Source organism: Phaeobacter sp. HF9A (genome assembly GCF_011806385.1).
Lineage (GTDB): Bacteria > Pseudomonadota > Alphaproteobacteria > Rhodobacterales > Rhodobacteraceae > Epibacterium.
In genome coordinates this window covers 1-102,793 of the sequence record NZ_JAATOX010000002.1, presented here as the reverse complement: position 1 = coordinate 102,793, position 102,793 = coordinate 1, and the positions used below count along the sequence as shown (strand labels likewise).

The 102,793-nt window shown below is 60.5% G+C and carries 104 protein-coding genes; 42 read left to right on the top strand and 62 right to left on the bottom strand.

Annotation, left to right across the window (positions count from 1 at the left end):
- The 4 genes from HCZ87_RS00595 to HCZ87_RS00580 all read left to right on the top strand — a co-directional run.
- A partial coding sequence (locus tag HCZ87_RS00595) for a flagellin (RefSeq protein ID WP_254868469.1) occupies positions 1-135 on the top strand: 135 nt, incomplete at its 5' end.
- 84 nt (positions 136-219) lie between these two features.
- Positions 220-591: a flagellar biosynthesis regulator FlaF gene (gene flaF / locus HCZ87_RS00590; RefSeq protein WP_167641823.1), complete on the top strand. Its 372-nt coding sequence runs from the start codon at positions 220-222 to the stop codon at positions 589-591.
- A 2-nt stretch (positions 592-593) separates the two neighbouring features.
- Entirely contained in the window at positions 594-998 is a 405-nt protein-coding gene (flbT, locus tag HCZ87_RS00585) for a flagellar biosynthesis repressor FlbT (RefSeq protein WP_167641822.1), read from the top strand.
- 47 nt (positions 999-1,045) lie between these two features.
- Positions 1,046-2,944 (top strand): DUF1217 domain-containing protein, encoded by a 1,899-nt coding sequence (locus tag HCZ87_RS00580; RefSeq protein ID WP_254868467.1) that lies wholly within the window; start codon positions 1,046-1,048, stop codon positions 2,942-2,944.
- A 117-nt stretch (positions 2,945-3,061) separates the two neighbouring features.
- Here the strand turns inward: HCZ87_RS00580 and HCZ87_RS00575 are convergent, their stop codons facing one another.
- Positions 3,062-4,390 (bottom strand): FliI/YscN family ATPase, encoded by a 1,329-nt coding sequence (locus tag HCZ87_RS00575; protein WP_167641820.1) that lies wholly within the window; start codon positions 4,388-4,390, stop codon positions 3,062-3,064.
- Positions 4,391-4,451: 61 nt separating this feature from the next.
- Here HCZ87_RS00575 and HCZ87_RS00570 point away from each other — a divergent pair, with 61 nt between their 5' ends.
- The 10 genes from HCZ87_RS00570 to radC all read left to right on the top strand — a co-directional run bounded on the left by HCZ87_RS00570 (position 4,452) and on the right by radC (position 10,047).
- Positions 4,452-4,862 (top strand): FlgB family protein, encoded by a 411-nt coding sequence (locus HCZ87_RS00570; RefSeq protein ID WP_175582107.1) that lies wholly within the window; start codon positions 4,452-4,454, stop codon positions 4,860-4,862.
- A 14-nt stretch (positions 4,863-4,876) separates the two neighbouring features.
- Positions 4,877-5,269 carry a flagellar basal body rod protein FlgC gene (gene flgC, locus HCZ87_RS00565; protein ID WP_167641819.1) on the top strand — a complete coding sequence of 131 codons (393 nt, stop codon included), beginning with the start codon at positions 4,877-4,879 and terminating at the stop codon, positions 5,267-5,269.
- A 23-nt stretch (positions 5,270-5,292) separates the two neighbouring features.
- Entirely contained in the window at positions 5,293-5,589 is a 297-nt protein-coding gene (fliE, locus tag HCZ87_RS00560) for a flagellar hook-basal body complex protein FliE (protein WP_167641818.1), read from the top strand.
- 3 nt (positions 5,590-5,592) lie between these two features.
- Positions 5,593-5,868, top strand: a complete 276-nt coding sequence (locus tag HCZ87_RS00555; protein WP_167641817.1) for a flagellar biosynthetic protein FliQ — start codon at positions 5,593-5,595, stop codon at positions 5,866-5,868.
- Positions 5,868-6,584 carry a flagellar hook-basal body complex protein gene (locus HCZ87_RS00550; RefSeq protein ID WP_167641816.1) on the top strand — a complete coding sequence of 239 codons (717 nt, stop codon included), beginning with the start codon at positions 5,868-5,870 and terminating at the stop codon, positions 6,582-6,584. The genes HCZ87_RS00555 and HCZ87_RS00550 overlap by 1 nt, the downstream gene beginning before the upstream one ends.
- A gap of 9 nt (positions 6,585-6,593) precedes the next feature.
- Positions 6,594-7,379, top strand: coding sequence for a flagellar basal-body rod protein FlgG (gene flgG, locus HCZ87_RS00545; protein WP_167641815.1), 786 nt, complete (start codon positions 6,594-6,596; stop codon positions 7,377-7,379).
- Positions 7,380-7,796: a flagellar basal body P-ring formation chaperone FlgA gene (flgA, locus tag HCZ87_RS00540; RefSeq protein WP_167641814.1), complete on the top strand. Its 417-nt coding sequence runs from the start codon at positions 7,380-7,382 to the stop codon at positions 7,794-7,796.
- A complete protein-coding gene (flgH, locus tag HCZ87_RS00535) occupies positions 7,796-8,533 on the top strand; it encodes a flagellar basal body L-ring protein FlgH (protein WP_167641813.1) in 738 nt (245 codons plus the stop codon). Before flgA ends, flgH begins: the two co-directional genes overlap by 1 nt.
- 9 nt (positions 8,534-8,542) lie before the next feature.
- The gene (locus HCZ87_RS00530; protein ID WP_167641812.1) at positions 8,543-9,076 is read left to right on the top strand and encodes a flagellar basal body-associated FliL family protein; all 534 of its coding nucleotides are present in this window, start codon (positions 8,543-8,545) and stop codon (positions 9,074-9,076) included.
- A gap of 185 nt (positions 9,077-9,261) precedes the next feature.
- Positions 9,262-10,047, top strand: coding sequence for a DNA repair protein RadC (radC, locus tag HCZ87_RS00525; protein WP_167641811.1), 786 nt, complete (start codon positions 9,262-9,264; stop codon positions 10,045-10,047).
- 4 nt (positions 10,048-10,051) lie between these two features.
- Here the strand turns inward: radC and HCZ87_RS00520 are convergent, their stop codons facing one another.
- From HCZ87_RS00520 to HCZ87_RS00480, 9 genes are all read right to left on the bottom strand, one after another.
- Entirely contained in the window at positions 10,052-11,959 is a 1,908-nt protein-coding gene (locus tag HCZ87_RS00520) for a beta-galactosidase (protein WP_167641810.1), read from the bottom strand.
- Positions 11,960-11,966: 7 nt separating this feature from the next.
- Positions 11,967-12,815, bottom strand: coding sequence for an SMP-30/gluconolactonase/LRE family protein (locus HCZ87_RS00515; RefSeq protein WP_167641809.1), 849 nt, complete (start codon positions 12,813-12,815; stop codon positions 11,967-11,969).
- Positions 12,812-13,417, bottom strand: coding sequence for a 2-dehydro-3-deoxy-6-phosphogalactonate aldolase (locus HCZ87_RS00510; RefSeq protein ID WP_167641808.1), 606 nt, complete (start codon positions 13,415-13,417; stop codon positions 12,812-12,814). The genes HCZ87_RS00515 and HCZ87_RS00510 overlap by 4 nt, the downstream gene beginning before the upstream one ends.
- Before the next feature lie 13 nt (positions 13,418-13,430).
- On the bottom strand, positions 13,431-14,342 hold the full coding sequence (locus HCZ87_RS00505) for a 2-dehydro-3-deoxygalactonokinase (RefSeq protein WP_167641807.1): 912 nt from the start codon (positions 14,340-14,342) through the stop codon (positions 13,431-13,433).
- Complete coding sequence (locus HCZ87_RS00500; protein WP_167641806.1) at positions 14,339-15,109, bottom strand: SDR family NAD(P)-dependent oxidoreductase; 771 nt, start codon at positions 15,107-15,109, stop codon at positions 14,339-14,341. Before HCZ87_RS00500 ends, HCZ87_RS00505 begins: the two co-directional genes overlap by 4 nt.
- A 41-nt stretch (positions 15,110-15,150) precedes the next feature.
- A complete protein-coding gene (locus tag HCZ87_RS00495; RefSeq protein WP_167641805.1) occupies positions 15,151-17,217 on the bottom strand; it encodes an alpha-galactosidase in 2,067 nt (688 codons plus the stop codon).
- A complete protein-coding gene (locus HCZ87_RS00490; RefSeq protein ID WP_167641804.1) occupies positions 17,214-18,062 on the bottom strand; it encodes a carbohydrate ABC transporter permease in 849 nt (282 codons plus the stop codon). The genes HCZ87_RS00495 and HCZ87_RS00490 overlap by 4 nt, the downstream gene beginning before the upstream one ends.
- Positions 18,062-18,985: a carbohydrate ABC transporter permease gene (locus HCZ87_RS00485; protein ID WP_167641803.1), complete on the bottom strand. Its 924-nt coding sequence runs from the start codon at positions 18,983-18,985 to the stop codon at positions 18,062-18,064. The genes HCZ87_RS00490 and HCZ87_RS00485 overlap by 1 nt, the downstream gene beginning before the upstream one ends.
- Positions 18,986-19,126: 141 nt before the next feature.
- Positions 19,127-20,380 (bottom strand): ABC transporter substrate-binding protein, encoded by a 1,254-nt coding sequence (locus HCZ87_RS00480; protein WP_167641802.1) that lies wholly within the window; start codon positions 20,378-20,380, stop codon positions 19,127-19,129.
- Between the two features lie 141 nt (positions 20,381-20,521).
- Here HCZ87_RS00480 and HCZ87_RS00475 point away from each other — a divergent pair, with 141 nt between their 5' ends.
- Both HCZ87_RS00475 and HCZ87_RS00470 read left to right on the top strand, forming a co-directional pair.
- Positions 20,522-21,313 carry an IclR family transcriptional regulator gene (locus HCZ87_RS00475; protein WP_167641801.1) on the top strand — a complete coding sequence of 264 codons (792 nt, stop codon included), beginning with the start codon at positions 20,522-20,524 and terminating at the stop codon, positions 21,311-21,313.
- Between the two features lie 24 nt (positions 21,314-21,337).
- Positions 21,338-22,396, top strand: coding sequence for an ABC transporter ATP-binding protein (locus HCZ87_RS00470; protein ID WP_167641800.1), 1,059 nt, complete (start codon positions 21,338-21,340; stop codon positions 22,394-22,396).
- A 57-nt stretch (positions 22,397-22,453) separates the two neighbouring features.
- Here HCZ87_RS00470 and HCZ87_RS00465 read toward each other — a convergent pair whose 3' ends face one another.
- The 3 genes from HCZ87_RS00465 to secA form a co-directional block, all read right to left on the bottom strand.
- On the bottom strand, positions 22,454-24,007 hold the full coding sequence (locus tag HCZ87_RS00465; protein ID WP_167641799.1) for a phosphate ABC transporter substrate-binding/OmpA family protein: 1,554 nt from the start codon (positions 24,005-24,007) through the stop codon (positions 22,454-22,456).
- 20 nt (positions 24,008-24,027) lie between these two features.
- Positions 24,028-24,927: a hypothetical protein gene (locus HCZ87_RS00460; RefSeq protein ID WP_167641798.1), complete on the bottom strand. Its 900-nt coding sequence runs from the start codon at positions 24,925-24,927 to the stop codon at positions 24,028-24,030.
- Positions 24,928-25,069: 142 nt separating this feature from the next.
- Positions 25,070-27,751 carry a preprotein translocase subunit SecA gene (gene secA / locus HCZ87_RS00455; RefSeq protein WP_167641797.1) on the bottom strand — a complete coding sequence of 894 codons (2,682 nt, stop codon included), beginning with the start codon at positions 27,749-27,751 and terminating at the stop codon, positions 25,070-25,072.
- Positions 27,752-27,929: 178 nt separating this feature from the next.
- On the opposite strand from secA, the gene HCZ87_RS00450 reads away from it, so the two are divergent.
- From HCZ87_RS00450 to mutT, 3 genes are read left to right on the top strand one after another with little or no spacing between them, the layout of a single operon-like run.
- A complete protein-coding gene (locus HCZ87_RS00450) occupies positions 27,930-28,784 on the top strand; it encodes a peptidylprolyl isomerase (protein WP_167641796.1) in 855 nt (284 codons plus the stop codon).
- A gap of 31 nt (positions 28,785-28,815) precedes the next feature.
- Positions 28,816-30,042, top strand: coding sequence for a bifunctional glutamate N-acetyltransferase/amino-acid acetyltransferase ArgJ (gene argJ, locus HCZ87_RS00445; protein WP_167641795.1), 1,227 nt, complete (start codon positions 28,816-28,818; stop codon positions 30,040-30,042).
- A complete protein-coding gene (gene mutT, locus HCZ87_RS00440) occupies positions 30,039-30,449 on the top strand; it encodes an 8-oxo-dGTP diphosphatase MutT (RefSeq protein WP_167641794.1) in 411 nt (136 codons plus the stop codon). The genes argJ and mutT overlap by 4 nt, the downstream gene beginning before the upstream one ends.
- Before the next feature lie 118 nt (positions 30,450-30,567).
- On the opposite strand, the gene infB is transcribed toward mutT, so the two are convergent.
- From infB to pip, 8 genes are all read right to left on the bottom strand, one after another.
- Positions 30,568-33,090 carry a translation initiation factor IF-2 gene (gene infB / locus HCZ87_RS00435; RefSeq protein ID WP_167641793.1) on the bottom strand — a complete coding sequence of 841 codons (2,523 nt, stop codon included), beginning with the start codon at positions 33,088-33,090 and terminating at the stop codon, positions 30,568-30,570.
- A gap of 8 nt (positions 33,091-33,098) precedes the next feature.
- Positions 33,099-33,716: an RNA-binding protein gene (locus HCZ87_RS00430; protein WP_167641792.1), complete on the bottom strand. Its 618-nt coding sequence runs from the start codon at positions 33,714-33,716 to the stop codon at positions 33,099-33,101.
- 27 nt (positions 33,717-33,743) lie between these two features.
- Positions 33,744-35,360 carry a transcription termination factor NusA gene (nusA, locus tag HCZ87_RS00425; protein ID WP_167641791.1) on the bottom strand — a complete coding sequence of 539 codons (1,617 nt, stop codon included), beginning with the start codon at positions 35,358-35,360 and terminating at the stop codon, positions 33,744-33,746.
- The gene (gene rimP / locus HCZ87_RS00420) at positions 35,360-35,971 is read right to left on the bottom strand and encodes a ribosome maturation factor RimP (protein WP_167641790.1); all 612 of its coding nucleotides are present in this window, start codon (positions 35,969-35,971) and stop codon (positions 35,360-35,362) included. Before rimP ends, nusA begins: the two co-directional genes overlap by 1 nt.
- Before the next feature lie 143 nt (positions 35,972-36,114).
- On the bottom strand, positions 36,115-36,855 hold the full coding sequence (locus HCZ87_RS00415; RefSeq protein WP_167641789.1) for an anti-sigma factor: 741 nt from the start codon (positions 36,853-36,855) through the stop codon (positions 36,115-36,117).
- A complete protein-coding gene (locus HCZ87_RS00410) occupies positions 36,852-37,385 on the bottom strand; it encodes an RNA polymerase sigma factor (protein ID WP_368484060.1) in 534 nt (177 codons plus the stop codon). The genes HCZ87_RS00415 and HCZ87_RS00410 overlap by 4 nt, the downstream gene beginning before the upstream one ends.
- A gap of 130 nt (positions 37,386-37,515) precedes the next feature.
- On the bottom strand, positions 37,516-38,373 hold the full coding sequence (locus HCZ87_RS00405) for an ABC transporter substrate-binding protein (protein ID WP_167641788.1): 858 nt from the start codon (positions 38,371-38,373) through the stop codon (positions 37,516-37,518).
- Positions 38,370-39,350 carry a prolyl aminopeptidase gene (pip, locus tag HCZ87_RS00400; RefSeq protein ID WP_167641787.1) on the bottom strand — a complete coding sequence of 327 codons (981 nt, stop codon included), beginning with the start codon at positions 39,348-39,350 and terminating at the stop codon, positions 38,370-38,372. Before pip ends, HCZ87_RS00405 begins: the two co-directional genes overlap by 4 nt.
- 50 nt (positions 39,351-39,400) lie before the next feature.
- On the opposite strand from pip, the gene ubiG reads away from it, so the two are divergent.
- Positions 39,401-40,144, top strand: coding sequence for a bifunctional 2-polyprenyl-6-hydroxyphenol methylase/3-demethylubiquinol 3-O-methyltransferase UbiG (gene ubiG, locus HCZ87_RS00395; RefSeq protein WP_167641786.1), 744 nt, complete (start codon positions 39,401-39,403; stop codon positions 40,142-40,144).
- Positions 40,145-40,472: 328 nt separating this feature from the next.
- Here ubiG and HCZ87_RS00390 read toward each other — a convergent pair whose 3' ends face one another.
- The 4 genes from HCZ87_RS00390 to HCZ87_RS00375 all read right to left on the bottom strand — a co-directional run bounded on the left by HCZ87_RS00390 (position 40,473) and on the right by HCZ87_RS00375 (position 42,814).
- On the bottom strand, positions 40,473-40,913 hold the full coding sequence (locus HCZ87_RS00390) for a MarR family winged helix-turn-helix transcriptional regulator (RefSeq protein WP_167641785.1): 441 nt from the start codon (positions 40,911-40,913) through the stop codon (positions 40,473-40,475).
- The gene (locus tag HCZ87_RS00385) at positions 40,913-41,743 is read right to left on the bottom strand and encodes a carbon-nitrogen hydrolase family protein (RefSeq protein ID WP_167641784.1); all 831 of its coding nucleotides are present in this window, start codon (positions 41,741-41,743) and stop codon (positions 40,913-40,915) included. Before HCZ87_RS00385 ends, HCZ87_RS00390 begins: the two co-directional genes overlap by 1 nt.
- 8 nt (positions 41,744-41,751) lie before the next feature.
- Positions 41,752-42,009, bottom strand: coding sequence for a glutaredoxin 3 (gene grxC / locus HCZ87_RS00380; protein WP_167641783.1), 258 nt, complete (start codon positions 42,007-42,009; stop codon positions 41,752-41,754).
- 73 nt (positions 42,010-42,082) lie between these two features.
- Entirely contained in the window at positions 42,083-42,814 is a 732-nt protein-coding gene (locus tag HCZ87_RS00375; protein WP_167641782.1) for a ComF family protein, read from the bottom strand.
- A gap of 11 nt (positions 42,815-42,825) precedes the next feature.
- Here HCZ87_RS00375 and HCZ87_RS00370 point away from each other — a divergent pair, with 11 nt between their 5' ends.
- Entirely contained in the window at positions 42,826-43,662 is an 837-nt protein-coding gene (locus HCZ87_RS00370; RefSeq protein ID WP_167641781.1) for a methyltransferase domain-containing protein, read from the top strand.
- Positions 43,663-43,769: 107 nt separating this feature from the next.
- Positions 43,770-44,831: a ferrochelatase gene (gene hemH / locus HCZ87_RS00365; RefSeq protein WP_167641780.1), complete on the top strand. Its 1,062-nt coding sequence runs from the start codon at positions 43,770-43,772 to the stop codon at positions 44,829-44,831.
- Positions 44,832-44,907: 76 nt separating this feature from the next.
- Here the strand turns inward: hemH and HCZ87_RS00360 are convergent, their stop codons facing one another.
- Positions 44,908-45,090: a hypothetical protein gene (locus HCZ87_RS00360; protein WP_167641779.1), complete on the bottom strand. Its 183-nt coding sequence runs from the start codon at positions 45,088-45,090 to the stop codon at positions 44,908-44,910.
- Between the two features lie 143 nt (positions 45,091-45,233).
- Positions 45,234-45,851, bottom strand: a complete 618-nt coding sequence (locus tag HCZ87_RS00355; RefSeq protein WP_167641778.1) for a L,D-transpeptidase — start codon at positions 45,849-45,851, stop codon at positions 45,234-45,236.
- A gap of 171 nt (positions 45,852-46,022) precedes the next feature.
- Here HCZ87_RS00355 and HCZ87_RS00350 point away from each other — a divergent pair, with 171 nt between their 5' ends.
- Positions 46,023-46,517, top strand: a complete 495-nt coding sequence (locus HCZ87_RS00350) for a CAP domain-containing protein (protein WP_167641777.1) — start codon at positions 46,023-46,025, stop codon at positions 46,515-46,517.
- An 82-nt stretch (positions 46,518-46,599) separates the two neighbouring features.
- Here the strand turns inward: HCZ87_RS00350 and HCZ87_RS00345 are convergent, their stop codons facing one another.
- The 8 genes from HCZ87_RS00345 to HCZ87_RS00310 form a co-directional block, all read right to left on the bottom strand.
- Positions 46,600-47,115 (bottom strand): murein L,D-transpeptidase family protein, encoded by a 516-nt coding sequence (locus tag HCZ87_RS00345; protein WP_167641776.1) that lies wholly within the window; start codon positions 47,113-47,115, stop codon positions 46,600-46,602.
- 74 nt (positions 47,116-47,189) lie between these two features.
- Complete coding sequence (locus HCZ87_RS00340) at positions 47,190-47,975, bottom strand: ion transporter (protein ID WP_167641775.1); 786 nt, start codon at positions 47,973-47,975, stop codon at positions 47,190-47,192.
- A 21-nt stretch (positions 47,976-47,996) separates the two neighbouring features.
- Positions 47,997-49,244 (bottom strand): class I SAM-dependent RNA methyltransferase, encoded by a 1,248-nt coding sequence (locus HCZ87_RS00335; RefSeq protein WP_167641774.1) that lies wholly within the window; start codon positions 49,242-49,244, stop codon positions 47,997-47,999.
- A gap of 103 nt (positions 49,245-49,347) precedes the next feature.
- The gene (locus HCZ87_RS00330) at positions 49,348-51,186 is read right to left on the bottom strand and encodes an ABC transporter ATP-binding protein (protein WP_167641773.1); all 1,839 of its coding nucleotides are present in this window, start codon (positions 51,184-51,186) and stop codon (positions 49,348-49,350) included.
- A complete protein-coding gene (locus tag HCZ87_RS00325) occupies positions 51,183-53,021 on the bottom strand; it encodes an ABC transporter ATP-binding protein (RefSeq protein WP_167641772.1) in 1,839 nt (612 codons plus the stop codon). The genes HCZ87_RS00330 and HCZ87_RS00325 overlap by 4 nt, the downstream gene beginning before the upstream one ends.
- A gap of 237 nt (positions 53,022-53,258) precedes the next feature.
- Complete coding sequence (locus tag HCZ87_RS00320) at positions 53,259-54,413, bottom strand: CCA tRNA nucleotidyltransferase (protein ID WP_167641771.1); 1,155 nt, start codon at positions 54,411-54,413, stop codon at positions 53,259-53,261.
- Positions 54,410-55,009 carry a CoA pyrophosphatase gene (locus HCZ87_RS00315; RefSeq protein WP_167641770.1) on the bottom strand — a complete coding sequence of 200 codons (600 nt, stop codon included), beginning with the start codon at positions 55,007-55,009 and terminating at the stop codon, positions 54,410-54,412. Before HCZ87_RS00315 ends, HCZ87_RS00320 begins: the two co-directional genes overlap by 4 nt.
- 5 nt (positions 55,010-55,014) lie before the next feature.
- On the bottom strand, positions 55,015-55,992 hold the full coding sequence (locus HCZ87_RS00310) for an Hsp33 family molecular chaperone HslO (RefSeq protein ID WP_167641769.1): 978 nt from the start codon (positions 55,990-55,992) through the stop codon (positions 55,015-55,017).
- A gap of 76 nt (positions 55,993-56,068) precedes the next feature.
- Here HCZ87_RS00310 and HCZ87_RS00305 point away from each other — a divergent pair, with 76 nt between their 5' ends.
- Positions 56,069-56,509, top strand: coding sequence for an NUDIX hydrolase (locus tag HCZ87_RS00305; protein WP_167641768.1), 441 nt, complete (start codon positions 56,069-56,071; stop codon positions 56,507-56,509).
- Between the two features lie 2 nt (positions 56,510-56,511).
- Here the strand turns inward: HCZ87_RS00305 and HCZ87_RS00300 are convergent, their stop codons facing one another.
- Positions 56,512-57,744 (bottom strand): PP2C family protein-serine/threonine phosphatase, encoded by a 1,233-nt coding sequence (locus HCZ87_RS00300; protein ID WP_167641767.1) that lies wholly within the window; start codon positions 57,742-57,744, stop codon positions 56,512-56,514.
- Positions 57,745-57,954: 210 nt separating this feature from the next.
- Between HCZ87_RS00300 and HCZ87_RS00295 the strand changes: the two genes are divergently transcribed.
- Positions 57,955-58,278 (top strand): Hpt domain-containing protein, encoded by a 324-nt coding sequence (locus HCZ87_RS00295; RefSeq protein WP_167641766.1) that lies wholly within the window; start codon positions 57,955-57,957, stop codon positions 58,276-58,278.
- A 27-nt stretch (positions 58,279-58,305) separates the two neighbouring features.
- Here HCZ87_RS00295 and ilvA read toward each other — a convergent pair whose 3' ends face one another.
- Together ilvA and HCZ87_RS00285 are read right to left on the bottom strand one after the other, a co-directional pair.
- Positions 58,306-59,532 (bottom strand): threonine ammonia-lyase IlvA, encoded by a 1,227-nt coding sequence (gene ilvA, locus HCZ87_RS00290; RefSeq protein ID WP_167641765.1) that lies wholly within the window; start codon positions 59,530-59,532, stop codon positions 58,306-58,308.
- Between the two features lie 78 nt (positions 59,533-59,610).
- Complete coding sequence (locus HCZ87_RS00285) at positions 59,611-60,366, bottom strand: hypothetical protein (protein WP_167641764.1); 756 nt, start codon at positions 60,364-60,366, stop codon at positions 59,611-59,613.
- 138 nt (positions 60,367-60,504) lie between these two features.
- Here HCZ87_RS00285 and HCZ87_RS00280 point away from each other — a divergent pair, with 138 nt between their 5' ends.
- The 3 genes from HCZ87_RS00280 to HCZ87_RS00270 all read left to right on the top strand — a co-directional run bounded on the left by HCZ87_RS00280 (position 60,505) and on the right by HCZ87_RS00270 (position 62,686).
- Positions 60,505-61,728, top strand: a complete 1,224-nt coding sequence (locus HCZ87_RS00280) for an argininosuccinate synthase (protein WP_167641763.1) — start codon at positions 60,505-60,507, stop codon at positions 61,726-61,728.
- The gene (locus HCZ87_RS00275; protein ID WP_167641762.1) at positions 61,728-62,195 is read left to right on the top strand and encodes a DUF1810 domain-containing protein; all 468 of its coding nucleotides are present in this window, start codon (positions 61,728-61,730) and stop codon (positions 62,193-62,195) included. The genes HCZ87_RS00280 and HCZ87_RS00275 overlap by 1 nt, the downstream gene beginning before the upstream one ends.
- A 104-nt stretch (positions 62,196-62,299) precedes the next feature.
- A complete protein-coding gene (locus tag HCZ87_RS00270; protein ID WP_167641761.1) occupies positions 62,300-62,686 on the top strand; it encodes a DUF1036 domain-containing protein in 387 nt (128 codons plus the stop codon).
- 33 nt (positions 62,687-62,719) lie between these two features.
- On the opposite strand, the gene HCZ87_RS00265 is transcribed toward HCZ87_RS00270, so the two are convergent.
- The 3 genes from HCZ87_RS00265 to HCZ87_RS00255 all read right to left on the bottom strand — a co-directional run bounded on the left by HCZ87_RS00265 (position 62,720) and on the right by HCZ87_RS00255 (position 66,689).
- Positions 62,720-63,433 carry an HAD family hydrolase gene (locus tag HCZ87_RS00265; RefSeq protein ID WP_167641760.1) on the bottom strand — a complete coding sequence of 238 codons (714 nt, stop codon included), beginning with the start codon at positions 63,431-63,433 and terminating at the stop codon, positions 62,720-62,722.
- 108 nt (positions 63,434-63,541) lie between these two features.
- Positions 63,542-64,414: a ribokinase gene (locus HCZ87_RS00260; protein WP_167641759.1), complete on the bottom strand. Its 873-nt coding sequence runs from the start codon at positions 64,412-64,414 to the stop codon at positions 63,542-63,544.
- A gap of 19 nt (positions 64,415-64,433) precedes the next feature.
- A complete protein-coding gene (locus tag HCZ87_RS00255; protein WP_167641758.1) occupies positions 64,434-66,689 on the bottom strand; it encodes an NADP-dependent malic enzyme in 2,256 nt (751 codons plus the stop codon).
- A 318-nt stretch (positions 66,690-67,007) separates the two neighbouring features.
- Between HCZ87_RS00255 and HCZ87_RS00250 the strand changes: the two genes are divergently transcribed.
- Both HCZ87_RS00250 and mutS read left to right on the top strand, forming a co-directional pair.
- Positions 67,008-67,856, top strand: coding sequence for a flagellin (locus HCZ87_RS00250; protein WP_167641757.1), 849 nt, complete (start codon positions 67,008-67,010; stop codon positions 67,854-67,856).
- Positions 67,857-67,981: 125 nt separating this feature from the next.
- Positions 67,982-70,636, top strand: coding sequence for a DNA mismatch repair protein MutS (gene mutS, locus HCZ87_RS00245; protein ID WP_167641756.1), 2,655 nt, complete (start codon positions 67,982-67,984; stop codon positions 70,634-70,636).
- A gap of 72 nt (positions 70,637-70,708) precedes the next feature.
- Here mutS and HCZ87_RS00240 read toward each other — a convergent pair whose 3' ends face one another.
- Complete coding sequence (locus HCZ87_RS00240) at positions 70,709-71,272, bottom strand: nucleotide exchange factor GrpE (protein WP_167641755.1); 564 nt, start codon at positions 71,270-71,272, stop codon at positions 70,709-70,711.
- 9 nt (positions 71,273-71,281) lie between these two features.
- The gene (gene hrcA, locus HCZ87_RS00235; protein ID WP_167641754.1) at positions 71,282-72,346 is read right to left on the bottom strand and encodes a heat-inducible transcriptional repressor HrcA; all 1,065 of its coding nucleotides are present in this window, start codon (positions 72,344-72,346) and stop codon (positions 71,282-71,284) included.
- Between the two features lie 131 nt (positions 72,347-72,477).
- On the opposite strand from hrcA, the gene rph reads away from it, so the two are divergent.
- Genes rph through HCZ87_RS00215 form a run of 4 tightly spaced genes read left to right on the top strand, consistent with a single transcriptional unit; the run spans position 72,478 to position 75,315 of the window.
- Positions 72,478-73,191, top strand: coding sequence for a ribonuclease PH (rph, locus tag HCZ87_RS00230; RefSeq protein ID WP_167641753.1), 714 nt, complete (start codon positions 72,478-72,480; stop codon positions 73,189-73,191).
- Positions 73,188-73,802 (top strand): RdgB/HAM1 family non-canonical purine NTP pyrophosphatase, encoded by a 615-nt coding sequence (rdgB, locus tag HCZ87_RS00225; protein ID WP_167641752.1) that lies wholly within the window; start codon positions 73,188-73,190, stop codon positions 73,800-73,802. The genes rph and rdgB overlap by 4 nt, the downstream gene beginning before the upstream one ends.
- Entirely contained in the window at positions 73,795-74,958 is a 1,164-nt protein-coding gene (gene hemW / locus HCZ87_RS00220; protein ID WP_167641751.1) for a radical SAM family heme chaperone HemW, read from the top strand. Before rdgB ends, hemW begins: the two co-directional genes overlap by 8 nt.
- A 3-nt stretch (positions 74,959-74,961) precedes the next feature.
- Positions 74,962-75,315 (top strand): YbaN family protein, encoded by a 354-nt coding sequence (locus HCZ87_RS00215; RefSeq protein ID WP_167641750.1) that lies wholly within the window; start codon positions 74,962-74,964, stop codon positions 75,313-75,315.
- Here HCZ87_RS00215 and HCZ87_RS00210 read toward each other — a convergent pair.
- The 7 genes from HCZ87_RS00210 to HCZ87_RS00180 form a co-directional block, all read right to left on the bottom strand.
- A complete protein-coding gene (locus tag HCZ87_RS00210; protein WP_167641749.1) occupies positions 75,305-76,201 on the bottom strand; it encodes a ParB/RepB/Spo0J family partition protein in 897 nt (298 codons plus the stop codon). The genes HCZ87_RS00215 and HCZ87_RS00210 overlap by 11 nt on opposite strands.
- An 18-nt stretch (positions 76,202-76,219) precedes the next feature.
- On the bottom strand, positions 76,220-77,032 hold the full coding sequence (locus tag HCZ87_RS00205) for an AAA family ATPase (RefSeq protein WP_167641748.1): 813 nt from the start codon (positions 77,030-77,032) through the stop codon (positions 76,220-76,222).
- Entirely contained in the window at positions 77,025-77,642 is a 618-nt protein-coding gene (rsmG, locus tag HCZ87_RS00200; protein ID WP_167641747.1) for a 16S rRNA (guanine(527)-N(7))-methyltransferase RsmG, read from the bottom strand. Before rsmG ends, HCZ87_RS00205 begins: the two co-directional genes overlap by 8 nt.
- Positions 77,639-79,513 (bottom strand): tRNA uridine-5-carboxymethylaminomethyl(34) synthesis enzyme MnmG, encoded by a 1,875-nt coding sequence (mnmG, locus tag HCZ87_RS00195; RefSeq protein ID WP_167641746.1) that lies wholly within the window; start codon positions 79,511-79,513, stop codon positions 77,639-77,641. Before mnmG ends, rsmG begins: the two co-directional genes overlap by 4 nt.
- A 12-nt stretch (positions 79,514-79,525) precedes the next feature.
- Positions 79,526-80,812, bottom strand: coding sequence for a tRNA uridine-5-carboxymethylaminomethyl(34) synthesis GTPase MnmE (gene mnmE / locus HCZ87_RS00190; RefSeq protein ID WP_167641745.1), 1,287 nt, complete (start codon positions 80,810-80,812; stop codon positions 79,526-79,528).
- Positions 80,813-80,842: 30 nt separating this feature from the next.
- Positions 80,843-82,114 carry a transcription termination factor Rho gene (gene rho / locus HCZ87_RS00185; protein WP_167641744.1) on the bottom strand — a complete coding sequence of 424 codons (1,272 nt, stop codon included), beginning with the start codon at positions 82,112-82,114 and terminating at the stop codon, positions 80,843-80,845.
- Positions 82,115-82,243: 129 nt separating this feature from the next.
- Positions 82,244-82,699, bottom strand: coding sequence for a CopD family protein (locus HCZ87_RS00180; RefSeq protein WP_167641743.1), 456 nt, complete (start codon positions 82,697-82,699; stop codon positions 82,244-82,246).
- 416 nt (positions 82,700-83,115) lie between these two features.
- On the opposite strand from HCZ87_RS00180, the gene HCZ87_RS00175 reads away from it, so the two are divergent.
- From HCZ87_RS00175 to dnaQ, 4 genes are read left to right on the top strand one after another with little or no spacing between them, the layout of a single operon-like run.
- Positions 83,116-83,715 carry a nucleoside triphosphate pyrophosphatase gene (locus tag HCZ87_RS00175; protein ID WP_167641742.1) on the top strand — a complete coding sequence of 200 codons (600 nt, stop codon included), beginning with the start codon at positions 83,116-83,118 and terminating at the stop codon, positions 83,713-83,715.
- Positions 83,712-84,545, top strand: coding sequence for a shikimate dehydrogenase (locus HCZ87_RS00170; protein ID WP_167641741.1), 834 nt, complete (start codon positions 83,712-83,714; stop codon positions 84,543-84,545). The genes HCZ87_RS00175 and HCZ87_RS00170 overlap by 4 nt, the downstream gene beginning before the upstream one ends.
- Complete coding sequence (coaE, locus tag HCZ87_RS00165; protein ID WP_167641740.1) at positions 84,542-85,135, top strand: dephospho-CoA kinase; 594 nt, start codon at positions 84,542-84,544, stop codon at positions 85,133-85,135. Before HCZ87_RS00170 ends, coaE begins: the two co-directional genes overlap by 4 nt.
- Positions 85,128-85,859 (top strand): DNA polymerase III subunit epsilon, encoded by a 732-nt coding sequence (gene dnaQ / locus HCZ87_RS00160; RefSeq protein WP_167641739.1) that lies wholly within the window; start codon positions 85,128-85,130, stop codon positions 85,857-85,859. The genes coaE and dnaQ overlap by 8 nt, the downstream gene beginning before the upstream one ends.
- A 57-nt stretch (positions 85,860-85,916) precedes the next feature.
- Here dnaQ and secB read toward each other — a convergent pair whose 3' ends face one another.
- Positions 85,917-86,420 carry a protein-export chaperone SecB gene (gene secB / locus HCZ87_RS00155; RefSeq protein ID WP_167641738.1) on the bottom strand — a complete coding sequence of 168 codons (504 nt, stop codon included), beginning with the start codon at positions 86,418-86,420 and terminating at the stop codon, positions 85,917-85,919.
- 64 nt (positions 86,421-86,484) lie between these two features.
- A complete protein-coding gene (locus HCZ87_RS00150) occupies positions 86,485-86,988 on the bottom strand; it encodes an FxsA family protein (RefSeq protein WP_167641737.1) in 504 nt (167 codons plus the stop codon).
- A gap of 114 nt (positions 86,989-87,102) precedes the next feature.
- Between HCZ87_RS00150 and HCZ87_RS00145 the strand changes: the two genes are divergently transcribed.
- The 3 genes from HCZ87_RS00145 to HCZ87_RS00135 are packed head-to-tail and all read left to right on the top strand — an operon-like array spanning position 87,103 to position 89,416.
- Entirely contained in the window at positions 87,103-87,759 is a 657-nt protein-coding gene (locus HCZ87_RS00145; RefSeq protein WP_167641736.1) for a Tim44/TimA family putative adaptor protein, read from the top strand.
- Positions 87,756-88,814: a murein transglycosylase A gene (locus HCZ87_RS00140; protein ID WP_167641735.1), complete on the top strand. Its 1,059-nt coding sequence runs from the start codon at positions 87,756-87,758 to the stop codon at positions 88,812-88,814. Before HCZ87_RS00145 ends, HCZ87_RS00140 begins: the two co-directional genes overlap by 4 nt.
- Entirely contained in the window at positions 88,814-89,416 is a 603-nt protein-coding gene (locus tag HCZ87_RS00135) for a Smr/MutS family protein (protein WP_167641734.1), read from the top strand. The genes HCZ87_RS00140 and HCZ87_RS00135 overlap by 1 nt, the downstream gene beginning before the upstream one ends.
- Positions 89,417-89,430: 14 nt before the next feature.
- On the opposite strand, the gene HCZ87_RS00130 is transcribed toward HCZ87_RS00135, so the two are convergent.
- The 4 genes from HCZ87_RS00130 to hslV form a co-directional block, all read right to left on the bottom strand.
- Positions 89,431-90,540 carry an alpha/beta hydrolase gene (locus HCZ87_RS00130; protein ID WP_254868465.1) on the bottom strand — a complete coding sequence of 370 codons (1,110 nt, stop codon included), beginning with the start codon at positions 90,538-90,540 and terminating at the stop codon, positions 89,431-89,433.
- Between the two features lie 107 nt (positions 90,541-90,647).
- Positions 90,648-91,958 (bottom strand): ATP-dependent protease ATPase subunit HslU, encoded by a 1,311-nt coding sequence (gene hslU, locus HCZ87_RS00125; RefSeq protein ID WP_167641732.1) that lies wholly within the window; start codon positions 91,956-91,958, stop codon positions 90,648-90,650.
- A 15-nt stretch (positions 91,959-91,973) separates the two neighbouring features.
- On the bottom strand, positions 91,974-93,029 hold the full coding sequence (locus HCZ87_RS00120; RefSeq protein ID WP_167641731.1) for a hypothetical protein: 1,056 nt from the start codon (positions 93,027-93,029) through the stop codon (positions 91,974-91,976).
- The gene (hslV, locus tag HCZ87_RS00115; RefSeq protein WP_167641730.1) at positions 93,026-93,583 is read right to left on the bottom strand and encodes an ATP-dependent protease subunit HslV; all 558 of its coding nucleotides are present in this window, start codon (positions 93,581-93,583) and stop codon (positions 93,026-93,028) included. The genes HCZ87_RS00120 and hslV overlap by 4 nt, the downstream gene beginning before the upstream one ends.
- 266 nt (positions 93,584-93,849) lie before the next feature.
- Here hslV and HCZ87_RS00110 point away from each other — a divergent pair, with 266 nt between their 5' ends.
- A complete protein-coding gene (locus tag HCZ87_RS00110) occupies positions 93,850-94,044 on the top strand; it encodes a DUF1127 domain-containing protein (RefSeq protein WP_167641729.1) in 195 nt (64 codons plus the stop codon).
- A 142-nt stretch (positions 94,045-94,186) separates the two neighbouring features.
- Here the strand turns inward: HCZ87_RS00110 and trxA are convergent, their stop codons facing one another.
- From trxA to HCZ87_RS00080, 6 genes are all read right to left on the bottom strand, one after another.
- Positions 94,187-94,507, bottom strand: coding sequence for a thioredoxin (gene trxA / locus HCZ87_RS00105; RefSeq protein WP_167641728.1), 321 nt, complete (start codon positions 94,505-94,507; stop codon positions 94,187-94,189).
- Positions 94,508-94,569: 62 nt separating this feature from the next.
- Entirely contained in the window at positions 94,570-97,935 is a 3,366-nt protein-coding gene (gene addA / locus HCZ87_RS00100) for a double-strand break repair helicase AddA (protein ID WP_167641727.1), read from the bottom strand.
- On the bottom strand, positions 97,932-100,865 hold the full coding sequence (addB, locus tag HCZ87_RS00095) for a double-strand break repair protein AddB (protein ID WP_167641726.1): 2,934 nt from the start codon (positions 100,863-100,865) through the stop codon (positions 97,932-97,934). Before addB ends, addA begins: the two co-directional genes overlap by 4 nt.
- Positions 100,858-101,544 carry a nucleotidyltransferase family protein gene (locus HCZ87_RS00090; RefSeq protein ID WP_254868464.1) on the bottom strand — a complete coding sequence of 229 codons (687 nt, stop codon included), beginning with the start codon at positions 101,542-101,544 and terminating at the stop codon, positions 100,858-100,860. The genes addB and HCZ87_RS00090 overlap by 8 nt, the downstream gene beginning before the upstream one ends.
- Positions 101,541-102,539, bottom strand: coding sequence for an aminoglycoside phosphotransferase family protein (locus tag HCZ87_RS00085; RefSeq protein ID WP_167641725.1), 999 nt, complete (start codon positions 102,537-102,539; stop codon positions 101,541-101,543). The genes HCZ87_RS00090 and HCZ87_RS00085 overlap by 4 nt, the downstream gene beginning before the upstream one ends.
- Positions 102,536-102,793, bottom strand: a 258-nt coding sequence (locus tag HCZ87_RS00080) for a tRNA (adenosine(37)-N6)-threonylcarbamoyltransferase complex ATPase subunit type 1 TsaE (protein WP_167641724.1), incomplete at its 5' end; no start/stop codon positions are given. The genes HCZ87_RS00085 and HCZ87_RS00080, both read right to left, overlap by 4 nt.

Genomic DNA, 102,793 nt, shown 5'->3' with positions numbered 1-102,793 from the left:
TCCACCATGACCGACACCAATATGGAAGAAGCCTCCGCACGATTGAGCGCCCTGCAAACCCAGCAGGAACTTGCGACCCAATCGCTGACGATTGCCAACGAAGCTCCGGGCACATTGCTCCAGCTCTTCCGCTAAATAGCCTTTTGACCGGGGCGCCTGCCAGTGCCCCGGTCCCTACGTCTCTGAGAATCAGTGAATAACAAAACGTTAGGATAACACGTGAATGCCCTTCTAAAGGCGAAGAGCGCCTACGCGGCGGCAAAAGCCCCGACCCGCACGGCTCGGAACACTGAGTATGAGATCCTTGCACGTATCACGCATCGCATGATCGCGGCAGACAAAAAGGGTCCCGATGGCTTTAAGGAGCTCGTTGCGGCGGTTTCCGACAACCGCAAGCTTTGGACACTCTTCACTTCGGATCTGGCCAAGGAAGGCAACAAACTGCCGACCGAATTGAAACAACGTCTGTTTCATCTGGCCCGCTTCACGCGTGAGCACAGTAGCAAAGTCCTGGCCCGCAAGGCCAAGATTCAGCCACTGGTGGAAATCAACACGGCCATCATGCGTGGCCTTAGAAGCGGAGCGTCCTGAATATGAGTGGATTGGTCCTGAAACTTGCGCCCAAAGAGCGCGTTTTGGTCAATGGAGCGGTGATTGAGAATGGTGATCGCCGCAGTCGCTTGTCGATCGTAACACCCGATGCAAATATTTTGCGTCTGCGTGATGCGATCCATCCCGAACAAGCAAATACGCCGGTACGCCGGGTGTGCTATGCTGCACAGCTGGTTCTCTCCGGCGATGTCGATCCCGAAGAAGATCGTCTGCCGATGCTGCGCCGCATCGAAGAACTGAGCCAGGTCTTTACCGACCCGGACAGTCGTGCGGCCCTGTCGGAAGCCACCGAAGCGGTGATCGCAAACAACCACTATCGCTGCCTCAAGGCATTGCGCGCCTTGCTGCCGCGAGAGGAGCGGCTCATGGCTGTCAGATCGCAATGACGTACACACCCCTCATTCCATCCACAGGGGTCGCGGGGTGGAACTTTTTGCAATCGACCTATGACCGGCAATATGAAGCCTTCATTCAAGCCGGTCAGCTCAAGAGTGACAGTGAATACTTTGCCGAGAATATCGGCAACGTAAACTCCACCGATGACCTTCTCAACGACCGCCGCCTTCTTCAGGTGGCGGTCAAGGCATTTGGTCTGGAAGAAGAAATCAACTACCGCGCGCTGCTTCAGCGTACGCTGAATGAAGGCACCTCGGCCAAGGACGCGGTCGCCAATACGATGAACGACGAACGCTACGTGAACTTTTCCGACGCGTTTGGATTTGGCCCCGGTCAGTCGCCGCTGACCAGCGATACAAAAGCGATGAAAGCGGTTCTCGATAAATTCCAGTCGGCCTCCTTTGAGGAAGCTGTGGGCGACGTCGATGAAACCATGCGCACCGCGCTATTCGCCAAACGCGCAATGCTGGAGGTGTTCGGCGAGCCGGACGAGGAAGACCTCTCGGTGCTAAGCGTCAAGGATCGCGCCCTCAAGGAATTCAACAAAGCCCTGGAAGAGATCAACGGCCCTGAAGATGATGCTCTGAGCGTCACATCAGCGCAAGACCAATGGGCAGACATCATCGAACGGGATGTCTTGACGGAGTTCTTCAACAGCGCATTGCGTATTCCCGCCTCTAGCGCCGGGCTGGAAGATGACGAACTGATCGACCTCTACCGCTCCCGGGCCAATGTCGTCTTTGGCAGCGATGACCCGACTGTTCTGTTTTCGAAGGACAACAGAGAGACAACCATCGGCGTATATAAATCTCGGGCGACAATTGATGGCGTTCCGGCGGAAGAGGTTACCCGAACCGCCACATTGGCAGGTAACGTGCTTGATCAGATGGTGTCCCGCGATGCCGCCCTGAACGAAGAATGGGATTTTATCTCCCGCCAGCAGCCACTGGCCGATTTTATGGACATCGCCTTGGGGCTCCCGGATGATATCGACCGTCGCGACACCAGTGAAGCCATGCGCATTTACCGGGAAAAAGCGATTGAGGCCTTTGGCACCGATGACCCAAACATTTTTGCCAATGGAAGCAATCTGGATGCCACCTTGGACGTCTTTCGCGAGAAGGCTGCGGAAACTGGCATGAGCAACAGCGAGATTTCCTCGACTCTGCGCACGGCTGAAACAATCCTCAAATTCTCTTACAGTGAAAAGACGAACACCGTGGAGGCCGATGCCGCCGCCAAAGCCGCCGAAGTGGATGCCGGATGGTATACCATCATGGGCCAAACCGGCGTTCCACGGTTCCTCAATACAGCGCTGGACGTGAATTCCGCCCTGGACGCCGGCGAGATTTTTTCGGACCTAACGCCCGACGAACAGCTGGAAATCTATAAAGAACAAGCCGTCGCTATCTTTGGCAGCGATGATCTGAGCAAGCTGACCAGCACCTACGAAATCGGGTCGCTGAAAGATGCCTATCGCACCAATGCCGAGGCCGCAGGCGAGAGCGAGTTCTTTATCACCTACTATGCGCAGATCGCTGAACGTGAGCTGAACACCCTGTTCCAAAGCGACGAAACAGACACTGAAGCAGAGTTCGAAAAGGCGCTCGAAAAGCTGCGGAGCATGAACGACGATGATGAGGGTCCATCTGCCAATTCGGAATGGTTCACCATCATGGGGCAACAGGCCATGACCGACTTTATGCAAGTAGCGCTCGGATTGCCAAAAGAAGTCGGCCAGATGGATGTCGACCGGGCCGTCGAAGTCTATAAACGCAAATCAATACAAGTGCTTGGGACGGACAAGCCTTCTGAGTTCATTGCTCAGGGCAAGATGGATGACCTGGTCAACCTCTACCTGACCCGTTCACAGCTGAATAGCAGGAGCAGCGGCTTCAGCTCGGGAAATGCTGCGCTGATGATGCTGCGCGGCTAACGTCAAAACCGTCGGAAATATAAAGCGCGCCGAGGGTCACCTCGGCGCGCTTTTTTATGTCTGCGATGGCTGGATCCCCTGAACCAAGCCTGCCCTCAGAGGGAAATTTGCGACGTATTATCGCCCCTTGCCCGCTCTGCGCAAAAGCAGCGCCAATCTGTTGAAGCTTCCCTTGATACCATCCGCCTCTGCGCGCCCGAAAAACGCGTCCAGCTCAGGCCAGACTTTCACCGCCTGGTCGAGAACCAGGTCGTTGCCCTCCGAATAAAGGCCCGCGCGGATCATCACCTCGGACTGCTCATAGGCGCCAAGGAATTTCCGCACCGCGAGAATCATCTCGTTTTCATCCGCCGTCGCCGCCGCGGGCAAGCAACGGGACACGGAGCGCGACACATCAATCGCAGGGAATCGCCCCCGTTCGGCGATTTCGCGGTTCAGCACGATGTGCCCATCGAGAACCCCGCGCAAAATATCCGCAATCGGCTCATCCATATCGGAGCCGGCAACCAACACGCTGAACACCGCCGTGATGTCGCCCTGCCCCTCGGAGCCCGGCCCCGCGCGCTCGCACAGGCCGGTGATCAGCGGCGTCACCGATGGCGGATAGCCCCGCAATGCCGGGGCCTCACCGGACGCAACCGCGATTTCACGATGTGCTTCGGCAAATCGGGTCACCGAGTCGGCCATAAACAGCACATTCAGCCCCTGATCACGAAAATGTTCCGCCACCGTCATCGCGGCCCAGGCACAGCGACGCCGGACCAGCGCGGATTGGTCCGATGTGGCGGCAACCACGATCGCACGTTTCATCCCCTCAGGGCCCAGCACCTCCTTGACGAAGTGATTCACCTCCCGCCCCCGTTCGCCAATCAGCGCCATGACGACCACATCTGCCTCCATGTTTTGGGCAAGCTGCGCCATCAGGGTGGATTTACCCACCCCGGAGCCGGCAAAGAGGCCAACCCGCTGGCCGGTGACAATGGGAAGCACCGTATTGAGGATGGAGAGCCCGGTAGAGACCCGCTGGCCCATGCCGCGGCGTGCAGCGGCCTTGGGGGGACTCGCCATCAGGTCCCGGCTGTCTACGCCGCGCATCATAGGCTTGCCGTCCAAGGGTTCACCGAACGGATCAATCAAACGTCCGATCCAGCTGTTATCAGGGGCAAAATCCGGCGTCGGGAACAGTAGGACCGTATCGCCGATAGAGGCACGCTCAGGCGCCGTATCCGGCAGCATGCGGATGTGGCCGTCGCTGATGGCAAGAACCTCGCCGTGCAGGTCATCATTCTTTCCACGCCGCAGGACCAACCTGTCGCCGATCCGCGCCTGGCTTTCCAACCCGGAGACTTCGATCTCGCCACCGGATATTCGGGTGACACGTCCCATCGGGGCCGAAAGACGCGTATTGGCCAGTTGCTGGCTGAGCGCTTGGATCGATTTCAACATTTGTGGGTTCTCCAACATTCCTCTGAAAACAATTTCTAAAGGAATCAGGGTTAAGCCTTGATTGAAATTGATCGAGGGAGAAGCCCCGGTGTTCGAAAGACTGAATGTTTTTAATATCGCCTATTCCATGGCGACTCATGCGGGTAAGCGCCAGGCGCTTATCTCGGAAAATATGGCGAATGCTGATACCCCCGGGTATCACGCCAAGGATATCAAACCCTTCAAGGAAGTGTTTGCTGCCGGTGCGACGCAGGGCGACATGGTCGCCACGCGCGGGTCGCATCTGAACAGCGGCGACGGGTTGAACTGGGCCATCACGACTGACGATTCGGCCCTGGATCCAAATGATAACTCCGTTTCGATCGAGGAACAGATCCTCAAGGGCGTAGAGGCCAAGCGGCAGCATGACCGTGCTTTGGCGATCTACCGTTCATCCATGAACATTCTGCGCGCCAGCCTTGGCCGTAGTTGAACAGGAGACGAGACATGAGTGACTTTGCAAATTCTTTGAGCGTAACCTCCAGTGGCCTCCGGGCGCAGGCCGCGCGCCTGAAACACCTGTCGGAGAATATTTCCAACGCCGATACACCTGGCTACCGACGCAAGAATGTGTCGTTCCAGGCGGTGCGGGATCTGGATTCCGACGTGAGCCAGGTCAAGGTCGGCCGGGTGACACTGGACCAAACCGAGCTTGAAGATGTTTACGATCCCTCCCACCCGCTGGCCGATGAAACCGGCCACTACGAGGGATCCAACGTCGATCTGATGATCGAAATCGCGGACGCGCGCGAAGCGCAGCGTACCTACGAGGCAAACCTGAAAATGTTCGATCAGACCCGGCAAATGTCGGCCTCTCTGATGGAATTGTTGCGCCGCTAACCTGAAACGAATGGAGATCCAGAATGGATATTCGTGCTATCAACGCCACCTCCGGCTATGCCGCCGCCCGCCCTGCAACAAAGGTGGATCCGCAATATACGCCCGGTTCCTTCCAGGAACAGGCCAAGACCAGCTTTGAGGACTTTACCAACACGCTGGCCAACAGCGAACAGGTCTCTGTCCAGGCCATGACCGGCGATGCAGATCCTCACGCCCTGGTCCAGGCCCTGGCGCAAACCGAGCTGGCCGTCGAAACGGCTGTGACCGTGCGCAACAAGGTTGTTGAAGCCTATCAGGAAATCCTGCGGATGCCGGTCTAAGCCATGATGACCGAGGGCGTATTTTACGACACCCTGCGTCAGGCCATCCTGACTGCGATCACAATGTCATTGCCCATTCTGATCGCAGCGCTGGTCATTGGCCTGACCGTCGGCTTGTTTCAGGCACTCACGTCCATTCAGGAAATGACGCTGACGTTTGTGCCAAAGCTGGCCGGAATTCTTGTCGTATTCTGGCTGACCATGGGGGTGATGACGCAGACGCTCGTCGCTTTCTTTGATGGTCGGATCATTCCTCTCATACAAGGAGGCGGATTTTAATGGGAAGCATCGGCTACACAACTCTGTCGCGCCAGTCCGGCCTGCTGAAGGAAATGCAGGTCGTGGCGAACAATATCGCGAACTCCTCGACCACGGGGTATCGGTCCGAAGGGCTGATCTTTTCGGAATATGTGAAATCTGCGCCCGGTCAGGAAAGCCTCTCCATGGGGCGGGCGAACATCCGAAACACCTCGCTGGAGCAAGGCACACTGAGCCAGACAAACGGCTCGCTTGATCTGGCGATCGAGGGCGACGGGTTCTTTATGGTGGAAACGCCTGCGGGCAATCGGCTGACTCGTGGCGGTAACTTCAGCTCCAACGCCGCCGGCGATCTGGTGACCGCTGACGGGCACCGGGTTCTCGATGCCGGTCAGGCACCGGTCTTTATTCCCGGCGATGCCCGCAGCATCGCTTTCGGCGCGGATGGCACATTGAGCGCGGATGGCCAGCAGATCGGCCAGATCGGCGTGTTCCTCCCCGAAGAAGGGGCCCAGATCCTGCGCGAAGATGGAGTCATGTTCCGCGTCGAGGGCGAGACCGTGGCCGCCCCGGATGCCAAGGTCCTGCAAGGGTTTCTGGAAGGATCCAACGTCAATACGATTCACCAACTGGCCCGCATGATCGAGGTGCAACGCGCCTATGAAATGGGCCAGAGCTTTCTCGACAACGAAGACAAGCGCATCCGTGCCGCTGTCGACAACCTGATGAAATCATAGGAGAGACTCATGCGTGCACTCAAGATCGCCGCCACCGGGATGAGCGCGCAACAGCTGCGCGTCGAAACCATCTCCAACAACCTCGCCAACATGAACACCACCGCCTATAATGCGCGGCGGGCGGAATTCGCTGACCTGCATTACCAGCAGGTCTCCCGCGCCGGGACCGTCAATGCGTCTGATGGCACGGTGCTGCCGACAGGTGTGCAGGTTGGTCTCGGGGTGCGGACCTCTGCCGTTTCGATTTACCTGAACCAAGGCGCGCTATCGCAGACCGGCAACGATCTGGACTTCGCGATTGATGGCAACGGGTATTTTGAGGTGACCCTGCCCTCCGGCGACACCGCCTATACCCGCGACGGGTCGTTCAAACGCTCCGCCGAAGGTCTGGTCGTGACCAATGATGGCTACCCCGTATCGCCGGAAATCACCGTTCCCGACGATGTCACCTCGCTGTCCGCAAACGCCCAAGGTGAACTTTATGCCTATTTTGACGATAGCATCGAGGCGCAGCTTCTGGGGCAGTTCACTGTCTCCGGTTTCACGAACGCCAAAGGTCTGGAAGCGATCGGAAGCAACCTGTTCAAGCAGACCGAAGCCTCTGGCCAGCCGGTGACCTCCGATCCCGGCAGCGATGGGCTTGGCACCTTGCGGCAGGGCTATCTGGAGGACAGCTCCGTCGATGCGGTTCGCGAAATCACTGAACTGATCGAAGCCCAGCGCGGCTACGAGATGAACTCCAAAGTGATTTCCGCCGTTGATCAGATGATGTCGGCAACCACACAGGTACGGTAAATGAAACTCCTGCTCGCCCTCGTCGGATTGCTTTGCGCCCAGTCTGCACTGGCCGATATCCTCGTGCCGGTTCGCACAATCCGGGCCAAGGAAATCATCAGTGCCGAAGATCTGATGTTCAAGAACACTCAGTCTCCAGGCGCGTTGAGCAATCCACAAGAGGTGATCGGACAGGAAGCCCGTATCGCGCTTTATGCAAGCCGCCCCATTCACCCCGGCGACATCGGCCCTCCGGCCATCGTGGATCGGAACGACATGGTGAAACTGGTGTTCAGCCAGGGCGGACTAGAGATCACAACAGAAGGCCGCTCACTCGGCCGCGGCGCGGAAGGAGAATACATCCGCGTCATGAACCTGTCCTCGCGCACCACGGTCACTGGCCGGATCAGGGCGGACGGAAATATCGAGGTAAATTGATGAAACTCACACTCGTAGCAAAATGTGCCGTTCTTGGTCTTGGGCTCCTCAGTGGCTGCGCCCGGATGGACCATATCGGCAAACCGCCCAGCTTCACGCCGGCCAATGAAACCGACGAACATGTCGCCATGCTGTATCAGGGCTTGCCCCTGACCTCGCAGACGCAGCGTGCGGTGGATCACTCCTCGCTTTGGAGCGGGTCACGCCAGTCCCTGCTCGGGGACCGGCGCGCCACCAAAAAAGGCGATATCCTGACAGTGGTCATCGAAATCGACGAAAAAGCCTCGATTTCCAATGAAACGGATCGCTCGCGCAGCTCGTCGGAGAGCATGAAACTGCCGCAGCTTCTTGGCTTGCCGCAACGATTGGACAACGAATTGCCCACCGGTGCATCCAGTGCGGATCTTGTTGATCTGGGCAGCTCCTCCTCCTCTGGGGGCAGCGGCTCTGTTGCGCGCAGCGAAAAACTGGAACTGCGCGTCGCCGCCACGGTGGTGGATGTGTTGCCCAATGGGGTTCTGGCGATCAGCGGCTCGCAGGAATTGCGGGTAAACTTCGAATTGCGCGAACTTTTGGTCTCCGGCTATGTCCGCCCGGATGATATCAGTCGTCAGAACGAGGTCACATACGACAAGATCGCCTCTGCGCGTGTGTCCTACGGCGGTCGCGGACAGATCACCGACGTGCAACAACCCCGCTATGGCCAACAGGTCCTGGATGCAATCCTTCCCTTCTGAGGTACTGAGATGTTGTCGAAATTACTCCCTATTCTCATGCTCTTGATCGGAGTCGGCGGCGGGATCGGTGCGGGCATCATGCTCGCACCACCTCCTGCCGAGGAACACGACGCCATGACCGCCGAAGAGGGCGCCGACCATGGTGACGGCCATGGCGAAGAAATGGCTGAGGATGCCGGACACGATGAAGATGGGCACAGCGATGACGAACACGCAATCCCCAACGACTTCATCAAGATCAGCAACCAGTTCGTGATCCCGGTTGTCGAGCGCGATCAGCTCACCTCGATGGTGGTGGTTTCGCTGAGCCTCGAAACCAAACCCGGACTGGCCGAAAAAGTGCATTCTTTTGAACCCAAACTGCGGGATGTGTTTTTGCGGGTTCTCTTTGATCACGCCAACATGGGTGGGTTTCGAGGTGCCTTTACCCGATCCGAAGTGCTCGACCCGCTTCGCACGTCGCTGCGCGAAGAAGGCAGGCGTTTTCTTGGCAAGGATCTGGTGGATGTCCTCATTCTGGACATCACCCGTCAGGATGTCTGATCTCACGCGGCGGCAATGGCGCCAACACCATTGCCGTCAGCACAGTTGCAATGCATCCCTGTCTGGCGCAACGCAAAAGCAACGGAAAACCGTCAGCGCCTTCGGCGTCCGAACGCAGAAGCCCTCGTCTTGGTTAACGATTCTTCAACCATCATCGCAGCACGATGATGGTGGGAGGACGCGCCATGGGACGCTCCGGTCATTTTGAAGAGCAGATGTTGCCCCTGTTTGGTGATCGCCTCGCCGGCACGGCAGAGGAGGACGAAGCCACCGCAGCACCAATGCCGCAGGGGCGATTGCCCTCCTACATCAAGGATCACCGTGCGCGCCTGCGGGAGCGGTTCATGCAGGGCGGGGCCGCGGCGATGCCGGATTATGAGCTCCTGGAGCTGATCCTGTTTCGCTCCATCCCGCGCAAGGATGTCAAACCGATTGCCCGCAAGCTCCTTGATCAGTTCGGCGATCTGAACCGGGTTGTGACCGCCTCCCCTGAACGTCTGGCCAGGGTCTCTGGCATTGGCGAGGCGGTGATTTGCGACCTCAAGATCCTGGAGGCCACCGCCCAGCGCATGGCACGCTCCAAGATCATGCAGCGCCCGGTCATATCGGGGTGGGATGTGCTGTTGGACTACTGCCATACCGCCATGGCCCATCGTGATACGGAACAGTTTCGCGTGCTCTACCTTGATCGCAAGAACGTCCTCATCGCCGACGAGGAACAGGCGCGCGGCACCGTCGATCACGTGCCGGTCTATCCGCGCGAGGTTGCCAAGCGGGCGCTGGAACTCAACGCAAGCGCCCTGATCCTGGTGCACAACCACCCCTCGGGCGACCCGACGCCGTCGCAGGCCGATATCGCAATGACCCGCAAGGTGGAGGCCGCCGTGGAGGCGCTTGGCATTGCGCTCCACGATCACCTGATTATTGGCGCCTCTGACGAGCTGTCCTTTCGCTCCGAGGGCTTGCTCTGACCTCTCAAAGCGTCCGGCGCAGCACCCCAGCGGCGGGCAGCACGCCAACCTCGGTTTCCACCGGCTCTGCGCGATGGTTGAACCAGAACTCCTCCGTCGCAGTGCGGCGGGTGCGCACCCCCTCCGGCATTTTACGCATCACCAGACCCGCCGCCTTGCCCAAATCGGCGATCAGCCGATCCAGGCCGGGACCATCCAGCCAGCCGCCGCAATAGGTCTGCCGCCCTGCCCGGAGCGCCACCGGTAAACCCGCCTCGGTTTGCAAGACAACCTCAGCCTGACCTTCCAGCACCTCAAGATAGCCGACCACCGCGCCGCCTCCCTCCAGCGTCACCGGCATATCGGGGCGCAGGCTTTCCACCCGCGCAACCTGCACATCCAGGCCGGTGAGTGCCGGCGGCAACGGGGAGGTCGGAATGCTGAAATGCCCATCGCGCGCGCCGCTGCGCGGCCCATACAGAACCTGTGCATCACTCTCGGCCAGCGCGGATTTCAGATCCTGCGGCATATGCATCATTCCCGGCGCAAGAACCAAGCTGTAGCCGGAAAAATCCCGCGTGGTGGGCGGCAGAATATCAATGGTCAGCCCCGCCCGACGCAGCGCCTTATAGTGATCGAGGATCAAAGAGAAATAGCTCAGTCCCGCGCCGTGAGGCTGCGTCGACCAGGCCCAATCGGCGTCGTAATCAAACAGGATCGCGACCGGTGCCTGCGCGGGCTGCACCTCGGGCGCCTGCACCAATTCCTCGGCCACTTGCCGCGCCTCAACGATGGCAGGGGCCTCCGCGCTGTCAGAGCGCAGCATCCCCGCATGCATCTGCTCTTGCGCAAAGGGCGCTTGCCGCCAGCGGAAGTAGCAGACCGCCTCGGCACCGTGGGCAAAGGCTTCCCAGCTCCAGAGGCGCACCATGCCCGGCAGGGGCGCGGGATTGTAGGGCGCCCAGTTCACCGGCCCGGGTTGCTGTTCCATCACCCACCATCGCCCGCGCCCCACGGCACGGTAGAGATCATGATGCAGGGCCTGGAAATCCGGATCGCCCTGGCGCGCATAGGCGCGTTGATCCTCGGGCGTGGCGCCCACCCGGTCTTCGAGAAAGCCCAGCGGGTAGCTGTCCCAGCTGGAAATCTCCAGATCCTCGCCCAGCTTGAAGTGATCAAAATCCGTGACCCGCCCCATATAGTTATGGGCAATCGGCGCATCGGAATATTCCTTGATGATCTCCACCTGCGCCCTGTTGAAGGCCACCACCTGATCAGAACTGAACCGTTTGAAGGCCAGAACATGCGCCGGGTTTGCTTCTGTCACCGTAAGGTTCGGCAGGTCGACCTCCGCAAAATCGCGATACTCCATCGACCAGAACACATTGCCCCAAGCGAGGTTCAGCGCCTGAATATCGTCGCCAAACTGCACCCGAAGCCAGTCCCGAAAGGCCACGCGCGCCGAATCGGAATAGCTAATGGTGGTGTCATGACAGCCATATTCATTGTCCGTCTGCCAGGCGGCCACATGAGGGTTGGCGCCGTAGCGTTCGGCGATCTTGCGGGTGATCCGCTGGCTCTCGGCGAAATAGCCCTTGTGGCTGAAACAATAGTGCCGCCGCGACCCAAAGCCCCGGGCGCGTCCCTCAGCATCGCAGGCAAACATATCCGGGTGACGCGCCACCATCCAGCGGGGCGGCGTGGCGGTTGGGGTGCCCAATACCAGTTTCAGCCCCTTTGCACCCAGCGTTTCAATCGCCTTGTCGAGCCAGCTCCAGTCGAACTCCCCCGGGTTCGGTTCGATCTTGGACCAGGCGAATTCGCCGATCCGCACCCAGGTCAGGCCCGCATCGGCCATGCGCGAGGTGTCGTCTTGCCAGATGTCCTGAGGCCAATGCTCCGGGTAGTAGCAGGTGCCCAATGTACGTTTCATAGTGGCCTCACAGAATGACCGGGTGTTCGCGCTGGCCGACGGCCACGCCTGCGATGGCAAATGTCTGCCCCGCAGGCGCGGGCAGGTCGCCAACCGCCGCTGTCGTCACAAAAAGCGTCTCAAGGGTCTCGCCGCCAAAAGCGGGGCAAGAGGTTTGCGGCGTCGGCAGAGAAACAGTCTCTAACAAGGCACCTTTGGGCGAATAGCAGGCAACGCGCCCCGCCCCCCATTGCGCGTTCCAGAGGTTACCGGCGGCATCGACGACCGCCCCATCGGGGCCGAACTCCTCTGCGCTGAGATCGACGAAAACCTCTGCCTGCCCCTCGGGCCAGCCGTCGGCCGCGGCAAGAGGCTGGCGCATGATCTTTCCATCCGCCGTATCGGTATAATAGGCGCAGCTCTTGTCCGGCGCGAAGCAAATCGCGTTGGAGATCGTCACATCGGGAACCACCACCCGCAGCTCACCCCGGAAGTAGCGGTAAATCGCCCCCGCGCCGGGCTCTGCGTCAAAGCCCATGGTGCCGATCCAGAACCCGCCCCAAGGATCCGCGCGCCCGTCGTTGGAGCGGGTCACGGGGTTGTCTGCCTCCAGCGGGCAGAGCAGATCGCGCGCCCCGGTCTTCAGGTCAAACCGCCAGAGGCCGGTTTCGCTCGCCATGATCAGACTGTCCTGATCCACCCATCCGGCGGCGGACACGCATTCGTCAAACTGCCAAATGCGTTCGTTGCCGTCCTCGACCGTCAACAGTCGCTTGCCAAGGATATCGAACCAAAAGAACTGCTGGCGGAGCGGGTGCCACAAGGCGCCCTCTCCCAGTTCACACCGCGTGTTGCTGAACACCTCCGGGCTGCTCATGATGTCACCTCGTCATAGGCTGCGACCATGTCTTTGGCCCGTGCAGCGATCTCGGCCGTGCTGAAACCGGGTTTGTAGAGGTTCGAGCCAACGCCAAACCCGGTGATGCCAGCCGCGATCCAATCGGCGAAATTCTCGGGCCCAACGCCGCCAACCGCAAAGGTCTGGGTTTCCGCGGGCAACACCGCCTTGAGCGCCTTGAACCCATCAATGCCCAGCTTGAAGGCCGGAAAGAACTTGAGCCCATCGGCCCCGGCGCGCAGCGCGGCAAAGGCTTCGGTCGGGGTGAACACTCCGGGATAGGAACGCATGCCGGCGGCCTTGGTCGCGGCTATGACCTGTGGATTGCAATCGGGCGAGACCACCATGCCCGCACCGATGTCTTGCAGCCGCTGCACGGCCTCGGTGTCCAACACGGTTCCCGCCCCAATGAGACCCCGCGCACCGGCATGAGAAACCATAGTCGCGATGCTCTCAAACGGCTGGGGCGAGTTCAGCGGCACCTCGATCCGGGTGATCCCCGCGTCAAGCAGCGCGTCCGTAACCGGCAGCGCCTCATCCGGCGTCAGCCCTCGCAGAATTGCGATAATATTCCGGCTCATCTTCTGATCCTCATCACATTTGTTTTCGAGCGGCGCAAAGCCCCGCAAGCGTCACCGCCTCGGCATCCATCACCTGCGCGACCACGCCCTGGGTGCCCAGAGCCGCCGCATAGGCGCCTGCGATCTCATCTTCGCCGACAATCACGACGCTGCGGTCCTGCCACTGCGCGCGCATTGCCTCGATCTCCATCCCCAGCACATAGCCCGAGGCCCGGGAGCGCGCGATCACCGGATCAAGATCCTTCAGCAAGCCTTCTGCGCGCAGGCTGAACAGCATATTCGCAAACGCATGCGGGCGTTCGATCACGTCAAGGCAACTGGCCTCGAATGTGGCTCTATCCCAGCCTTTTGGAGCCAAACTATGCCGCAGGACCGAGTGTTTGCTCAGCAATTGAAACAGCTCTCCGGTCAAGAACGTGGCGAAGCGCTGGATTTCTCCGGCTTGAACAGACACCCATTTGGTATGTGTGCCGGGCAGGCAGATCACCCCATCCAGCTGCGGCTTGAGCGCCAAGGCACCGGCGATCTGGGTTTCCTCACCGCGCATCACATCGGCCGGCTCCATTTGCTTTACGCCCGGAAGAATATGCACCGCAAGGCGGCTATCACCACAGGGAGCCCGCGTTGCCTGCGCAAAAGAGGGCGGCGGACAGGGGGTTTCGGCATAGGGGGCTTCGATCCATCCCTGACGCGATCCCGCCATGCCGCAACAGAGCACATCCAAGACCCTGTCAGGTGATAAATAAGGCTCTAACAAGGGGATTAATGCCGCTTCAAAGCCTTGACGTTCGAGCGTTCCCATACCCCTGTCCGAGTCGATGCGACACAGGGGACGGTTGTCTGCCGCCATCGGCCACAAACGCAGATGCGAGGTACCCCAATCCGCCGCGACCCAGGCTGCTTTGGTGTCCGCGTCCTCCGTCATCCCGACACCACGACCCCGCCATCGACCACCAGCGACTGGCCCGTGACCATACGGCTGGCCTTGGACGCAAGGAACAGAGTTGATTCAACAATGTCCTGCGGCGCCAGATGGTCGGTCAGGCATTGCCGGTCCAGATGCGCCGCGAGGCTCTCTGGCGTGGCCCATTTGTCCATCTGTTTTTGGGTCAGAACCCAGCCGGGCGCCAACGCATTGACGCGGATACGGTCCGGGCCAAACTCGCGCGCAAGGCTGCGGGTCAGCCCGTTGATACCGGAATTTGCGCTCGTATAGGCCGGATAGCCACTGTTGCCCATCATGTAGCTGATCGAGGTGAAATTCACGATCGCGCCGCCACCCAGCGCCTGCATGCCCGGAATAACCGCTTGGCAGGCAAAGAAATACGCCTTGATGTTGATCGCTTGCGACCAGTCCCAGAAGGCTTCGTCCACCTCCAGCGTGGCATGGCGCTGATCATTGGCGGCGTTATTCACCAGCACCGAGATCGGCCCGTTGGTCGCTGCTGCCTGTGCAATTGCCGCCTGCAAGGCAGCCGTATCGGTGATGTCACATTGCAAGAACAGCGGGCGGTTCCCGGTCTGTGCTTCCATCTGATCGACAAAATCCGACGCATCCGAACGACCGACAAAACTGACCTTGGCCCCCTGTTGCAAGAAGCCCTCGGTCAGCGCGGCCCCGATGCCCGAGCCACCGCCGGTAATAAAGACAGAGGCGCCGTCGAGATCATGAAACGTTGCGTTTAAATCCATAGCAGTCGCTTTCTTTCGTTACGTTCCCAAAGGGCCGTTGATCATAATTTGTGCCCCTCGACGACCCAGATCGTTTCGGGAAATTGCCAGGGCAGGGTCAGCCCCTGCTGCATCAAGACCTCGCCGCTCAGTGTTAGCGGGCCTTGTTTTATCGCGGTGGTGCCGCGCGACAGGTGATGCAGCTCGTCGCGGTTGACCAGATCAACCCGGTAGAGCGCCTGCGGATCCAAGCCGGTCAGGCGCAGGGGGCGCGGCATGATTTGGCTTGCCGCACGCTGCTTGCCCGCAAAGACCACAAACCGCGATCCATCCGCCGCCAGTTGCTGTTCGGCGATCACGCTCGGGTCAGCGCTGTCGAGCCGCAGGATATCCGCCGCCAGCCGCCAATCGCGGTTTTGTTTCCACCAGGTGGTGACCCGGCGCAGCACCTCGGCCTCGTCTTCGGTCAGCTCGCGCGGGTCCATCTCGAACCCCATATGCCGCTGCGCTGCCACCCAAGCGCGCATCCGAATGTCCAAGGTCCGCCCGGAGGTATGGCAGCTGCGTGGCCCGACATGCGATCCGGTCACCGCCATGGGCAACAGCAGCGCCGCATCATGCTGGATCCGCAACCGTTCCAGCGCATCATTGCTGTCGGAGAGCCAAACCCGCTGGGTATGGGCCAGAATGCCCGCATCAATCCGCCCTCCGCCCGAGGCGCAGCTTTCGATCTCCACCTGCGGGAAGGCACTGCGAAGATCCTGCAACAGCGCATAGACGCCTTCTGCCTGCGCCGCATCCGCGATGGGGAGCAAGCGGTTGTGATCCCATTTCAGGTAATCAATGCGGTTCTCGCGCAGGATCGCTGCGAGCTTCTGGAACAGATGCTCCCGCACCTCATCGCGCGACAGATCCAGCACCCGCTGCTGGCGCCCTTCGATCTGATCCACCGGCCCGAGGATCCAGTCGGGATGCGCCCGAGCCAGATCACTGTCGAGGTTCACCATCTCCGGTTCAACCCAAAGGCCAAATGTCATGCCAAGGCTTTCGACATGCTCAATCAGCGGTGTCAGCCCATCGGGCCATTTGCGCCGGTCAATGTCCCAATCCCCGAGGGAGGAGGTGTCATCGTCGCGCTTGCCGAACCAACCATCATCCAGCACGAAACGCTCCGCGCCGAGCTGCGCCGCGCGCGCCGCAATCTCGCGCAGAACGGTGAGGTCATGTTTGAAATAGACCGCCTCCCAGCAGTTATAATGCACCGGGCGCGGCGTCTCGGGCTTGGGCCAGACCACCACATGATCGCGCAGCAGGCGCTGAAAGGCGACCGCACAGCCGTTGAACCCTCGTTGCGACACCGCCAGATAGAGCGGCGCGCTGCGGAATGTGGTCCCTGCGGCTTGCGTCCCCGTGGCATGGCCCCATTGGATCTGCCGCCGCCCGGAGGGCAGCTCCTCGGCCAACATGACATGGCCACCGGACCAGCCATAGTGCATCGCAAAGACAGTCCCTTGGGTATTGCTTGCATGCGCTTCGGGGAAATAGGCCAAGGGCGGATGCTCATGCCCGGAACGGCCGGAACGTGCCTCGCGTTTGTGGATGCCGGCGCGCCAGGGCGTGTGTTCCACGTGGAACTCTCCGATCCAGCGACCGGAGAAATCCACGATCTCCTGCCCCATCTGCGGCCCCGGCACCACTGGCGCGGCGAGGTGATGCAGGGTGATCTCGGCATCCGAGGTCAATGTGGTCGAGGCCGCAATCGTTTCGCCCCGCACGTCAAAATCAAAGAACAGCGTCAACCCCAGCTCACGGTCCCGGCAGGTGAACTGCGCGCCATTGGTCTCTTCCAGCTTAAACCGCGGATAGAGCGCCACGCCCTCGCGGTAGGCCACCAGCCCCGGCTGCCCCTCAAAGGACAGCGAGGCCTCCGGGCAGAGCGACAGCGGCGGCAGCCTGTCGATCATCCCCCCCGTCACCTCCTGTTCAGTGGCACGGGCCAGTTCGGCCAGATCCGTCTCCGGGTGCAGCGCAGGCCCCCAGTAGAGCGCGCCGGGAAGACCGCCATCCGAAGACAGAACCAGCGTTTGACCCGGCGCATCGACCCGCCAGAACTGAAGCCTATCGCTCATTTCACCGCTCCAAGGGTCAAACCCGCAATAAAGTGCCGCTGCATCAGAAAGAACATCGCCACCGGCGGCAGCGCCGCCACGATCGAGCCTGCGCTCATCAGGTGATAGGCGGCGCGATATTGCGCGTTGAACGAGGTGATCCCCGCCGTCACCGGCTGGCTCTCGGCCCCTTGGGTCAGCACCACCGCCCAGAAATAATCGTTCCAGATGAAGGTGAAGATCAACACCGCCAACGCCGCGATCGCCGGCTTCATCAGCGGCAGCACCACATACCAGAAGATCCGCCACTCCGCGACGCCCTCCACCCGCGCGGCCTCGATCAGCTCAAACGGCAGGGCGCGGATGAAGTTGCGCATGAACAGCGTGCAAAACCCGGTCTGAAAGGCCACATGGAACAGCACCAGCCCCGTCTTGGTGTTGTAAAGCCCGAGATCCAGCGTCAAATCCCGAACCGGCACCATCAGGATCTGAAACGGCACAAAGTTCCCCGCCACGAACATGAAAAACAACAGAAGGTTGCCCCGGAACTTATACACGCCCAGCGCAAATCCGGTCATGCAGGACAAGGCCACCGCGCCGATCACCGTCGGCACCGTGATAAAGACCGAGTTCAGCAAGTAGCGCGGCATATCCGAGGCAAAGAACACCTTGCCGTAGTTTTCGAACCCTTTGAAGGCGGAGGGCCAGCCCCAGTAGTTGCCAGTGGTGAAATCCGCGTCCGGCTTGATGGAGAAGACCGCCACCGCGATCAGTGGCAGCAACCACAGCACCAGCGCCATCGGTATCAGCGCCTGATACGTGGCGGCCCAGGCGCGCGAGGATTTCTGGATCGGACGAGGAAACATCAGCGGCCGCCTTTCTCTTCTTGGTACATCGACCACAGGAAATAGCCGATAAACAGCAGCATAATCAGGAAGAGCACCACCGCGATGGCGGCACCGTAGCCCATGCGGAAACCGTATTCCGACAGCGCTTTTTCGAACATGTAGAACGACAGCACCCGCGAGGAGCCAAACGGTCCGCCATTGGTCATGATGGAGATCAGATCAAAAGAGCGCAGCGCCCCGATAATGGTCACGACAAAGGCAATAAAGGTCGCCGGCCGCAGCTGCGGGATGATCACATACCACAGCATTCTGAGCCCCTTGGCGCCATCCAGCCGCGCCGCCTCGACCTGCTCGGGGTCAACCGCGTTGAGGCCGGTCAGATAGAGGATCATGCAATAGGCCGTCTGCGGCCAAAGCCCGGCAGCGATAATGCCATAGGTGACCAGCGTGGGATCCCCCAGAACATTCAATGTACCAAAGCCAAAGAAACCAAGGATCTGATTCAACAGACCAAAGCTGGGATCATAAAACCAGCTGAACACCAGCCCCACGACCACCTGACTGATCACAAAAGGGAAGAAAAACAAAGACTTGTAAAGCCGTATTCCGATAACGTTCTGATTGAGAAACAACGCGATCGCCAGCCCCGCCGGAATCGCCAGAAGATAGAGAAACAGCCATTTGAAGTTGTTCCAGAGCGAGACCTCAAAGGCGCGGTCGTCCATCAGCTCTGTATAGTTTTCCAATCCCACATAGACCGGCTCCCCCAGCCCATCCCAGCGATAGAACGACAGATTGAAGCTCTGAATGACGGGAAAGATCACGTAGAACAGAAAGAACAGCACCCCGGGAAGAAGGAACAGAAAGGGCGCCATCGCCTGTCGGTTGCGGCGAATCCAGCTGGGCGCGCGCTCTGACTGCGGCATCAACCTGTCGGACATTGCTATTTCTCCCGGAACATCGGGCCCGCGCCGGACACCGGGGCAGGCAATCATTCGGCTGGATCTCTTGCGGACAGATATCGATCGCGAGAGACCGCAAAAGGGGGTAGCGGGCGGAGGATGTCCGCCCGCTTGTCAGGATCAATAGGCCCGCTGACGGGTCTTTTCGAGACGGTTCAGGATGTCATCCAGATTGTCCGGGAACACCATGAACTCCTGAAAGCCTTCCATCGCGACCGAGGCCATTTCCGCCGGTGCGTCGCGGTCAAAGAACTGCGCGATACCGCCGGGGCTGTTGGACGACAGCATCTCAAATCCCTGGTTCAGCATCTCGTCGTCATCCACCGAGGAGGCAGAGTTCACCGGCAGCTGACCCAGCTTGTCGCCGCCGTTGATGTCGGTCTGAACATCGGCAGACACCACATAGCGCAGGAATTCCCGTGCCGCCTCTTTGTTCTGCGCGCCAGACGGGATGTGGAAGGTATCGGTCGGCGCGTCCTCGGCCAGTTCCACATCCGGGTTGATCGCCGGGAATTGGTAGAAGTCGAGCTGCTCGTCGGTCAGACCCGCTTCGCGCAGCGGTGCCACGGCGAAGTTGCCCATCAGATAGGCCGCCGCCTCGCCGTTGACCATAAACGGCAGCGCTTCCTGCCAGCTGTAGGACTGGTGGTTGTCGATGAAGGCGCCCATGTCGATCAGCTCGCGCCAATGGGCAAAGGTCGCCCGCACGCGGTCATCGGTCCAGGGGATTTCGCCATTGGTCAGCGCCATATGGAAGTCATAGCCATTGGTGCGCATGTTCAGGTAGTCAAACCAGCCACCTGCGGTCCACAGGAATTTTGACCCGATGGTAAAGCACTTGCGACCGGAATCCAGGATCTTCTGACAGTTGGATTTGAAGCCTTCCCAGTCTTTGGGCTCTTCCAGGCCCAGCTCTTTATAGATGTCTTCGCGGTAGTAGACGCCCCACTGATAATAGGTATAGGGCACGCCCCATTGCTGGCCGTCGAGCGTCATCGCGCCTTTGGTGGAGGCGAGGTTTTCCGCGATTTCGGGCTCTTGCCAGAGATCAGAGACATCCTCGAACAGGCCGGCGGAAACATAGGGCCGCATGCGGTTGGCGGCGTACCAGTTGGCCACATCCGGCGCGTTTGCGGTCAGGAAGTTGCGGATCTGGGTCTTGTAGGCCTCGCGGTCGATCACCGTCAGCTCCACCGTCAGATCCGGGTGCAACGCGTCAAAATCCGCCGCCAGCTGCTCGATCACCGCGCGCGGCGCCGGGTTCGACATATCCGAGAAAATCTTGAGCGTCCCGCTCAGCTCAGCGGCCTGTGCGGATGCGGCCAATCCAACGGTCATCGCAAGCCCTGCGACCGTTCCCTTCAGCAAGTTCATGGTATCCTCCCATATTGAGTGTCGGAGCGTATGTTTCATATATTGAAACCAATTTCCAACTATTGAAACCATGGCCGATACTGTCTAAGGTTGTCAACAGTCAGTTCGCCTTCGGGCGCAACGACGCAAGGGAGGACATCAATGGCAGAGTCAAATGCGCCGCAGCGCAGCAATGACGGAACTGTCGGAAAAGCATTGGAAATCCTGGATCGGGTTGCGGAATACGGCCGCCCGGTGCGTTTTGCCGAACTGCTTGCCGCCTCCCCCTACCCGAAAGCCACGCTCTACCGGTTGCTGCAAACCCTGACGAATCAGGGGATGCTTGGCTTCAATGAGGATCAGCAAACCTATTCCCCGGGTCTGCGTCTGGTGCGCCTTGCGCATGCGGCCTGGCGGCAAAGCTCCCTCGCTCCGGTGGCGCGCGATCATATTGATGCGCTCTCGGCAGAGGTCGGAGAGACCATTCACCTGGCGCAGCTTGATCAGGGTCAGGTGCTCTATGTGGACAAGCGCAACGCCCGCACCCCGATCGAGATGTTCAGCCAGGCCGGCAAGATCGGCCCCGGGTTTTGCACCGGTGTCGGCAAGGCGATGATTGCCCATCTGGACGGCCCCGCCCGTGAAGATGCCATCCGGCGCCAGGCCTATGTGCAGCACACCCCGCATACATTGGCCACCGAAGCCGCCTTTCGCGCCGAACTCGACGAGATCCAAAAGGCCGGTATCGCCTTTGACCGCGAGGAACACGAACCCGGAATCATCTGCATCGCCGCCCCGATCCTCACCAACAAGGGCCGGGTCATCGGGGCGCTCTCGATCACCTCATCCACCCGACGGCAGTCACTGGAGGGGCTCAACGCCCTGCGTCCGCTGCTGCTGAAGACCGCCACTGACATCGCGGAGGCTGCCGAAAACTGGCAGTTTCCCACCTAACGCGCCGCCAGAAGGATCGTCACCATGACCGGAGTCACACTGACCAATGCCGTGAAGAAATACGGTGAAATCCAGACCATCTTTGACGTCAATCTCCAGATCGACGATGGCGAATTCTGCGTCTTTGTCGGCCCCTCCGGCTGCGGCAAATCCACCCTCCTGCGCATGATCGCGGGGCTGGAGGAAACCACCTCCGGGCAGATCCACATCGGCGCGCGCGAGGTGACGCATGTGGATGCCGCCGAGCGGGGCGTGGCGATGGTGTTTCAGTCCTATGCGCTGTATCCGCATATGACGGTCGAGGAAAACATGGGCTTTGGCCTCAAGATGAACGGCCACCCCAAGGCCGAAATCCGGGAGAAGGTCGCCGAGGCCTCGCGCATTCTCAAGCTCGACGACTACCTGAAACGCAAACCCAAGGCGCTGTCGGGTGGTCAGCGGCAACGGGTTGCGATCGGCCGCGCCATCGTGCGCGGGCCAGAGGTCTTCTTGTTCGATGAACCCTTGTCGAACCTCGACGCGGAGCTGCGTGTCGATATGCGGGTGGAAATCGCCCGGCTGCACAAGGAAATCGGCGCCACCATGGTCTATGTCACCCATGACCAGGTGGAGGCGATGACGCTGGCCGACAAGATCGTGGTCCTGCGCGCCGGACGGGTGGAGCAGGTCGGCACGCCGATGGCGCTCTATAATGACCCCGACAACAAATTCGTCGCAGGTTTTATCGGCTCCCCCAGCATGAATTTCGTCACCGGCATCGTCCGTGGCGGCAAACTGGCGCTTCCCGCTTTGGGGGGGCGAATGATTGCAGTTGATGTTGCCCTGCCGAGCGAGGGCGCAGAGGTCACTGTCGGCCTGCGCCCGCAGGATCTGCGCCTGACCAACGGCGATACGGCGACGCTGGAGCTGCGCGAACAGCTCGGCCCCGTGGCCTATGATCACCTGATCTGCGCTGATGGCGCCAAGATCATTGTCGAAACCCGGGGCGAGGATGATTGGTCCGAAGGCAGCCGCGTCGGGCTCGATTTCGACGATGCGGATGTCTTGCTGTTCGACGCCAAGACCGAAGCGCGGCTGCGATAGAGAGCGCTTGCGAATAGCAAGGGCCGGGGAGTCGGAGTCGACGGCCCAGCGGCCCTGTTAGCGCACCCAGACCTCGACCCGGCGGTTGACCTGCCGGCCCCAGGCGCTGTTATCACAGGCGATCGGCAGCGCCTCGCCGAAGGCCTCGGTTTCGATGGAGATCCGGTCCAGATTGGCGGTTTCCGCCGCCTTTTCCCCCGCCCGCCGCACCGCTTCGGCACGGCGGAGCGCAATGGCGCGGTTGCCGTCTGCCGGACCTTCGCCATCGGAAAACCCGACAAAGACCAGCCGCCGACCATCATAGACGCCTGCTTCGATTTCGCGCGCCAGCAGCGCGACGTTGTTGCGCGATTGCGCGTCCGGGCGGGAGGAGCCCGCCTCGAACCGAAATGACAGGGTCAGGCGTTGCAGCCCGTCCAGCCCCACGACCATGCGCTGGAGCTCGGTCAGCGAAATATCCGCCCCTGCCGCCTTGATCGCGTTGCTCAGCCGCTCGCCCTGCACCGCCAGCGGCATGCGCTCCGGCGCCTGATCGACAAAACCCGCGCGTCGGATCACGATTTGCGCCGCCGGGCCACGCACATAGGTCAGAAAATCCCGCGCCACACGAGGCAGGCGCCGCGCCGGCAAATAGAGGAACATCGGCGAGGTCAGCGGGTAATCCTCAGTCTTGATGGTCCGCCGCCCGGCGCTGAGCGAGAACCCGCAGGATCCGGTCAGCGTCAGCATCCGCGCGGTGCCGGTTTCCGCAAAACTGGCGATGCCGATCGCAAATGGATCGGTCGCCACGGTGCGCACCAGCGTGCTCCCCCGATCATGGCGGCGGATGTCTTGCGAAAGGCTCAGCTCGGCGGGGGCCAACAGCTTGTCCTCCAGCGCCTGCGCCAAGCCGGAGCCCGCAACCGGCAGATGCGCGGTGATCGGCGCGTCGGGGCCGCCAAGTTCCGACCAATTGGTGATCTTCCCGGCATAGATCCCGGCCAGCTGCGGCAGGGAAATCCGACGCACCGGATTGGTCGGCGCCACCACCGGCACCATCGCATCCAACGCCAGAACGCGACCACGGTTGGAAACGGTCATGTCCCCCATGCCGGCTTCCTTGGCCAAGAGATGCTCCGCCTCGCGGATCTCGCGCAGCGCCATCACGATATCGGCCTGATTGGCAAGCAGATCGGCGAAGCCTTCGTCCGTATTGCTGATATAGAAAATGAACCGCGCCGCCACGTGACCATTGCGCGACAGGCTATAGGCGAACTCGCGGGAATCGGTCTGTTCGCGCGCGGTCTGATAGCCGTTGCGCAGGGCAAAGCCTTCGATCAGCGCGGGCAACAGGACCTCCGCCATGGTAGAGGAGCCCGCAAGCGTGACCTCGGCCACAAAGTCAGACAGGCTCGGGCAGCCCGGTCCGTCACAGAGCACGCCGGAGCCATCCACCGTCAACTCGCCAAACTGCGTATCGACCCGATAGAACTCTCCGTCAAACCCAAGCAGGTTTCCCGTCACCTCGATTGCGCCGTCTGGCGAGGACAATGTCACATCTTGCCCGGAAACCGGGGTGACTGCGCCAAACAAACAGAGTGCGGCGCAAACCGCCGCACGAAAATAGCTCATGAGAAATCCTGTAGTCCCCGTCAGTTGGAGGCGATTTTCAGGGTTTCCACAATATTATTCAACACCAGAAAGTCACCAACGGCGGAACAATCCGGCATGTTCAGCACAAGGTCGCGTGAACGCAGCCTTCCGCCGCGCCATTCCACCAGTTCCGCCTCTATGGCGCGGTCGCAATTGGTGGCGGTGACCTCTGCCTCGATCGACACCGAAACCTCGCCCCGGCGCTCTGTCACATCCCGGCGGGGCAGCGAATAGACCTCGACGAGATTGGGCGCCGACTGTTCCGGCGCACCGATCAGATCCACCTGCCCGGTGCCCTGCCCCGGCGCGGATTGGCTCCAGACATGGCCCGCGTCGCCGTAGGTTGCGCCAAATTCCAGCGCGTGCACTTCCAGCCCGCTGTTGCCCTGCCATTGCAACGCAATACGATCCACCGATTGCAGATCCTCCACCTCGACGGCGGCGTCCAGATCCTGCCCCGTGACGAAATCCGCAATCACCACCGCATGCGGGGTAAAGGCCGGCAGGCTGCCGGTGAAGTGACCGTCATGGTCAAGCGCCTCTGTCACCATGAGGCCACCGTGATGCAGCGTGAATCGTTCCCCCGCATGACACGGCGCCTCAATCTCGACCGCCAGCATGGCCCCGGGTTCGGCCCTCACGGTCATATCACCGTGACAGGCAACGCTGGACTGCGCCGTTTCGGTGGGCGCGTCCACTGGCGGCGGGGCGGAGGTGAAGCTCATGTCTTGAATAAGCAGATCACCAGAGATCGGATCGGTGGGAATGTCAGGAAGAGCGGCCACATTCAACGGTGCCGCGGTGGCCCGCTGCTCTGCCCGTTTCTGCATGTATAGACCAGTGCCCAATGCGCAAACGACAGTTGCCGCCACGGTCAGGGCCGTCACTCGTGTACCCATAGCACTCTCCTCACCTCAAAAGGTTAAGGAAGTGTAATTCGGGAAGGGGGCCACACTATGGCAAGGAGATGGAGAGTCCGCAGCTCCTTGCCATAGTTTTGCTTTGATTTCAGCACCTAGACCGACGCGAGGACGCGGCGGATCAGGCCAGTTTTCCGTGGCAATGTTTGAATTTTTCGCCGGACCCGCAGGGGCATTTGTCGTTGCGCGACGGATTTCCCCAGGTTGACGGATCGTCCTCGACGAATCCCTCGGCGGGGGCTTCGACCTTTGGGGTCGCGACCTGTTGCAGGCTGGCCTGACGCGCGGCCATCTGCATCAACATCTCGCGCTGTTCGTCCTCGTTCAACGGACGCACACGGGACAATTGCTGCGTCACGGTTTCCCGCAGCGAATCGAGCATGCTCTCAAACAGCTGGAAGCTCTCGTTCTTGTATTCATTGAGCGGGTCGCGCTGAGCATAGCCCCGGAAGCCCACGACCGAGCGCAGATGTTCCAGCGTCAGCAGGTGCTCGCGCCATTTGGCGTCGATGGTCTGCAACAACACCTGCTTTTCGATGTTGCCCATGCCCTCTTCGCCAAAGGCGGCGGTTTTCTCGGCCATCAGCGCGTCAGAGGCTTCAATCAGGCGCTCGCGGATCTGTTCGTCATCGACGCCTTCCTCTGCGGCCCAGTCGGCGACCGGCACATCAATGCCGAGCTTGTCGAGAACCTCGGCCTTCAGCCCCTCGGTATCCCACTGATCCGCATAGGATTTCGCCGGCATATAGACGTCGATCAGATCGTCGATCACCTCGTGGCGCATATCGGTGACAATCTCGTGGCTGTCCTTTGCCGCCATGATCTCGCGGCGCTGTGCAAACACCACTTTGCGCTGGTCATTCATCACGTCGTCGAACTTCAGCACGTTTTTACGCATGTCAAAGTTGCGACCCTCGACCTTGGCCTGGGCGCGTTCCAGCGATTTGTTCACCCAGGGGTGCACGATGGCCTCGCCTTCCTTCATGCCAAGACTGGAAAGCAGCTTGTCCAGACGCTCAGAGCCAAAGATGCGCATCAGGTCATCTTCGAGACTGAGATAGAACCGGGTGCGGCCCGGATCCCCCTGACGACCGGAACGGCCGCGCAGCTGGTTGTCGATCCGGCGGCTTTCGTGGCGTTCGGAGGCCATCACAAAGAGGCCGCCAGCCTCAAGCACGCGCTGTTTCTCTGCCGCGTGTTTGGCTTCCTCGGCGGCGCGCAGCTCTGCCGGATCGGCGTCGGGGTTGGCTTCCAGCGCGTCCATCACTTTCAGCTCGACGTTGCCGCCCAGCTGAATGTCGGTGCCGCGACCGGCCATGTTGGTGGCGATGGTCACCGCGCCGAAGTGACCGGCCTCGGCGACGATCTTGGCTTCCTGTTCGTGGTGACGGGCGTTCAGAACGTTATGCGGGATGCCTTCCTGCGTCAGCAAATGGCTGAGCAGTTCGGATTTCTCGATCGAGGTGGTGCCAAGGAGAACCGGCTGGCCCTTTTCATGGGCCACCTTGGTTTCGGCAATCATCGCCTCGTATTTTTCCTTGGCGGTGCGGTAGACTTGGTCGTCCTCGTCGATCCGGGCGATCGGCTTGTTGGTCGGAACCTCAACCACGCCAAGACCGTAGATTTCCGCAAATTCCTCGGCCTCGGTCATCGCGGTGCCGGTCATGCCGGAGAGCTTGTCATAAAGGCGGAAATAGTTCTGGAAGGTCACCGAGGCCAGCGTGGTGTTTTCCGGCTGGATCTGCACCTCTTCCTTGGCTTCGATCGCCTGATGCAGCCCTTCCGAGAGGCGCCGCCCCGGCATCATACGGCCGGTGAATTCGTCGATCAGCACAACATTGCCGTCGCGCACGATATAGTCCTTGTCGCGCTGGAACAGCTTATGGGCGCGCAGGGCCTGGTTCACATGGTGCACCACTGTGGTGCTTTCCGGGTCATAAAGGCTCGCGCCCTCCTCCAGCAGCCCGGCCTGTTGCAGGGCGGCTTCGAGGAATTCATTGCCCTCTTCGGTGAAGGTCACACCGCGGGTTTTCTCGTCAACCTCGTAGTGGTCCTCGGCCAGCGTCGGGATCAGCTTGTCGATGGAACTATAGAGATCCGAGCGATCCTCGGCGGGGCCGGAAATGATCAGCGGCGTGCGCGCCTCGTCGATCAGGATCGAGTCCACCTCATCGACGATGGCAAAGTTGTGATAGCGCTGAAAGACCTGATCCAGCGAGGGCTTCATATTGTCCCGCAGGTAGTCAAAGCCCAGCTCGTTGTTGGTGGTATAGGTGACATCACAGCCATAGGCCGCCATTTTCTCGGCGTCGGGCTGGTTGGAATAGATCACACCGGTGGTCATGCCGAGGTGGTCAAACACCTTGCTCATCCATTCGCTGTCGCGTTTGGCGAGGTATTCGTTCACCGTCACCACATGCACGCCCTTGCCGGTCAGCGCGTTCAGATAGGCCGGGAAGGTGGCGACAAGCGTTTTGCCTTCGCCGGTCTTCATCTCGGAAATGTTACCTTGATGCAGGAAAACACCGCCCATCAACTGGGTGTCAAAGGCCCGCAGACCCAGTGCGCGGCGCGCGCCTTCACGCACGTTGGCAAAGGCTTCGGGCAGCAGATCATCCAGGCTTTCGCCGCCGATTGCCCGCTTGCGCAGCTCGTCGGTCTTGTCCTTCAGCCCCTGATCACTGAGCGCTCCGAACTCCGGCTCCAACGCGTTGATTTTTGCGATCAACGGCCGAGTCGCCTTGATTTTACGGTCATTCGGGGTCCCGAAGACCTTTTTGGCGAGAGTTCCGATACCCAGCATGTGCGCTCCAAAAAGTCCAGTTCACGACCTTGTTTCCCGGCAGGCTTGCCCGCCGTGTTCGCAACCCATAAACAAAGGTGGAAAGACGGTCCTGCCCTAGGCCCAGATGCGATGTAAGCGGCAGGAAAATAAGTGTCAACGCCACGACCCCCCGTGGCACCAAGATAGGAAGACTTCCATGCGCAAAGGTCTCACTTTTTTGCAGGGCTGCGTTGCCGCTGCGGTTTTTGGCCTCGCCGCCCTGCCGGCACAGGCCCAACCCCAGGCCAGCAGCGTCGTTGCAAAGGTGAATGGTGAAGATATCACCATCGGCCACATGATCGTGGCGCGCTCCAAACTGCCCGCCCAATATCAGAGCCTGCCCGATGACGTGTTGTTCAACGCGCTGCTGGATCAGCTCATTCAGCAAACCGCGCTGAAGCAGCAGTTGCATGGCGATATGCCGGAGCTTGTCCGCCTGACCGTGGAGAACGAGACCCGCTCGCTGCTGGCGTCCGAGGTGATCGAAGCGATCATGCAGAGCGCCCAGAACGAAGACGCCATTCGCGACGCCTATGACGCGCGCTATTCCACTGGCGACGGCGGCGACGAGTTCAACGCCTCCCATATCCTGCTGGAAACCGAAGAAGCCGCCAATGAAATCAAGGAGCAGCTCGACGCGGGTGCCGATTTCGCGGCGCTGGCCAAAGAATCCTCCACCGGTCCTTCTGGCCCCAATGGCGGCTCGCTGGGCTGGTTCACCAACGGCCAGATGGTGCCGGAGTTTGAAACCGCAGTGGCCAGCATGCGCCCCGGGGATGTGTCCGATCCGGTCAAGACCCAGTTTGGCTGGCATGTGATCAAGCTCAATGAGCGTCGCAAGCTGGAGGCACCCGACTATGACCAGGTGCGCGACGAGCTGGCGCAGGAGATTGCCCGTCAGGCCGTCGAGGACCGCGTCAATCAGCTGACCGCGAGCGCGACCATCGAGCGGCCCGAGATCGACGGACTCGACCCCTCGGTGCTGCGGGACATGAGCCTGATCACCAACTGATCGCCAGACACGCCCCATCAGGAGACCTAGAATGGCCACCCCTATGCCCCGCTCGCCGCTTGCGCCTGCCGCATTCCCCGACCTGCCCGTGATCGGCGGCCTTCGCTTTGCGACGGCGGCCTCCGGTATCAAATATCAGGGCCGCACCGACGTGATGCTGGCGGTGATGGATCCGGGCACTTCGATCGCCGGGGTTTTCACCCGCTCCGCCACCCGCTCCGCGCCGGTACTGGACTGTCAGGCCAAGCTCGGCAGTTCGACGGATCAGGGCGCGGCGCTGCTGGTCAATTCCGGCAATTCCAACGCCTTTACAGGGCATTACGGGCAGACATCGGTGGCCGAAATCACCGCTGCTGTTGCCGCTCAGACCGGCGTGCCGCAGGACCGCGTTTTCACCGCCTCCACCGGGGTGATCGGCGAGCCACTGCCGCATGACCGTATCGTGGCCAAGCTGGCAGAGCTGAATGGCGCGCTGTCGGACGCATCCATCGAGGCCGCCGCCAAGGCCATCATGACCACCGACACCTTTGCCAAAGGTGCCAGTGCCACGGTCGAGATCGACGGCAAGCCGGTGCGCATCGCCGGGATCGCCAAGGGCTCCGGTATGATTGCGCCGGATATGGCGACGATGCTGGTCTATATCTTCACCGATGCCGCCTATGATCAGGCGGCGTTGCAGGGCCTGCTGTCGGCAGAGACCGACACATCCTTCAACTGCATCACCGTGGACAGCGATACCTCCACTTCCGACAGTCTGATGCTCTGTGCCACCGGCGCGAGCGGTGTTGATGCCACCGGGAACCCGGCATTTACCGAAGCCCTGCGCGCGGTGATGCTGGATCTTGCGCACCAGGTGGTGCGCGATGGTGAAGGCGCGACGAAGTTTGTCGAAATCCAGGTCACCGGCGCCGAAACCGCCGATGATGCCAAGGTGCACGGCATGTCGATCGCCAATTCTCCGTTGGTCAAAACGGCCATTGCGGGCGAGGATCCCAACTGGGGCCGGATCGTCATGGCGATCGGCAAATCCGGCGCCAAGGCGGATCGCGATCTTCTGTCGATTTCCTTCGGCGATGTGTTGGTCGCTGAAAAAGGCTGGGTCGCGCCCTCCTACAAGGAAGAGCTGGGCGCCGCAGAGATGAAAAAGCAGGAGATCACCATCAAGGTTGATCTTGGGCTTGGCGACGGGCAGGCCACCGTCTGGACCTGCGATCTGACCCATCAGTATATCTCCATCAACGCAGATTACCGGTCATGAGCGACGGCAAGAAAATGGTTCTGGTCTCCGCCGTCGCGCTGATCGACGTCGAAGGTCGCATCCTTCTGGCGCAGCGGCCCGAAGGCAAGTCCATGGCGGGCCTCTGGGAATTCCCCGGTGGCAAGGTCGAACCCGGCGAGACCCCAGAGGCCGCGTTGATCCGCGAACTGCAAGAGGAGCTGGGCATCAACACCTGGTTCAGCTGCCTGGCGCCGCTGACTTTTGCCAGCCACAGCTATGACGATTTCCACCTGCTGATGCCGCTCTTTGCCTGCCGCAAGTGGGAAGGCATCCCGCAGGCGCAGGAGGGTCAGACCTTGAAATGGGTCCGCGCGAGTGAGCTGCGCGACTACCCCATGCCGCCGGCTGATATTCCTCTGATCCCGATCCTGCGGGACTGGCTCTGAACACAACGCGCCCGGCGTGTCCGCCGGGCAGTCGCTGCCACATACGCCAGATGCATCGCCCCAAACAAAAAAGCCCCGGTCACATGGACCGGGGCTTTTCTTTACATGACCGAGCAGATCAGGCGAGGGTGCGGGTGACTTCCTCGCGCTCGAAGATCTCGATAACGTCCTTGGCGCGGACATCATCGTAGTTTTCAAACGCCATGCCGCATTCCTGACCGGACTGAACCTCGGCAACTTCATCCTTGAAGCGCTTCAGCGTTTTCAGCGTGCCTTCGTGGATCACCACGTTGTCGCGCAGCAGGCGCACACCGGCGGAGCGACGCGCAACGCCTTCGGTGACCAGACAGCCGGCAACCTTGCCGACGTTGGACACTTTGAACACGTCCTTGATCTCGGCATAACCGATGAAGTTCTCGCGGATCTCGGCAGAGAGCAGACCGGATGCCGCGGCTTTGACGTCGTCCACAAGGTCGTAGATCACCGAATAGTACCGGATCTCGACACCCTTTTGGTTGGCGGTATTGCGCGCCGAGGCATTGGCCCGGACGTTGAAGCCAAAGACCGGTGCGCCGGAGGCTTCTGCGAGGCCGATGTCGGTCTCGGTAATCGCGCCCACACCAGAGTGCAGCACGCGCACGCGCACCTCGTCGTTGCCGATTTTTTCCATCGCCTGAACGATCGCCTCGGCAGAACCCTGCACATCGGCTTTGACCAGGATCGGCAGTTCGGAGACGGATTCGTCTTCCTTGGCCTTCTGCATCAGCTGTTCAAGCGTGGTGGCAGCACCGGCAGCAGCGCGTTTTTCCTTGGCTGCGTGGGCACGGTATTCTGCGATCTCGCGGGCCTGCGCTTCGGTTTCGGTGACGTTCAGAACGTCGCCAGCCTCGGGCGTGCCATGCAGGCCGAGCACCTCGACCGGAACCGACGGACCAGCCTCGGTGACGCGCTCGCCCTTGTCGTTGATCAGCGCACGGACCTTACCGTATTGCTCACCCACAACGAAGATATCCCCCTGACGCAGCGTACCTTTCTGGATCAGAACGGTCGCGACCGGACCCCGGCCCACGTCAAGCTGAGCCTCGATCACGGCACCCTGGGCGGCGCGATTCGGGTTCGCTTTGAGTTCCAGGATTTCCGCTTGCAGCGCGATCGCTTCGAGCAAATCATCGAGCCCCTGCCCGGTATGCGCTGAGACTTCGACGTCCTGCACTTCACCAGACATGGCTTCCACGATGACTTCGTGCTGAAGCAGCTCGGCGCGGACTTTGTTCGGGTCAGCAGCCGGTTTGTCGACTTTGTTAATCGCCACGATCATCGGCACATTGGCCGCCTTGGCGTGGTGGATCGCCTCGATCGTCTGCGGCATCACCGAATCGTCAGCCGCGACAACCAGAACCACGATATCCGTCACCTGGGCGCCACGGGAGCGCATCGAGGTGAAGGCCGCGTGGCCGGGCGTGTCGAGGAAGGACAGGACTGCGCCGCTGTCGGTTGTCACCTGATAGGCGCCGATATGCTGGGTAATGCCGCCGGCCTCGCCCGCGACAACCTTGGCGTCGCGGATCGCGTCCAGAAGCGAGGTTTTGCCGTGGTCAACGTGGCCCATGATGGTGATGACCGGCGGACGCGGTTGCAGATCTTCTTCTGCGTCCACAACCTCGTTAATGACATCCTCGACGTCAGCATCGGAAACCCGCACCACATTATGGCCGAATTCTTCGATAATCAGCTCGGCGGTATCGGCGTCGATGGTCTGGTTCTGCGTGACCATCATGCCCATTTTCATCAGCGATTTAACCACATCGGCGACGCGCTCAGCCATACGGTTGGCCAGTTCGGAGACCATGATGGCCTCTGGCAGCTGCACGTCACGGATGACCTTTTCGCGTTCGATCTGACCCATGGCCTTTTGGCGGGCGCGTTCTTGCTTGCGCTTCATCGACGCCATGGAGCGTTGACGGCCACCTTCACCACCGGTTGCCTGGCTCAGGGTCAGCTTGCCGGAGCGACGACCATTGTCATCACCGGCGGCACGGCCCTTGGTGCTACGACCACGTTCTTCACGCTCGCGTTCCGCCTTGCGCGGACCGGCGGCGGCGGGTTTCGCAGCGCCAGCGGCGGCGGGGCCACGTGCGGCGGCCGGCGCACCAGCAGCTTGGTCTGCCTGCGGCGGCGCAGCTTTTTCGGCGGCGGCGCGCTTGGCAGCGGCTTCTTGTTCCTGGCGCTTGCGCTCTTCTTCTTCGGCCTTTTGACGGGCTTTTTCTTCGGCTTCGCGCTGTTCGCGTTCCTTCGCCTCTTGCTCGGCGCGGCGGCGCTCACGCTCTTCGGCGCGGGCCTTTTCCTCAGCTTCCCGCTGGGCGGCTTCTTCGGATTCACGCGCCTTGGCGGCCTGGAGCGCCTTCAGGCGACGTTCCATTTCCGCATCAGAAATACCAGCAGGGCGCCGCGAAGCATCGCCGGCCGCAACGCCACCGGCGCCACCTTTGCCTGCGCCCGGCTTGGGGACAACCACGCGCTTACGCTTGGTTTCCACCACGACATTCTTGGTCCGACCGTGGCTGAAGCTCTGTTTCACGTTCCCGGGACGAGATCCGCCACCACGAAGACCCAATGTCTTTTTGCCGTCACTATCGCTCATAAAGCTCTTTATCCTTCCGTGCGGCCGTTGCCGCCCTTTTCGCGCAAACCCTGCAATCGCTGGGCTTCCTCTACAACACGTTGGCTGAGTCCACCAGAGGCGAGCGCTGCATGTATGACAGTTTCACGCCCAAAAGCCATCCCGAGCTCGTTTGCCGTCAGACAACCGATATATTTTCCCCTGTGGGGCGTGCTCAGTTTGGACTTCCCTCGCCCTGACCCGTCAGAGGCCTGGATCAAGATCCGTGCCTCCTCTTTGGCCAACATGTCCTTTACCTTCTCATATCCACCCACGGCGTCGCCGGACTTGCGTCCAAGGCTGATCAGGTCGATGGTGCGGCGCAAAACCTGCCGTTCCACCTCGTCAGCCAACCCCTCGGGCACCGTGACCTGCGTCTTGAATCCGCGTGCAAAGAGTTTTTTCTTCACCGCCAAGTCTAACGCAGACCGCGTGGCAGAGACGTAAACACCACGACCGGGCAGTTTACCCATGACATCAGGAAACACCTGATTGTCAGGCCCCAGAACGAAACGGATCAGCCCCGATTTCGGCTCTGTCTCGCCAGTGGCGAGACATTTCCGTTCGGGTCCGTTCTCACGGGATTTTTCTGCACCACCACGGGTCATTCACATCTCCTGAAGAGCAGGGGCCGCTTAGGCCTCTGCCTCCTCTTCCGCCTCGTCGCCGAGGTCTTCTGCATCTGTTTCAAGCTCTGCCGGATCCACCCAACCCAGCATGATACGCGCTGTCATCACCAGATTTTGCGCGTCTTCGAGGCTGACGTCGAAGGGTTCGAGGATACCATCATCCTTCACCCGCTCGCCGTTTTCGGTGGTCCAGCCACCGGCCAGTTCCCAATCCGCGCAGGTGGCAAAGTCATCAAGCGTTTTTACGCCGTCTTTTGCCAGTGCTTCCACCATCTGGGGTGTGAGGCCATCAAAGTCAATAAGGCTGTCCTCTACACCCAGGCTGCGGGCATTGTCCAAGGCCGCCTTGGCTTGCGCCTCCAGATAGTCACGGGCGCGCGCTTGCAGCTCTTCGGCGGTGCCATCGTCAACACCGTCGATCACCAGCAGCTCGTCGAGTTCGACATAGGCGACCTCTTCGAGATTGGTGAAGCCTTCGGAGACCAGAAGCTGGGCAAAGAATTCGTCCAGATCCAGCGTTTCCATGAACAATTTGGTGCGGGCCTCGAATTCCTTCTGACGGCGGGCGGATTCTTCTTCTTCCGTCATGATGTCGATATCGAGGTTGGTCAGCTGCGACGCCAGACGCACGTTCTGACCACGACGGCCAATCGCCAGGCTGAGCTGTTCGTCGGGCACGACAACTTCGATCTTGCCGGCCTCTTCGTCCAGAACCACCTTGGTCACTTCTGCCGGTTGCAGCGCGTTCACCAGGAAGGTCGGCTGATCCTCGTTCCACGGGATGATGTCGATCTTCTCGCCTTGCAGCTCGTTCACCACGGCCTGCACACGAGAGCCCCGCATACCGACGCAGGCGCCGACCGGGTCGATGGAGCCATCATAGGACACCACGGCGATTTTTGCGCGCGACCCCGGATCGCGGGCCACGGCCTTAATCTCGATGATACCGTCATAGATTTCCGGCACTTCCATCTTGAACAGCTCGGCCATGAATTCCGGCGCGGTGCGGCTGAGGAAGATCTGCGGGCCACGGGGTTCGCGGCGCACGTCCTTGATATAGCAACGGATGCGGTCGTTGGGGCGATAGCTTTCGCGGCCGATTTTCTCGTTGCGACGCAGGATCGCCTCGCCGGAGCCAACATCGACGATGACGTTGCCGTATTCTTCGCGTTTGACCAGACCGTTGATGATGGTGCCGTTGCGGTCCTTGAACTCTTCGTACTGACGATCCCGCTCGGCTTCACGGACCTTTTGCAGAATCACCTGTTTCGCGGATTGCGCCGCGATCCGGCCCATTTCCACCGGCGGCACCTCTTCCGAGAACACATCCCCGACCGAGGGGTCCTGCATGTACTGGCGCGCCTGTTCGACGGTCAGCTCTGCCTGGTAGTTCTCCAGATCCTCATCCGCCACCACGGTGCGCACACGGGTGAAGGTCGCCTTGCCGGTTTTCCGATCAATCGACACACGAATGTCCATCTCGCTGCCGTAGCGGCTCTTGGCAGCGCGGGCGAGGGATTCTTCCATCGCTTCGACCACCAGACCGGGGTCGATCATTTTTTCGCGCGCCACGGCCTCGGCGGTTTGCAACAGCTCCAGCTGGTTTGCAGAGGTGATAGCCATTACTTGTTCTCCTCTTCGGACCCTGAGGTCCCTTCTGCGGACCCTTCGGTCTCGATGTCGTCAAAGGCGTCTTCGTTCAACACACCAGCGGCTTTGCGCTGGCGCAGCATTTCCGTGATCAGATCGTCGGTGAGCACAAGTTTTGCATCGCTCAGCCAATCGAATTTCAGCCCGATCGTCACCTGTTCGCCCTGATCCTCGATATTGATCAGGACCTCGTCGCCCTCCACGCCGGCAAGCTCGCCCTTAAAGCGGCGGCGGCCGCCGACCATCTCGGCGGTTTCCAGCTTGGCCTCGTAGCCTTCGAACATCTCAAAGTCTTTCAGCCGGGTCAGCGGGCGGTCAATACCGGGGCTGGAGACCTCCAGCGTATAGGCATCGAGAATCGGGTCTTCGACGTCCAGCGTGGCGCTCACCGCGTTGGAAATCTTTGCGCAATCATCGACTTCGATCCCGCCCTCGGGACGGTCCGCCATGATTTGCATGGTTGTGGTTTTGCCGGACATCAGCCGAATACGCACCAGCTCATAGCCCAGATCCTCGATCACCGGGGTGAGGATCTCGGCCAGGCGACGGTCAATCGCGGCTTTGGCAATCAGGTCGTTGGTCATCAGTCGTCCAAACACAAAAAAACGGGCGCGCGGCCCGTCGAAATTAATCGGTGGTGCCTCGGACCAGAGCCCGACGCGCCGCTGTTGAGCGAGGATATACGCCGCGTGTGCCCGTTTTGCAAGACCTTCCTCAAGCAAGGGGGTCACCCTTGCTTGAGCCGCTCCCGCACCTCTTGCGCGAAAGTCCGGGTTCGGGATGGATCCTGGCCACCAATCACCAGATAGCCAACCCCGTCGGACACCCAGGATGTTACCGCCAGCCCCTGCGCCATCTGATCTGTCAGCGCTTTGTCCGCCCCGTCGGTATTGAGCACACAAAGCGCAAAAGGCGTTCCGTCCTCGCCCAGATACGCCATTTGCATCAATGGCTTATTCTTGAACCCCAGAACCTGCGCGCGGTGGAAATCCAGCCCGTCAATGGCCGTGGCCGCCGCCAGTTCCACACCGCTGCGGGTTTGGAAATCTTTCAGCGCGGCCTGCACCAAATTCGGGGACTGGGTGGTCTGCTCCACCGTCTCGGTCATATAGAGCGACTGATAGCTCGCCACCACGTCGATCCAACCCGGGGCCTTTTGACCCGGCTGAAACAGGTAGCCGCCGGAGAAGCCGATTCCCAGGGCCAGCACGACAGAGGCCGCCAAACGCAGCGGCACCACGGAACGACGCGGCTGCGGCAGCGCAGGCATCGGCGGCGGCGCCATGCGCTCCATCGCAAAAGCCTCTTTCAGCGCGTCCATCGGCAGCATCAACGCTTCCAGCCGCGGCGGCAAATCCGGGTCGCTCTCCAGCGCCAGATCAATCTTTTGGCTCAGCGCGGCATCCGCCTCGCCGTCCAGATAGGCGGTCAGATCCTCGTCGGAAATGCTCGGACTTGCTTCGATCATGTTCCAGCCTCCACCGCAGACAGGGCACCTGCGATTTTCTTGCGTGCACTGGCCAGACGGCTCATCACGGTGCCGATCGGAATACCCAGCGTATCTGCAGTCTCCTGATAGGTGAAGCCCTCCACGTAGGCCAGCAGAACCACAACGCGCTGCCCTTCCGGCAGTGCTCCTATCTTGGCAAACACCTCAGCGACGAAAATATTCTCCTCTGACGTAGCGGAAGCATCGGGAATTTCGGTTTCTTCCAGCGCGACCAGGCCGCCGCCGGTGCGCACAGCCGTGGCGCGGATCTCGTTCAGCCACAGCCGATGGGCCATGGTGAACAGCCAGCGGTCCACATGGGTGCCGACCTGATAGTTTTGGTGTTTTTCCAACGCACGCAGGCAGGTCATCTGCGCCAGATCATCCGCCCGGTCGCGCTTGCCGGTCTGCACCAGACAATAGCGCCAGAGCCGGGGATAGACCGCCTCTATGCCCTCGCGAATCTCGTCCAGGGCAGATTTTTTCCGAAAACCGAGAATAGCGGCCACTCCTGCGGTAGATCCAAGCTGTCATGTCTCAAAAACGTTGGCGCCAACATAGGTGCAACCCGCGGGGAAGCTCAACTGCATCAGCGGAATTCTTCTTACAATATTGGCTCTCTGGGCAAAATACCTGCCCTCAGGCCATCCACCAGCGCTCTGCGATCCGGTAATCGTCCAGCGGGGCGCGCGCCGAGATCCGGGTTGGAAGCGCCACATGCTGCCCCGCCGCCAGGGTCAGATCGCCCTCGGTCGGGTGAACATGGAAGCTGCCACGCCCCACAATCCCAGAGGGCAAGGGCAGCGCCGCCACATCAACATAGCCCTCGCGCAGCGCTTCGGCGCGCACGGCGGCATCGGGAATGACAATCAGATCAAGCGCTTCAACCCAGCCGGCGCGACCATCCTTGTAATGCTGCTGCCGGCGACTTGCGCGAAAATGGCGGCCCTCCTGCGCCCGCTCAACGGAATAGAGCCCGGTGCCGACCATACTGCCAAGCGGGGCGTCGATGCTGCCATCAGGGGCGATTCCCAACCCCGCCTTTGCCAGATGGTAGGGCAGATGGGGATTGCCCTCGGCGAGGTTGATCAGGACGCCGCCATCAGGTGTTTCTTCTATGTTTTTCAAGCCGGTCAGCTGGAGTTCACCCTGCCGTGCATGCCCCTCCAGCGAGGCGACCACATCCGCCGCCGCAAGTTTGCGCCCATCGTGGAACATGGCATCCCTGCGCAGATCCAGCACCCAGCGACGGGCACCGTCCTCGCTGTGCCAATCCTGCGCCAGCTCGCCGCGCAGCAGCCCATCCGGGGCCACTTCGGTCAGCTGGTCATAAACGGAGCTGCGCGCCACCCGCGTCAGCAGATCGCCATCACGCGGCACCGCAAGCCGCAGGGTCCCGCCCCGGCGCGGCTGCTGCGACAGGGACGCCCCGGTCGCCGCCAGGAGCGCCGCGGCCGCACCGGAGGCAAAGAGAGCCCGACGGTCAAGGCGCTTCATGACATCAGATCCTCTGCCAGTTGGTCCATGGTTCGAACCAATGCCGCGCTAATCCCCGGTTCTGACAGGGCATGCCCGGCATTGCGGATCATCAGAAGATCGGAATTGGGCCATTTCACGTGAATGCTATGGGCCGAGGTCGGCGGGCAGATCATGTCATAGCGCCCCTGCACGATCACGCCGGGAATATGCGCAATGCGCCCCATATTGGCGAGGATCTGACCATCCATATGCAGAAAGCCGCCATTGCTGAAGTAGTGATTCTCCAACCTGGCAAAGGCGCGGGCATACTCGCCCGGGCTGTCACCGGAGGTGCCATTGGAATGCACCGAGGCGAGCGCGTTTTCCCAGGCGGACCAGGCCCGGCCAAAACGGACCTCTTCGTCTCGGTCGCCGGAAAACAGGCGTTTGTGATAGGCCGCGATCAAACCGCCCTCCCCCCCGGCGGGAATGAGATCGGCAAAGCGTGCCCAGGTCTCGGGCCAGAATTTCCCCGCACCACCGCCATAGAACCAGTCGAGCTCCGCCTGCGTCATCAGGAAGACACCGCGCAGAATCATATGCGTCACCCGGTCGGGATGGGTCTGCGCATAGACCAAGGCCAGCGTCGCGCCCCAGCTGCCGCCAAACAACATCCAGGCGTCGATCTCCAGCAGCTCGCGGATCACTTCCATATCTGCGACCAGATGCCACGTCGTATTGTCCTCGCAAGAGGCATGCGGCCGGGATCGCCCGCAACCGCGCTGATCAAACAGGATGATACGATAGACGCGCGGGTCGAAATATCGCCGCATCGCAGGGCTGGTGCCGCCACCGGGGCCGCCATGGCAGACGATAACGGGCACCCCCTCGGGGTTGCCGCATTGCTCCATATAGATGCGATGCCCCTGCCCAACCTCCAGCATCCGCTGATCGAAGGGCTCGATCGGCGGGTAGAGAAACTGCACTGCGCGCTTTTGATCCGGGTATTTGTCCATTACTGACCTAACTGACACCTTGGGACACAAGAAAACACACGGAGACAGGAATGCAAGCGCAACAGTCCACGGTGGACCCCTCCGAGATCGCCAAGTTCGAGGCGATGGCCGCAGAATGGTGGGATCCGAACGGGAAATTCAAACCGCTTCACATGCTGAACCCCTGCCGGCTGGATTATATCACAGGCCAGATCGCCGGGGAATTCGACCGTGACCTGACCACCGCAGAGCCCTTTGCCGGGCTGCGCGTGCTGGATATCGGCTGCGGCGGTGGCCTGCTCAGCGAGCCGATGGCGCGGCTTGGCGCCGAGGTGGTCGGGGCCGATGCCGCCGAAGGCAACCTGCCCGTCGCCCGCATTCACGCCGAACAGTCCGGGCTGGAGATTGATTATCGCCACACCACAGCCGAAGCGATGGCCGAGGCCGGCGAGACCTTTGACGTGGTGCTGAATATGGAGGTGGTCGAACATGTTGCCGACCCGCTGGCCTATCTCACCGCCACCCGGCAGCTCTTGAAACCCGGCGGGCTGGAGATCTGCTCGACCATCAACCGCAATCCCAAAAGCTATGCCATGGCGATCTTTGGGGCCGAAGTGGTCATGCGGTGGCTGCCGCGTGGCACCCATGAATGGTCAAAATTCATCACCCCCGACGAACTGTTCGACCTGCTGCGCCAGGCCGGACTATCCCCGGTTGATCGCAAGGGGTTCGTGTTCAATCCCCTACTGTGGCGCTGGTCGATTTCTGATCGTGATCTGAGTGTAAATTACGTAACGGCAAGCATAAATTCATAGTCAGATAGCAACGCATCGAGGGTGAGACAGGGTCAAAACCCGGTTTCACCCTTGCAATGAAAGCCAGCCTATACTTTGGTATAAAAACACATCCCATAGAGCGATTGTGCCCGCTGTTGTTCCTGAATAGTTTGGCAGCTACGCGTTGGGACCTCCGTGATGCCGCACTCGCACACTCATGGCATCATGTTCGAGGACTATGTGTAAAATTGGGGCGCACTCACACCACTCACGGCCCTAACTATCAAAAAGAGCGTCGGCATTTTCCGACGCTCTTTTTTTGTGTTTCACGCTCTTTTTTGTTTTTCACAAGGGGGCGATGCGGCGCCTAGTCTTCGCTTTCCAACTTGCCGCGGAACTCTCGAAGAATGGGCAGGGCGGAGCGGACACGCTCGCCGCCAAGCTCGCTCACCACCTCGGAAATCATCGGAATGATCGAGGTCAGCGCCGCGTCGCGGGCCTTGCGACCTGCGGGGCTGATCGCGACCATCTTGCGCCGGGCGTCATCCCAATCCGGGCGCACATGCACGTAGCCTGCCACCTCCAGCTTGTGAATCGTATTGGTCATGGCACCACGGGTGACATGAAAGGCCTTGGCCAGTTGCGCCGGGGATCGTTCCAACCCGGCGCGCGCCAGATGGTTCAGAACCGAAAAATGCGACAGTTCCATCCCCTTGGGCAGCGCCTTGCTCAGCCGCGAGCGGGCCAGTTGGTCGGCCATCAAGATCTCGCTGAACAGCGAAATCGCCAGGGAGTGATTCTCATCCATCAGGGCCCATCGAACTCCCGGTCGTGGGTCAATGAGGGCACGCGGCTGCGCGCATTCCTGACCGCATCGAGATCGAGATCAACACAGGTCACGCCGACGTCGGTGCCCGCATCCGCCAGCACCTCTCCCCAGGGGGCGACCACCAGCGAATGCCCGTAGGTCTGGCGCGTGCCGCCCCGGCTGGCCGGATGGGTTCCGACCTGGGCCGCCGCCAGAACAAAACATCCCGTCTCGATCGCCCGTGCCCGCAGAAGGCTGTGCCAGTGGTCGGCTCCGGTCACATGGGAAAAGGCTGCTGGCGCGGTGAGGATCTCTGCCCCGGCCTGTGCCAAACGCCTGTGCAACGCCGGAAAGCGCAGATCATAGCAGATCGTCAACCCGATCCGCGCAAAGCCAGCATCGGCCACAACGGCCCGCGTGCCCGGACGATAGCCATCTGATTCGCGATAGGTTTCCTCGGGCGTGACCTCCACATCGAACATATGGATCTTGTCATAGCGCGCCGCGATGTCACCGGTTGGCGTGATCAGAAACTGCCGATTGGCAAAGCGCCCGTCCACGTCATGGGTCTTGAGCCCCAGAGAGCCGATCGACAGCCAGATGCCATGCCGGGCCGCGACCTGGCGCAGCCCTGCCAGGGTTGGGTCGCCGTCCTCGTGGCAAAGGACCTCGCGCTGGTGCTGACGACTGGTGGAGAGGCAATTGGTCACCTCGGGCGTCAGCACGAACCCCGCCCCCTGCGCCACCGCGTCCGAAATCATGGCGGTCGCTGTGGCCAGGTTTTCCTCCGGGTCGTCGGAGGATGTCATTTGCAGCAGGGCAGCGCGCATCGCGGACCTCAGGCGCTCAGCAGCGGGTCAAGCTTGCCCGCGTTTTCCAGCGCATAAAGATCGTCGCAGCCGCCGACATGGATCTCGCCGACAAAGATCTGCGGCACGGTGCGCCCACCATTGGCGCGCTGAATCATCTCGGTCTTGCGCGAGGGATCGGCCAGAACGTCGATCTCGGAAAAGCTCACGCCCTTTTGGGTCAGCAGCCGCTTTGCCGCGTGGCAGAAGCCGCAAAGGGGAGATGTATAGATTTCAACCGGTTTCATAGGGCACTCCATGCGCGTTGTTTGGCGGGGTTTTGCGCCATGTGGGGGTTCTATACAAGCTTTGCCAGTCTTTTCACAGCACTGAGACCCGGGCGAGAACCACAACGCCTACCTCCTCGGCGCCCGCGTCCAGACAGGCGCGGGAACAGGCAGACAATGTTGCCCCGCTGGTCATCACGTCATCCACCAACAGGATTTTTCGCCCCAGGAACCGGTCCCGCATACGCGGATTTATGCTGATCGCATGATCCAGCAGGGCATGCCGTTCGTTCCGACTGCGCCCTTCCAGCATCGGCGTTTGTTTGCGCCGCAGCAATCCATCCGGGCAACAGTCACAGCCCGTCCGCGCGGCCAGTGCTTGCGCAAGGAGGGCGGATTGATTGTAGCGCCGTCGCAGAAGGCGGGTCCAATGCAGCGGAACCGGCAGCAGCAGCGGGTCACCCTGCAACAGATCAGTGGCCGCGCGGGCCATCCAACCCGACGCCGGCCCCGCCAGATCCGTGCGATCCCCATGCTTCAGCGCCAAAACCAGACGCCGCCCCTGCCCGTCATAAAGAAACGCCGCCCGCCCCTGCGCCCAAACGCGTGGGTTCTGCAAACAGGCGTCGCAATGCACCAGCTGACCGTCATCCTCGCCCGGCAACGGGACGCCGCAAGCATCGCACACGAGGCCCGAAATAAAGGAGGTCTCCCGCCAGCAGGCGCTGCACAGACCAAAGTCGCTCTCGACCAGCCCGCCGCAGTTCAGACAGCGCGCGGGATAGACCAGTGAAACTGCCGTTTGAATCCGTGCGCGCAACGTCATAGGTACACCTCATGACACAAGAACCGATGGCTCATCCCCAGATCTTTGACCTTGACGCACTTCGACTGCGCCGCGCCCGGCGTAAACCGGAGGCGATGTTCCTGCACGACTTGGCCAGAGACGAGATCGAGGATCGGCTCTCCATGGTTAAGAGAGTCTTTACCAATCCCGCGATTATCGCGCCTTTTGCGGAACGCTGGGAGGGGCTGCTGCCCGGGGCAAAGATCATCGCAGATGGCGAGCTGCTGGATCTCGCGCCTCAGGCCCATGATCTGGTGATTCACGTGATGTCGCTGCATTGGGCCAACGACCCGGTCGGACAGCTGATCCAGTGCCGCCGTGCGCTAAAGGAAGATGGCCTGCTCCTGGTGGTCACGCTTGGCGGGCAGACGTTGCATGAATTGCGCAGCGCCCTGGCCGAGGCGGAGACCTATGTCAGCGGCGGGCTGTCGCCAAGGGTCGCCCCGATGGGAGAGATTCGCGAGTTTGGCGCGCTGCTGCAACGGGCGGGCTTTGCCCTGCCGGTGGCGGATCTGGTGCCGCTGACGGTGCAATATCGCGACCTGCCTCATCTGATGCGGGATCTGCGCGACATGGGCGAAACCAACGCGATGACCAACCGCTTGCGCAAACCGACACCCCGCGCCCTGTTCGAGCTGGCCGATCACATCTATCGTCAGAACTTCGCCAGCGAGAACGGCAAACTGAACGCCACCTTCGAGCTGATCTGCCTCACCGGGTGGTCGCCGGCGGACAGCCAGCCACAACCGCTGCGTCCGGGGTCGGCCAAGATGCGGCTGGCCGAGGCGCTGAAAGTGCCGGAAAGCAAATTGCCCGACGGGGCGTGATAACCTGAGCCAATGGTCGCAGTCAGGTGATCCGATTGGCCTTTCTCGCGGGATCGCCGTATCTAACGACAAACTCACATTCGTGACCTCATACAGGACATCTTCCCATGCTGGACAAGACACCCTCCGCGACCTGCCCTGCCCATGCCCCTGCGGATCACCCGCCTGTCACCAGGGAGAAAGTCGGCATCCTGCTGGCGAACCTCGGCACACCGGATCACTACAGCTATTGGCCAATGCGGCGATATCTGAGCGAATTCCTCTCCGATAAGCGGGTGATCGACTACCCGGCGTGGAAGTGGCAGCCGCTTTTGCAGCTCATCATCCTGACCAAGCGCCCGTTTTCCTCGGGTGCGGCCTATAAATCCATCTGGAATCACGACAAGGGCGAAAGCCCGCTGATGACGATCACCAAGGATCAGACCCAGGCGATCGCACAGGCGATGGAAGAGACCTATGGCGATCAGGTCATGGTCGATTTCTGCATGCGCTACGGCAACCCCTCAACCGAGGCAAAGGTCGAGGCCATGGTCGCGGCGGGCTGTCGCAAGATCCTGTTTGTGCCGCTTTATCCGCAATATGCCGGGGCGACCTCTGCCACTGCCAATGACCAGTTCTTCCGCGCGCTGATGCGGCAGACCTGGCAACCTGCCGTGCGCACCATCGAGCCCTATTTCGATCACCCCGCCTATATCGAGGCGCTCGCCAAATCGGTCGAGGAGGGCTATGCCAAGCAGGAACAGAAGCCGGATATTCTGGTGGTGTCCTATCATGGCATGCCGCAGCGCTATCTGCGTCAGGGCGACCCCTATCACTGCCAATGCCAGAAAACCACGCGGCTGCTGCGGGAACGTCTGGGCTGGGATGAGACGCAGATCACCACGACCTTTCAATCGGTCTTTGGCCCCGAGGAATGGCTGCGCCCCTATACGGTGGAACATGTCGCCGAGCTGGCAAAGCAAGGAAAGAAACGCATCGCGGTGATCGCGCCGGCGTTTTCTGCCGACTGCATCGAGACGCTGGAAGAGATCAACGAAGAGATTCGCGAGAGCTTCGAACACGCGGGTGGCGAGGAGTTCACCTATATTCCCTGTCTCAACGACGCGCCGAGCCATGTTGAGGCGCTGTCGCAGGTGCTGCGGGAAAATCTGGCGGGCTGGCTCGACTGAGCCCGCTTTCCAAAACAGCAGACACAAAAAAAGGCGGCTGAAACTCAGCCGCCTTTCTTCAATTCTTGTGCAACACTTAGTTGCTTGCAGCAGCAGCGGCCACAACGACCAGCAGCAGCAGCGGCAGCAGGATGCCGGAAGAAGAAGAAGTTGCTTCTTCAACGATAACCGGTGCTTCAACGATCGGTTCTGCCAGGGAGCCAGCGGTCGCGGCGGACGCGGAAGCGGCCAGGGCAGCAGCGAGAACGAGTTTCTTCATGTTAACTTAACCTCCAGAATACGCGCACGGCACACATATGGCGTGCGCACTCAAGACTTACCTCGTGGGTTTTTCTAAGCAGTAAACCCATCAGATTGCAATTGCTTGTTAAATCTCGATGCGCGCCGCCGGTACGGTTGTCGTCAAATTAGCAACACCTGCGTGCCGGTTTGGGTCAACTCATACAGCTGGGCGATATGTTCGTTGTAGAGACCGATGCAACCATTGGACGAGCGACGCCCGATTTTGCGCGTGTCATGCGTGCCGTGGATGCGATAATACTTCCAGCTGAGGTAAAGCGCATGGGTGCCGAGCGGATTATCCGGCCCCGGCGGGATAAAGGCGGGCCATTCCGGGTTGCGTTTGCGCATATTGGGCGTCGGCGACCAGCTCGGACCGACAACTTTGCGAACAATCTTGGTCCGGCCACGGCGAGTCAGGTCATTTGTCAGCGGCACCGACGAGGGAAACAGCTTGTAGACCGATTCGTCTTGCGACCAGAAATGCAGGGCGCGGCTGTCGATATCGACCAGAATCGCCCCGCGCCGCAGGTTATCAAAGTAAGGACGCCAGTCCTTTGCCCGGAACGCTGAAATATTGCGCCGCACATTTGGTTCTTCTTTCGGCGGCGGCCGCAGCGGGTCGTAGGTCGCCTCCTCTGCTTCTGCTGCCTCCTGCGCCAGCGCCGGTGTGACGATCAACGAGGCCGAGCCCGCCAGAAATTGGCGGCGGCTTGGGGCCCAAAACGATTTGCGTGTCATGACGTGCTACTCTGCAATGATTGTGCGGGATTTTTTCGGCAGTCTATTGCCGGAAAGCCTCAGTCGCAATTCAATCCCGCCGAATCGCAGCATTGTGACCCACCTGCGTTTGCCTATAAGTCACAGGAGAGCTATGGGACGCTGTGAAATCATCACTTTTTGGGACTTGGAATGACACGCGTATTTCTGATTCTGGCGACATTGACGTCTTTCATCCTGGCGGCCTGTACCGCTGGCAACGACGGCTCGTCGAGCGGCGCTGGCGTATACAGGATTAGAAACGAGGAGCGTGTCCAGTTCCGCATGCTGGATTCGGTCAACGCGCTGCGCGAAGCCGCTGGCAGCCAGCCTGTGCAGTTGAACGCCAAGCTCAACGCCGCTGCCGCCACACATTCCCGCGATATGTCGGTGCAAAACCGCCCCTGGCATTTCGGCTCTGACGGCTCCTCGCCGCTGGATCGCATCGCGCGCGTGGGCTACACCGGATCGCTTCTGGGCGAGACCATCTCTGAAACCTACGAGAACGAGGTGCAAACCCTCACCGCCTGGATGGAAGACAGCAGCACCCGTGCCGTCATCATGGACCCCAAAGCGGTGAACATGGGCTTTTCGTGGTTCCAGGAACCCAATGGCAAGATCTGGTGGACCCTGGTGATGGCCGATTAAGATCGCCAGCCTCCAGAAATAGCAAAAGCCGCGCTCACATGAGACGCGGCTTTTTTGTTGATCACCCTCTCGGAAGGCCGATCTAGGGGCGCAGGGTGATCAAGGTTCCATCCGTCACCATCGACCAGATCTCCTCGATCTCCTCGTTGCGCACGGCGATGCATCCTGCAGTCCAGTCCTGAACCCGTGCCGCGCGCTTGCGATCCTCGCGGCTGTTGGGCTCGCCATGAATAAAGATATCACCGCCCGGTCGAACCCCCAGCGCACGCGCCGCAGCCCGGTCGGCCGCATTTGGATAAGAAATGCCCAGCGACAGATGATACTTGCTGCGCGGATTGCGGCGGTCGATCAGATAGGTGCCCTCCGGCGTGCGGCCATCGCCCTCCAGCTGCTTATGCCCAAGCGGCGCAAAGCCAAGCCCGACCTGATACTCCCGCAGCACCGTGTGCTCGTTCAGCAGATACAGTTTTCGCGCGCCTTTGTTCACCACAATGGATGTAACCGGAGGCCCGTTATACCGCGACACATGTGGGCCGCTCGAACAGCCCGCTGTGCCAAGGGCAGCCAAGATGCCCACCCCAAATGTACGCCTGTGCATTTTCTTTTCTGTCCGCTCTGACTGGCTTCGTGCTCTTTTTGGGCACTACAGCAAATTTTATACGAATTTGATAATCACTTTTGCGTCGAGCTGCTCTGGATCCGTTCCAGGTGCGTCTCGATCGCCTCAAGCCGCGACATCACCTGATCGCGATAGGCATCGGTGCGTTCGCCCGCCTCTTCGGAATGGGCATCCTGCATGGAGTTCACGATCAGACCCACCAGGAGGTTCACCACCGCAAAGGTCGTCACCATGATGAAGGGCACAAAGAAGGCCCAAGCGTGCGGGTAGATCTCCATCACCGGGCGCACGATGCCCATGGACCAGCTTTCCAATGTCATGATCTGGAACAGGGAATAGGCGGAACGCCCCATGGTGCCGAACCATTCCGGGAAACTATGACCAAACAGCTTGGTCGCCATGACAGAGCCAATGTAGAAAATGATCGCCATCAGCAGGAACACCGAAGCCATGCCCGGCAGCGCGGTGATGAAGCCTTCGACCACCCGCCGCAGGCGCGGCGCCACCGAGACCACGCGCAGCACCCGCAAGATCCGCAAGGCCCGCAGCACCGAGAAGCCTTCGGCGCCCGGCACCAGCGAAATCCCGACGATCAGAAAATCGAAAACGCTCCAGCCACTGAGGAAGAAGGACAGCCGCCGCACGATCAGCTTGCTGACAATCTCCAGGACAAAGATCAGCAGGCAGAGATTATCCACCAGATGCACAAAGCCGCCCGCATGGGCCATGACCATATCGGACGTTTCCAGCCCCAGGGTCACAGCGTTCAGCAGGATGACCGCGGTGATGAAACGGCCAAAGCTGGGACTCTCCAGCACGGAGTTCAGGCGGTTGATCATACTGGCAGCTCTCCTTGGGCGCTATCGGGTCAGTGTCAGGCTGGCGGCAAGTTCGGTATGGGTGGACCATCGGAACTGGTCAACAACCTGTACCCAATTCAGCCGATATCCCGCCGCAACAAGGGTTTCTGCATCACGGGCAAAGCTCACCGGATTACAGGACACATAGGCAATGACCGGCACGCGGGCCTTGGCAAGCTCGGCAACCTGCGCCTCGGCTCCGGCGCGCGGGGGGTCGATGACCACGGCCTCAAACGCAGCGCCAAAGGGGTTGAGATCCTCGGGCAGAAGCGGGTTGCGAAACAGATCCCGGGTTTCGGTGGTGACCTTGCGCAGCCCCTTTGCCTTGCGCCAGCCCTGCTCCAGCGCCTGCATCATGGCGCGCTCGCCTTCCACCGCGTGCACCTCTGCGCGCTGCGCCAAGGGCAGTGAAAACGTCCCGCAGCCCGCAAAGAGATCGGCCACGCGACGCGCATCGCCGACAATCTCCTGCACCGCCGCGACCAGCGCCGCTTCACCCTCCGGCGTGGCCTGTAGAAATGCGCCCGGAGGCGGGCAGACCTGTGCCGGGCCAAAGCTTTGCATGGGGGGCTGTTCCATGCCGATGGGTTCATCGTCCCAGGTCAGCCGCGACAGCTTGTGCCGCTCGGTCGCCTGCGCGAGTTCAATCCGCAGCGGCCCGTCCAGCGGTTTGCCGTTCTTCACCAGAACGTCGAGCCCCATGTTCGAGGTGGTCACGGTAACCGCCAGCGGCGCCTTGCGGCTGGCCCCGATCATCGCCAGATCCTCCGCCACCGGGATCGCCGCCATCAGCTCGGGCGCAAGCAGGTGACAATCGGAAATGGCGGTAATGATGTCGGACGCGCGGCCATGGAACCCAGCCATGGCGCCCTTCTTGGTGCGTTTGACCGAGAGTGTCGCCCGGCGACGCGACCGCGCAGGCGAGGTCAGGATGGGGCGAAATTCCGTCTCTAACCCGCGTGATGCCAGCGCGTTGCGCACCACATCGCTCTTCCACTCAGCCACAAAATCATCGCTGGCGTGCTGCAACTGGCAGCCGCCGCAGGATTTATAGTGGCGGCAAGGCGCCTGCACGCGATCCCCGGAAGGGGTTTCAATGCGGATATCACTCAGGCTCTGCCCCTCGGCGATGCCGCTGATCACCTCGCCCGGAAGCGTGCGCGGCGCATAGAGGGGGCCGGGGGCAATTCCATCGCCCTGATGGCCCAATCGGTCAATCGTTGCTGTGGTTCTGGCTGCGTTTGTCATGCCCTTGCCTTAGCGCGAGATGCGTCCCTGCAAAAGGTGGAAACGCCGCACGTTCTGGCTCGGAAATGAATATTCTCCAGCCTCAGCGGACCAGAGCCGCGCATTACTCCGCCGCCTCTTCCGCCTCGGTGCCGATAAACCCACCAGATTGCCGGTCCCAGAACCGCGCATAAAGCCCCTGTCGCGCCAGCAGTTCCTCGTGACTGCCCTGTTCGACGATCCGCCCCGCATCCATGACGATGATCCGATCCATTTCAACCAGTGTCGAGAGACGGTGCGCGATTGCCAGAACCGTCTTGCCCTCCATCACCCGCGACAGGGCCGATTTGATCGAGGCTTCCACCTCGGAATCCAAAGCTGAGGTCGCTTCGTCCAGCACCAAGATCGGCGCGTCTTTCAGGATCGCACGGGCCAGGGCAATCCGCTGCCTCTGCCCGCCCGAGAGCTTCACTCCCCGTTCGCCCAGATAGGCGTCATAGCCCGTGTTCCCCTGCCCGTCTTCCAGATTGGCGATGAACTCATGCGCCTCGGCGGCCTCGGCGGCGGCAATAACCTCCGCCTCGCTGGCTTCGGGGCGACCATAGAGGATATTCGCCATGGCAGAGCGATTGAACATCGCGGTTTCCTGCGTCACCATGCCGATCTGGCTGCGCAGGCTGTTTTGCGCGACGGTTGCAATATCCGCTCCATCAATCAAAATACGCCCAGATTCCGTTTCATAGAGCCGCAGGAGAAGAGAAACCAAGGTCGATTTTCCGGCACCAGAGGCCCCGACGATCCCGAGTTTTTCGCCCGCATGAACGGTCAGAGAAATGTCCGATATCCCGCCGATATCCCGTCCGTAGGCAAAGCTCAGACCGTCAAACACGATCTCGCCCTGGCTGATTTCCAGATCCCGCGCGCCCTCGGCATCCTCGATCCGATCCGGCCGCGCCAGAGTCTTCATGCCGTTTTCAATCTCGCCGACGTTGGAGTAAATCCCCATCAAGGTGAAGCTGACCCAACCGGTCATCTGCGCAATGCGGATGGAGACCGCGCCGGCAGCAACGATATCGCCCTCAGTGGCGCCACCCGTCTGCCAGAGCCAAAGCGTCGCGCCGATCAGGAACACCGGCAAGACCCCCGCCAGCGCCATCAGGCAGAACCGAAACGACGCCGAAAGATAGCCAAAGGACAGCGCCTTGTCGCGGAATGTGACCATCGCATCCTGCGCGCCGCGTTCTTCGTGATCGGCATGGGCAAAGAGCTGCACCGTCTTGATATTGGTGATCGTGTCCACCACCTGCCCCGTCACATTGGCGCGCGCTCCGGCCCGCCCGGCAGAGCGTTCACGGATGCGCGGCAGAAACCATCGGATCAGCGCGAAATAGGCCAGCAGCCAGACCAGAAACAACAGCGTTATGCGCAGATCAACCGCCCCAAGCAGGATCAGCGCCCCCACCAGCGACGCCAGCGCAAAGGCGACAACGTTGATGATCTCCACTGCCACGTTGGTCACGGCATTGGAGGTCTGCATCTGTTTCTGCGCAATCCGCCCCGCGAAATCATCGTCAAAGAACCGCACCGATTGCCCCAGAGTCCAGCGGGTCAGGCGGGACAGCACAAGCGGGCCGACATTGGGCTGCACGATGATCGCGTTGGAAGCCGCAGAAAGCCCAAACAGAACCGGGCGCAGCAGCAGGAAAAAGGCCAGCGCCCCGAGGATGGTCGCCAGATTGTTGGAAAAGAAACCATCAGGCCCGCTGGCGATTGCCGTATCTATAACCAAACCAAGGATATAGGCGGTGCCCGCCTCCATCCCCCCGGCCAGGGCCGAACAGAGCGCCGCAACCAGCAACATCGGCCAGGCCCCCGACAGGCACCAGCCGATAAAGGCCCCCAACCTTTGCGGCGGGGGGCCCTTTGCGGGCTGAAACGCGTCGATCATATTTGCCAGGTTCATTCTGCTGCCTCTACGTTCAGGAACCCACCAGACTGGCGCGCCCAGAATTCTGCATATAGGCCCCCCGTCGACAAAAGCGCCTCGTGGCTGCCTTCCTCGACGATCTTTCCCGCGTCCAGAACCAGAATACGGTCCATCTGCGCGATGGTAGAGAGCCGGTGCGCGATAGCGATAACAGTTTTCCCCTCCATCATGCCATAGAGGGTTTCCTGAATGGCGGCTTCCACCTCGGAATCGAGCGCAGAGGTCGCCTCGTCCAGGAGCAGGATCGGCGCGTCCTTGAGGATCACGCGCGCCAGGGTGACCCGCTGACGTTGCCCACCGGAGAGTTTCACCCCGCGTTCGCCCACATGCGCATCATATCCGCGACGGCCCTCCGGATCTTTCAGGTCGAGGATGAACTCATGCGCATGCGCCTTGCGGGCGGCGGCGATCATCTCTTCCTCTGTTGCCTCTGGCCGACCATAGAGCAGGTTATCGCGGACCGAACGGTGCAACAGCGAGCTATCCTGCTGCACCATCCCGATATTTTGGCGCAAACTGTCCTGCGTCACCTTGGCGATATCCTGCCCGTCGATCAGAATGCGGCCACCTTCGCTGTCGTAAAACCGCAAAAGCAGTTTCACCAGGGTCGATTTGCCAGCACCTGAGCGCCCCACCAGGCCGACTTTTTCGCCCGGGCGAATGGTCAGTTGCAGCTCATCAAGCCCGCCCGCACCACGCCCATAGTGATGCGACACGCTGTCAAAGCTGATTTCACCCTGTTGCAGCTGCAAGGGGCGCGCATCTTTGGCGTCCACAAGGTCGATCGACTGGGCGATGGTTTCCATCCCCTCGGCGACAACACCAAGCTGGCGAAAGAACGTCGTCAGCGCCCACATGATCCAACCGGTCATGGCGTTGAGCCGCAGCGTCAGCGCGGTGGCGGCGGCGACCACCCCGACAGAGGCAAGCCCTTGCATCCAAAGCGCAATCCCCCAGCCCACAACCCCGACGATGAGCAGCCCGTTCAGCATCACCAGGGTCGCATCCATGATGGTATATATGCGCATTTCAGTGAGGAAGGTCCTGCGCGTCTCGTCGATGGCCTCCTTGGCATAGGACAGCTCGCGCTCGTGATGAGCGAACATCTTCACCGAGTGAATGTTGGAGTAGCTGTCCACCACCCGCCCATTGACCAAGGACCGCGCGTCAGAGGCCGCCTGGCTGGCCGGCCCGACCCGCGCAATCGTCCATTTGATCAGCAACGCATAAAGCGCAAACCAGATCACCAGCGGCAACATCAGCTTTGGATCCGCACTCCAGAGCAGCACCGCCGCGCCGACCAGATAGGCCAGCGCAAAAGTGATCGCGTCAAAGACCTGAAACACCACCTCTCCGGCGGCGGGCGGGGTCTGCATGATCCGGTTGGAGATCCGACCGGCAAAGTCATTCTCGAACCAGCCAACCGATTGCCGCAAAACATGTTTATGCGCACGCCACCGGATCAGGGTGCCAAAGTTCGGCAGGATCGTGTTGTTCAGCAAGAGCACGTCGATCAGCTGCAAGACTGGACGCACACAGAGAATAAACAGGGCGACCAATATCAGCTCTGTGCCGTGGCTGGCCCAGACCTCGGCTGGCGGCCCGGACAGCACATTGACCACGCGCCCCATGTAGGAGATCAGCCCGATCTCCACGGCGGCGACGACGACGGACATCAGCCCGGCGTACCAGAACACCATCTTGAAAGGGCGCGCGTAGGTGCGCAGGAAGGGCCAGAGGCGCGTTGGCGGGCGGTCGTCCTCGGGATAGTCGCAATAGGGGTCTACGAGATTTTCGAAAAAGCGAAACATGCGGATGCTCCATCAATTGAGCAATAATCTTGGAAAGTGATGCGCATGGCAAATTACGGCGGCGCCAGCCACCGGTTCACCCTACGGGTTGGACAGCGATGTCAGTCGTCGTTCCAGACCCCGTAATACATCAGCATTCCTCCTGCATGTTCAGCGATACACGCATAGAGGTAGCGCGCGAAACTCAGTTTGTCACGCTTTTCCTGTCACGACATTCTGGATGTGATCCGGAGCAGGCTACAGGCGAAGCTTTGCCAGTAGATCCGCGCGCGTGAGGGCAAAACCGGACCCGATCCAGGCGGCCTCCAACTCCCGGAGCGTTTGGCCCAGCGCCGCGCCCTGCACATAGGGCATCAGATCCTTGGCCTTGATCGGAAACCGAGCCGTGGCGCCCAGCTCGATATCAGTCTCTAAATTGGCATCTAGAGGCATTTCAAGCAGAGCCGACCGCAGAAGCATCGCCCGCCGCGCGGTCTCGGCATCGTGGCGATAGGCGACCTCCGCCGAGGATTGTCCGCCCACAGCGAGGTCACGCAGCAGCTCAACTCGGGCCGCCATGGCCTTGCTCAAGCGCAGGTGATCGCGCAGGTTTTCGCCGCCCAGCGCCGCGAGGCGGGTCTCCGCCTCTGTGGGCAGGTCCGCCTCCAAGTGGATCAGGGGCGCGAGGGCGCGATCATCCGCGCCCGGAAGAACATGCGCCAGAACCCCGATCTGCCGCATCACCGCCACCGCCGGCGCGGGATCAGTGGCATTCAGCAGTTTCACCATCTCGGCTCCGACACGTTCGCGGGAGAGTTGGTCGAGCCCGTCCAGGTTTTCGGCAATCGCGGCCAGCGCCTCCGGGTCAAAACCGTCAGCGGCGTTGCCGTACCAGCTGTGAAAACGGAAATACCGCAAGATGCGCAGGTAATCCTCGCGGATGCGATTTTCGGCAGTGCCAATAAAGACCACTTTGCGCGCCTGAAGATCCGGCAGGCCGCCCAGCGGATCCACGACCGTGCCATCGGGGCGCGCATAGATCGCGTTCATGGTGAAATCGCGGCGTCGCGCATCCTCCGCGATATCGCTGGCAAAGGCGACGACCGCGCGCCGTCCGTCGGTCGCGACATCCTTGCGGAAGGTGGTGATCTCATAGGGAATGCCCTCGGCGACCACAGTCACCGTGCCATGGTCGATGCCCGTAGGAATCGCCTTGAGCCCAGCGCGGTCCGCACACTCGACAACCTCCTGCGGCAGAATGTTGGTCGACAGATCAAGGTCGGAAACAGGCTCGCCGAGCAAAGCGTTGCGCACGCATCCCCCGACAAAATAGACCTCGCCCCCCCCGGCAGTCAGCGCCTCGCAGACTGCGCGTGTTGATGGCGCATGGAGCCAGGGCTGGTCGATTCTCATGCGCTCTCCATCAGGGCGGCGAAATTGCGCAGCATACGCGCCGTGGCCCCCCAGATATAATAGGGGCCGAATGGCACCACGAAATAGCGCCGCTCCACCCCGCGCCAATGGCGGGACTGAACCCGATAGCGGGATGTATCGAGCACATGGGCAAGCGGCGTGCGAAAGACCTCGGCCACTTCGCCCGCTTCGGCGCGGGTCTCAAATGGGCGGTCAATCAGCGCCACGATCGGCGTGACCTGAAAGCTGGTCACCGTCTCATGCGCGGGCATGGTGCCCAGAATACGGGGGAGATCCCGCGGCAGGCTGATTTCCTCCCAGGCTTCGCGCAATGCCGTATCAATGACATCGCGATCACCGGCGTCTTGCTTGCCCCCGGGAAAGGCGATCTGCCCCGGGTGGTGTTTCAGGGCTGAGGAACGCTTGGTCAGGATCACCGAAGGCTCCGCGCCATAGGTCTCGATCGCCAGCAACACGCTCGCGGCCCGCAGCTTGCGCCCGGCGGGCAAGACAACATCCGGGTTCAGGTCGAAATCGGATGTTGCCCCGCCCTCACGCGTCAGCGCTGTGGTGATATGGTCCGCAAGCGCAGACATAGCGGTCATTCCTTTGTGGCGTCAAAGCCCAGCGTGGCGGGGTCCAGGTCGTAATGAGCACCGCAGAACTGACAATCCGCGGTCACCCGTCCCTCGTCAGTGGTCATCGTCTTGATGTCCTTGGCGGAGTAGATCGACAAGCTCTGGCGGACGCGCTCCTCGGAACAGGTGCAACCAAAACGGACCGATTGCGCATCATAGACACGCGGGCGTTCCTCGTGAAACAGGCGCAGCAGCAGCTCGCTGGGCGACACGGAGGGGCCGATCAGTTCCAGATCCTCGACCGTTTGCAGCAGCATATTGACCCGGTTCCAGTTTTCTTCTTCGTCGCCGGAAACCAGATCCGACGCTTTCAGAACCTCGCCGCTGCCCTCTTGCTGCGCGGCAAAGGGCGAGGCCTTGGGCATATGTTGCAGCATGATGCCACCGGCGCGCCAATGTTCCGGGTTGCCCGGTTCCGACGATTTTCCAAAGCTGAGCTCAAAACGGGTCGGCAGCTGTTCGGACTGCGCAAAATAGGCTTCGGCGCAGCTGGACAGCGACTTTTCGGCGAGCGGCGTGATCCCCTGATAGGGCTGGGTGCCCTCGCCCTGATCAATCAGGATCGCAAAGTAGCCGTCGCCCACTTGATCAAAGGGCGCACCATCGGTGAGGCGCTCGGCATCATAGCTGGCATAGGCGCGGATACGGGCGGACTCGCCCTCCTTCGTCGGCGCGTAATAATCGGTTGCGATCATGCGGACCGCCCCCTTGGATTGCACCTGCAAGGAGAGCTTCCAGCGCAGCGCCATGGTCTGGCCGATCAGCGCGGTCAGCAGCGCCATCTCCGCCACCAGCGCCTCGACCACCTGCGGATAGTCGTGCTGTTTCAGAATGCCGTCCAACACGCCATCCAGCCGCGCCACGCGGCCCCGCATATCGGATGCATCAAGCTGGAAGGGCAGGACGGTATCGTCCCACGCGATTTTTGTACCAAGTGTCATGGGGTTTCCTTAACGGCCGGCTATTGGCATACCGAGGCTATATAGGATTTTCGACATCAGAGGAAAGGGGGCAGCCGTGATCAGACGTTTTGGAGAGGTGCCGCGCGCCGATCAAACCTATCGCCCGCGCCCTGGCGCATATGCGCTACTGCCCCGCGATGGGCAATTGCTGCTGACCTGCCAATATGATCCGGCGCCGGATATTCAGCTTCCGGGTGGCGGCATTGACCCGGGCGAATCCCCGATTCCGGCGCTTCACCGCGAAGTCTATGAGGAAACCGGTTGGAAAATCGCCGCGCCGCGCCGCATCGGCGCCTTTCGCCGCTTTGTCTACATGCCGGAATATGACCTCTGGGCGGAAAAGCTGTGCCATATCTATCTGGCGCGCCCTGTCCTGCGGCTCTCAGACCCGGTCGAGGCAAACCACCGTGCGATCTGGATGCCGATCCAAGATGCGGCCGCGATTCTCGGCAACAGTGGAGATCGGCATTTTGCAGCTCTTTTGGCGGATTTATAGGCTCAGGGGCCTTTATACTCGAACAAGGTGGCGGAGATATCATCTTCCAGCCCCTTGTCGTCGCCCATCACCTGCGTGAGATTCCAATAGAGCTGATCGAGAAATTCCTTACCGCCGAGCGTCGGATCGCAGCGTTTGACCAGATCGACCAGACCATCTGTATCCAGCATTGAGCCGTCTTTCAGATGCGCCTCGGTGAAACCATCGGAATAGAGCAGCAGGCGATCACCCTTCTGCATCACGAATTGTTCCTGATCATAGCTGACATCCGGCACCAGACCGACCGGCACCCCGCCCTTGCCGATGAATTCCATCGTCCCATCGGCCCGCAACAACAGCGGGTGCGGATGGCCGGCCTGCACCATCTTGACCACGCCGGTGCGCAGATCGGCGATGCAATAGGCCATGGTGAAATATTCTTCGATGCCGGTATCCGCGATCAGCCGCGCGTTGAGCAAACTGGCCACCTCCTCAGGCGGGCGCAGCGCGTAGAAGCGGTTGAATTTCTTCTCCATTCCGACGTTTTGGTCAAAATAGGTGGAGGAGAGATAGCCCCCCAACCGCGCCGTCATCATCGCGGATGTGATGCCGTGACCGGACAAATCAATGAAATAAAACCCCAATCGATTCAGACCAGGGGAAAACATACCAACCAGATCACCGCCGATATGGCCGCAGGGTTCCAGCAGCAGATGCACGTTTGAAGCGCCAAAGGAACGGGTCAGTTCCGGCACCAATGATTCCTGGATCTTGCGCGCCTGCATCAGATCCTTGTCGATCGCATCATAGACGGTTTGCAGTTCACCCAGCGTTTCGGACACGATCCTGTTCTTTTCAAACAGTTCCCGCTGCATCCGCAGGATTCGCTCCCCCGCAGAGATGCGCGCCCGCAGCTCGTCCGAGCTCACCGGTTTGGTCAGAAAATCATCGGCCCCAGCATCAAGCCCTTCGGCGACCTCGTTTTTTTCGCTCTTGGAGGTCAGCAGGATGAAATAGCTGTAGGCCTCATGGGATTCGGCGCGAAACGCCCGGCAGAATTCGATTCCATTCATGCCCGGCATCATCCAGTCACTGAGAATGAGATCCGGCGGATCGGCGCGGCAGATCTCCATCGCCTCTTCGCCGCCCTCGGCTTCGACGACCTCAAATCCCCATTTTTTCAGCGAGGCAACGAGGATACGACGCTGCAAGCGGCTGTCATCCACGACCAGCACGCGCCGGATGGATCCGCTCATGACCAACTCTTCGCCTTGTACTGAATGCTCTGGCAGCACCGACAATCCCTCATTAACGCGGCGTGTCCCCTCGTGACTGTCATAGAAAACACCTGTTCGGCTTAATAGCCAGTGAACAATAAAAATTAGCTAATTTTCTCTCTTTACTATACTTTTACTGGGTTTGACATAGGATAGAGATGACGAAGGAGTAAGATTTGGACCAAGGCGATGATTGACTGGCCACGTGTGCGCGAACTGAAAGAAGAAGTCGGTGAAGATGGCTTTGACGAGGTGGTCGAGCTCTTCCTGGAAGAGGTGGAAGAGGTGATCGCCAAGCTGAAGACCGGCGACAGATCGCAGCTGGAGCAGGATCTCCATTTCCTGAAAGGCAGCGCGCTGAACCTCGGTTTTCAAGAGTTTTCCGACGCCTGCCTACGGGGCGAACGCCTGTCCGCTGAGGGCCAGCAAGCCACCGTGGATCTGGAACAAGTCGTTGCGATATATGACAATTCAAAGCAGAACTTTCTCGCTGGGCTCGGGTCAAATACCTAGGGCTGCACAGGGTTTGTTTTTGACCGGCTAGATCACGAATTGCGCCAATGTTTCGTCATTGGTGATGTCTGTATAGGTAAAACCCGCCGCATCGAGTTGCGCAAAGAGCGCTTCGAAATTCTCCGGTCGCTTGGTTTCGATACCGATCAGAACCGAGCCAAAGTTTCGGGCGGATTTTTTCATATATTCAAAACGCGCAATATCATCTTCCGGGCCAAGACTGTTGAGAAATTCCTTTAGCGCGCCGGGACGTTGCGGCATCCGCAGCAGAAAATATTTTTTCACCCCTGAATAGCGCTGCGCCCGCTCCTTGACCTCGGGGAGGCGCTCGAAATCAAAATTGCCGCCCGAGGTGAGGCAGACAACCGTCTTGCCCTTGATCCAGGTCCGCAAATCGCCCAGCGCCTCGATCGCCAGCGCGCCGGCCGGTTCCAGCACGATGCCTTCGACGTTCAACATTTCCAGAATGGTGGTGCAGATCCGGTCTTCGCTGAGGGTCAGCACATCGGGCAGCGGCACATTGCGCAACAGCTCGAACGGGCGGGCACCGATGCGGCCGACGGCAGCGCCGTCGACAAATGTATCCACCTGGCTCAATGACACAGGCTGACCGGCCTCCAGCGCCGCTTTCAGGCAGGCGCCGCCCTTGGGTTCGACAAAAAGCGCATGCACGTCCTCGCCAAAATACCCGGCCACGCCGGAGGACATGCCGCCGCCGCCGACCGGCAACACGATGTGATCCGGCGCTTTTCCCAGTTGCTCTTCGATTTCCACCGCGATCGAGGCCTGACCTTCGATCACATCCGGATCGTCAAAAGGCGACAGGAAATAGCCGCCTTCCTTGACGCACCACGCCTGCGCGGCGGCCAATGTGTCGTCGAAGTAGTCGCCAACAAGGTGGATTTCGATGTTATCGCCGCCAAACATCCGGGTCTTCTGGATCTTTTGCTGCGGCGTGGTCACCGGCATGAAGATCACGCCCCGCTTGTTCATCTGTCGGCACATGAAGGCCATGCCCTGCGCGTGATTGCCCGCCGAGGCGCAGACAAACAGATCCTTGCCCGCCTGTTTGCGCATCGCATTCAGCGCCCCACGCAGCTTGTAGGAGCGCACCGGGCTCAGATCCTCGCGCTTGAGGTAAATCTCCGCCCCATAGCGGTGGGACAGCAGTTCATTGCGTTGAAGCGGCGTGGGCGGAAACACATCGCGCATCGCCACCTCGGCCGCTTTGGCCTGGGTTCGGAAATCGGTCATGTGAATTTGGTGACCCAAAGCCGCGCCCAAGGCAAGGGGGCGCGGCAAAGCATTCCTTGGTATGCAGACGACCCCGGATCAGATCGGGCGTTTTTCGATGTAATAGCCATAGAGCGTGGTGACGATACTGATCTGGAGCAGACTGAACACAGTCGTCCCAACGAGCCACCAAACGGTGCCCGCAATCCCGGGGAGCAGCCCGTAGCTGAATTCCAGCGCGGCCTGCAAGATCATGACCAGCACGGTCAAGCCCAGCACCGCGCCGCCGCTTGTTGCGGACCATATGTCACCAAGGCGCATTTTGTTCCCCAACGCGACTGACGGCAGCGACACGGACAATCGCATGAAAACCCAGGTCGGAAGTATCGCCAGGCCCGGACCAATGATCGGCATCAAACCGACTATCTGAGCACCCGCCATCCTCAGGACGATTGAAATCACGACACCAACCGGGATCATCAACAGCAGCAGCAGCAGCGACAGAAGAAACGCTTGACCGATGTAACCGATGATCCGGTCAGCTTTAATTTCTGGAACAAACCCGGATACGGGCTCTTCCAGCAAAACATAGCGATGCCATGCCACGATCGGCCAAGTGTAGACCAAGAAAAAGAAAACGATAATCAATAGCGCTGAACCGATAAACGATCCGGGGTTTCGGGGCGGGCGTCCTGCGGTTGCATCGACGAAGACGTCATAAACCCCCAGAACCTGCGCAAGACAATAGATGCCTGCAACCGCGACCAGTGTCGGCACAAGGAAAATTCGCAGCACATCCCCAAGATTGCGCAGAAGCATGTAGGCCGCATGCTTGAGCAGATCCCATCCGTTCATTTAAATCTTCCCTTCAATATATAATCTCTGCTTTTTGCGCCTACATAGCAGTTGGTTTCTACCCGAAAACCCCCGAAAACCTTGCACCCCTACGGAAAAGGCGCTACCTCGCAGACGTTCTGACCAAGAGGAAAACCCATGTCCGCGCCCAAGAAAGTTGTGTTGGCCTACTCCGGTGGCCTTGATACTTCGATCATCCTGAAATGGTTGCAGACCGAATACGGCTGCGAGGTTGTCACCTTCACCGCCGATCTCGGTCAGGGCGAGGAGCTGGAGCCGGCCCGCAAAAAGGCTGAGCTGCTCGGCATCAAGCCGGAAAACATCTACATCGAGGACATCCGCGAAGAATTCGTGCGCGATTTCGTCTTCCCGATGTTCCGCGCCAATGCGGTCTATGAGGGGCTCTATCTGCTGGGCACCTCGATCGCGCGTCCGCTGATCTCCAAACGTCTGGTCGAGATCGCCGAAGCCACCGGTGCCGATGCGGTGTCCCATGGTGCCACCGGCAAGGGCAACGACCAGGTGCGGTTTGAGCTTTCGGCCTATGCGCTGAACCCCGACATCAAGGTGATCGCGCCCTGGCGTGAATGGGATCTGACCTCCCGCACCAAGCTGCTGGAATTCGCGGAGGCCAACCAGATTCCGATCGCCAAGGACAAACGCGGCGAGGCGCCCTTCTCGGTCGATGCCAACCTGCTGCACACCTCCTCTGAAGGCAAAGTGCTGGAAAATCCCGCCGAAATGGCGCCGGATTACGTCTATCAGCGCACCGTGAACCCCGAGGATGCGCCGAACGAGCCCGAGTTCATCGAGATTTCTTTTGAAAAAGGCGACGCGGTGGCGATCAACGGCGAGGCCATGAGCCCGGCGACGATCCTGACCCAGCTCAATGAATATGGTCGCAAGCACGGCATCGGTCGTCTCGATTTCGTCGAGAACCGTTTTGTCGGCATGAAGTCCCGCGGCATCTACGAGACCCCCGGCGGCGACATCCTGCTGGAAGCGCACCGCGGTATCGAACAGATCACCCTGGACAGCGGCGCCGGCCACCTCAAGGATTCGATCATGCCGCGCTATGCCGAGCTGATCTACAACGGCTTCTGGTACTCGCCCGAGCGCGAGATGCTGCAAGCGCTGATTGACGAAAGCCAGAAACACGTCACCGGCACCGTGCGTCTGAAGCTCTACAAAGGCTCCGCCAAGACCGTGGGCCGCTGGTCCGAGCATTCGCTTTATTCCGAGGCCCATGTGACCTTTGAAGAAGACGCGGGCGCCTATGATCAGAAGGACGCGCAGGGCTTTATTCAGCTCAACGCGCTGCGCCTGAAACTCCTGGCTGCCCGTAACCGCCGCGTGAAGTGATGAGCATCGACGACGACTTTGAAGAAGACTTCCCGGAAGACGATCTGGAAGAAGAGCTCGACATGTTTGTGGAGGCGCAGGACGCGGTCTGGGACACGGTCGTCGCCGAGCTAAAAGCTGGAAAGAAGACGAGCCACTGGATGTGGTTCGTCTTTCCGCAACTGGCAAGCCTCGGCCAGTCGCATATGTCGCAGCTCTACGGGCTGGAGGATCTGAACGAGGCACGCGTCTATTTGGACCAGCCGGTTCTGCGCCAGCGGCTTATCGAGGTTTGCGATCTGATGCTGTCCCACGAAGGTGCCGCGCCCGATGCCATTCTGGGCGACGTGGACGCGACCAAGCTCCGCTCCTCGATGACCCTGTTCGCGGCCGCGCCCAATGCACCTGCGCAATGCGCCGAGGTTCTCCGGGTCTTCTTTGAGAGTGCACCCTGCGCGCAGACGCTGCGGGAAATCTCAGAAAACTGACCGCCGCCCGGGGGAACGGGGAAAATGACGCGCAAAACACCTGTCCAACAGCACAGGAATATTGCTAGTCTTTTCCTCGACCAACGCACGGAAGGGAGCATTCCATGAAGCCTATTTTTCTCAGCGGTCTGATGATCTTTATGGCATCGCCCCTCTTGGCTGACTTCGAGATCTGCAACAAGACCGGCAGCAAGACCTTTGTGTCGATCGGCTACAAGGAAGACGGCGAATGGGTCTCCGAGGGGTGGTGGACCATTCAACCGGGCGATTGCAGCATTCCGGTCGTTGGCGATCTGAAGAACCGCTACTACTATATCCGTGGCGAAAGCAGCACCGGCAATTGGACCGGCGATTATTCCTTTTGCTATATTGACGAAGCCTACACCATCCGCGGCGATGAAAACTGCACCGCGCGCGGCTACAAAACCGGTGGCTTCTTTGAGGTCGATACCGGCAATGCGCTGGACTGGACGCAGAACCTGACCAATTGATCGCGCCAATGCGGGTCTTGACCTGCGTTTTGCTCAGATCTTGAGCGCGCGCATCTCCTCGTAGTAGCCCATCGCCTCATCCAACACGGGGCGAAGCTGCTCCGGCACCTCAGGCAAGGCCCCCTCCGGTCCGGCAAAGCCGGTGGATTTCCAGACTGCGCCGTACCAATGTGCGGCCCAGACTCCATCGTCCTTATGCCCTCCCATGGGCCAGCTCAGCATCTCAGGAGAGAACGGCATCTGGAGCGCATCGCAGAGCTGCTCCAGCTTGCCAGCCGGGTTCTCGCGGATATCAAAACTGTCTACCACAATGGGTTTGTGACCCCAGTCGCGCAACTGGGCGATCAATTCCACCTGTTGGCGAAAACCGATATCCTCCAGGCCGATCTGTTGATATTTCGCCGCGAATGACGCAATGACCCGCGCCGGATGGCGGATCAGGAAGACATTGCTCACCTCCCGGATCCAGTCGCGCGGCACGCCCTCGATCATATGTTGGGACATATGTTTTTGATAATAATACGGTCGTGCGCCGGGGATCGGCCCCAAGAGCTGGGCCACGACGTCGGATGGGTCCTGCGGCTGGCTTTCCAGAATTTCGTCGCGCATGGGATGCTGAAGGCCCGTGCGCGCCAGATAGGCCGCGTAAAAGGGCTCATCCACCACGGCGCAATCACTGCGCGCGCCAAAGGCATACATCATCGCGGTGGAGAGGTTCCGAGGCCCCGACCACATGGCAATCCGCATTTGCATCTTCCTGACCTCAGTGATTTTTGCCGACGCTAGACAAAAGCTCGCCGCGTTCCAACCGATAAACTACCGTCACCGGCTGCGAACATGGCAGCAGGTCGGCGCTCAGAATTTGGCGTCCTGAACCTCTTTCAGGTCGGGGATCACATCCGCAGCGCCGTGGCGGGTCACCATCAATGCACCGGCGCGCGAGGCCTGCGCCATGGCCTGCGCCATCGGCATGCCGCGATCCAGGGCGGCCAGCACGTAGCCGGTGAAGGTGTCCCCTGCCCCGGTGGTATCCACCGGCGTGACCTTCTGGGCCGGGATATCCGCGACCTGCCCTGTGCGCCCGTCAAAATGCCGCGCCCCCTTGGCGCCAAGCGTGACGACAACATCCGCAATGCCCAGATCCTCGGGCGCCTTGCCGGTTGCCTGCTGCAATTGCGCCGCCTCGACCTCGTTCAGGAACAACAGGTCGATATAGGGCAGAACCGCCTGCACCGCCGCCGCATCAAAGGGCGCAGCGGCATAGGCCACCCGCAGCCCCAGATCGCGGCCCATCCGCGCCGCTTCGGCCTGCATGTTGGTTTCATTCTGCATCACCAGAATATCACCCGCATTGGCCGAGGAGAGCGCCTGGCCGATCTGCGCTTCGCTGAGCGCCTGATTGGCCCCGGGATAGAGAATGATCTGGTTTTCGCCAGACGGGTCGACAGCAATGATGGCGTGGCCGGTCGCGCTTTCGCTCTGCAAGATATGGCGGGTGTCGACGCCATATTCCATCAGCCGGTCCACACACCATTTGCCCTCGGGGCCCACCGCCCCGATATGGCAGACATGCGCCCCGGCTCGCGCCCCGGCAACGGACATATTCGCCCCCTTGCCGCCGAGACCCTGGTCCAGGGTTGTCGCCGCCAAAGTCTCGCCCGGGGCGGGCATATGTGGCAGCGCATAGACCATGTCGATATTGATCGAGCCTAGGTTCCAGATCGCCATGTCTTGGGCCTCCTATGGCTCAGCCGATATTGCTTGCCGCCAGAACGGCCATGTTCAGCACGTCATTGGTGGTCGAGGTGGTGGAGCAAATCTGGATCGGCTTGTCCACGCCAGAGAGGATTGGCCCCACAACCGTCGCGCCGCCCATTTCCTGCATCAGCTTGACCGAGATCGAGGCCGAATGCCGCGCCGGAACCACCAGGATATTGGCCGGACCGGACAGACGCTGGAACGGGTAGTAGCGCTGCGCCCGGGTGTTCAGGGCCACATCCACGGTCATTTCGCCCTCATATTCGAAATCAACGCCGCGTTTATCGAGAACTGTGGGCGCGATATGCATTTTTTCTGCCCGCTCCGACATCGGATAGCCAAAGGTCGAGAAGCTGACAAAGGCAACCCGAGGCTCCAGCCCCATATGACGTGCAACACCGGCGGCGCGTTCGGCGATATTGGCGAGGTCGTTCTCGTCCGGCCACTCATGCACCAATGTATCACTGATCAGCACGATCCGACCCTTGTGCAACAGCGCCGTGACCCCCGCCGCTCCATGGGCCGCATCGGCGTTGAAGACATGGTTGATCCGCTCCAGCACATGTGCGGATTTGCGGGTTGCGCCGGTGACCAGACCATCGCCATGGCCATGCGCCAGCATCAAGGCGGAAAAGACATGCCGGTCGCGGCCCACCAGACGATGGATATCCTTGTGATCAAACCCTTTGCGGTTCAATCGGTTATAGAGGAAATCCTTGTAGATATCGAAATGCTGCGAGTTCGCGGCATTCACGATTTCCAGTTCCCGCGCCGCATCGCCGATACCCGCTTTCTCCAGCTTGGCCTTGACGTCCTCGGGTCGACCGACAACCAGCGCCTTGCCAAAACCGGAGCGCTGATAGGTCACCGCAGCCCGCAACACGCGCGGATCGTCGCCCTCGGCAAAGATCATCCGCGATTGCGCCGCGCGCGCCCGCGCATTGAGCCCGCGCAGGATGGATTGCGTCGGATCCATCCGACCGCGCAAACCGTGCTCATAGGCTTCCATGTCGATGATCGGACGGCGCGCCACGCCGGTGTCCATGCCGGCCTTGGCGACGGCGGTGGGAATACGGTGGATCAATCGCGGATCAAATGGCGTCGGGATGATGTAGTCACGGCCAAAGGTCAGCGACTTGCCATAGGCGAGCGCCACCTCATCCGGCACATCCTCGCGCGCGATGCTGGCCAGCGCATGGGCGCAGGCGATCTTCATCTCGTCGTTGATGGCACGGGCGTGAATATCGAGCGCACCGCGGAACAGATAGGGAAAGCCAAGAACGTTGTTGACCTGGTTCGGGTAGTCCGAACGCCCGGTCGCCACGATCGCATCCACCCGCACCTCATGCGCTTCTTCCGGGGTGATTTCCGGGTCCGGGTTCGCCATGGCGAAGATGACCGGATTGTCGGCCATGGATTTGACCATCTCCTGGGTCACCGCACCTTTGGCCGACACGCCGAGGAAGACATCCGCCCCCTGCATCGCATCCTCCAGCGAGCGCAGTTCGGTCTTCACCGCATGGGCGGACTTCCATTGGTTCATGCCTTCGGTGCGGCCCTGATAGATCACGCCCTTGGTGTCGCAGACGATACAATTCTCGTGCCGCGCGCCCATGGATTTCAGCAACTCAATGCAGGCAATACCCGCCGCCCCGGCACCGTTGAGGACGATTCGCACATCTTCGATCTTCTTGCCCGACAGATGCAGCGCGTTGATCAGCCCCGCCGCGCAGATCACCGCCGTGCCATGCTGGTCATCGTGGAAGACCGGGATATCCATCTCTTCCTTGAGCTTCTGCTCGATGATGAAACACTCCGGTGCCTTGATGTCTTCGAGGTTGATGCCGCCGAAGGTCGGCCCCATCAGCTTCACCGCCTTGATGAATTCATCCGGGTCCTCGGTGTCCAGCTCGATGTCGATCGAATTCACATCGGCAAAGCGTTTAAACAGGACCGACTTGCCTTCCATCACCGGCTTGGAGCCCAGCGCGCCAAGATTGCCAAGACCAAGAACCGCCGTCCCGTTGGAGATCACCGCAACAAGATTGCCTTTGTTTGTATAGTCATAGGCCAGTTCCGGGTTTTCCGCGATCGCCTCGCAGGGGACCGCCACGCCAGGACTATAGGCCAGCGACAGGTCGCGCTGGGTGGTCATGGGCACCGTTGCGGTCACTTCCCATTTGCCCGGTGTGGGCTCCAGGTGAAAGGCCAGCGCCTCTTCGTTGGTGATCTTCGCTTTGGGCATGTTGGTCTCTGTCCTCTCCTACTCCGAAACAGTCATATCCCAGCCAAGAGCCCCCCTCAATCCACTGCCGTATCAATTCGACAATTAAGATTTTGCTCAAATCATAACTTAAACCTGAAAGGGTTTGTCAAAGTTTCGCCCCATTTCAGGCCCTGCAGTGCTATATTTCCATGGTGAGTAATGAGTGCACTTGCGCGTCGAGTGGCGCAGCGGCGGATCTGTCGACTGCATATGTCAGAAGGCCTCCCCGCCTTGTCTGGAACATCCGGGCGAGGCCAATCTTCACGCATACCAAGTACCAGTTTTAGGGGTGCAGATATGACAAGTATAAATACCAATCCCGGCGCGGAGATCGCGCTGAGGATATTGACGGACAAAAACGTCGAGAAGGAAGAAGTCCAGGAAGATATCTCCACTGGCAAGGAGGTGGACCACGCCAAGGATGCCGCGGCGATCTGGGCCATTTCCGAAGTCATGGGATCCGATCTGGCCGGCTTCGAGGCCACGTCGCAAGGGTTGAACGTCGGCGAGGCCACCGTTGCGGTTGCCTCCGCCGGGGCGGAGCAAATCACCTCCCTGCTCACCGACATGAAAGAGCTGACCATCCGGGCCAATAGCGGCACCGCCGATTATTCCATGATCGAAGAGCAGCTGGCCCAGAAAACCGAGCAGATCAACACGATCATCTCCTCCTCGGGCTTCAACGGCGTCAATCTCTTGGCCACCGATACAGATGGCAATGGCGGCACCAGCCTTTCGGTCGCGGCGTCACAGGATCGTTCCGGCGATGATGCACCAACGCTCTCGTCAATCACCGTGGACAGCGTCGATTTCGAAGGCAGCGCGAGTTTTGACATCAACAATCGCACCACGATCACCGATGCGGCCTCGGCGCGCACCGCTCTGGGCGAAATCGAGGGCTTCCTGCGCTATGCCACCGACAGCGCCGCCTCGCTTGGCGCCAGCGCACAGCAAATGGCGGAGCAGGATGTCTTTATGAACAAGCTGAGCGATGCGGTTCAAATGGGCATCAGTGAGCTCACAGACACCGATATGGAAGACGCCTCTGCCCGCTACAGCGCATTGGACGCACAGAGCCAACTTGGCGGTTTGTCACTGTCGATCGCCAATGCCTCGCCAGGCTCGTTGCGCTCGCTCTATTCCTGAGCAGCGCTCCGATCTGACACTTGGGCCGAACTCTGCGCAAGCGGGGTTCGGCCTTTTGGATTGTCGGGTTTTCCTTGCGACTCCAGCCATGTAAACGTCATGCAACCTGAGCAATGGGGGCTTGCATGTCTGTCACGCCGATGATGGCGCAATATCTTGAGATCAAAGCGCAATACAAAGACGCGCTGTTGTTCTATCGCATGGGCGATTTCTACGAGATGTTCTTTGAGGACGCGGTCAACGCCGCCGAAGCGCTGGATATTGCGCTCACCAAACGCGGCAAACACGAGGATCAGGACATCCCCATGTGCGGCGTTCCCGTCCACGCCGCCGAGGGCTATCTGCTCACCCTGATCCGCAAAGGGTTTCGCGTCGCGGTCGGTGAACAGCTGGAAAGCCCCGCCGAAGCCAAGAAGCGCGGCAACAAATCGGTGGTCAAACGGGACGTGGTGCGGCTGGTCACCCCCGGCACCCTCACCGAAGATTCCCTTCTCGAAGCCCGCCGTCACAATTTCCTGGTCGCCTATGCCGAGCTGCGCGATCAGGCGGCGCTGGCCTGGGCCGATATCTCCACCGGCGTATTCCACGTGATGCCCATCGCCCGGGTGCGCCTCAGCCCGGAACTTGCCCGCCTCGCTCCGTCAGAGCTGCTGGTCGCCGACGGTCCGGTCTATAACGAGACACGCCCGCTGGCCGATGAATACAAGATCCCGCTAACCCCGCTCGGCAAGGCCAGTTTTGACAGCAGCGCCGCCGAAAAACGGCTCTGCGCCCTGTTTAATGTCGGGGCCCTTGACGGCTTTGGCACCTTCAGCCGCGCCGAGATTTCCGCCATGGGCGCGGTGGTCGACTATCTCGAAATCACCCAAAAAGGCAAACTGCCGCTGTTGCAGCCCCCTCTGCAAGAGGCCGAGGACCGCACCGTCCAGATCGACGCTTCCACCCGGCGCAATCTAGAACTCACCCGCTCCCTCTCTGGTGGGCGGGCCGGGTCGCTCTTGTCAGTGATCGACCGGACCGTAACCCCCGGCGGTGCCCGGCTGCTGGAGCAACGCCTGTCCAGCCCCTCGCGAAGCCTCGACGTGATCACGGATCGTCTCGCCGCGCTGGATAACGCGGTTGAGGATCCCACCCGCAGCGAGACCCTGCGCAGCTTCTTGCGCAAGACGCCCGATATCGACCGGGCCCTGTCCCGGCTGGCGCTGGATCGTGGCGGGCCGCGCGACCTCGCCGCCATCCGCAACGCTCTGGCCCAGGGCGAAGAGATCGAGCGCGCCGTGCAAGGTCAGGATCTGGCGCCCCTGCTCACCCAGGCCGTGCAATCGCTGCGCGGCTTTGAGGAACTTCTGTCGCTGCTGGATGCCGCCTTGGTCGCCGAACCGCCACTGCTGGCCCGCGACGGCGGCTTCATCGCCACCGGGTTCGACCCGGACCTCGACGAGGCCCGCACCCTGCGGGACGAGGGGCGCTCCGTCATCGCCGGGCTGCAACAGAAATACGCCGAGCATACCGGCATCTCCTCGCTGAAGATCAAGCACAACAATGTGCTTGGCTACTTCATCGAAACCACCGCGACCCATGCCGGCAAAATGCAATCCGCACCGATGTCGGAAACCTACATCCACCGCCAGACCACGGCCAATCAGGTAAGATTTACCACGGTGGAGCTGAGCGAGATCGAGAGCAAGATCCTCAATGCGGGGAATTTGGCCCTGGAGATCGAAAAGCGGCTCTATCAAAGGCTTTCTGGCGCTATTCTTGACTGCGCGGCGCGGCTCAATCAAGCCGCACGCGGCTTTGCCGAGCTGGATCTGGTCACAGCGCTGGCGGATCTGGCGCGGGGGGAAAACTGGACCCGCCCCCGCGTCGACACCTCCCGCGCGTTTCACGTGGATGGCGGGCGCCACCCCGTCGTTGAACAAGCCCTGCGGCAGCAGGGCGGCGAGACATTTGTCGCCAATGACTGCGACCTCAGCACCGAGGATGGCGCCGCCGTCTGGCTGCTCACCGGTCCCAACATGGCCGGTAAATCAACCTTCCTGCGCCAGAACGCACTGATCGCCGTGCTCGCGCAGATGGGCAGCTATGTGCCGGCAGACACCGCGCATATCGGCATGATCAGCCAGCTCTTCAGCCGTGTCGGCGCCTCGGATGACCTTGCCCGGGGACGCTCGACCTTCATGGTCGAAATGGTCGAAACCGCCGCCATCCTCAACCAGGCCGATGACCGCGCCCTGGTCATCCTGGACGAAATTGGCCGTGGCACCGCAACCTACGACGGGCTGTCGATCGCCTGGGCTACGCTAGAGCATCTGCACGAGGTCAACCGATCCCGCGCGCTGTTTGCCACCCATTATCACGAGCTGACGCAACTTGCCGCCAAACTCCCCGGCGTCGACAACGCCACCGTCACGGTCAAGGAATGGAACGGCGAGGTCATCTTCCTGCATGAGGTCAAAAAAGGCGCGGCGGATCGCTCCTATGGTGTGCAGGTTGCGCAACTCGCCGGCTTGCCAGCCTCGGTGGTGGCCCGTGCCCGCGATGTCCTCGATATGCTGGAGGAAAGCAGCCGCAAAGGCGGCGGCGCTGGCAAGGTCCAGATCGACGACCTGCCGCTCTTTGCCGCAGCCCCGCCGCCTCAGCCAAAAGCAGCGGCCACCTCACCGGTCCTGACGTTGCTCGACGAGATCAATCCCGACGACCTCACCCCGCGTGAGGCGCTGGAAGCGCTCTATCGGCTGAAAGACGAAGCCCAGAACAAAAAAGAGCGACCTGCCTGACGCATGTCGCTCTTTCATCTTTTCAAAAATATCCCCGCCGGAGGCACGGGCCCCGCGGGGCCCGTCATCGCATCAGGATGCGGGCGCTGACGACACGCCGACCTGCGCCGGACGCAGCAGCCGGTCGTGCAACATAAAGCCCTCGGTGGAGACCTGAATAATGTCGCCCGCCTTTGTGCCCGGCAGCGGCGCTTCAAACATCGCCTCATGCACCTGAGGATCAAAACGATCACCCACCTGCGGCGCGATCACTTGCATGCCGTGTTTCTGGAACACATCCAGCAGGGCGCGCATGGTCAGCTCAACACCTTCGATCAGCGCAGCCGAAACCGCTTTCTGCTCCTCGGTCGCGGCCTCAAGCGCGCGTTTCATGTTGTCATAGACCGGCAGCATGTCACGCGCCAGTTTGGAGCCGCCATATTGCTCGGCTTCACGACGCGCCTTGTCACCACGCTTGCGCGCGTTCTCGGCATCGGCGAGCGCCCGCATAAAGCGATCCTTATACTCGTCCCGCTCGGCGCGCAGGGCTTCCAGCTCCAGCGCTTCCTCATCTACTTCTTCGGTCTGAGCCGACAGCTCTTCGGCTTCAGCTGCCTCGATGTCATCCAAAAAATCGTCGTTCCTGGGCTCTGCCATAATTCACCTCTAACTCCGGTCGGAGACCATTTTCCCAACCAGCTGCGCCGTGTAGTCCACGATCGGCACAATTCGTCCGTAGTTCAGGCGCGTGGGGCCGATGACCCCCACCGCACCGATGATCTTTCGATCCGCGTTCATATAGGGAGACACCACCAAAGAGGAACCCGAAAGTGAGAAAAGTTTGTTCTCCGAGCCGATAAAAATGCGTACACCGTCGCCGTCTTCGGCCAGTTCGAGGAACTCGGCAATATCTCGTTTACGTTCCAGGTCGTCAAACAGGGTGCGGATCTTCTCCAACTCGTCCGGCGCGCCATCCTCAGAGAGGAGATTCGCCCGACCGCGCACGATCAAACGGGCCTGATCGCTGCCCTCGTCTTCCCATGCGGCAAGGCCGCTCTCGATCATATCGCTGGCCAGCGTGTCGATTTCCTGACGCCGTTTCTCGATCTCGGCCTGAACATCCACCCGCACATCGCTCAGGGTTCGCCCGTCGATCATCGCGTTGAGAAAATTCGCCGCCTCCCGCATCGAGCTCGGGGTTTGCCCCGGCGGCGGCGTGAACAAACGATTTTCCACGTGGCCATCCGAGAACACCAGCACAACCAGGGCCCGATCCTGCGCCAGCGAGACAAACTCGATATGGCGCAGCTCGGCCTCGTATTTCGGCGTCAACACCAGCGAGGCCCCATGGGTCACCCCCGACAGCGCCGCTCCGACCCGATCCAGCATGCCGCCAACGTCGCTGGAGTTGTTCCCCAACGTGCGGTCAATCATCTCGCGGTCCTGGGAGTTGGGATCGCCCATCTGCAACAGGCCATCGACAAACAGCCGTAAGCCCATCTGCGTCGGAATACGCCCCGCGCTGACATGCGGGCTGTCCAACAGACCAAGATATTCCAAATCCTGCATCACGTTGCGCACCGTGGCAGCGCTGACCTTTTCGCTCAGTGATCGGGTCAAGGTGCGGCTGCCCACCGGCCCGCCGCTTTCGAGATAGCTTTCCACCAGAAGCCGAAAGACTTCGCGCGAACGTTCGTTCATCTCCTGCAGAATGGAATTTGGATCAGTCATGGCACTCCCGACGTATTCCGCCAACCTTAGCCTCTCATTGTCACTAAAGCGCTTCGCTAGATATGGTCAATGACCCTTGCATCGCCAACCCCCCGAGCGGTATCGACGGGCAACAACAAAAGGATATCCCCATGCGACCCTCCGGACGTGCCCTGAATGAAATGCGCGCCGTCTCGATCGAGACCGGCTTTACCAAACATGCAGAAGGTTCCTGCCTGATCAAGATGGGCGACACCCATGTCTTGTGCACCGCCACGATCGAGGACCGCGTCCCCCCCTTTATCAAAGGCTCCGGCCTGGGTTGGGTAACCGCCGAATACGGCATGCTGCCCCGCGCCACCAACACCCGCATGCGCCGCGAGGCCGCCTCGGGCAAGCAAGGCGGCCGCACCGTTGAAATCCAGCGTCTGATCGGCCGTGCCCTGCGCGCCGGCGTGGATCGTGTTGCCCTGGGAGAGCGTCAAATCACCGTGGACTGCGACGTGCTGCAAGCCGATGGCGGCACCCGCTGCGCCTCTATCACTGGCGGTTGGGTCGCGCTGCGGCTGGCGGTCAACAAGCTGATGAAGATCGGCGACGGCAAAATGGATCCGCTGGTGGATCCGGTCTCGGCGATTTCCTGCGGCATCTACGCTGGCCAGCCGGTGCTCGATCTGGACTACCCCGAAGATTCCGAAGCAGGCGTGGATGGCAATTTCATCATGACCGGCTCCGGCAAGTTGATCGAAGTCCAAATGAGCGCCGAAGGCTCCGTCTTCTCGCGTGATCAGATGAACCAGCTGATGGACTTGGCCACAGAAGGCACCGCGCAATTGGCGGAGATGCAAAAGGCAGCCTGCGCATGACCCGCAAATTCGACGGCGACACATTGCTGGTCGCCACCCATAACAAAGGCAAGCTGGGCGAGATCACAGAGATCCTCGCCCCCTTTGGCGTCAAGGTCGTTGGTGCCGCCGCGATGGAGCTGCCCGAGCCGGAAGAGACCGAAGACACCTTTGTCGGCAACGCACGGATCAAGGCCCATGCCGCAGCCAAGGCAACCGGCCTGCCCGCCCTGTCCGATGACAGCGGCATCACCATCGACGCGCTTGACGGGGCTCCCGGTGTCTATACCGCCGATTGGGCCGAAACCGGCAATGGCCGTGATTTCATGATGGCGATGACCCGCGCCAATGATGAAATTACCGCAAAAGGTCCCGACGCCCCCCGCACGGCACAGTTCCGCTGCACCCTTGTTCTCGCCTGGCCCGACGGCCATGACGAGATCTTTGAGGGCGTGATGCCCGGCACTCTGGTCTGGCCCATCCGCGGCGAACATGGCTTTGGCTATGACCCGATGTTCATGCCCGACGGCTATGACATCACCTGCGCCGAGATGGACAAGTCGGAGAAAAACCGGATCAGCCACCGTGGCCGTGCGCTGGCGCAATTTGTGCAGAGCTGTTTCGGTGGATGATTGGCGCAACGGGGGCTTTGGGCTCTACGTGCATTGGCCGTTTTGTCAGGCCAAATGCCCCTACTGCGATTTCAACAGCCATGTGGTTTCCCAGATTGATCAGTCAGCCTGGGTGACCGCCTATCAGACCGAACTCCGCCGTATGGGCGCGCTGCTGCCAAACCGTCTGCTCAACAGTATCTTCTTCGGCGGCGGCACCCCTTCCCTGATGCACCCGGACACCGTCGCCGCCGTGATCGAGACTGCCCAGGATATCTGGCCCTTTGCCAATGACATTGAAATCTCGCTGGAGGCCAATCCCGGATCGGTCGAGGCCGGACGCTTTGCTGGCTACCGTGATGCAGGCGTAAATCGGATCTCCATGGGCATTCAGGCGCTGAACAACGAGGATCTGCGCCGCCTTGGCCGAATTCACTCGGTCGAGGAAGCGCGCAAGGCTTTTGACATCGCACGCCATTGCTTTGACCGCGTGAGTTTCGACCTGATCTATGCCCGCCAGGGACAAACCCTAGACGCCTGGCAGGCCGAACTGTCAGAGGCGCTCAACATGGCAATCGACCATCTGTCGCTCTATCAGTTGACGATCGAAACCGGCACCGCCTTTGGTGATCGCTATGCTCGTGGCAAGCTGCGCGACCTGCCCACGGATGACACGGCGGCGGATATGTATCTCGCAACGCAAGACATCTGCGCCGCCCACGGCCTGCCCGGCTATGAGATTTCCAATCACGCGATCCCCGGCGCCGAAAGCCGACATAACCAGATCTATTGGCGATATGGCGATTATGTCGGAATCGGCCCCGGCGCGCATGGACGTTTGACGATTGCCGGTCAACGCTACGCGACCGAGACACCAACCGCGCCTGGTGCATGGCTGAACGCCGTCAAGAAGGGAGACGGCACCCCGACACGAGAGCTCCTGTCTATGGAGGATCAGGTCGTCGAACACCTCATGATGGGAATGCGTCTACATGAGGGGTTGGATATGGATCGCCATGCAACACTTGCGGGTGCGCCGCTATCCGCCAAGAAGCTCCAAGAGCTGCAAGAGCTGCAAGAGATCGGCATGATAACGCTGGACTGCAACCGTCTTCGCGCTACCTCCGCAGGGCGCGCTGTTCTAAATGCGGTTCTGCGAGACCTTCTGACGGATTGAAAAATGAAGTTTCTCTATCTTTGCCTCGGCTTGCTCAGCGTTCTTTTTGCATTGATAGGAATCGCCCTTCCCCTCCTTCCCACGGTTCCCTTCCTGCTGTTGGCCGCATTTTTCTTCGCGCGCTCTTCGGAACGACTTCACGCTTGGTTGCTATCCCACAGGACCTTTGGCCCCGCAATCGTTGACTGGAACGAACACGGCGCCATCCGGCCAAGCGCAAAAAAGGCGGCAACCGTTTCCGTTGCCGCCGTCTTTTTACTGTCGCTTATCCTAAAGCTCCCCATCCATGTCTTGCTTATCCAAGCGATCACATTGGGTGGGGTCATGATATTTATCTGGTCGCGCCCTAACGGCTAAGCAGATTACAAATATCGTCGAGTTGATCCAGGGTTTCATAGGAAATCGTAAGCACGCCAGATTCCCCTCCCGGTTTATGATCAATCGACACTTTCATGCGGATCATCGCCGACAGATCACTCTCCAACGCCTTTGTATCCGCATCCTTCTCAGCCTGGGTCTTTTGCTTTCTCGGCGCGGATGTGCTTGGTCCCGCAGCATCCTTCTTGACCAATGCTTCGGTCGCGCGCACAGACAGGCCACCCTTGACGATTTTCTTGGCAAGTTCAGACGCATTGTCAGAGGTGATCAAGGCGCGGGCGTGTCCGGCCGACAGCTTCCGGTCCAGGACCAACTCTTGCACATCCTTTGGCAGATGCAGCAGCCGCACCAGGTTCGCGATATGGCTGCGGCTCTTGCCAAGCGCTTCGGCCATTTTCTCCTGCGTATGGCCGAACTTGTCCATCAGCTGTTTATAGCTTTGCGCCTCCTCCAGCGCATTCAGATCAGAGCGCTGAATATTCTCGATAATCGCCACTTCGAGCATTTCCACATCGGAATACTCGCGAATAAGCACGGGAACTTCATGCAACTGGGCGGCTTGTGCCGCGCGCCAGCGGCGTTCCCCGGCCACGATCTCATATTGACCGCCATCGCGCGGACGCACGATCAAAGGCTGCAACACGCCCTTCTCTTTAATCGAGGCGGTCAGATCATCCAGATCTTCTTGCAAAAACTGCCGTCGCGGCTGATCTGGGTTCGCTTGTACCTTCTCGATCGGGATCAGGATCTCTGCATTTCGAGGGAGCCGGCTCGCCTCGGTGCTGACAGGCTCAGCATTCACATCTGCCATCAACGCTGACAATCCACGGCCAAGCCCGCGCGGTTTGGATTTATTATCTGCCATTATTTGCCCCCGTATTTTTTATTCTGCCGCAATTTTTTGATGATTTGCAACCAACTCTGCTGCCAATTGCCGATACGCCTTTGCCCCCAGGGATGAGGTATCATAGTTCAAAACCGACATGGCATATGATGGCGCCTCGCTCACGCGGACATTTCGCGGAATCTTTGTGCGGAAGACCAAATCGCCAAGGTTTTCGCGCGCGTCCTGTTCGACCTGCTGCGACAGGTTATTGCGTCGATCATACATCGTTAGCACGACGCCCTCAATTCTCAGCGCGGGATTCGCCGCCTGCCGCACTTCTCTGATCGTCAACATCAGTTGAGAGAGACCTTCCAACGCAAAAAATTCACTTTGCAGCGGAATAAGAACGGAATGCGCCGCGACCATCGCATTCACTGTCAGCAGGTTCAAAGACGGCGGGCAGTCAATCAGGATATAGTCCCAATCGTACTCCGCCATAGCAGGCTGCCGAAGTGCATCGTGCAGAAGATAGCTGCGTTTTTCATTGGAGATAAGTTCAATATCCGCAGAGCTCAGATCGACAGTTGCCGGAACGATGCACAGGTCATCCATTTCCGTTTGCCGAATAACATCCTTTAGATCTGCGGATTCTACCAGCAGATCGTAGGTCGTGTGCGTTCTGTGATCTACGTCGATACCAAGGCCGGTCGAGGCATTGCCTTGCGGATCAAGATCAACAAGAAGAACGCGCATCCCCTCTTCTACCAACGCGGCAGCGAGATTGATCGCCGTCGTGGTCTTTCCAACTCCGCCTTTTTGGTTGGCGATCGCGATGATCCTTGGATTTCCAAAACGGGAAAATTCAGGCACGCTTTACTCCCCTGATCTTGAGAATGACAGCCTCTGGCTCAGTTACACTTGTAATACCTTCCCAATCAAAGCTCCAACGTTTGCGCGCGTTATCCACTTCTTTTTTCCAGCTTGCCCCTTTCGGAAACACCGCAGTCCCGTCGCTTGCGAGATGCTGTTCTGAATAGGCCAATAGATCCGAGAGATCAGCGAGGGCGCGTGCCGAAAGAACATCGGCACGAAGAGGATCAATGCTCTCGATTCGCTCTGACTTGACCGATATCTTGATGCCGCATTCGCGAGCGGCACTCCGAAGAAATGCGGACTTTCTTTGATCGCTCTCGACCAGCGTTACTATCGTATCAGGAGACGCCTCTGCAGCGAGGATCGCCACGACGATTCCCGGCAACCCTCCCCCGCTTCCGAGATCCACCCAGGAGTGTGAAGGCTCGACGGCCTTATATATCTGGACACTGTCAAGAATATGACGCGTCCAGATATCCTCGAGGCTTCGCTTAGATACAAGATTAATGCGCGGATTCCACTTTTCCAGTGTTGCGACATAGATCTGAAGACGCTCGAGTGTTTCACGTGAAACATCATATCGAGATGTAATCGCCAGCACACTCATGCTTGCTTCGCGCCTTCTCTGACCCGCCGCTTTAGCACCGATAGGATGAGCGCCAGTGCCGCGGGGGTAATGCCATCAATCCGCGCAGCTTGGGCGATGTTCTCGGGTTTTGCCTTGGAGAGCTTCTGCTGAAGTTCGGTCGACAACCCATCGATCACGTAGGAAAAGTCGGCGGGAATCGCGTGCATTTCATCACGTTGCATCGCTTCAACTTCTCTTTTTTGTCGATCAATATAATTGGCATACAGGGACTCTCGCATCAATTGTTCCCGTATATCGTGAGACGTTTCAGAGAGGTCGGGTAGAAGACGCAGGATGTCCTCAAAACTCGTCTCGGGAAATGCCAGGACATCCATGCCGTTCCGCTTGTTTCCGTCTTGATTCACCTTAATTCCAGCGACGGCGAGATCTTTGGGTGTAAAAGTGGACCCAGTTAGCTGCGTCCTCGCTCTGTCCAACTTGCGATCTTTTTCCAGAAAGACAGCTCGTCTCTCCTCACCCACACAACCAATCTCAATACCCATCGGGGTCAGTCGCTGGTCGGCATTGTCGGCCCTCAGCGACAAGCGAAACTCCGCTCTCGAAGTGAACATTCTATATGGTTCAGTAACGCCGCGCGTTGTCAGATCGTCAATCATCACCCCGATATAGCTGGATGATCGGCTGAATGTGATCGCCTCCTGTCTCTTGGCTTTCGCAGCCGCATTGAGCCCCGCGACCAGCCCCTGCGCGGCCGCTTCCTCGTAACCTGTTGTGCCATTAATCTGACCGGCGAGAAACAGCCCATCAACTGAGCGCAATTCTAGCGTATGCTTCAGTGCCCTTGGGTCCACATAGTCGTATTCGATCGCGTAACCCGGCTGAAGGATTTTCGCATGTTCGAGCCCGACGATCGAACGCACATAGTCGAGTTGAACGTCTTCTGGGAGGCTTGTCGAAATGCCGTTTGGATAAACCGTATCATCCTCCAGACCTTCTGGTTCGAGGAAGATCTGATGCGATGTCTTTTCTGCAAATCGGACGACCTTATCTTCAATGGACGGACAATATCGAGGTCCAATACCTTCTATATGTCCGCCATACATCGCAGATCGGTCGAGGTTGCTCCGTATGATCTCGTGCGTTTGTTCATTGGTATGTGTGATACCACAAGAAATCTGGCGTGCACTCGGTTTGGTATTGAGGAAAGAGAACATCGTTGGATCATCGTCACCAGGTTGATGATCAAGAATATCCCAGTTTATCGTCTTTCCATCCAAGCGCGGCGGGGTTCCCGTCTTCAATCGGCCCAGTGGCAGGTCAAAGCCGGCGAGCCGTTCAGCCAGCTTTACCGACGGCCTATCGCCCATCCGACCGCCTGGCCTGGAGACATCACCAATATGGATAATTCCGTTCAGGAAGGTGCCGGACGTCAATACTACAGCCTGCGCAGACAAAGTTAGCCCGTCTGCCAAGATCACTCCAGATACCGTATGGCTATCTGTCATGATGAAATCTGTCACCTCGCCTTCAACGATGGTGAGATTTTCCTGTTCTTCAGTCGCGCGGAGTGATTCGCGTTGATAGATCGCTCGGTCTGCCTGCGCTCGAGGGCCTTGTACGGCCGGGCCTTTTCGCCGGTTTAGGAGGCGAAACTGGATGCCAGCAAGATCAGCCATGCGACCCATTATCCCATCCAGAGCGTCAATTTCTCGGACGAGATGGCCTTTTCCAAGGCCCCCGATCGCCGGATTGCAGGACATCACACCGATCCCATCGCGGCGCAGGGTGACCAGCGCGGTATTTGCCCCCATCCGAGCTGCCGCGTGGGCCGCCTCGGTGCCGGCGTGTCCGCCACCTACAACGATTACATCAAACTGCGAATGTTTCACGTGAAACACTCCTCATTTTCCTAGGCAAAAACTGGAGAAAATCTCATCCAAGAGATTTTCAACGTCTATTCGTCCGACGAGAAGCTCCAACGACCGAATAGCCGATCTCATGTCTTCGGCTGCCAATTCGTACAGATCTGGCCCTCGTCCAAGAACGTCAATTGCGGATGATAAGCTCTCGCATGCGCGGTTGAGCGTCTCGCGGTGACGCGCGCGTGTCGCTATCCCATCATGGATAGAGCGATTCTTCAACGTCGACGAGAGATGTGAAATCAACGAATCGATCCCCTGCCCTGACACTCCTGAAATCGCGGTATCAGAATCTTCTCGCAGGTCTGCTTTTGGCAGAAGACGAATATCGCCAGCCATGAAGGGAACGTCGAGATTCTCATCAGCTTCAACGAGGAAGACGCGGATATCGGCGGTACGGGCCCGCTCCCGGGCCAATTCGATTCCAATGCCCTCAACATGATCATCTGTCTGCCGCAAACCCGCCGTATCCAACAGGGTGACAGGCAGCCCAGCCAAGTCCATTCTGACTTCGATAACGTCGCGGGTTGTACCGGCAAATTCTGAGGTTATTGCCGCCTTCCGTCCTGCTAACGCATTGAGAAGCGTAGATTTTCCAACATTTGGCGACCCCACGATCGCGACCTCGAAACCATGACGAATCCGTTCCGCAATTCCGACGCCTGCCGCCTCTCTTTCGAGATCGGCCAGGACGGACGACAGAAGCGCGTGAACTTCCGGGGTCACGTCAACTGGCACCTCTTCGTCTGCAAAGTCGATCGTAACCTCGATTAGAGAGGCCGCACGAATGAGGTCTTGCCGCCAGACCTCTGCGCGCTGTCCAAGCGCTCCAGACAGAATAACCTGCGCTTGTTTGCGCTGCGCTTCGGTTTCGGCGTCGATAAGATCAGCTAGCCCCTCGACTTGCGTCAGGTCCAGCTTTCCGTTCTCCAACGCGCGGCGGGTGAACTCCCCGGGCTCGGCCAAGCGCGCCAGATCTGAACGTTGCAGTTCATCTAACAGGGCGGAAACAACGGCGGTGCTTCCATGTACTTGAAATTCAACAATATTTTCACCGGTAAAGCTATCGGGAGCAGAAAAGGACAGAACAATCCCACTGTCCAGGGTCTCCCCTTGCGCATCGCGAAGGGTTGAAAATGTCATGCCGCGCCCGGGCAGTTTGTTGCCAGTTAGCTTATTGCCGACCGTGATCGCATCCGGGCCAGATACCCGAATGACGGCAACACCGGCCTTACCCTGAGCGGTGGCCAACGCAAAGATCGTATCCATGGGATGGCCTCTTTCTCCGCCCTGCCCCGTTTAGGTGTTCATCGAGTCAAAGAACTCTGCGTTCGATTTGGTCTGTTTGAGCTTTGACAACAGGAACTCGATCGCATCCGTGGTGCCCATCGGGTTGAGAATACGCCGCAGAACAAAGGTCTTGGCCAGATCGCCCTTATCGACCAGAAGATCCTCTTTCCGGGTGCCGGATTTAAGGATGTCGATCGCCGGGAACACGCGTTTGTCTGCGATTTTACGATCCAGCACGATTTCCGAGTTACCGGTGCCTTTGAACTCTTCAAAGATCACTTCATCCATCCGGCTGCCTGTATCAATCAGGGCGGTCGCGATGATGGTCAGCGAACCACCTTCCTCGATATTCCGGGCAGCACCAAAGAAACGCTTGGGGCGTTGCAGGGCATTCGCGTCCACACCACCGGTCAGAACCTTGCCGGAGGACGGCACAACCGTGTTGAAGGCGCGACCAAGTCTTGTGATGGAGTCGAGAAGAATCACAACATCTCGTTTATGCTCTACCAGACGTTTGGCTTTTTCGATCACCATTTCCGAAACCGCAACGTGGCGGGCGGCGGGTTCGTCAAAGGTGGAGGAAACAACTTCGCCCTTTACCGAGCGCTGCATATCCGTCACCTCTTCCGGGCGTTCGTCGATCAACAGAACGATCAGATAGCATTCCGGGTGGTTCCGCTCGATCGAATGGGCAATATTTTGCAGAAGAACCGTCTTGCCGGTCCGCGGCGGCGCCACGATCAGTGACCGCTGGCCTTTGCCGATCGGAGAGACCAGATCAATCACCCGCGCGGAACGGTCCTTCACGGTGGGATCCTGGATCTCCATGTTCATACGCTCGTCAGGATAGAGCGGCGTCAGGTTGTCAAAGGCGATCTTGTGACGGGCTTTTTCCGGCGCTTCGAAGTTGATTTTTGTCACTGCGGTCAGTGCGAAATAGCGCTCATTTTCCAGCGGCGCCTTGATCTGACCCTCAACGGTGTCACCGGTGCGCAGAGACCACTGGCGGATCATCTCGGGCGACACATAGATATCATCCGGGCCCGGCAGATAGTTGGCCTCTGGCGAGCGCAGAAACCCGAACCCGTCCTGGAGCACTTCGAGCACCCCGTCGCCGCCGATGTTCCAGCCCTCATCCGCGCGTTCACGCAGGATCTGGAACATCATCTCACCCTTGCGCATGGTGGAGGCGTTTTCGATCTCCAACTCTTCGGCGAGGGACAGAAGAGATTTGGGGCTTTGCGCCTTGAGATCGGAAAGATTGAGAGATTGCTCGGTCATATGCACATGGCCCTTGTTCCCTCTGCCAACAGAGGGCGTCACAGTATAAAATACGGAAGATGCGGGATTCCCGGACGGGACCGCTTTGTCGCTAAGTAGTCGGTTCCGCCTTACGAGTCAAACCCCGCGTTAGAACTTGAAGATCACCGAGACCACGATCACCACCATCAGCAAGGTCGGCACCTCGTTCATCATGCGATACTGGCGCCCTGTGAGCCTGTTTTGACCCGCGTTGAAGTCCTTGTGACGCCAGATCAGCCAATGGTGAAACCATGTCATTGCGATCACCGATGCGCCTTTGGTCCAGGGCCAGAGGTAAGACCAATCCACGATCCCCGGTGTAAACACCATGAACAGCCCTGCCAGCCAGGTCACCACGCTCGCTGGGCCCATGATCACCTTCAGGAGCTTGTGCTCCATAGTGAGGAAGATCGGCGTCACAGCGTCAACTTTCTGAGCCTCTTCCACGTGATACACGAACAGACGGGGCAGATAGAAGAGCCCGGCCATCCAGCTGATCACCGCCATGATATGGAGCGACTTCACGTATGGGTACAGCGTGAACATCAGATCGGTCAGGTCCATCCCGGTATCCTCTTTGCGGTCAGGTCCGATGACCCACCCTATATAAATTAATAAGTTTATAAGGATGATGTTTTTGTAGTGCACCCTCAAATCGGTGGATTACTGAGTCTTCACCGGGGTTCTTCACAGGGTGGACAAAATCGCTGCCTTATTCCCGCCATCATGGTGAACAAGTCGTTAACGTCATATAAAATAAGGCCGTTAACAAAATATTTACAAAGATGAACTTGGGGATAAGGCCGGGAGAAACTTGGACAAGTCAGTTATCCACGATCGGAAAGTTATCCCAATACCGGAGGGAGGAATCGCGGACGACTCAGGTGAGATTTCGAGAGTTGTCCCACCCTTGCGCTGAGCCGGGAAAATCATACAAAACGTCCCTGACTGATCAGAGGTTTTCCCATAGGGTTGTCCACATGAATACCCACATCCTGCTCGCTTCCGGCTCCGAGATCCGCGCCCAACTGCTGCGACAGGCGCATGTTGACTTCCAGGTGGAGGTCGCCCGCGTCGATGAAGACGCCATCAAGGCGGCATTGCGCGCCGAAGAGGCAGCGCCCCGGGATATTGCCGATGCCCTTGCCGAAGCAAAAGCCCGCAAGGTCTCCGGTCGCCATCCGGGCGTGATGGTTCTGGGCTGTGACCAGGTGCTGGATTTCGAGGGGCGGCTGTTATCGAAACCGCAAACCCCGGAACAGGCCTTGCAGCAGCTGATGGACATGCGCGGCAAACGTCATATGCTCTTGTCTGCGGCGGTGATCTATCGGGACGGTCAACCGTTGTGGCGGCATGTTGGTCAGGTGCGGCTTGTCATGCGCCAGGCCAGCGATCACTATCTGGAGGGCTATGTCGCGCGCAACTGGGACAGCATTCGGCACGCGGTCGGGGGCTACAAGCTGGAAGAAGAAGGCGTGCGGCTGTTTACGACCATTGACGGCAGCTACTTTAATGTTTTGGGATTGCCGATGTTGGAACTCATGAACTATCTGGGATTACAGGGGATTATCGAACAATGAGTGAAGAAAAAATCCCGCTGGCCGGTGTGATCGGCTGTCCGATCGCCCATTCAAAATCCCCGCAACTTCATGGTCACTGGCTTCGGACCTATGGCATCAAGGGGCATTACGTGCCCATGCATGTGGAGCCCGAAGACCTGGAAGCGGTGGTGCGGATGATGCCCAGGATGGGGTTTGTCGGCGCCAATGTGACGATCCCGCATAAAGAAGCGATCATGGAGATCGCTGATAAGGTCACCGATCGCGCAAAGCTGATGGGCGCGGCCAATACGTTGATCTTCCGTGAGGACGGCAGCATCGTGGCAGATAACACCGACGGCTATGGCTTTATCACCAACCTGCATCAGGGTGCCCCGGACTGGGATCCAAAATCCGGCCCCGCGACCGTCTTTGGTGCAGGTGGCGCAAGCCGTGCGGTCGTCGCCTCGCTGGTGGAGGCGGGCGTGCCCGAGATCCGCATCACCAACCGGACCCGCGAACGGGCCGAGGAATTTGCCAGAATGTTCGGCAAACGCATTCGAGTGGTCGATTGGGTGCAGGCCGGCAATATCATCGAGGATGCAGCGCTGGTGGTGAACACAACGTCGCTCGGCATGGTCGGGCAGCGCCGCTTGCGGGTGCCGCTGGACGGGTTGCAGCCGAGCACCGTGGTGACCGATCTGGTCTACACCCCACTGAAGACAGAGCTTTTGTTGGCGGCCGAGGCGGCGGGCTGCCACACGGTTGATGGTCTTGGTATGTTGCTCCATCAGGCGGTTCCAGGATTTGAGCGCTGGTTCGCCCATCAGCCGGAAATCAACGACGAGACCCGGGACGCCGTGCTTGCATGAGTTTCGCGCTTGGGCTGACAGGTTCCATCGGCATGGGCAAATCCACCACTGCCCGGCTGTTTGCTGACGCAGGCTGCGAGGTCTGGGATGCCGATGCCGCCGTGCACCGGCTCTATGCCGTCGGTGGCGCGGCGGTTGCCCCGATCCGGGCGCTGTATCCGCAGGCAACAGCGGCGGGTCATGTGGATCGCGATATCCTCAAGGATCTGATATCAAAAGATAAAACCGTTCTTTCCGCAATCGAATCCATTGTCCACCCGCTGGTGCAGGCCGACCGCGAGCAGTTTCGCGCAAACGCGCAGGCGGATATCCTTGTCTTCGATGTCCCGCTGCTCTTTGAAACCGGGGGCGAGGCCGCGATGGATGCGGTCGCCTGCGTCTATGTGGATGCCGCCAGCCAACGGGCGCGGGTGCTGGAGCGGGGCACGATGACGCAAGCACAGTTCGCGCAGATCCTGGCGAAACAGATGCCGATTGAACAGAAGCTCGCAAAGAGCGATTACAGGATTGAAACCGATACGCTCGACCACGCGCGCGCGCAGGTGGACGAGATACTCGCAGATATTCGGCGGAGGATGACGCATGCGTGAAATCGTACTGGATACGGAAACCACCGGCTTTGATCCCTTCTCCGGGGATCGCATCGTGGAAATCGGCGCGGTCGAGCTGTTCAACCACATGCCGACGGGCGAAACCTTTCACGTCTATATCAACCCCCAGCGGTCGATGCCGCAGGAGGCCTTTGGCGTGCACGGGATCGGCCCGGATCTTCTGGAGCCGCCGCAACCTGCGGGCCCCGGTCAGGTCACGCTGAAGGACAAGCCGCTGTTTGCCGCCGTGGGACAGCAGTTCCTGGATTTTGTGCGCGACGCCAAGCTGGTCATCCATAACGCCAGCTTTGATATGAAATTCCTGAACGCGGAACTGGGCTGGCTCAACCTGCCACAGTTGCCGATGGATCAGGCGATCGACACGCTGGCGATGGCGCGCAAACGCTTTCCCGGCTCTCCCGCGACACTGGACGCGCTGTGTCGTCGGTTCAGCATTGATAACTCCAACCGGACCCTGCACGGCGCGCTCCTTGACTCGGAAATCCTCGCCGAGGTCTATCTGGAGCTGATCGGTGGCCGGCAGCCTGATTTCGGCCTCTCGACGCAGTCGTCGGGCGGTCAGACTGACGTGGATAGCAATTGGCGTCCGACACCACGCCCCAGCCCCCTGCCCGCGCGGCTGACGGCCGAGGAAAAGGCCGCGCATGAGGCCTTTGTCGATAAACTTGGCGACGCCGCCCTCTGGAAGGCTGCTGCCGAATAAAAAAGCGCCGCAACCCGGTGGTGCGGCGCTCTCTGGTCATTTGGTCAGCTGGTCGGCTCAGTTCGGAACTTCGCCGGCTGCTTCGGTTTGCGACTGACGACGCGCCAGCTCGTTGCGGTAGATCGCAACAAAATCAATGTTGTCCAGGTTCAGCGGCGGGAAGCCACCGTCGCGGCTGACGTCGGACACGATGCGGCGCAGGAAGGGGAACAGCATGCGCGGGCATTCGATCAGAAGGAAGGGATGCAGCTGCTCTTCCGGCACGCCCGAGATGTTGAAGATGCCAACATATTCCAGTTCCAGAAGAAACAGGGTCTCGCCACCGGCCTTGTTCTTGGACTCGATGTTGAGCTTGGTGATGACTTCGTACTGGTTTTCCGCGCTGCGCTTCTTGGCGTCCAGCGCGACCTGCACGCTCACGTCGGGCTGAACTTCGCCGCCGACGCCTTTTTGGGCCATCACATTCTCAAAGGACATATCCCGGATGAACTGCCCGAGGATGTTCATCTGGACTTGCGGTTGACCCGCGCCCTCTGCGGTTGCTGCGCCATTTTCGGCCATGGAAATCTCCTGAAGTTATCTTTTCGTTGCGTGCTTAGCAGTTTGGGAAGGCTTCCTCAAAGTCTTATTTAGGGCCTTCAACCCAACCGGAGGGCCGATCCGACGGCGGACGGGGCGTCACGTCTTCATAGTCGCCGTCGATCACGTCGCCCGTACCTTGCCCGCGGCCAGACGGTCGATGCGGCCCCGACCCGGGCGCGGTGCCCATCTGGAAACGGGCCACGGTGACCTTGCTGCGCAGATAGGCAAAGGCCCGGGTGCGAAATCCGGGGATCAACAGCAGAAAGCCGATCGCGTCTGTAAAAAAGCCGGGCGTCAGCAGCAGCGCGCCTGCAAGCAGGATCATTGCCCCATGGGCGAGCGGTTCAGTCGGGTCGGACAGCTGTTCAAAAGAATTGCGAACCTGCCCCAAAGCGATGCGGCCCTCCCTGCGCACCAGCCAGGTGCCGAGAATGGCGGTCAGCACGACGATCAAAAGCGTCGGAAACAGGCCAATTAACCCACCGACCTGTATAAACAGGGCGATTTCAATGATTGGAACCAGCAAAAAAGCCAGAAAAAGGGGCATGATAGGTGTTCTCTCCTTGGGGCAGAACGGTGGACTTGATCCCGCCTGTCACCTACATAAGAGCAGAACGCGTTGGTTTCAAACCAACAGGTCCTGACGGACGAAGAGGTACAAATGGAGTCGCCCTTGATAGAGCTTTTGGTTCTGGCCGGTATCGCGGTGTTTTTGATCCTGCGCCTGAAAAGCGTTTTGGGGACACGGGAGGGGTTTGAAAAACCGCCCTTGTCGGATCTCGAAACCCGGAAACCTGATCGCAAGTTCGAAGTGATCGAAGGCAGCCCGGACGATGATATCGTGGCCTATGTCGATGAAGGCACCGCAGCGGCCTTTGCTCTGGCGGACATGAAGCGCGCGGATTCCTCGTTTCAGGTGGCGGAGTTCGTGCAGGGCGCACGCGGTGCCTACGAGATGATCCTGATGGGGTTTGAAACCGGCGAGCTGGACGGTATTCAACCGTTCATCTCGGATGAAATCTTCCAGAGCTTCGTGGATGCGGTCGCCGCGCGTGAAGACCAGGGGCTGAGCATCGACGCGGAGTTCATCGGGGTGCGCGAAACCGCCATCGCGGACGCGACCTTTGATGCCGCAACGTCAACCGCCGAGATCACCGTGCGTTTCGTGGGCGAGCTGACCTCCGTTGTGCGGGATCGCAGCGGCGAAATCATCGAGGGCGATCCAAAAGCAGTCAAACGTCAAAAAGACACCTGGACCTTCTCGCGCCAGATGGGGCGGGACGATCCGAACTGGCTGTTGGTGGCGACGGACGCATGACCGGGGCGCTTCGGCGGGGATTGGGCGCGGTCTGTCTGACTGTAGCCGTCTGTTCCAGCGCCGGGGCGCAATCCACGATCGAACCGTCTCATCGTATTCTGAGCTTTGCCGATCTGCCGGACTGGGATCTCGACAACCACGTCGAAGCGCTGCGCGTGTTCCGTGAAACCTGCATGGATATGGAGGGCTCGGATTGGCAATCCCTCTGCGCCATGGCGCAGAATGCCGATGACAGTGGCGCGCGCGCCTTTTTCGAGCTGTTCTTTCGCCCGGTGCTGATCGAAGACGGCAAAGAGGCGCTGTTTACCGGCTATTTTGAACCCGAATTGAACGGCTCGCGGGTACGGACCGCGCGCTATCGCTATCCGGTCTATCGTATGCCGCCGGAAGCGCGGCAAACCTCGCAATGGCTGCCGCGGCGCGAGATCCTGACCAGCGGCGTGATGGAAGGGCGCGGTCTTGAAATTGCCTGGGTGGATGACCCGGTAGAGCTGTTCTTTCTTCAAATTCAAGGATCTGGCCGCATCCGCCTGGAAAACGGCTCCACCATCCGGGTGGGCTATGGCGGTGCCAACGGGCATCAATACCGCTCGATCGGGCAGGAGCTGGTGCGGCGCGGGATCTTCAGCATTCATCAGGTCAGCGCCCAGGTGATCAAGACCTGGGTCCGGCGCAACCCCGATACCGGCTCTGAATTGCTGATGCACAACCCATCTTATGTGTTCTTCCGCGAGGTCAATCGCGTCGCCGCCAATAAAGGGCCGCTTGGCGCGATGAACCGCTCGATCACCAGGATGCGTTCGGTTGCCGTAGATCCCGCCTATACACCGCTCGGCGCGCCGGTCTGGATTGAAAAGAACGGCGAAAGCGAACTTCACCGCCTGATGATCGCGCAGGACACAGGTTCCGCCATCAAAGGCGCGCAGCGGGCGGATATCTTCTTTGGAACCGGCGATGAAGCGGGCCTGGCGGCTGGCAAACTGCGGGATCCCGGGCGCATGCTGGTCCTGATGCCCATTCAGCGCGCCTATGCCTTGTTGTCGGATGATCTGTAATGAGCCGGCGCAAACTGACAGACGAGGAAATCGACCTCTGGCAAAAGGTCGTGCAGCACGCCGAGCGTCTGCATAGCGCGCGGCTGGACAAGGCCGGCGATCACGCCGATCCCCCTGCCCCAAAACCCAAGCCAAAGCCGCAACGCACGCCAAATGCCGCGCTGCCCCATTTCGAGGTCGGCAGCAAGGCGCGCGGCAAGATGCCCGGCCATGATCTGAAACCGTCACCCCGGCAGAAACTGACGTCTGCCCCGATGCGGATGGACGAAAAAGCCTTTCGCCGGATGAAACGCGGCAAGCTGAAACCCGAAGGCAAGCTCGATCTGCACGGCATGCGGGTCGATGCCGCGCATGGGGCGCTGGTGCGGTTCATTCTGAACGGACAGGCGTCGGATAAACGGCTGGTCCTGGTGATCACCGGCAAAGGGAAAGACCGCGACGAGCCGGGTCCGATGCCGGTGCCGCGCGGGGTGCTGCGTCATCAGGTGCCGCAATGGCTGAGTTTGCCGCCGCTGGCGCAGGCCGTGTTGCAGGTGACCCCTGCGCATATCAGCCATGGCGGCGATGGCGCCTATTACGTCTATTTGCGGCGCAATCGTTAGGGGCAAACGGCTCTCTAGCGTGCGTCAAAGCGCTTCTGACGCTCCTCCCGCTCTTTATATCCTGGGCTCGCGATCTTTTGCGGTTTTGGCAGGATCTGTTCTATCAGCCCGGGATCGACGCGCCCAAAAACCCGGTCAACGTTGCGTCCGGCGCGGATCACCGCAATCAGGCTGGGCGAGGTTGCGGCCACAAAGTGACTGGAGGCAGCATCACTGTTAAAGGCGGTAAGGTCGATGATTTGGATCGGCCAGGGCTTGAGCGTATCGGCGGATTGGAGATTGCCGAGCCGCTCGCTCTGGCTGGTGCCACGCAAACGGGCGGAGATATCCAGCACCCGGTCTTTTGACGAGACCATCACCGCAAAGGGCTGTGGAATGCGTTTCAGATCGCCCATCTGGCTTTGGAACAGATCCACGTCCAGATCGGGAGAGATCAGGATCACGCCACCGTTGAGCGTACGCGCGGCCCAGCCCGGGTGCTGCAAATCCGATTGCCGCAGCATCTCCATCGTGAGGGCTGCGCCCATGGAATGCGCAACCAGAACAATCCGCTCTGCGCCGGCCGCTTTGACCCGACGCAGGGTTTCCTCCAGCCCGTCACGGGCGAAAAGCATGCTGTCGATGTCATAGGCGTAGCCAAAGGCGCGTCCCCGGCTGGGCCAGGAATACATCACCAAAGAGCCGGGAAGCTCCACATCATAGGCCAGCTGTGCCGCGCGATAGGCGGTTTCGGGATGGCTGCTGTTGTAGCCATGCACAAAGATCGTCACCTCGCGCAGCGGCCATCCGTGGCTTTCCTGTTCTTGCATGAACCTCTGGCGCAGATTGGCGACCGTCGGCAGGGCGATCTCTTTGGCGATGGTGAAATCCTTGAGAGGATCAGGGTTCTTGTGGCGGTAGGAGAGCTCTCCGGGGCTGTGGTTTGGCGGGATGGTCACCGTCAATTCCATCATCCGCAGCTTTTCCGAGCGGTGAAACCCATAGGTTCCGTCCGGCTCCTGCGCGCGGGTGGTGGTGGCAAAGATGTTGAGCGGCGTGCCCACATGCACGGCGTCGGGAACGATCGGCATCAGATCCCGATCCGCACAGGCCACAAGGACGAATGCAGAGCAGAGTACCAGCATGAATTTCCACATGTTCCGGGGCCCCTATCCCTGCGTGATCCGTCGCTGTCTGATCCACCCCTGCCCGAGCGGTGTCTCAGGCAGGGTAACGATCGTGACGCAAAGGTCTACAGCACATAGCGGCTGAGGTCTGCGGATTTTGTCAATTCGCCGAGGTTCTTGTTCACAAAGGCGTCGTCCACCACGATTTCCTCGCCGGATCTGTCCGGCGCCGCAAAGGACAGCTCCTCAAAGACCCGTTCCATCACGGTATAAAGCCGCCGCGCGCCGATGTTTTCCACCGAATGATTGACCTCGGCCGCGATGCGGGCCAGAGCCTGAATGCCCTCCTTGGTAAAGGTCACCTTGACTTTCTCCGTGCCCAGGAGCGCCTCGTATTGGCGGGTCAGCGCATTGTCTGTCTCGGTCAGGATGCGGACGAAATCGGCCTCGCTCAGGGCGCGCAGGTTGACCCGGATCGGCAGGCGGCCCTGAAGCTCGGGCAACAGGTCCGAGGGTTTCGCAATGTGAAAGGCCCCCGAGGCGATAAACAGGATATGGTCGGTTTTGACCGGTCCATGTTTGGTGCTCACGGTGGTGCCCTCGATGAGCGGCAGCAGGTCGCGCTGGACACCTTCGCGGCTGACATCGCCGCCGCGTGCGTCGGAACGGGTGCAGACCTTGTCGATCTCGTCAATAAAGACGATGCCGTTTTCCTCGACCGCTTCCAGCGCGGCCTTGGTGACGGTTTCATCATCCAGCAGCTTGTCCGCCTCTTCGCCGATCAGCACGTCATAGCTTTCGGCGACGGTCAGCTTCTTGCGGATGGTGCGCCCGCCCATGGCTTTGCCAAAGAGATCGCCGAGGTTCATCATGCCCATGTTTGCGCCCGGCTGACCGGGGATTTCGAACATGCCGCCCATCGGGTTGGAGCTGTCGGCAAGATCCAGTTCGATGATCGTGTCATCCAATTCGCCCGACTTCAGCTTCTTGCGGAACATGTCCAGCGTGCTTTCGCGCGCGTCTTCACCGGCAATGGCGTGCAACACGCGATCCTCGGCGGCCTTATGGGCTTTGGCCTTTACGTCCTCACGCATGTGGGTGCGGGTCTGCACGATGGCGGTGTCCACCAGATCGCGGATGATTTGTTCCACGTCGCGCCCGACATAGCCGACCTCGGTGAACTTGGTGGCCTCGACCTTGATAAAGGGGGCACGGGCGAGTTTTGCCAGGCGGCGCGAAATCTCGGTCTTGCCGACGCCGGTGGGGCCAATCATCAGGATGTTCTTGGGATGCACCTCGTCACGCAGATCGTCATCCAGCTGCTTGCGCCGCCAGCGGTTGCGCAGGGCCACGGCGACGGCGCGCTTGGCGTCCTTTTGCCCGATGATGAAGCGATCAAGTTCAGATACGATTTCGCGGGGGGTCAGATCAGTCATGTCTATCCCTTATGTTCAGTGTGAAGGTGGCAGCCGGTGTAACGGCAGCACAGCAGAAAGAGGTGAAAGCAGCGCGGCGCGGATCCGCGCCCAGAAGGCGCCCAGGATGACCAGCCCGACGCCAAGCGCCAGGATGCCATATCCGGTGCCTTCAACGTCGAGCACGGTTGCGCTCAGGGCGACGATATAGCCGATCGCCGTGATCAGGAAGGAGCGGCGGTCGATGATGATGGCGATCAGGGCAAACAGCCCCAGCACAAGCGCCAGAAGGATCTGCCGGTCGCTCTCCAGCAGTGTCAGCGCGATGGTATTGACCAGCGCTGGGGCGGCGACCACATGCAGCCAGAACCCCTGCGCCGAGCGCCGCGTCACCCGATGCGGGTCGCTCATGTCAAAGGCCATGGCGATCGAAAAGACCACAAGCCCAACCACCAGCGTGATCAGCGCGAAGGGGCCGTTTGCGCTCAGCAGGAACAGATCGGTCGGATCGGTTGGTGCGCCGGCATTATCCGCAGCCCAGATCAGCGAGACCGCAAAGACGCCCAAGGCGATCAAGGCCATCGCAAAGGGCACCCGGAAACGCCACCAATAGATCGCCAGCGCCAGCGTCGAGAGGCCAAGCGCAAAGGGCAGGGAGGAATAGCTCCCCTGCGCGATCATGAAAATCTCGCCGAATTGGGAAGTCATGCCCAGGACCGCATTGCCCGCAAACATCACCGACAGGGCGATCGCCGGGGCGACCATACGGCGGCGGCGGATAAAATACTCGGACAAGGCCCAGAGTATCAACGCGCCCACCACTGCGGCGCTGACCATATGGCGCTGATAGTTCACGAATCCGGTCAGCATGGAGGTGGAGACAACCGCGACCCAGCCCATCGCCAGAATGCCAAGCCCGACAACGATGAAGATCTCGTTGAACCCCTTGAACAGCTCAAAGGGTTCATCGCCGGGGCCAAGATTCTCACGCGCGCCCCGGCGGCTGTCGGCCAGCGCCGCGAGAGAGGCTGCCTGCGCTTCGGACAACAGCCCGGAGCCGACAGCCGCCCTCAGATCATCGCGCGAGATCATTTGGAGATGCGCTCCACCGTCAGATTGCCATTGGTGTAGACGCAGATATCGGCGGCAATCGCCATCGCATCGCGCGCCACCGTTTCGGCATCGCGGTCGCTGTCTATCATGCCGCGCGCCGCCGCCAGGGCAAAATTGCCGCCCGATCCGATCGCCGCCACATCATGTTCCGGCTCCAGCACGTCACCCGCGCCGGTGATCACATAGAGATCGCTGCCATCGGTGACGATCAGCATTGCCTCCAGTTTTTGCAGGTATTTGTCGGTGCGCCAGTCCTTGGCGAGTTCAACGCTGGCACGCTGCAACTGCCCGGGGGTCGCCTCCAGCTTGGCTTCCAGCCGTTCCAGCAGGGTAAAGGCGTCGGCGGTGGATCCCGCGAAGCCGGCCACCACGTCATAGCCGCCGGGGGACAGGCGGCGGACCTTGCGCGCCGTGCCCTTGATCACCGTTTGTCCCAGGGACACCTGCCCATCGCCTGCGATCACCACTTCGCCGCCTTTGCGGACGCCGATAATGGTGGTGCCGTGCCAGCCGGGAAATTGATCCTCTGCCATAAAAGCCTCCGTATCCTTTGCTGACCTATATGGAAGCATCGCCCTTGCGGCACAAGGGGAGCAGGCCGCCCCCGGTTCGGTCTGCGCTGCGTCGCCCCGGGGATTCGCCGGGGGCAAGGTTACGAAATTATTTTCAAAGCGCTCATTTGCTATGCGTTGGGTGCAAATCGGGGCTGAATAATGGGCAATTGTGAGACTCGGCTCTCCCGCTTACATGAACGTCAACAACCGACACAGGGTCGGCTGATTTTACTAGGACCACGATCATGGCAAACGCAAACAACGTTATTGCACCCGCCGGCTCCGTCGCTGTTCTGCGCGCAGTCGATTTCTTCTACAACCTCCGCGCCAATCTGGTGGACTGGAACGAAGCCCGCATCACCCGCAAGGCACTGGCCGAGCTGACCAATGCGCAGCTGGAAGACATCGGCATGACCCGCGCCGACGTTGAGGCTCTGTAAGTCACAATGACATATCCGGTGAAGTAAGAGCCGTCCTGACGCAGGGCGGCTTTTCCTTTTTCCGGCCTCGCGGATCTGCCCCGCATGAAAAAAGGCGCCTCCCTCGGGACGCGCCTTTTTCCTATTTCGGTGATCCGTTGGATCAGATGGATTCGTCGATCCAGCTTTTCAGCGCGGCTTTCGGCGCGGCACCGGCGCGGTTGGAGACAACCTGACCGTCCTTGAACACGAAAAGCGCGGGAATGCCACGCACGCCCATGGCAGCGGCAGAGTTCGGGTTGCTGTCGACATCGACCTTGGCAACCTTGATCTTGCCAGCATATTCGGCGGCCAGCTCTTCCAGGGCGGGGCCGATCTGCTTACAGGGGCCGCACCATTCGGCCCAGAAGTCCACCACAACGGGGATATCGGAATTCTTGACTTCGGCGTCAAAGGTGGCGTCGGTAACGGCTACGGTGGACATGGGAATGTCTCCTGACAAGTTTGGCAACTGGACCCGGAACCTATGGACGCTTGGGCGTCACGTCAAGGTTCCAGTCGCTGGAAAGTACCGCGTTCACGCGCCTGTGTGACCAGAGAGACCGGAAGCCGCATCAGGCTGGCACTGCGAGTCCAGAGGATTGCGGTCTCGATTTCGCGATCCGGGTAGATCTGGCGCAGCGCCGCGTCATAGGCGCCCATCTGCCGCAACAGCCCCTCGGGGCAGGTCTCGGGGCTGTCGGGCACCACTGCGTTGGATTTGAAATCCACGGCGAGAATACGCTGCGGGGTGATCACCAGCCGGTCGATGACCCCATGCAGCCGCTCGCTGCCCAATTCGGCGCTGATGGCGACTTCGGCCAGCGCATCCGGCGCAAAGACCTCGGCACAGTCGGGCGCCGACAGCACCCGGCTGGCTTCGGTCAGCAGGTTTTGCCAGTCCTCGTGCTGGGCGATGTCGGCGGCGCGCGTCTGCCATTCGGGTTCGGGCAGGTCCGGCAGATGTTCCAGCAGCAGATGCAGCGCGGTGCCGCGGTCCTTGGCCTCCTCCTCGCTGAGGCCGCTGTCGCCGGGCAGCGCCTTGGCCCCGCCCAGATCCTCCGAAGGGCGCAGGGTGGCGGGTGGCGCAACATAGGCCGGGGCCGGGCGGCGAAACACCTCGGGTAGGGTGATCTCTTCTTCTTCCGAGAGGTCCGAGGGCACGAAGGGCAGCGCGTCCCAGTCCCCATGCGCCCAGCGGAGCCCCTCGCCACCGGGCGCGTCAAAGGGCAGGGCGCCCATGGTTTTCATCGCCGCCTCGACGCGCTGATACCAGCTGTCACCGCCCTTATCGAGATCGCCAGCCCCGGCCACGATCAGCCATTTCTCCGCCCGGGTCAGCGCCACATACAAGAGCCGCAACCGCTCGTTGGCCTGTTTTTCCTGCGCCAGCAGCTTGGCCGCTTCCATCGCGGGGGGCATCTGCTCGCTGGACACCCGCCAGAGCGGCGTGCCCGCGACCTCCATCACCTCCGAGGGCGGCGAGGGGCGGCGTTTGGTGGTGTCTGGCAGGATCACGATCGGCGCTTCCAGACCTTTGGAGCCATGCACCGACATCACCCGGATCATCGCGCTGGCAGCGCCCATCTGACGTTTGATCTCCAGATCGTCGGTCTGCATCCAGACCAGGAAACCCGTCAGGCTCGGCACCTCGGTGCGCTCATAGGCCAGCGCCTGTGACAAAAGCGCGTTGATGCCGTCCTGAGCCTCGTTTCCCAGACGCCCAAGCAGCTTGGCGCGGCCCAGATGGCGGGTCAGGATGCGTTCGATCAGGTCAAAGGGACGCAGGAAATCCGCCTGCCCGCGCAGGTCATTCAGGATCGCCATCGTGTCGGGAAACTCCTCGGCACGGGCGCGCAGCGCGGGCCAGAGGTGCATTTCAGTGCGGCGATGGGCGAGGTCAAACAGCGCCTGTTCGCTCCAGCCGAAGATCGGCGATTTCAGCGCCTCCGCCAGCGAGAGCGAATCCTCGGGCAGGGCAAGAAACCGCAGCAGCGCCGCGATATCCTTGACCGCCAGCTCCGCACCGACCTTCAGCCGGTCCGCCCCGGCGATCGGCAGGTTGGCCACCTTGCAGGCGCGGATGATCTCGGAAAACAGGTCCGAGCGCCGCTGCACCAGGATCAGGAAATCCCCCGCATGCACCGGGCGGCGCTGGAAACTGCCGCGCTCGGGGCCATCTTCGGGGATGGTGACGCCGCTGTCGATCATCGCCTTGATCTGTCCGGCGATGCGCTCGGCCAGAATCACCGCATGGTGGCGCGGGCTGGGGCGATCAACGGGATCGGTCCAGTCGCGGTCTTCTTCTTCCTCGGTTTTCTCCACCAGCGGCCAGAGATCCACCCGCCCCGGCAGATCGGATTTGAAGGCCTGGTGTTTGGCGTCCTGCACAAATCCCGCGCGACTTTGCCCGTCAAACACCACATCAACCAGCCCGAGGATCGCGGCAGAGGAGCGGAAGGAAAACGCGAGGCTGGCGTTTTGCAGCCCCTCGCCGGTTTTCGCCAGCCGCTGGCCAAACTCTGCCTGCATCCGGTCAAAGGCATCCGGGTCCGCGCCCTGAAACGAATAAATCGACTGTTTCTTGTCGCCGACCACAAAAATGGTGCGTTCCACCTCGGCACGGGCGCCTTCGCCGGCGGTGAACTCCTGCGCCAGCTTTTCCACCACATCCCATTGCACCGGGCTGGTGTCCTGCGCCTCGTCCACCAGAATATGGTCAATGCCCCCGTCCAGCCGGTAGAGCACCCATGTTGCCACGGCGGGATCATTCAACAAATTGCGGGCCTTGACGATCAAATCGTCAAAATCGAGCCACCCGCGCAGCTGTTTTCGCCGCGCGTATTCCGGCAGGAATACCCGGGCAAAGTCATGCAGGATAAGCGATTTTTCCATTGCATCCAGCGCCAGACGCCGTGCGCGCGCGGTTTCCACCCGCGCCATCAAGGGCTCCAGCTGGTCCATCAGATCCGGGAAATTCGCCTGCAACTTCTTGGTGGGAAAGCTGCCGATCTTGGCGGAAAAGGGGTCCTTGGCGCTCTTGCCGGTGAGGAAGACATCCTCCAGAATCGGCAGGGCATCGGTGGTGATCTCAGGGATGCAGGCCAGCTTATCCGCTGCCTTGTTGTCATTTGTGCCGCCCGCGCGCAGCATCTCGATGGTGCGCGACAGGATCTCGGCCTCAGTGCCGAGGAAAACCTCCGCCCTCAGCGCCGCCAGATCGTACCCCTTCGGCAGATCGAACACATCGCCGAGCCTGTCACGATCCAGATCGGGATCAAACCCGGCCTGGTGGCGACAGATTTCGGCGGTCAGACTGTCAAAATCCAGCCCGCCGATGTGGTAGGAGGCTGCCTCCACCACCGCGGCGTCGGGGCCTTGCGCCATGTCTTCGACGATCTCTGCACGCAGCAGGGTCGCGGCGCGATCTTCCATCTCGGAAAACTGCGGGCTGACCCCGGCCTCCAGCGGAAAACGGCGCAGGAGGGACGAACAGAAAGAGTGGATGGTCTGGATCTTGAGCCCGCCCGGCGTCTCGATCGCGCGGGCAAAGAGGGTGCGCGCCTGTGCCAGCCCCTCCACCGTTGCGGCATCCTCGGCGCCGAGGTCCACCAGCGCGGCGCGCAATGTGGCATCCGGCAGCATTGCCCATTCACCCAGCCGCTGAAACAGCCGGTTCTGCATCTCGCTGGCGGCGGCCTTGGTGTAGGTCAGGCAGAGGATATGCTGCGGCTCTACCCCGCGCAGCAGCAGCCGCGCCACCCGGTCGGTCAGCACCTTGGTCTTGCCCGAGCCCGCATTGGCCGCCAGCCAGGTGGAGGCATCGGGGCGGGCGGCGCGAAACTGCGCCTCGGAGGCGGCGTTGCGGCTCATGTCAGATCCTCCGCTTGCGGGTCCGAGCTGCGGTCCCATTCGCCGTAGCGCGCAAGATGGTCGTAATCGCCCGCAAAATCATCGCGATGCACCATGCGGCGGCTGCTGTAGCCCTGGCTGACATCGAAATAGGCCTCGATCAGGCTGCGCAACTCGGCCCAGACCTTGGCCGGGGGCTCGTCAAGGATCGGCGCTGCGACCTCCTTCACCGGTGGTTTCAGGCCGATATAAAGCGCGCGTTCCACCCGCGCGGCACCATAGTCGGCAAAAGCACCCTGTTCGGCCATGGCGGTCTCGATCAGCAGCTGTTTTTCAAAGGCTTTTTGCCGGTTCTCTGACGGCGGATCGCCGGTCTTGTAATCATAAAGATGCAGCAAGCCGCGGGTATCCACGTCGATCCGGTCCGCCTTGGCGGCGATTTCGAAATCAAGCGGGGCAAGCCGGACGCTGCCGGATACTTCAAACCCCGAGGGGCGCGCGCGGCTCTGGCGTTCACCTTCGCCGCTGACAAAATCCCGCGCGACCTTGCGCAGGCGCGTCAGCCAAAGGGTGCGGGCGACCGGCCAAGGCACCTCTTGTTCCAGCAGCGTTAAGGATTTGGAAATAAAGATGTCAGCTGTCAACTTTTCCGGTGCGTCCCGGGCCTCCTTGATGAAATCCTCCAGAACCTTGTGGATTACCGTGCCACGCAGCAGCGCGTCGGGCTCTTGCAGCAGCGGATCAACGGGCCGCAGGCGCAGCACATGTTTGGCATAGATCGCATAGGGGTCGCGGATCAGTTTCGGGATTTCGGTCACGGTCAGCCGCCGTGGACGGGCGCTGACCGGCGGGCGCGGCGAGGGGCGCGGGCTGGCGGCAGAGGCGATCGGCGCATCCAGCACGCTGGCCCGGTCGAGCCAGAGCTGCCCGCGCATCCGCATCGCCGAAAGCGCTGCCTGCCCACCCTGATCCGGCAGCCCGTTCAGCAGGTTGCACAGACGGTTGAGCCAGCGCGAGGGCACGGTATCGGCCTCCTCGGAGCGGGTCGCGCGGGTCAGCCAGACCTCGGGCGCAGCCACGGCCTGCTGGAAGTCATGGGCGGAGAGGCCGATCCGGCGTTCCGGCAGCAAGAGCCCGGCCTCGTGTCGCAGCTTGCGGTTCAGCCAGGGATCGGGGCGGGCGGCCTCTGGCCAGCTGCCCTCGTTGAGGCCCCCAAGGATCACCAGATCGGCGCCCTGCACCCGGGCCTCCAGCGTGCCCCAGATCATGATCGAGCCATAGGGCGCATCGCGGTCGCGCACCTCGCCCTGTGACAGCAATGCGCCGAGGAGATCGGCAAAATCGCGCGCTGTCATCTCGCCACCATGGGGGGCTTCGGCCTCCAGCTCGTCCATGATGTCGCGGGCGGCTATGCCTGCCTTCTTGTCCCAAAGCTCGCCGCTGCCCTCGATTTGAGCCCCGGCGGCAATGGCTTCGGCACTGCGGCGCAGGTCGCTGACCCACTCGCTCAGCTTGCGGGGGCCGGACCACGCGCGATCCGCAAAACTGCGCGCCAGCCAATCGGCCCAGCCGGGCAGCAATTCGCGGGTGCTGCCAAAGGCGCTCAGGCTGTCGTGATCCGGGAAGGGCGGCCCATAGCGGCGCAGATGTAGCTCCAGGTCCCGTGCGTGCAGCAGATGGCGACCACGCTCCGCGCCGGAATGGGTCAGCGGATGTTTCAGCAAGGTCAGCAACATATCCGCCTGAAGCGGGCGGCAGAACAGATCCGCCACATGCCGCAGGAAGCGCCCGGGCGGTGAAAGCTGTAGCGGCAGACCAGCGGAATCATCGGGCAGGATGTTCCAGCGATCCAGCGCCGCAGAGACCTGCCGCGTCAGCATCCGGTCCGGGGTGATCAGCGCAGCGGTCTGGCCGTCCTCCGCCGCCTGTCGCAGACGCAGCGCAATCGCCAGCGCCTCGCTGCGCGGCCCGTCGGCCTCAACCAGTGTCAGCGCCTCGGTTGCGCGATCCAGTCCGGTCAGCTGCGGGCCTTCGCTCATCCAGGCATCGGTCACCGGGGCGGGGCGCAGCGCGAGGGAGACCAGCCGATTGCGGGGCGCGGAAACGGGCGGGGTGTCATTCCAGCGGTGAATATCGCCGGGACCAAGGTCGAGATCGCGCATCAGCTTGCAAAAGCGATATTGCGGATGATCCTCGGCCAGCAGCCCATTGGTGAGGTTCTCCCAGACCTCAGTTGGCTGATCAAAGTCAAACCCGGGCAGCACCACCGCGCCCTGGGGCAGTCGGGCGATCGCCTGCATCAGCAGCAGCGTGGTGCCGCGTGACCCGGTGGAGCCCGCAAGGATGACAGGGTGTTGCGGCGGGTTTTGCTCCCACTCGGCGATCAGGTCCAGAACCAGCTGGCGTTGCCGCGCATTTACGTCCAGCGCGCCTTCGTGCAGGTCCACGAACTCATCCGCGATGCCAATGAAGGACTGCGCCCGCGCCCAGTGGCCCGACATATCCGACACATCCAGCGCCCGGATCTGATCGGTGTTGACGCCCTCGCTTTGCATTTCGTCGATAAGCTCGGCGAGGCTGTCCGAGAGATCATAGAGCGAGGCGCGCGCCGCCAGATCGGGCTGCGTGTCCAGGAGCTTGGCGATCAGTTGCGACAGCTCCAACCGACGCCGAAGCGGTGGCAACGCCGGGGGCAGGCCGCGCAGATTGGCCTGTTTGCTGAGACCGGACAGCAGCGAAATCCGGGGCAGAAGGCAGGCCGGTCCGCTGTCGAACAACTGCCGCACCCGGCGTTGCATCCGCGCGGTGTTCAGGATCAGTTCCACCCGGGCCAGGGCTTCGGGCGGCTGATTTGCACATCGCTGACTGAGCCCCTCCACCAGCGCGCGGGGAAAATCCACGCCGCAGGGCACGGCGAACAGACGGGGCGAGGTTTCATGCGGGTTAAACATCGGCGCCCGCCAGCAAGCTTTCGGCAAGGGGGATGCCCTCAGGGCGGCCCACGTCGCACCATTGGCCGGGATATTCAACAAGGGAGGCGCGGCCCTCGGCGATCAGCAGATCCCACAGCGCGTTCAGGGAAAAGGCGCGCTCGTGAAGCCGGTCCAACAGGGCCGGTTTGAGGATTTGCGCGCCGGTATAGACCAGATCCCCCCCACGCGAGATGCGGCCATCCGGGCTTGTGGAAAAATCGCCGGGCCCCAGCCGCCCAATGGCGCGGGCGGTTGGCACGCAGAGCAGCAGCGCATCCATGTCGCCCCACTGCCAGCCCTCCGCCAGGAGGTGCAGCGGGTTGGGGCCGCGCCAGATGACATCCGGGTTCAGCGTGTAGACGCAGGCGCTGTCGAGCAGATCACGTGCCTGTTTCAAACCGCCGCCGGTATCCAGGATCGCGTCGGCCTCGTGGCTGATCCGCACGTCCTGATTGGCCAGATGCGCATGCAGCACCTCGGCTTTGTAGTGTGTGTTGACCACGATGCGCGCGGGATTTGCGGCGCGGGCGATGTCCAGCGCGTGGTCGATCAGCGGCCGACCTGCAACAGGGATCATCGGCTTGGGTCTGTCGGCGGTCAGCACCCCCATGCGGGTGCCAAATCCGGCGGCAAAGATCATAACGGCGTCTGGAGTCATTGTTCGCGTAACCTCGCAAGGGCCGTGGCATCCGGGGCGGGCAGGGCGGTGCGCAGAAGATCTGCCACCGGCGCCAGCGCCGGCAGTTTCAGGCCACGCTCGAAATGCGCCCAGACCCGTGGCACATAGGTGATATATTGCGGCTTTCCTGCCCGTGAGAGGCGCGCAAAGATGCCGAGAATGCGCATGTTTCGCTGTACCCCAAGCACTGCATAGGCGCGGCGAAAGGCTTGGTCATCGACGCCGGTTCTTGCGATGTAGTGGCGGATCATCTGCTCTTCGAGTGCTTCGGGCACATCCCGTCGCGCGTCTTGCAAGAGCGACACCAGATCATAGGCGGCAGGGCCGCGTCTGGCGTCCTGAAAATCAATCACGCCGACCCGTGCGATGCCTTTGCGTTCGGGCAGCCACAGCAGGTTTTGCGCGTGAAAATCCCGGTGAACAAAGACCATCTCGGGGCCAAGCGCGTCGCTCAACATTGCTTTGAAGGCCGTTTCGAACTGCGCCCAAAGGGCGGGCGCGTCGTCGCCAAGAATGCCCCGCCGATATTGCGTAAAGGCGAGATCCGTCATCCCGGCCAGCGTGGCGGGATCCAGCGTGGGCAGATCCGGCGGCGGGGTCTGGTGCAGATGCACCAGCATATCCGTCGCGGCTCGATAGAGATCGACTTCGGCGTCGGGGGTGTTTCGGATGACCTCGGTAAAAAGCCCGTCGCCCAGATCTTCTATCAGGAGAAGACCGCGCGCGTGATCCTGAGCAAGAGTCCGGGGCGCGGAGACCCCAAGGCCAAGGAGATAGGCGGCAAGCTCTGCGAAACACTGGGTATCGCCGCCTTCGGTCGGGGGCCAGTCCATCACGATGGCGGTTTTTCCCTCAGGGGAGGTCAGCCGCAGATAGCGACGCGCGGAGGCATCCCCGGCGAGACTCACGGAGGTCCAGTCGCCAGAACCACAGGCGGTTTGAAAGCGCGAAATCTCCGCGTCGCGGGGGGTCATGACAGGATCCCGTCCAGCCGTGCGCCCCAGTGATCATCCTGCCAGCTCAGCTCTGCGGTGCGGGCGTCTTCGGCGGTCTTGTCCAAGGACAGGCGCAGGGTGAGGGCGGATTGTGGGCGCAGCTCTTCGAGCTTGTCCGGCCATTCCACCAGGCAAATGGCCTCGTCAAAGGCGGTGATCAGGCCAAGTTCCTCGACCTCGTCCACATGGCTGAGCCGATAGAGATCCGCATGCCAGAGCTCGCCCTGCGGCAC

Coding starts and splice junctions, on each gene's coding strand:
- HCZ87_RS00310 (WP_167641769.1), bottom strand. CDS start 55,992: ATGACACTTGGTACAAAAATCGCGTGGGACGATACCGTCCTGCCCTTC.
- nusA (WP_167641791.1), bottom strand. CDS start 35,360: ATGGCTATCACCTCTGCAAACCAGCTGGAGCTGTTGCAAACCGCCGAG.
- HCZ87_RS00275 (WP_167641762.1), top strand. CDS start 61,728: ATGAGCATCGACGACGACTTTGAAGAAGACTTCCCGGAAGACGATCTG.
- grxC (WP_167641783.1), bottom strand. CDS start 42,009: ATGAAACCGGTTGAAATCTATACATCTCCCCTTTGCGGCTTCTGCCAC.
- HCZ87_RS00490 (WP_167641804.1), bottom strand. CDS start 18,062: ATGTTTCCTCGTCCGATCCAGAAATCCTCGCGCGCCTGGGCCGCCACG.
- HCZ87_RS00510 (WP_167641808.1), bottom strand. CDS start 13,417: ATGAGCCGGAATATTATCGCAATTCTGCGAGGGCTGACGCCGGATGAG.
- HCZ87_RS00255 (WP_167641758.1), bottom strand. CDS start 66,689: ATGCCCAAAGCGAAGATCACCAACGAAGAGGCGCTGGCCTTTCACCTG.
- HCZ87_RS00210 (WP_167641749.1), bottom strand. CDS start 76,201: ATGGCAGATAATAAATCCAAACCGCGCGGGCTTGGCCGTGGATTGTCA.
- HCZ87_RS00345 (WP_167641776.1), bottom strand. CDS start 47,115: ATGCACAGGCGTACATTTGGGGTGGGCATCTTGGCTGCCCTTGGCACA.
- flbT (WP_167641822.1), top strand. CDS start 594: ATGAGTGGATTGGTCCTGAAACTTGCGCCCAAAGAGCGCGTTTTGGTC.
- rsmG (WP_167641747.1), bottom strand. CDS start 77,642: ATGAGTGTGCTGGCGATTACATCTCGATATGATGTTTCACGTGAAACA.
- rho (WP_167641744.1), bottom strand. CDS start 82,114: ATGACCGAGCAATCTCTCAATCTTTCCGATCTCAAGGCGCAAAGCCCC.
- pip (WP_167641787.1), bottom strand. CDS start 39,350: ATGGACAAATACCCGGATCAAAAGCGCGCAGTGCAGTTTCTCTACCCG.
- HCZ87_RS00270 (WP_167641761.1), top strand. CDS start 62,300: ATGAAGCCTATTTTTCTCAGCGGTCTGATGATCTTTATGGCATCGCCC.
- HCZ87_RS00150 (WP_167641737.1), bottom strand. CDS start 86,988: ATGCCCCTTTTTCTGGCTTTTTTGCTGGTTCCAATCATTGAAATCGCC.
- HCZ87_RS00515 (WP_167641809.1), bottom strand. CDS start 12,815: ATGAGCAGCCCGGAGGTGTTCAGCAACACGCGGTGTGAACTGGGAGAG.
- HCZ87_RS00320 (WP_167641771.1), bottom strand. CDS start 54,413: ATGAGAATCGACCAGCCCTGGCTCCATGCGCCATCAACACGCGCAGTC.
- rph (WP_167641753.1), top strand. CDS start 72,478: ATGCGACCCTCCGGACGTGCCCTGAATGAAATGCGCGCCGTCTCGATC.
- coaE (WP_167641740.1), top strand. CDS start 84,542: ATGAGTTTCGCGCTTGGGCTGACAGGTTCCATCGGCATGGGCAAATCC.
- HCZ87_RS00280 (WP_167641763.1), top strand. CDS start 60,505: ATGTCCGCGCCCAAGAAAGTTGTGTTGGCCTACTCCGGTGGCCTTGAT.
- HCZ87_RS00390 (WP_167641785.1), bottom strand. CDS start 40,913: ATGGATGAGAATCACTCCCTGGCGATTTCGCTGTTCAGCGAGATCTTG.
- HCZ87_RS00465 (WP_167641799.1), bottom strand. CDS start 24,007: ATGAGCTATTTTCGTGCGGCGGTTTGCGCCGCACTCTGTTTGTTTGGC.
- infB (WP_167641793.1), bottom strand. CDS start 33,090: ATGAGCGATAGTGACGGCAAAAAGACATTGGGTCTTCGTGGTGGCGGA.
- HCZ87_RS00250 (WP_167641757.1), top strand. CDS start 67,008: ATGACAAGTATAAATACCAATCCCGGCGCGGAGATCGCGCTGAGGATA.
- HCZ87_RS00330 (WP_167641773.1), bottom strand. CDS start 51,186: ATGAACCTGGCAAATATGATCGACGCGTTTCAGCCCGCAAAGGGCCCC.
- HCZ87_RS00575 (WP_167641820.1), bottom strand. CDS start 4,390: ATGTTGAAATCGATCCAAGCGCTCAGCCAGCAACTGGCCAATACGCGT.
- ubiG (WP_167641786.1), top strand. CDS start 39,401: ATGCAAGCGCAACAGTCCACGGTGGACCCCTCCGAGATCGCCAAGTTC.
- HCZ87_RS00315 (WP_167641770.1), bottom strand. CDS start 55,009: ATGTCTGCGCTTGCGGACCATATCACCACAGCGCTGACGCGTGAGGGC.
- HCZ87_RS00495 (WP_167641805.1), bottom strand. CDS start 17,217: ATGAGCGATAGGCTTCAGTTCTGGCGGGTCGATGCGCCGGGTCAAACG.
- HCZ87_RS00555 (WP_167641817.1), top strand. CDS start 5,593: ATGATGACCGAGGGCGTATTTTACGACACCCTGCGTCAGGCCATCCTG.
- HCZ87_RS00180 (WP_167641743.1), bottom strand. CDS start 82,699: ATGGACCTGACCGATCTGATGTTCACGCTGTACCCATACGTGAAGTCG.
- HCZ87_RS00500 (WP_167641806.1), bottom strand. CDS start 15,109: ATGGATTTAAACGCAACGTTTCATGATCTCGACGGCGCCTCTGTCTTT.
- HCZ87_RS00350 (WP_167641777.1), top strand. CDS start 46,023: ATGACACGCGTATTTCTGATTCTGGCGACATTGACGTCTTTCATCCTG.
- flgH (WP_167641813.1), top strand. CDS start 7,796: ATGAAACTCACACTCGTAGCAAAATGTGCCGTTCTTGGTCTTGGGCTC.
- HCZ87_RS00430 (WP_167641792.1), bottom strand. CDS start 33,716: ATGACCCGTGGTGGTGCAGAAAAATCCCGTGAGAACGGACCCGAACGG.
- mutS (WP_167641756.1), top strand. CDS start 67,982: ATGTCTGTCACGCCGATGATGGCGCAATATCTTGAGATCAAAGCGCAA.
- ilvA (WP_167641765.1), bottom strand. CDS start 59,532: ATGACCGATTTCCGAACCCAGGCCAAAGCGGCCGAGGTGGCGATGCGC.
- HCZ87_RS00370 (WP_167641781.1), top strand. CDS start 42,826: ATGACACAAGAACCGATGGCTCATCCCCAGATCTTTGACCTTGACGCA.
- HCZ87_RS00550 (WP_167641816.1), top strand. CDS start 5,868: ATGGGAAGCATCGGCTACACAACTCTGTCGCGCCAGTCCGGCCTGCTG.
- HCZ87_RS00520 (WP_167641810.1), bottom strand. CDS start 11,959: ATGAAACGTACATTGGGCACCTGCTACTACCCGGAGCATTGGCCTCAG.
- HCZ87_RS00110 (WP_167641729.1), top strand. CDS start 93,850: ATGGCAAACGCAAACAACGTTATTGCACCCGCCGGCTCCGTCGCTGTT.
- HCZ87_RS00340 (WP_167641775.1), bottom strand. CDS start 47,975: ATGATCAACCGCCTGAACTCCGTGCTGGAGAGTCCCAGCTTTGGCCGT.
- HCZ87_RS00385 (WP_167641784.1), bottom strand. CDS start 41,743: ATGCGCGCTGCCCTGCTGCAAATGACATCCTCCGACGACCCGGAGGAA.
- HCZ87_RS00175 (WP_167641742.1), top strand. CDS start 83,116: ATGAATACCCACATCCTGCTCGCTTCCGGCTCCGAGATCCGCGCCCAA.
- HCZ87_RS00240 (WP_167641755.1), bottom strand. CDS start 71,272: ATGGCAGAGCCCAGGAACGACGATTTTTTGGATGACATCGAGGCAGCT.
- flgG (WP_167641815.1), top strand. CDS start 6,594: ATGCGTGCACTCAAGATCGCCGCCACCGGGATGAGCGCGCAACAGCTG.
- HCZ87_RS00335 (WP_167641774.1), bottom strand. CDS start 49,244: ATGACAAACGCAGCCAGAACCACAGCAACGATTGACCGATTGGGCCAT.
- trxA (WP_167641728.1), bottom strand. CDS start 94,507: ATGTCCACCGTAGCCGTTACCGACGCCACCTTTGACGCCGAAGTCAAG.
- hslV (WP_167641730.1), bottom strand. CDS start 93,583: ATGGCAGAGGATCAATTTCCCGGCTGGCACGGCACCACCATTATCGGC.
- HCZ87_RS00300 (WP_167641767.1), bottom strand. CDS start 57,744: ATGAGCGGATCCATCCGGCGCGTGCTGGTCGTGGATGACAGCCGCTTG.
- HCZ87_RS00215 (WP_167641750.1), top strand. CDS start 74,962: ATGAAGTTTCTCTATCTTTGCCTCGGCTTGCTCAGCGTTCTTTTTGCA.
- fliE (WP_167641818.1), top strand. CDS start 5,293: ATGGATATTCGTGCTATCAACGCCACCTCCGGCTATGCCGCCGCCCGC.
- HCZ87_RS00120 (WP_167641731.1), bottom strand. CDS start 93,029: ATGATCTCGCGCGATGATCTGAGGGCGGCTGTCGGCTCCGGGCTGTTG.
- secB (WP_167641738.1), bottom strand. CDS start 86,420: ATGGCCGAAAATGGCGCAGCAACCGCAGAGGGCGCGGGTCAACCGCAA.
- flgC (WP_167641819.1), top strand. CDS start 4,877: ATGAGTGACTTTGCAAATTCTTTGAGCGTAACCTCCAGTGGCCTCCGG.
- flgA (WP_167641814.1), top strand. CDS start 7,380: ATGAAACTCCTGCTCGCCCTCGTCGGATTGCTTTGCGCCCAGTCTGCA.
- HCZ87_RS00375 (WP_167641782.1), bottom strand. CDS start 42,814: ATGACGTTGCGCGCACGGATTCAAACGGCAGTTTCACTGGTCTATCCC.
- HCZ87_RS00415 (WP_167641789.1), bottom strand. CDS start 36,855: ATGATCGAAGCAAGTCCGAGCATTTCCGACGAGGATCTGACCGCCTAT.
- HCZ87_RS00355 (WP_167641778.1), bottom strand. CDS start 45,851: ATGACACGCAAATCGTTTTGGGCCCCAAGCCGCCGCCAATTTCTGGCG.
- mutT (WP_167641794.1), top strand. CDS start 30,039: ATGAGCGACGGCAAGAAAATGGTTCTGGTCTCCGCCGTCGCGCTGATC.
- HCZ87_RS00260 (WP_167641759.1), bottom strand. CDS start 64,414: ATGGCGATCTGGAACCTAGGCTCGATCAATATCGACATGGTCTATGCG.
- HCZ87_RS00405 (WP_167641788.1), bottom strand. CDS start 38,373: ATGAAGCGCCTTGACCGTCGGGCTCTCTTTGCCTCCGGTGCGGCCGCG.
- HCZ87_RS00135 (WP_167641734.1), top strand. CDS start 88,814: ATGAGCCGGCGCAAACTGACAGACGAGGAAATCGACCTCTGGCAAAAG.
- HCZ87_RS00470 (WP_167641800.1), top strand. CDS start 21,338: ATGACCGGAGTCACACTGACCAATGCCGTGAAGAAATACGGTGAAATC.
- secA (WP_167641797.1), bottom strand. CDS start 27,751: ATGCTGGGTATCGGAACTCTCGCCAAAAAGGTCTTCGGGACCCCGAAT.
- HCZ87_RS00295 (WP_167641766.1), top strand. CDS start 57,955: ATGATTGACTGGCCACGTGTGCGCGAACTGAAAGAAGAAGTCGGTGAA.
- radC (WP_167641811.1), top strand. CDS start 9,262: ATGGGACGCTCCGGTCATTTTGAAGAGCAGATGTTGCCCCTGTTTGGT.
- HCZ87_RS00450 (WP_167641796.1), top strand. CDS start 27,930: ATGCGCAAAGGTCTCACTTTTTTGCAGGGCTGCGTTGCCGCTGCGGTT.
- HCZ87_RS00285 (WP_167641764.1), bottom strand. CDS start 60,366: ATGAACGGATGGGATCTGCTCAAGCATGCGGCCTACATGCTTCTGCGC.
- HCZ87_RS00360 (WP_167641779.1), bottom strand. CDS start 45,090: ATGAAGAAACTCGTTCTCGCTGCTGCCCTGGCCGCTTCCGCGTCCGCC.
- rimP (WP_167641790.1), bottom strand. CDS start 35,971: ATGACCAACGACCTGATTGCCAAAGCCGCGATTGACCGTCGCCTGGCC.
- HCZ87_RS00145 (WP_167641736.1), top strand. CDS start 87,103: ATGGAGTCGCCCTTGATAGAGCTTTTGGTTCTGGCCGGTATCGCGGTG.
- hemH (WP_167641780.1), top strand. CDS start 43,770: ATGCTGGACAAGACACCCTCCGCGACCTGCCCTGCCCATGCCCCTGCG.
- HCZ87_RS00505 (WP_167641807.1), bottom strand. CDS start 14,342: ATGACGGAGGACGCGGACACCAAAGCAGCCTGGGTCGCGGCGGATTGG.
- HCZ87_RS00085 (WP_167641725.1), bottom strand. CDS start 102,539: ATGACCCCCCGCGACGCGGAGATTTCGCGCTTTCAAACCGCCTGTGGT.
- dnaQ (WP_167641739.1), top strand. CDS start 85,128: ATGCGTGAAATCGTACTGGATACGGAAACCACCGGCTTTGATCCCTTC.
- HCZ87_RS00170 (WP_167641741.1), top strand. CDS start 83,712: ATGAGTGAAGAAAAAATCCCGCTGGCCGGTGTGATCGGCTGTCCGATC.
- HCZ87_RS00325 (WP_167641772.1), bottom strand. CDS start 53,021: ATGTTTCGCTTTTTCGAAAATCTCGTAGACCCCTATTGCGACTATCCC.
- mnmE (WP_167641745.1), bottom strand. CDS start 80,812: ATGGATACGATCTTTGCGTTGGCCACCGCTCAGGGTAAGGCCGGTGTT.
- HCZ87_RS00265 (WP_167641760.1), bottom strand. CDS start 63,433: ATGCGGATTGCCATGTGGTCGGGGCCTCGGAACCTCTCCACCGCGATG.
- HCZ87_RS00480 (WP_167641802.1), bottom strand. CDS start 20,380: ATGAACTTGCTGAAGGGAACGGTCGCAGGGCTTGCGATGACCGTTGGA.
- HCZ87_RS00140 (WP_167641735.1), top strand. CDS start 87,756: ATGACCGGGGCGCTTCGGCGGGGATTGGGCGCGGTCTGTCTGACTGTA.
- HCZ87_RS00485 (WP_167641803.1), bottom strand. CDS start 18,985: ATGTCCGACAGGTTGATGCCGCAGTCAGAGCGCGCGCCCAGCTGGATT.
- HCZ87_RS00090 (WP_254868464.1), bottom strand. CDS start 101,544: ATGACTCCAGACGCCGTTATGATCTTTGCCGCCGGATTTGGCACCCGC.
- HCZ87_RS00530 (WP_167641812.1), top strand. CDS start 8,543: ATGTTGTCGAAATTACTCCCTATTCTCATGCTCTTGATCGGAGTCGGC.
- argJ (WP_167641795.1), top strand. CDS start 28,816: ATGGCCACCCCTATGCCCCGCTCGCCGCTTGCGCCTGCCGCATTCCCC.
- HCZ87_RS00460 (WP_167641798.1), bottom strand. CDS start 24,927: ATGGGTACACGAGTGACGGCCCTGACCGTGGCGGCAACTGTCGTTTGC.
- hrcA (WP_167641754.1), bottom strand. CDS start 72,346: ATGACTGATCCAAATTCCATTCTGCAGGAGATGAACGAACGTTCGCGC.
- HCZ87_RS00475 (WP_167641801.1), top strand. CDS start 20,522: ATGGCAGAGTCAAATGCGCCGCAGCGCAGCAATGACGGAACTGTCGGA.
- hslU (WP_167641732.1), bottom strand. CDS start 91,958: ATGACTGATCTGACCCCCCGCGAAATCGTATCTGAACTTGATCGCTTC.
- addA (WP_167641727.1), bottom strand. CDS start 97,935: ATGAGCCGCAACGCCGCCTCCGAGGCGCAGTTTCGCGCCGCCCGCCCC.
- HCZ87_RS00130 (WP_254868465.1), bottom strand. CDS start 90,540: ATGCTGGTACTCTGCTCTGCATTCGTCCTTGTGGCCTGTGCGGATCGG.
- rdgB (WP_167641752.1), top strand. CDS start 73,188: ATGACCCGCAAATTCGACGGCGACACATTGCTGGTCGCCACCCATAAC.
- addB (WP_167641726.1), bottom strand. CDS start 100,865: ATGTTTAACCCGCATGAAACCTCGCCCCGTCTGTTCGCCGTGCCCTGC.